Raw genomic sequence first — 112846 nt, forward strand, 5'->3', positions numbered from 1 at the left:
GGTTGGCGAGGTGTCCTTCACGATCGGTACCACATCGCCGACTACGGTGACCGTGCCGCTTGAATTGCAGCACACCCTCGCGGATCCCGGACCGGCCTGGCGCATGGGAAACCCCGGCGAGCTCGCCGCCGGCTGACCTCGCCGCGCCATCCCGACTCACCCCCTCCGGACTCATCTAATCCGGAACGTACGGCGTCGGCACAAGCGGTCAAACCGGAGGCAGGGTGAAAGGGCCGGCGTCTGGTCGTTTGGGCAGAACGTGGTCGCCGGAGGATTGGTGGCGCACCCGGCGCAGGACCCAGGGCACAAGGTATTCCCGCGCCCAGACAAAGTCTTCCGTTCGCGCCTGACGCCACGTGGTGCCCGGCATGGGTTCCGGTTCGCTCAGTGCGAGGGAACTCGTCACGTTGAGGGTCTGCAGCACCATGCGCGCGACCGTGTGATGTCCGAGAGCGTTGAGATGCAGCCGGTCCGGAGCCCACATGCGAGGGTCTCGAATCTCGGTCAACTGCCACATGTCGGCCACGATGCAGTCGTACTTGGTGGCGATCGCCCGAATGTTTTCGTTGTAGATGGCGACCTTACCGCGAATGCTGCGAAAAACAGGGGAGAAGCCCACATCCGCGCCGGTGAACAGCACGACTGTCGCGCCATCGTGCGTCAGCCGGGAAATCGCCGCGTCCAAGCGCGTTGCGATGGAATCAGGGTCGGTCCCTGGTCGAATCACGTCGTTACCGCCAGCCGAGATGGTGATCAGGTCGGGTCGTAGCGCGAGGGCAGGTTCGATCTGTTCATCGGCAATCTGCCGGAGAAGTTTGCCACGGACCGCGAGGTTGGCATAGGCGAAATCGTCGGTACCGTCACTAAGTATCTCGGCAACCCGATCTGCCCAGCCACGATGCCCGCCGGGGCTCTGCTGTTCAGGATCGCCAATGCCCTCGGTGAACGAATCGCCAAGAGCGACGTAGCGCGACCATGGATGCTGTTGCTTCGTCATCGATCCATTCTGTCGGAACTCCCAGTCTTGGGTCGAACCGACCGGTGCGAACGCGAACGTCGGTGGGCTTTGGTAGATTTGTAAGAAGTGAATACTCCATCGGTTTTCGGTCCCGCGCAGGGAACAAGTGCAGCCGAACACCTATCGCCGTCATTCCCCGAACGCGCGGCCTGGGGTACGGCCGGCAAGCTGCGTGCCTGGCAGGCTGAAGCTCTGGAAGCCTATTTCGTGCACGAACCTCGGGACTTTCTGGCCGCGGCTACACCGGGCGCAGGCAAGACCACCTTCGCCCTGCGACTGGCTGCGGAACTGCGCTCCCGACGCACGATTGATCGCATCACGGTAGTGGCGCCGACCGAGCATCTCAAGAATCAGTGGGCGGACGCCGCAGCGCGCGCAGGGATCCGTCTTGATCCAATGTTCAAGAACGCCGATCGCAGCTACGGCAGCCACTATCACGGGGTCGTCGTGACCTACGCGCAGGTAGCCGCTCGTGCCGCCTTGCACAAACAGCTCACCGAGTCGAGTCGCACCCTTGTCATCCTCGACGAGATTCACCACGGGGGAGACGCCCTGAGCTGGGGCGACGCGATCCGGGAGGCCTTCGGCCCGGCTACTAGGCGCCTCTCGCTGACCGGGACGCCGTTTCGCTCGGATACTTCACCGATCCCCTTCGTCAGTTACCTGCCGGACAAGCACGGCATCCGCATGTCGCAGAGCGATTATGCCTACGGCTATGGGCGCGCCCTCGCCGATGGCGTGGTTCGCCCGGTGATGTTCATGGTTTACGCCGGGCACATGAAGTGGCGCACCAGGGCCGGTGATGAAATGGAAGCCAAGCTCGGCGAGGGCAATACCAAGGACATCACCAGCCAGGCCTGGCGCACCGCGCTCGAGCCCACCGGGCAATGGATTCCGTCGGTATTGCGCGCCGCGAACTCTCGCCTGACCGAGGTGCGGCACGGCATTCCGGATGCCGGTGGTCTCGTCATTGCCACCGACCAGACCGCCGCACGTGCCTACGCCGTCATTCTCGAGGACATTTGCGGCGAGCCGGTCACCATCGTGCTCTCCGATGAGAAGGAGTCGAGCGACCGCATCGATGAGTTCTCCAAGAACACCCGTCGGTGGATGGTCGCCGTGCGCATGGTGTCGGAGGGCGTGGATGTGCCACGCCTGGCCGTCGGCGTATACGCAACCAGTGCGGCAACCCCGCTGTACTTTGCCCAGGCGATCGGCCGGTTCGTGCGAGCCCGGCGACGCGGTGAGACGGCATCCATTTTTCTGCCCAACGTTCCCGGGCTGCTCAGCCTCGCCAACGCGCTCGAATTGGAACGCGATCACGCCCTCGACCGCAGCAACCGTGAAGACGGCGATGACGGCATGTACAACCCCGAAGATGCCATGGTCGCAGCGGCGAACAAGGAGGACAAGGCCTCGGATGATCTTGGCCTGGACGACTTCACCTGGCAGGCACTGGACTCGCAGGCGACCTTCGACATGGTCATGTTCGACGGTGACGAGTTCGGAGAGCTCGCCGAACCCGGCACCGATGAAGAATTTGATTTCATCGGCATCCCTGGCCTGCTCGAACCGGAACAAGTGTCGGAGTTGCTGCGGCAACGCCAGTCGCGCCAGTCCAAACGGTCATCTGACAAACGCAAAGACCCGGTGACGGGTGAGATCGCCCCCCTTGAACCGCCGCCCCTGTATCGCACGCTCAAGGAACAGCGCACACTGCTGTCGAGCCTGGTCGGCATGTGGTCCAAACTCGCCAATGAACCCCACGGAATGATTCATGCCGAACTTCGTCGGTTGTGCGGCGGCCCGGCCGTCGCCCAGGCCAGCGTCACCCAGCTGCAGATGCGCATCGACCTGCTGCGCCGCCGCCTCGGGCGCAGCTAGCGACGGCCATTCCGGCATGCACGGCGTGAGTTTCACGATCTGACGACGGTGACGACACAGCCACACAGGAGTAGATGCTGTGTCCTTCTGACTGTGTCGATGCAGACCCTTGCAATTTATTTGCTCGAATCGCATAAACTCCTTAGTAACGAGGGAGTCTGTTGATGGAATCGAAGAAGCCGGAACTCGACCGGGTTGACCGCGCACTGCTGCGAGCCCTATCGGTCAATGCGCGGGCTTCGGGAGCGGCCCTGGCAAGCGAAATCGGTGTTGCCGAGTCCACTGTGTCCCTGCGCCTGCGACGTTTACAGCAGCTTGGCCATATTCGTGGCTACCGGGCCAATATCGACTTGGCTGCGCTCGGTGCCAGCCTGCAGGCCCTTATCTCGGTGCGGTTGGCCAAACACGCCAGGGTGCAGATCGATGACTTTCGTAACGCGGCCCCGCACTGGCCGGGCGTGATCGGGCTGTTCCACACCGCAGGTGCCGATGACTATCTGCTGCACGTTGCGGCAGCGGATGCCTCTCATCTGCGTGACTTCGTGCTGGAACACCTTGCGGAGCATCCGGCCGTCGCTCACACCGAGACAAACCTGATCTTCGAGTACGTCGACGGCGACGGCTGGCAAGACCTGGTGAAGTAAGGCGACCAAGCCACAACGACAGCATGCTGGTACCAACTGCTTAAAACAAGAACGCCCCCCGCAAAAGCGGGAGGCGTTCTTCGCAAGCTCTATTTAGAGGGCGCGGATGTTCTCGGCCTGAGGACCCTTGGGGCCCTGGGTTACCTCGAACTCGACCTTCTGGTTCTCATCGAGGGACTTGTAGCCATTCGACGCGATCGCGGAGTAGTGCGCGAAAACATCGGCGCTTCCGTCGTCGGGTGCGATAAAGCCGAAGCCCTTTTCAGCGTTGAACCATTTCACGGTACCTGTTGCCATTTGTAAAACTCCTCCAGGAGTGTTAGACCGGCCCCGACTGTCGGGACCGTTCGTCGCGGTATTCGTCGTCCGCTTCCGAAAGGAATGTGGCGCATCAACCGCGATTCAAGTGAATCGCAATCGGTGCGTTTAAGACGTGCAAGCACTACAACTTCGAGTCCAACACTAGCCCACAAGTCTGGACGGTTTCAAAGTTCCCAGCCTTTTTGACACGAAAGCGTTACGTTTACCAAAGAATTCACGTGAACTCCGGGGCGACCACTGCTCGGCCAGGCCCCGGGCACCCGTTGACCGAAATTGGTTACGGCGTGTCATTCGGCTGTCACGAAGTCGATCAAATGTTCCACGCGCCCTAAAAGTTGCGGTTCCAGATCGGCAAAAGTGCGCACGCGGCCGAGAATTCGCTGCCAGGCCCGGGCGATATCGGCCTGTTCCTCGTGCGGCCAGCCAAGCGCGTCGCAGATGCCGTGTTTCCATTCGATGCTCCGCGGTACGTCGGGCCAGGCTTGGAGACCGATCCGTGCGGGTTTTACCGATTGCCACACGTCGACGAACGGATGCCCCACTACGAGAACGTTCGCCGCGAACGGGCCGCGCGCCACGGCTTCTGCGATGCGACTCTCCTTGGATCCAGGCACGAGGTGGTCTACCAACACGCCGACGCGACGTGCAGAGGTCGGACGGAATTCGCGGAGGATCTCGTCGAGGTTGTCGACCCCCTCGATATATTCCACGACGACGCCTTCGATGCGCAGATCGGCGCCCCAGACCTTTTCCACCAGCTCGGCGTCGTGACGCCCCTCGACAAAGATGCGACTGGCGCGCGCGACGCGAGCAGGCGCATCGGGCACGGCCGTCGAACCTGAAGCCGTGCGCACCCGTCCCACGGCGGCCGCCATGGTCGGTGCGACCAGTGTGACGGGACGTCCGTCGATCAGAAAACCAGAGCCGAGCGGAAATAGTCGCAGCTTGCCATGCCTGTCTTCGAGTGTGACAATCTTTCTTTCTACGCGAATGACGGCACCACAAAATCCTGTGCCTGTTTCTTCGACAACCAAGTCCCGGACGGCTTCCTGGGTTGGAATAATGATGCGTCCCGCGTCGCGCCACCCGGGGGAGAGCACGTCTGCGCTGTAACGTTCGTCCATTGCATCGACGCTAGCGGAAGTCCGTGAGGTCGCCCGGCATGACGCGGTATTCTGACTATATGTGTGGTCGACTCGTCATTACCGATTCAGCGCCCGATCTGGCTGCGATGTTCGATATCGAACATGAAGGTGAGAATCTGCCGGAACCGTCCTGGAATATCCGGCCGACTGAACAGATTCCGATCGTGCTTGAATCGGCCAAAACCGACCCCGCCGTGCGTCGATTGGAATCAGCACGCTGGTCATTGATTCCATCTTTCGCGACGGAGTCGACGTCGAAATTTCCGACCTTCAATGCTCGGGCAGAAACGGCCGCCGAGAAGCCGACCTTCACGATGTCCGTGCGGTCGCGGCGCGCTCTGGTCCCGGCGACGGGCTACTTCGAGTGGCACACCGAGGGGACCGTAAAGACCCCGTACTTCATTCAATCCGACGATGGCCTCCCGCTCGCTCTAGCTGGTCTGTATTCCTGGTGGAAGAACCCGGCTGCCGTTGACAGCGATCCGGCGCGCTGGGTGTTGTCCGCAACCATCCTGACGACTAGTGCCCAGGGTCCGCTCGCGCAGATCCACGACCGCACACCGGTTGCCCTGCCGGAGGAGTGGTGGGACCACTGGTTGGATCCGGCCACCGAGGGTGATCAAGGTCTCGTGGATGCCGCCGTCGCAGCCTCCCGGATAGTCGTAGAATCGTTCAATTTTCATGAGGTCGGCCGGGTGACCGGGAACGGCCCTGAACTGATCGAGCCGATCACCAACGCTTCGATGTAATTGCATCGGGCCCCAACCGGTACGCTCGAAGCAGTACGAATAAGCAGAACGCTCAATTCAGTGCCTAGCGAAATTACGTGGGCACTGCCGTGAAAGGAACACCCATGAACATCGTCGCCTTCGTCGTCGCGTTTGCGATTTTCGTTTTCGGTTTTTGGCTGTTTGGCCTGGCTTTCTCGGTCACGTCCCTGATGGCACCGATCTTCATTGCGGGAATCTTGTGCGTGGCCATCTCCATGGCAATCCCTTTCCACCTGCTGCGCAACTAAGCCTCGATCGGCTCGCCTGAGCGCGCGGGCTGCTGCATTCAGTGCAGGAATCCCGCTACGAGATTGATCAGCGTAGCCAAAATCACCGATCCGTACGGAAATGACAGCAGCGCATGCTGGAGCGTCGCCATCCGCAGCGAGTGATTCCGGATGTTCGTGTCCGAGACCTGGTAGGTCATGCCAATCGTGAAGGCCAGGTAGGCGAAGTCGGTATACCGCGGCGGTTCGGGCTGATTGAAGTCGATGCCGCCGGGAGTGTGACTGTAATACAGCGAGGCGTAGCGCAGGGTAAACAGTGTGTGCACCAGCACCCAGGACAAGGCGACGCTGGCAATGGCCACTGCGGCGAGAAATCCGCGCTGGGAACTCAAGGTCGCCGTCGTCCCGAGTAGCAACACGACGATCGCGCCGAGACTGGCGAGCCCGGCCAGCAGAATCAGGAATTCTGAAACGACCCGGGACGGATCTTCGCGAGTAGCGTGCTCGGCCGTCGCGTCGGCATCCTGGCGGCTGATGACAATCCAGACCCAACTTATGTAGGTCACGCAGGCAGCACCCCAGCCGAGAATTACAGCGAGAACCCAATCGCCCGAGAGACCAGCCGTGACCCCAACGGCAAGACCGGCCACGAGCATGACGACCAAACGGGTACTGTACCGGTGCAGGTGCGCAAGTGGAATGGTCACAGGCTGATCGTGGCACAGAATGGCTCCTCACCCACCCAGCTCTCACTCGGCGCGGTATCAGAATCGCACGGTAATATTGGTCTTCGATCGATTTCGCATTGATTGTCTTCAAACACGGAAAGGTCCCGCCCAGGATGCAAGACAGCCCGGCCGCATCCACCCCCTACGAGGTCCTCGGAGTGAGTCCGACCGCGACCGAGAATGAGCTACGTCGCGCCTATCGGGTGTTGTTGCGCCAGACCCATCCCGATGTCGGCGGCAGCGCGAGCAGATTTCATGCCGTGCAACTCGCCTGGGAACGGGTGGGAAGTCCACAGAACCGGGCCGACTACGATCGTCGACGCTTCGGCGACCCCGAGCAGGCCGCTCCAACGGATGCCTACGCCGCCTCCGCCGCCCGCGGCCCCGCCACAAAATCCAGCCTGAAAACCCGCATGCACGGTCATCCTGGTGGTCAGGCGCGCCTGAGATACCTCGATCTCGTGCGCGAATGGGCTGGCCGCGGCACGGTCATCGATGACCCGTACGCCCCCGCGCTCATCCGGAGCGCCCCGAAACTTGTACGGCACTGCCTCGCCAAAGCCCTGGCAGAGGAGGCTACAGCCCAGCTCGTGGCCAATCTCGGTATCGGTTTCACCGCGTGGCACGACATCGACACCGGTAGTCAGACCGACAAACTCGACCACATCGTCCTCGGCCCGGCTGGATTGTTCGGCATCTTGTCCGAAGACTGGGGCGCACCCGTGCAGCTGCGCCGCGGGGAACTGGTCGGCGACGAACTGCCGGAGGAGGATCGCCCGATCCACCAGTTCGAGGATGCCGCCCGCTCACTCAGCCGCGCATTGAAAGTACGCTTCACCGCGCTCATCGTCGTGCTGCCCGACGGAGCCCTTGACGAACCGGTATCGCTGCCCAAGCGTGGCCGGCGGCCGATGATCATTGTGATTCCGCGATCGCGGCTCGTCGGCGTGCTGCGCGAGGGATTAGCCGGCATGGAGCGTGGAAGCTTCGAAAAGGTCTTCGAGCTGCGCAGCACCCTGCTCAACGGCATCCATTTCGTGAATACCTAGGCGTTTCGAGATTACGAGCGCAGGGCCAGCTTGTCGACCCAATAGCGCAGAAATGTGGCCCCGGCCTCATCGTGGATCTGGTCACCGATCACGATCACCGGATATGGCCGATCAAGAATGCCATCGGACGGGCGCACGTCAACGTGGGTGACGTCGTAGCCGGCTTCGTACAGGTGATCGGCCATGCGATAGTCGCTGCGGGAATCGCCCATTGATCGCCACAGCCGGGGTAACGGACCGCTCGCCGCGAAGTAGGCAAGGGCACGTTTCGCGGCATGGTCCTTGTCGAGCGTGACCGACTCGATATCGGTTGAGATGATCGTGGCGTCGATTCGAAACGGAATCCGACCGAATTCGTCGGGCGACCGGCGATCGTCGAATTGCACACCGAGACCGTGTTCCACCAGGATGGCGAAGGCTGCCTCGTTGAATTCGGATTGGCGGGCGAGAAAGTCGGCATGGCTCACATCGGTGCGCTGTTCGACCGAGATCATCGCCTGCTTGGTCTCGTCAAAGAACATCTCGGCTGCGAACGAGTCAGAGACCAGCTGGCGCACCGCGTCAATGACCGCCACCGGCAAGGCAACGCTCTGATCGACGACGACGTCCCCCATGCCGTTCGGTCCGATCGGAAACCACACCGCGCCCTTCTCGCAGACCCCGTACATCCGAAAAGTCTCCGGCAGTCCGGCGTGCACGAGCGGGGCGATCACCTGCTCGCGAATAAAGTCGGCTGACCTCCCGGTGATGAACGCGATCGGCACGTGTCCGGCCGCCAGTGTGATCAGATCGGCCGGGATGCTCGGCGTTGAAATGGTGCGCGTGATCGGGCTCGCAATCGGGCCGTCGACGTCGAGGAGAAGTCCGAGTGGGGACACGGGAATTGACATTTCGCCATTCTCCCACGACAGGCGGAAGAGATCTCGGCATCGATCGGAAAGCGGATGCTGCGCCCGCCCATGCCAGCACTTATCGTTATCTATGATGATTACGCGACGAGAAGTAGCACTGCGCCTGGATATCCCGCTGGAAATGGCGGCACGTCACGGTATTCCCTCGCGTGTAAGCGAGGGCCAGCTGGCTAAACTCGAGGCCGAGCCGCCGGTCTGGCTGCTGCAGTCGCGCACCAATCGCACCGGCAAGAAGCCGGTGTGGGTGCAGCTCACCTGCACGATTTGTGGGTACACCGAAGCCGTACGCCCGAAAAAATGGTGGCCGACGTTCACGTATATCAGTTGCTCGAACCACGGCTTCGACGAGCTGCCTGAGCCAGCCGCCGGGTTCGGCCGCACCGAGTGCGACGGGATCGGCAGCCAATTCATTGGAATCACCGATGAGGCATCAGGCCAGAGCACACCCGTCTGATTCCCTGCCGGCACCTGAAAATACGCTGATCTCACCACCGATGCGCTCGCCCAAGGCGTACGATCGCCGTATGAATCCGAATGCACCAAGGCGTTGATCGTGTCTCGCAATTCTCTCAAATGGCTCCCCGCCGTCGTCGTACCGGCGGTCGTGGTCGCCGCGGTGATAGCCGTACCGTTCCAAGCCGGTGCCGCCGTCGATCTTCCCGATAAGACACCCGAGCAGGTTCTCCTCCTGGTGAACGACAGCACGGTGTCGACCTTCTCCGGAACGGTCTCCCAATCGTCTGATCTCGGTCTTCCCACGCTGGATTTGAGTGCGGGCATGACTAAATCCATGCAGAAATCCATGACCGAGTCCATGCCGGAAGGCGCGACCGACCTCCTCCCGGCAACGTCAACCACCGCGGCACTGAGCACGGCACTCGAATTGCTCAGCGGCTCCCACGAGTTCCGGGTCTACGTCGGTGGCGAAAACAAGTCTCGCGTGCAGATCAAGGACCGTATGGCTGAGCGTGACGTCGTGCACAACGGGAACGACGTCTGGCTGTACGACTCGAGCAGCAACGCAGCGACCCACATGAGCGTGCCGGCCGATCTCGCTGCTACTGCCGAGTCGAAGTTTGCCGAGCTCAAGTCGGAACTTCCCACCGACCTCTCGACCCCGGCGCAGGTTGCCGATCGATTGCTCAGCGAGCTGGACCCGAGTACGACGGTGTCGGTCGGCACGGACGCTCGGGTCGCTGGACGCAGTGTGTACCAGTTGGTGCTCACGCCGAAAGCAGCGGACAGCCTCGTCGCATCCGTCTCGATCGCGGTCGACTCTGAGACCGGTCTGCCAGTCCAGGTGGTCGTGATGGCCGAGGGCCAGAGCGCACCGGCACTGCAGGTCGGCTTCACCGCTCTTGATTTTGCCGCTCCCGACCCTGACCTTTTCGATTTCGTGCCGCCGGCCAACGCCACGGTGACGGAGCAGGCCCTGCCCGAGCACGTTACCGGTGACCACTCGGGGGCGCAGAGCCCGACAGCAGCTGAACTGCCCCGTGTCACGGGAAGCGGCTGGTCCAGTATCGTCGAGGTTCCCGCCGCCGCCGTACCGGCCGAGCTCGGCAACAACCCCCTGATCGACCAGCTGACCACTGCTGTAGACGGAGGTCGCGCCCTGACAACGTCCCTCATGACGGTGTTCCTAACCACGGACGGGCGGGTATTCGCCGGCGCGGTTTCGCTCGCCCAGCTCCAGGCCGCCGCAGAGTGACCGTCACCGCAGTGACGCGCATTACAGTGAGGTGCATCACACTGTGACCGGCGACACTCCGGCTCTCGACCTCGCGATCGAGAGCCGGGGTCTCACCAAGCGGTTCGGCACGCAAACCGCCGTGAATAGCATCGACCTTGCGGTTCCCCGCGGCTCGGTCTTCGGCTTCCTGGGTCCGAACGGTTCGGGCAAAACCACCAGCATTCGCATGCTGCTGGCACTCACCCAGGCAACCAGCGGCACAATCACCGTGCTCGGCCACAGCATGCCCGTCCGACTGCACGAGGTGTTGCCCCAAGTAGGCGCCCTGGTCGAAGGACCGGCGTTCTACCCCTTCCTTTCCGGGGCGGCGAACCTACGCCGCCTCGACACCGCCGACCGGAACGCGCCGAGTGGCACGCGTCGTGCTCGGGTGCAGCGGGCCCTCGAACGGGTCGGGCTCTCCCATGCCGCCGACAAGAAGGTACACGCGTATTCGCTCGGCATGAAGCAGCGGCTCGGCATCGCCAATGCTCTGCTGCTCCCGCGGCAGCTGCTCGTACTCGATGAACCCACGAACGGCCTCGACCCCCAGGGCACACGGGAGGTGCGCAGCCTCGTTCGCTCACTGGCCGCAGAGGGAACGACAGTCTTCGTTTCAAGCCATCTGCTCGCCGAGGTCGAGCAGATGTGCACGCACGCCGCCGTGATGAGTGCTGGCCGCCTCGTTGCCCAGGGCACGCTGGCCGCGCTACGGCAGGTCGGTGAGACCCGGGTGCGGGTGCGCACACCGGATGCCCCGGGTGCGATCCGCGTGCTCAGCAACCTGGGGCTGGAGCCCGCGATCCGCGTGCTCGATGATGCTGACCCGGTTGTGGTCGCGCCGCTCCTGGGTACCCACTGGCAGCCCGAGGCCATCGTGACGGCCCTCGTCGCCGATGGGGTGCGTATTCGCGGCTTCGCCATCGAGGAACCGAGCCTCGAAGAACGCTTTGTCGCACTGACCGGGGAGGGTTTCGATGTCGTCCAGTGATGTTCTGCCAGCAACGAGCCGCAGCGATATCCCGATACGCCGCGGCGCTGGCTGGGACCTGCTCGGTTCCGAAATTTCCGTGCTGTTTCGCCGTCGACGGACCTGGGCCATGTTGGTCGCCGTCGCGCTGATCCCGGTACTGCTCGCCGTCGCCGTTCGTCTGTCGTCGTCCACGCTGGCCCCGGGGGAGGGACCTCCGTTTCTTGATCGGGTGACCCAAAACGGCCTGTTCGTCGGCTTCACTGCGATGGTCGTCGCCATCCCCCTGTTTCTGCCACTGACCATCGGTGTGGTGGCCGGAGACACGATTGCCGGGGAAGCCGGCCTTGGTACGCTGCGCTACCTGTTGGTGGCGCCAGCCGGCCGGGTACGGCTGTTATTGGTCAAGTACGCGGGCGCGGCCCTGTTCAGCCTCGTGGCGACGCTGACCCTCACCGTGTCGGGCACGCTCATCGGGGCAGCCCTGTTCCCGGTCGGACCGGTCACGCTCTTGTCGGGCGACACCATCAGCGTGACCGAGTCGTTATGGCGGTCGTTGCTGGTGGCCGCCTATGTCACCGTATCCTTGCTCGGTTTGTCGATGATCGGGCTGTTCATCTCCACGCTCACCGACGTTCCCGTGGGGGCGATGGCGGCGACGATCGTGGTCTCCGTCGTCGCACAGATCCTCGATGTCATTCCACAACTGTCCTGGCTGCATCCGTGGCTGTTCAGCCACTACTGGCTCGGTTTCGCCGATCTGCTCCGGCAACCACTCGACCTCAGCTCGTTCGGCCAGAATGCGATTGTGCAGGTCTGTTACCTGGCAGTTTTCGGGGCGTTGGCGTACAGCAGGTTCGTGACCAAGGACATCCTGTCGTGACGATCCACCCGAGGACAAGACGCTGGCTTAACGAGATAAGGCCGGATCCATGGGATCCGGCCTTATGAACTGTCTCAACCAGTCCTCGTTGATCTCCCTAAAGAAATCTCCGTGTCCGAGATGGGAATTGAACCCACACGCCCTTAACGGGCACTGGCACCTCAAGCCAGCGCGTCTACCAATTCCGCCACCCGGACTGGGTGAAACGGCCTCCGGATGAACCGGCTGCCGAGGTAATAACTTAGCACGGATTAGAACCGGCGTTGTGTCGCCTCCCCCCGGCGACGACGGGTAGCGTTTGAACATGCCTTCCATTTCGAACGTGCACCCGGCCGAAAAACCCGCTGATCCAGCCGGAATCTCACCCGCAGGTCATCCTCAAAAACTTGATCTGACCGCCGAAATCGCGCGTGATCTCATCCGCTTCGACACCACGAACTATGGTGCAGGCCGTTCAAACGGCGAAACGGAGGCCGCAGAATACGTCGCCGAGAAGCTGCGAGGCCTCGGCCTCGTGCCCGAACTGTTCGATTCCGAACCCGGCCGAACCAGCGTTATCGCCCGGGTCAAGGGTCGCGACGCCGACCGGCCGGCTCTGGTCGTGCACGGTCATCTTGATGTTGTTCCGGCCGATGCGGCGAACTGGAGCGTCGACCCGTTCGGCGGCGTCATCAAGGACGGCCTGCTGTGGGGGCGAGGCGCTGTCGATATGAAAAATATGGACGCTATGATTTTGGCCTCTCTGCAGGACGTGATCAATGCCAATGGTGCGCCAGAGCGCGACCTCGTCATCGCCTTTTTCGCCGACGAGGAGGCCGGCGGCGTGCTCGGCTCGCACTTTCTCGTTCGCGAACATCCACACCTGTTTGACGGAGCCACCGAGGCGATCAGTGAGGTGGGCGGATACTCCATTACGCTCGGCGGTCAACGCGCCTACCTCCTGCAAACGGGGGAGAAAGCGCTGATCTGGGTCAAGCTGGTTGCCCGTGGCGAGGCCGGCCACGGCTCCCGAATGCACCCCAACAACGCCGTCACTCGGCTCGCCGAGGCCGTGGCGAAACTCGGGCGTTACGAATGGCCCATTCGCCTGACCGACACGACCGAACAACTTCTCGGCGAAATCGCCCGCATTCTCGAGGTTGACCCGCAACGGGTCGGCCCGGACGAGCTCGCTCTGGCGACCGGCACGGCCTCCGGCTTCATTCAGGCCAGCCTGCGCACGACGACCAACCCGACCGGCCTCACCGCTGGCTACAAGCACAACGTCATCCCCGACACGGCAGAGGCCCTCATTGACATCCGCGCGTTGCCAGGCGAGGAAGATCTCGTGCTCTCCCAGATTCAGGAGATTGTCGGCGCTGACATCGAAATCGTCACCATGCACCGCGATATCGGTCTGGAGACTGAATTCAGCGGGCCGCTGATCGAAGCGGTCGTGAGTACCCTGGAGCGCCATGACCCCGGCGCGCCGGTGCTCCCGTACCTGCTGTCGGCGGGAACGGACAATAAAGCGCTCAGCACCCTGGGCATCAAAGGCTACGGTTTTGCGCCCCTTCGCCTCCCAGGGGACTTGGACTTTCCTGCGATGTTCCACGGAGTGGATGAGCGGGTACCGCTCGACGCACTAGTGTTTGGCAGGCAGGTTTTGACCGACCTGCTGTCACAATATTGAAGCTGTGATATACCGCCCGAGCCCGTCGGGCACGGGTTCGCTGAGTATTATAAGTAATCCAAGAAAGCGCGGCGCGTGGACTTTCTGAATGCGATCATTCTGGGCCTCGTTCAGGGGTTGACCGAATTCCTTCCCGTGTCGTCGAGTGCGCATATCACGATCGCCGGGCAGTTTCTCGGCACCGGTGATGACCCGGGTGCCCGATTCACTGCCATCACCCAGATCGGCACTGAAGCTGCTGTCGTCATCTTCTTTTGGCGCGATATCGTGCGCATAATCGGCCAGTGGGCAAAATCGCTCACCGGCCGGGTGTCCCGCAAAGATCCGGATGCCCGCATGGGCTGGCTGATCATTCTGGGATCGCTTCCGATCATCATCCTCGGCCTGCTGTTCCAAAACCAGATCGAAACCGTGCTGCGCTCACTCTGGCTCACCGCGACCATGCTCATCACCTTCGGCATTCTGCTCGGTATCGCCGACCATGTCGGCGCCAAAAGGCGACGACTGCAGGACATCACCGTCGGCCACGGCGTAATCTACGGATTCGCGCAGGCGCTCGCACTCATCCCCGGCGTATCACGATCGGGCGGTACCATCACTGCCGGGCTGTTCCTCGGCTACGAGCGCGCAGCAGCGGCCCGGTATGCATTCCTGCTGGCCATTCCCGCCGTGCTCGGCAGCGGCTTCTACCAGGTGTACAAGTCCGTCGCCGATCCCTGTTTGGCGGGCGCAACCACGTGCACTCCCGAAATTTTTGGACCGCTCGAAATTCTGGTGGCCACTATCGTCGCCTTCGTTGTGGGCCTCGCCGTGATCGCGTTCTTTATGAACTACATTTCGCGACGGAGTTTTCTGCCGTTCGTGATCTATCGCATCCTGCTGGGTATCGTGCTGTTCGTGCTCCTTGGAACGAACGTCATCTCCGCCTAGTCGGTTCGCGAAGCGGTCACCGCATCGACGACGGTTCGCAAACCCACCGCCGCATGGAAGCTAGGCTTGAACCATGCGTGCATGGGAACGACCCGAAATTGTCTCTGTCCCCGGCGAGTCGAATGCACCCTGGCTCCACGACACAAAAACCGACAGTCTGGTGCTGGCCGAGCCGCTCGATTCAGCCCGACTCTACGTTTGCGGCATCACGCCCTACGATGCGACCCACATTGGCCATGCCAACACCTACCTCGCTTTCGACACCCTCCAGCGGGTCTGGATCGACGCCGGCTACCGCGTGCACTATGCCCAAAATGTGACGGATGTCGATGACCCGCTCCTCGAGCGGGCGACCGCCACCGGCGTCCACTGGCGTGACCTGGCCGAATCACAGGTTGAACTCTTCCGCACCGACATGAAAGCTCTGGGCATCATTCCGCCGAATGATTTCGTCGCCGTGACCGAGGTCATCGACGAGATAGCCGCCGCCGTGGCCGTTTTGCAGGAGGCAGGGCTCGCCTATCCGGTACCGACCGGCGACGCCATCGCCGAAGCAGACGGAACGATCGCCGTCGATCTGTACTTCGACATTCGTGCCGCCGAAGCCAGTACCGGCTGGGCGCTCGGTGACGAGAGCAACCTCGACCTCGACAGCATGCTGCGCCTATTCGCCGAGCGCGGGGGAGACCCCGACCGGGCGGGCAAACGCGACCCTCTCGATCCGCTGCTCTGGAAGGCTGCGCGTTCGGGGGAACCGGCGTGGGAGTCTCCGGTCGGTGCCGGGCGACCAGGCTGGCACATTGAGTGTTCGGTGATCGCCCTCAAAGAACTCGGCATAGATTTCACCGTGCAGGGGGGAGGATCTGACCTGATCTTTCCGCACCACGACATGAGCGCTGGGCATGCGCAGGCGTTGTCCGGACATCCGCTTGCCGGGGTCTACAGCCACACCGGCATGGTCGCTTATCAGGGCGAGAAGATGAGCAAGTCGCTCGGTAATCTTGTTCTAGTCTCCGGACTACGCGCTCAAGGAATTGACCCGCGCGCGATTCGCCTGGCCCTGTTGGCCCGCCACTATCGCACCGACTGGGAATGGACCGACGCGCTTTTGGAGGAGGCCATCGCGCGCCTCTCCGTGTGGTCTGCAGCCTTCGGCGCTTCGGCTGTTTCCGCAGCCAAAAACGCTGCCAGCATGGAGGCGCCTGGAACGGCTGCTTCGCTCGTGCAGTCCCTGCGCCTCGCACTCCGCCACGACCTGAACACCCCCGAGGCTCTGAAGCTCGTCGACGACGCCGCCGCCGGTCAGCTCGATGACGTGAGCCTGGTGAATCGTGCCATCAGTGCGCTGCTCGGCGTCGCGCTGTAAAGCAGAGCGTCGTCTGCAGCTGACCCGCTGCGTTCCTAGTGCCGTGGCCCGTCGGGTCGGCTTCCGGGACCATCGGGCCGGCCGTCTGCGCGCCCGTCGCGCCCGTCGGTGCCGCGCCTGCGCAGGTACTTCTCGAATTCCTGAGCGATCGCCTCGCCGCTTGCCTCTGGTGAGTCGACGGTGTCTCTGGCCTGCTCCAGCTGGGCGATGTACGCGGCCATGTCCTCGTCTTCGCCTGCTAAGACGTCAATACCGGTTTCCCACTCAGCCGCCTCGGTCACGAGCGCGCCGCGGGGGATAACCACATCTATGACCTCTTCGAGCTTGTCGATCAATGCGAGCATCGCCTTGGGCGATGGTGCGTTATGCACATAGTGGGGCACGGATGCCCAAATCGACAGGGTGGGAATTCCCACCGTCTCGGCGGCATCGGACAACACGCTGAGTATGCCGACCGGTCCCTCATAATTACTGCGCTCGATTTGCAGTTCAGCCCGCACCTGCGCGTTATCACTCGAGACGAAAATAGAGATGGGGCGGGTATGCGGAACGTCGGCCAGCATGGCGCCCAAAAAGACGACGCCGCTGACGTCGGCGGCCAGGGCCGCGTCGAGTATCTCCGCGGCGAAGCTCTTCCAACTGCGGGACGGCTCCGTACCGATCAGCAGAAAGATATTGCCCGCGTTCGTTCCACTGACCCTCAGCTCGGCATCGTCCGCCAGCGGCACGCCCAGTGTCCCGGGGGTCTTCGGACCATACATGATCGCTCCGGGCCAACCGAGGGTACGCACGCCAGCCTCGTTCGTTGACACGGTCGGCCGGTTGAACTGGTAGTCGAAGTACAACTCCGGGTCGACCTCGGTGATCTTCTCAACGTCGAGTAATTCTTTCAATGCACGAACCGCCCCCGTCGCGGCTTCTCCGGCGTCGTTCCAGCCTTCGAAAGCGACGACGAGCAGCCGTCCGCCCAGAAACCCATTACCGTCAGTCACCGTTTATATCCTCAATTCTTCGGCCTCCCATATGAAGGGCCTTCATCAAGGATAGGCGGTGGCCCTACACTTGAACCCCGTGAATGTTTTTTCTCCGCCCCTGCCCTTGCCCGCTTCCCTTCCCGCCGCCGTCCTGTGGGACATGGACGGCACGATCGTCGATACCGAACCGTACTGGATGCGTGCCGAGACCGAGCTCATGGCCGAGTTCGGCGGTGTCTGGACTCATGAAGACGGAATGTCGCTGATCGGATCAGGATTGTGGAATTCTGCGGCCATTCTGCAAGCACGAGGCGTCGATCTCACCGCGGACGCCATTGTCGCCCGCCTCACCGACCGCGTGCAGCAGCAGCTGGCCGAACACGGGATTCCCTGGCGTCCAGGATCTCGTGAGCTTTTACGGCAGCTGAAAGCCGCCGGCGTTCCGACCGCACTCGTCACGATGTCGGTGGAGCGCATGGCCCGCCAGATCATCGACCTCATCGATTTTGCAGCATTCGACGTCGTCGTCGCCGGCGATATGGTCGAAAACAGCAAGCCGCATCCTGATCCGTATCTGGTCGCCGCCAAACAACTCGGCGTGGATCCGGCAACGTGCATCGCGATCGAGGATTCCGTGCCGGGTGTCGAATCCGCTGTTGCCGCCGGCACGATCACCATCGCCGTTCCCCACCAGATCGACCTGCCGAAGAGCGTGCTCTACACGCGCTGGCCGACGCTCGACGGGCGCACGATCCACGATATCGCCGCGTTGTATCACCAATCGAAACGTTCCGACGAGCTCTCTCCCGTTCATCCCCTCGCTCCTACCGGGGCCGCCCGAAACGAAAGCGCACCACTCGCATGAGCAGCAACCAGGTCATTCAAAACAGCGGACTTTTTCGTGTCGGCGACCGGGTGCAACTCACCGGGCCCAAGGGGCGGATGAACACCATCACCCTTCAGGAAAGCCTGACCTTCCACACCCACCGCGGCATTCTCGCGCACGACGACATCATCGGGCAGCCCGACGGGTCGGTCGTCACCAACAACGTTGGCGTTGAGCACCTGGCGCTGCGGCCGCTTTTGGTGGACTTCGTGATGAGCATGCCGCGCGGTGCAGCCATCATCTACCCCAAGGACGCGGCCCAAATTCTGGCGCAAGCCGATATCTTTCCCGGCGCCACCGTCGTTGAGGCCGGCGTTGGTTCCGGGGCACTGTCGCTCTGGCTGCTGCGCGCAATCGGGCCGGCCGGCCGTCTTGCATCCTTTGAACGGCGCGAGGAATTCGCCGACGTCGCTCGCGACAACATCGCTACCTTCCTCGGGAATGATCCGCAGAACTGGACCATCACTCTGGGCGACCTTGCCGAGACGCTGCCCGACACCATGCCGCCGCAGAGTGTCGACCGGGTGGTCCTCGACATGCTCGCGCCCTGGGAATGCCTGGGCGCCGTCTCCGAAGCTCTCAAGCCCGGAGGAGTGCTGCTGTGCTACGTCGCCACGGTGACGCAATTGTCCCGTGTGGCCGAGGCCATCCGCGGCACCGGGTTCTATACCAATCCGGATTCCCATGAAACGATGATCCGCGGTTGGCACGTGGAGGGACTCGCAGTGCGTCCCGACCACCGCATGATCGGTCACACCGGGTTCCTGATCACCGCACGTCGGCTCGCCCCCGATACAATCCTCCCCGAGCTGAAGCGACGTCCGTCCAAGACGGACTTCAGCGACGCGGATGTCGAGGCCTGGACCCCGGGGGCGCTCGGTGAACGCAACGTCAGCTCCAAAGTCATGCGCAAACGCGTGCGGGCCGCTGGCGCGAGCGCCGAGCTTTCCAAGGCTCGCGACCTCGACGCCGGTTAGGATAGGGCCCGGCCCATTTCGGTTGAACTGCGCCGAGACCGCAACCGCCTGGACCCAGACACACCCGCACCAACCTCACACTCGCGCAGCAGATTCACGCTGCAGCAACCCCGTACCGAAAGAAGGACTTGTGCGCAAAGCATCCGCGCTGATCGTCACCGCCGGCCTCGTGATGACGGCATTGACCGCCTGCGCCGGCCCCGGCACGGCCGGGACCTCCTGCGAAACCGCGGCCACGTCCGGTGCGGCCTCGGCGTTGGTCTCGACCTCCGGCGACTTCGGTTCGGCGCCCGACGTCAGCTTTCCGACACCGCTCAAGTCGTCGACTACTCAACGCACGCAAATCATCGAAGGTTCCGGTGAGAAGCTCGAAGCCGGACAGATGATCTCCGCCCTCATGACCATGTATAACGGAACGACCGGCGCTGCCATTCAACAAGCTCCGTTCGACGGCAGCGTTGCCTTTCCCATCGCCCTCGCCGACACTACTCTTCCCGGAATAGTCGCCGGCCTGCTGTGCGCCCGCGAAGGTGAGCGCATCGCGGTCGTCATTTCCCCGGATGATGGGTTCGGTCCGGCCGGCGGTAGCGAGCAGCTTCAACTTGGAGCGACGGATGCTGTAGTGGTTGTCGTTGACATCGTGAAGGCATATCTGCCGCGAGCTGACGGAGCTAACCAGATCGTGGCCAATGGCCTTCCCGCCGTGGTGCTCGATGAAAACGGTGTCCCGGGCATAGTCGTCCCCAACGGGGACGCTCCCACCACGCTCGAAATGGGTGTGCTGAAGCAGGGTGCCGGCGACAAGGTCAAGGAGGGGTCGACGGTCACGGTGAATCTCGCCGGCGTGCTGTGGAAGGAAAAGACAAGCTTCGTGTCGACCTGGACCAACGGAAGCCCCGTTCAAATGGTCCCCAACGCGGTGATCCCCGGCTTGGCAACAGCGCTCATTGGACAGACGGTCGGTTCACAGATCGTCGCTGTCATTCCTCCCGACCAGGCCTACGGTGACACAGTGGATGCCACTATTCCGGCCGGTTCCACACTCGTTTTCGTCGTCGATATTCTCGGCGTCGACTAGGTCGGCTGGCCCGCATGTCTACCCCGCCAGAGTCGGAACCTCCAAAAAGCGCGACCGAGGTCAAGCCGTTGCTGGTCACGGCCCCCGAAAGGCTGTTCAGCTTGGTCCTCGCGCTCGTCGCAACGGAAACAGGGCTGACCAAGGCCGATATTCTCGCGAACGTGCAGGGTTACCGACAGCGATTCTCGTCCGCCGGCTCGAATGAGAGTCTGGAGCGCCAGTTCGAGCGAGACAAGGATGACATCCGGGAATTGGGAATTCCGCTCGAAACACTTGAATCGCCCGACGATCCGGGCAGCAATCACTTTTTGCGGTATCGAATTCCGAAGGGTCTGTACGACCTACCCGCCGACGTGAGCTTCACTTCCGATGAGGTATCCCTACTCAAACTCGCTGGCACGGTCTGGCGGGAAGGATCATTGTCCGGGGAATCCCGCCGGGCCCTGATGAAGTTGAACTCCCTCGGTGTCGAATCGAGCGAACCGGTCCTGGGCTACGCACCCTCGTTACGCACGCACGACCTGAGCTTCGAACCGTTGAGCAAAGCCCTCGACCGAGCGCAGATCGTGGCATTTCTTTACCTCAAACCGGGGGAGACCAAGCCGGTCCGTCGCGAGGTCGCTCCGCGTGCGTTGGTGCAGCACGAAGGTCGCTGGCACCTCTACGCAACGGATGAGGTCGCTCGCGCACCGCGCACCTTCCTGCTGGCTCGCATCGTGGGCACGGTGACAGTGCTCGCAAACTCTACTCCGACTTCGATTGGCGACGAAGCAGCGGGCAACACGACCGATAGTGCACGCGCTCTCTGTGAACTCGATGCCCTGTGGGCGAGTAATGTCGCCCACATCGTCGTGGTATCAGGATCCGACGCCGCAGTTCGGCTCGCCGCGCGCCAGGCGGCTCAGTGCCCCGCGGCCCAGCCAGACCATCCAGTGACGCTCGAGCGCACCCTGCATTTCACCGACTTGAACATACTCGCCGACGAACTGGCCGGGTTCGGCCCCGAAGTGTTCGTCGAGAGCCCACTCGTGTTACGCGCCGCCGTGCGCGATCGACTCGTTGCCGCGCGTGACGCTCATGCCAGCGCTCTCCCCGCGTTCCCACCCGGCCGCGCACAGCGCCGCCGGCCAAGTCCGCTGCATGCGCCGACCTCCCAGCCAGGCAGCCAGCCTCGAGTCGCCGGAGACCAGCTCACCCTCTTACTCTCCCTCGTTCCGTACTTGATCGATCAGGGGCCAGTCACCGTCACCGAGGTGGCCGAGCACTTCGGACTGTCAGTGGAACGAGTGCGCACACTGGTCAGCCTCATCGCGCTGTCTGGAATTCCTGGGGAAACACGTCAATACCTGCACGGTGACCTGTTCGACATTCTCTGGGACGAATTCGAAAACAATGATCGAATCGTACTTACCCACCAGGTCGCCATCGATGACTCCCCGCGATTCTCCGCGCGCGAGGCCGCAGCACTCATCGCCGGACTGCAGTACCTGTGTGCCCTGCCGCACAATGCCGACACCGATGCGATCGCGTCGCTGATGGCGAAGTTGACGCGCGGCTCATCGGCGCCACCCACCCAGGTCGCGGTCGCGCAGCGCGATGCCGGCGCGACTCGCGAGATTGTGCAGGCTGCCCTCAGTACAGGAATGCAGGTCGAGTTCGACTATCTCAATGCGCGTGGCGACCAGGAACACCGCCTCGTCGACCCCTTGCGCATTGAATCCGTCGACAGCGACTGGTACCTCCGGGGTTGGTGCCACCTTCGCGAAGCCGTGCGAACCTTCCGTCTTGACCGGATGACCGACCCTCGCGTCACCGCCTCACCGCGCAGTTCGCACACGGTGGACGTGCTGCTGCCGGACACCCTGTTCCAGCCGTCCAGGGACGACGTTGATGTGCGACTCGAGCTCCCTACCGCGGCGCTGCCGTTGCTGGCCGACTACCGACCCGAGCGGTCCGAGGTGGTCGGAACAGGCGTGCGCACGCGCACCACCCTGCGCGTCGCCCATGCCCACGTGCTCAAACGTCTCGTCACCGGCCTCGCCGGCATCGTCACCGTGCTTCAACCGGCAGAGTCACGCAAGGTTGTTTTCGACTGGGCCGCAGCCGGACTGGCTCAGTACTCCGGCGACAATCAGCCCCAGGTGGATGTGGGTTAGCGGATGCCGTGGTGGTCGTGGTTGCTTATCTGGGGCGTTCTGGTGGCCGGTCTTTTCGTGGTCCTCATGTGGTGCGCGGTGGCGCTCTACCGCAAAGCCGTCACAACCCTGCGAGCTCTCGAGGCCCTCAACGATCAAGTTTCCTCGGTGGACCTCGATGTGCCGTCGGTCTGCGCCTCGTTTATCCCCGCCGTATTCTCGGACTCGGCTGTGTTGCTCCGGAATGTCGAGCAGAATCGCGCTGAGCGCGTCCACCGGAGTCAGGTGCGTCGCGATGCGCGGATCGTGCGGGGTAAACTGATGCCAAACGCCCGCTAGCTAACACAGAGGACATACCCTCATGCTGCAAAATTTGACCGGATGGCACTTTTTGATCATCCTCGTCGTCGTACTGCTCCTTTTCGGTGCGCCAAAGCTTCCCGGACTCGCACGCAGCCTCGGGCAGTCTATGAAGATCTTCAAGAGCGAGATCAAGACCGACACTGTCGACCCTGATCCCAACGCCGCACCGCGGTCGAAGAGCACGACGAGCACAACGGGTGACGACGTGTCGAACACGTCCCTTCCGACCACGCCCGGCCCGGCCGACCCCGCCTCGAAGCCCTAGCCGCGAATGGTCCGTGCTGGGCGGAGTGCGACCGAAGCGGGAAAGATGTCGCTGGGGCAGCATCTGATCGAACTGCGCAAACGCCTCTATCTGGCTGCAGCCGGTCTCCTGATCGGTGCCGTTGCTGGTTGGTTCCTCTCCGATTTCGTCTGGGATCAATTGCGAGAGCCGATCTACGCCATCATCAATGCGCAGCATCGCAACGCCCAGATCAATTACCCCGACATTACGAGCGCTTTCGATCTCAAACTCAAAATCTCACTCTATGTCGGTCTCATAGTGTCCAGCCCGGTGTGGCTTTATCAGGTCTTTGCTTTTTTGGTTCCCGGTCTGACCCGTACCGAGAAGAAATACACGTTCGGGTTTCTTTTGACGGCCATTCCCCTGTTTCTGGCTGGTTGTGCGGCGGGTTGGGTTGTACTGCCTCACGTGGTCGAGCTCATGACGAGTTTCGCGCCCACCGAGGACTCGGCGTTCATTAATGCGCAGGGTTATTTCGACTTCGTACTCAAACTCGTCGTGGCGATCGGCATTGCCTTCGTCCTGCCGGTCTTCATTGTGCTGCTCAACTTCGCCGGCGTGATCAGTGCGGCGTCGATCATCAAATCCTGGCGGATTGCAATTTTGGTCATCGTTCTCTTCACGGCGATCGCCACTCCCGCCGCTGACGTCGTCTCGATGTTCTTGCTGGCCATTCCCATGGTCATGTTGTACTTTGCCGCCTACGGCATCGCTTGGTTGCATGATCGCCGAGCGGCTAAGAAAGTGTTGGCTTTCGAGAAAGAATTCGCGCTCTAGTCTCTGCTGAGAGTCGTTTGTAGCAATTGTTAAGGATCACGTGACGCACACGCAATCGCCGGCCGAACGGTATTCGGCCGCGCGCACCCGGGCAAGCCAACCGAAGTTGCTGGCTTTTGATCGCGGCCTCAAATTCGATCTCGATCCGTTCCAGCGTGAGGCTTGCGCGTGCCTGGAGGCCGGCAACAGCGTGCTCGTTGCTGCGCCGACCGGTGCGGGCAAAACCATCGTCGCCGAATTTGCCATCTACCTGGCAATGCAGCAGTCGCGGGCGAAGGTTTTTTATACCGCGCCCATGAAGGCCCTCAGCAATCAGAAATTTCAGGAGTTCGTTGCTGAGTACGGTGCGGACCAGGTTGGGTTGCTCACCGGGGACAGCAACGTCAACGCGGGGGCACGCATCGTCGTCATGACGACCGAGGTGCTCCGCAATATGCTCTACGCCGATTCCGACTTACTCACCGATCTCGCTTTCGTGGTGATGGACGAGGTGCACTACCTTGCGGATCGCTTTCGTGGTGCGGTGTGGGAAGAAGTGATCATCCATTTGCCGCAGTCGGTACGCATGGTGTCGCTCAGCGCGACCGTGTCGAACGCCGAGGAATTCGGTGACTGGTTGCAGGCAGTTCGCGGTGAGACTGACGTGATCGTTTCTGAAGAGCGGCCGGTTCCGCTGGAACAGCACGTACTGGTCAAGAACAATATGCTCGATCTGTTCGATTCCTCCGGATTGATCGGCGCGCATCGGGTCAATCCCGAACTCGTTCGGTTGGCGCACGCCGGCGGGCGCTCGGCCGGTGGGCGTGGTCGCGGTTCTGGTCGTCAGGGTGGCTCATCCGCGGGCGGTTACCGGGGTCACGACAAGCAACGCGCACAGGTCGACGCCGGCCGAATGGATCGCGGCGATATCGTGCGCATGCTCGATGGCAAACACCTGCTGCCGGCTATTTTCTTCATCTTCAGCCGGGTCGGCTGTGACCAGGCCGTGCGGCAGGTGCTCCGCTCGGGGATACGTCTGACAGAGGAACACGAGCGGGATGAAATTCGTCAGATCGTGGACGATCGATGCCGCACCCTGCTCGACGAAGACCTCGGCGTGCTCGGCTACTTCGAGTGGCTCGACGGACTCGAACGCGGTGTCGCCGCGCACCACGCCGGTCTGCTGCCGGCATTCAAGGAGGTCGTTGAAGAACTTTTCCAGAAAAAGCTTGTCAAGGCTGTCTTTGCCACCGAAACGCTGGCTCTCGGCATCAATATGCCCGCCCGCACGGTCGTTCTTGACAAACTGGAGAAGTTCAACGGCGAAGCCCGCGTGCCGATCACCCCGGGGGAGTACACCCAGCTAACGGGTCGGGCCGGTCGCCGTGGAATCGACACCCTCGGGCACTCGGTCATACAGTGGGCTCAGGGACTGGATCCACAGGCGGTGGCCTCGCTCGCCTCCCGGCGCACGTATCCGCTGAATTCCAGCTTCAAGCCCACGTACAATATGGCCGTCAACCTCATCGATCAGTTCGGCGTCACACGCACGCGCGGTGTGCTCGAGTCGTCATTCGCCCAGTTTCAGGCCGATCGGGCCGTCGTTGATCTGGCCCGGTCTGTGCGCCAGCAAGAAGAATCCCTAGCCGGGTTCAAGGCCAGCATGACCTGCAACCTGGGCAACTTCGAAGAGTACTCGGCCATTCGTCGACGGCTCACCGAGGTGGAACGCGAGGGTGTCAAAGCCGACAATTCCCTGCGCGGTGAACGTGACAAACGCCAGCGTGAGGTGACGAGCTTACGCAAGCAGATGCGCGCCCACGGCTGCCACCACTGTCCCGATCGAGAGGCGCACTCCCGCTGGGCAGAACGCTGGTTCAAGCTCAAACGCCAAACGGATGCCCTCAACCAGCAAATATCACAGCGCACCGGGGCCATCGCCCGCGTCTTCGATCGCGTGACCGACGTCCTGCTCGGCTACGGCTACCTCGAATCGAATGCCAACGGCGTTATCGCGCTCAGCGAGAGCGGACGCATCCTGCGTCGAATCTATGCGGAAAGGGACCTCCTGGTCGCGGAGTCTTTGCGCCGAGGTCTGTGGAACGAACTCGATGCCGCGAGCCTCGCCGCGATGGCCTGTGCGCTGGTCTTCGAGCCGAGGCGTGAAGAAGGTTTGATCGACGCTCGGTACCTGCCCAAGGGACCGTTCAGACCGGCCCTCGACGAAACCCAGGAGTTGTGGAGCCGCATCGACGACCTCGAGCGGGACCACAAGCTTCCCGGGAGTAATCCGCTCGCCGTGGGCCTGAGCCTCGCCATGTGGAAGTGGGCTCGCGGCGCATCGCTCGCCGACGTACTCTATGAGGCCGAGATGGCTGCCGGTGATTTCGTGCGCTGGACCAAACAGACCATCGACCTGCTCGACCAACTCAGCATTGCCGGCGACGGACAGGTCGGGCCGACCGCTCGTAGCGCCATGGATGCGATCCGCCGCGGTATCGTGGCCTACTCCTCGGTGGCCTGAATTCACCATGTGGGGGAATGAGCGCTCGTTCAGCCTGCCGCTGTGGGCAGCTCTTGTCGTCGCGGCCGGTGCCGGCGCGGTTCTGGACGCCGGTTTTCCGGATCGCGACTGGTGGTATCTTGCGCCGGTGGGGGTCGCGCTCATGTTTCTGGCTCTGCTCGGTCGCAGCCTCGCGACGGGACTGCTCGTGGGACTGGTTGCCGGATTATCGTTTTGGCTGATTCATATCTTCTGGATCACCCTGTACCTCGGTCTCGTGCCGTGGTTTGCGCTCGGCGGGTTGGAGAGCCTGTTTTTCGCCGTGGGGCTCGGCTTGACCGCCGTCGTCCTCCGGCATGGCCCTCGGGTCTGGCCGAGTATCTGGGGTCGTCTCGGCGTTGTGCCGGTTATCGTGGCCGGTTTGTGGACGGCCAGGGAGGCAATCAGCGCGGTCTGGCCCTACGGTGGCTTTGCCTGGGGCCGAGTTGCCCTGTCACAGTCGGAGAGTCCGTTTGGTCCGCTCGTGGCCTGGGTCGGCCTGTCCGGCCTGAGCTTTATTCTGGTCTGGCTGAGTGCTCTCGCCGTACAACTATTCCGCGAACCGGAGCTGGCGCGCACGCTGCGCACGGGCATCGCCGTCGGCGCCGTCGCGGTAGTCCTTATCGTTCCGGCATGGCCGACTACCCAGAACGGCGAGGTTCGCCTCGCCGCAGTGCAGGGAAACGCGGATGCCGGTCTGTTTGCTGAATATTCGCCGGGTCAGATTCTGCAGGACCACACATCGGCCACCCTGCCTCTGATCGGTGAGAAGGTCGATTTCGTGGTCTGGCCGGAGAACTCGAGTGACATCGACCCCACCCGCTCGCAGGCAGCCGCGCAGGTGCTCGACTACATCAGTACCGAAATGGATGCTCCTCTCATCACCGGCACCATCACCAAGCCCGATGACACCTACTACAACAGCTCGCTGCTCTGGGAGGCCGGCCGCGGCGCCGTCGATGTCTATGACAAGGTGCACCCGGTGCCGTTTGCCGAGTACATGCCGGATCGGGCTTTCTGGCGACCATTCGCTCCGGACCTGATCGACCTCATCGGCCGGGATTACGGTATCGGCACCCGCGACAATATTTTTGACATCAACGGAGTTCTGGCTGGAATAGCGATCTGCTTCGACATCGCCGACGATCAGCTGGTGCACGAAATGATCGACGACGGAGCCCGCGTTATTCTCGCCCAAACCAACAACGCCGATTTCGGGCACACCGATGAGAGCGTGCAACAGCTGGCCATCGCCCGGTTGCGCGCGATGGAGACCAGCCGTACGGTCGTCAATATCTCAACAGTCGGCTCGAGCGCGATCATCACCCCCGATGGGGCGACGCTCGATAGCCTTCCGACCTTTACGTCGGGAGCCATGGTGCAGACCGTTCCGCTCAGCGACACCATCACACCGGCGATAGTGGCCGGCCGTGGACTCGAATGGCTCGTCTCGGGGCTGGGCGTGGCCGGATTGGCTCTGTGCGCGCGTTCCGCGCGGCGTCGCCGACACCGTTGACCGCAGCCCCTGTCCAGAACCGACCTATTAACCAACAGCGACCCCGGCACAAAGTGCGGGGTCGTGCGGGTGTGACCGGCGGTTAGGCGCCGATCTTCTGCTGGCCACCACGGCGCAGACGCAACACCGAAAGGCGCTCTTCGAGTAACTCTTCGAGTTCGTCTCTGGAGCGGCGTTCCAGCAACATGTCCCAGTGGGTCCGGGCAATTTTTTCATCGGAGTGGTCGACGATCACCGGCAGGGAGTCGACCAGTCGGGTCGCCGTCCTGGCACAGTACTTGCATTCCCACTCGTCCGGAGCCTCGGCGTCGGCCGAAAAAATCATCACTGTCTCGCGCCCACATGTTTCACACCGGTAGGTGTGAGTAACCCGGGGGGAGAAGGTGACGCCTTCTTCGCTTTGAAGGCTTTGTGCGCCCAATCTCATGCCACGCAAACTGCGGTCAGCCATAGTGTGGTCTCCTCTCGCTCGCGATCACATTCCGATCGCAATACCTATGTAGTTCTAAACCATCAAGCTGGGTATAAACCTTCCCAGACCCCCTGTTCTGGGAGGTAATTCTCAGATTCCGAGATTAGCAGCTTTGACAGCAAGATCCGTGCGATCTGTCACGATACCGTCAACTCCCAGATCGAAGAGTCGAACCATGTCCATCGGGTCGTTGATGGTCCACACGTGCACCTCGACGTCCACCCTGTGCATCATCGCGATGAAACGGGGTGTGACAATTCGAATTGGTCCCGCCCGCTCGGGGACCTGCACGGCGACGCAGCCCGCGAGCGTTTTGCGAACGAGGGAGGTCAGGCCCAGATTCGTCGCCGCCACGGCCCGCGCCACGAGCGGCAACGACGCGGAGGAAACCACACCGGGCAGTAGGTCGACCATACGGCGGCGACGCGAGTCGTCGAACGAGGTCACGAGGACTCGAGCCGTAGCTCGCTGGTCACGAATGGCCTGTGCGGCCGGCTCGGCGGCGGCATCTGTCTTGATGTCGATATTGAACAGTGCCGATGGAAACGCTTGGAGGGCATCGGCGAGGGACGTGAACGATTGTCCGTAGCCCCTGTTGATGCGCCTCAGCTCAGGCATGGTGAGCTGGTCAATGCGAATATCGCGTCCGAGCGCAGTCAAGTCGGGGTCATGGCTGATTACAGCCACGCCGTCAAGCGAGACGTGCACGTCGGTTTCGAGATGGGTGGCCCCGGCCGCCAGGGCCTTTACGAAGGCGAGCAAGGAATTTTCCGGCGCCTCTCGTGCCAGACCGCGGTGCGCGAAAACCCGGGGGTGCGGTGCGGCCAGAAAAATGGACTGTGCGCTCTCGGCCACCGATTAGGCCTGCTGCGCTGCTGCAGCCGTGGCCGGAGAAGCGGATGCCGCCGGTGCAGCGGATGCCGCCGGTTTTGGGTTTTCAGTATTCGCACCAAAAGCACTGCCGATACCCTTCATCGCCTCGGTCAGTTCGCTCGGCACGATCCAGAGCTTGTTGGCGCTGCCCTCGGCCAGCTTGGGTAGCGTCAGCAGGTACTGGTAGGCGAGCAGCTTCGGATCTGGATCTCCGTCATGAATGGCCTTGAACACGGTGGTGATGGCTTCGGCCTCACCCTGCGCGCGCAATACCGCAGCTTTGGCGTCACCCTCAGCCTCGAGGATCGCCGCCTGGCGCGCTCCCTCGGCGGTGAGAATCGCGGACTGCTTGGTACCCTCCGCCGTCAGGATGAGGGCGCGACGGTCGCGTTCGGCGCGCATCTGCTTTTCCATCGAATCTTGGATGGAGTGAGGTGGCTCGATTGCCTTGAGCTCGACTCGACCCACCCGGATGCCCCATTTGCCGGTGGCTTCGTCGAGCACGATGCGCAACTGGCTGTTGATGTTGTCGCGGCTGGTCAGAGCCTCTTCGAGGTTCAACCCGCCGACCACGTTACGGAGGGTGGTCGTAGTGAGCTGTTCGACCGCACCGAGGTAGTTATTGATCTCGTAGGTAGCGGCGCGGGCATCTGTCACCTGAAAATAGACGACGGTGTCGATGGACACGACGAGATTATCCTCGGTGATCACCGGCTGTGGCGGAAAAGACACCACCTGCTCGCGAATGTCGAGAAGCGGTCGCACCCGGTCGACGAACGGCACCAGAAGATTCAAACCGGGAAGCAGCGTCTTGTGGTACTTGCCGAGGCGCTCCACTACCCCGGCGTTGCCCTGGGGAATGATGCGAATGGCGCGCACGAGGATGACGATGACGAACACCGCCAACACCGCCAGGAGGGCAATCACGAAGATCTGACCGATAAAAGCTGCGGGGTCAAGCATTGTTCTGGGTCCTTTCAGCGAAGATGACGACGGCGGTGGAGCCTTCGATGAGGTGCACGGTGACCGGCTGGCCGGGCTCGACACCAGAACGGAAACCGGCGTCGTTGTCGGGGTGGGCCGGCAGAAGACGAGCGGTCCAGGTTTCGCCGTTGGCCAGTTTCACGAGCCCCCCGGTTTCGGTGACCGTCGACATGACACGGCCGGTCATTCCAATCAGCGCGGCGATGTTGCTGAGCGCCGGATCGCCCCCCTTGCGAAGGGCTCGCAGTAGGAAGGGGCGGATGGTTAAAAGCAAAAGCACCGACAACCCACCGGCTACCACGATCTGCAGCCACCAGTCCAGTCCGAGCAAGTTGGCAGCCAAACCGCCCAGACTGCCGATGGAGATCATCAGGAAGGTGAATTCCAAGCTCAGCAGTTCGATGGTGATGGCCACGAGAATGAACACGAGCCACAGAATCCAGAGATAGTCGGTCAGGTCGACCATGTGTGACACCTTCCACATTCGGTTTCACCTCGAAACTAGCAGGTACCGGGTTCAACACGCCGAGGGAGCGACTGAGGCTTGTTGATAAGGTCGAAAGAGTGGGTAGTGGCCGATCAGGTCGCACTTCATCACGGAATTAAGTTGATCAAATCAGAGGAGCATGCGTGACCAATCCACTTGCAGCAGGATCACTCGAGGGCAAGCGCGTACTCGTCACCGGCTCTTCCCGCGGTATCGGCGCCGATACTGTCGGGTATTTTGCTCAGGCCGGAGCGCGAGTCGTCATTAATTACCGTAATAAAGAGGCGCGAGCGAACAAACTCGCCGATGCCATTCGCGCCGCTGGCGGGAAGGCCATCACGGTCGGCGCCGACTTGACCGACCCGGCATCGGTTGCCGCGATGTTCGCGACCATCAGGTCCGAGTACGGGGGCCTCGACATTCTCGTGATGAACGCATCGGGCGGTATGGAAAGTGGTATGGCCGCTGACTACGCCATCAAGCTCAATCGCGATGCCCAGGTCAACTTGTTGAATGGGGCCATCCCGCTGCTCGGCGACGATTCCCGGGTTGTCTTTGTCACCAGCCACCAGGCGCACTTCATCAAGACGACAAGCACCATGCCGGAGTATGAGCCAGTCGCCCACAGCAAGCGCGCGGGCGAAGACGCCCTGCGCGCTGTCATTCCCGAACTCGAACAGTCCGGTATCGGATTCGTGGTCGTTTCCGGCGACATGATCGAGGGCACCATCACGGCGACGCTGCTCGAACGGTCCAACCCGGGCGCCCTGAACGCTCGCAAAGAGGCAGCGGGACGCCTGTACAACGTCAGCGAGTTCGCGGCGGAGATCGTCTCGGCCGCGGTGGATCCGGTCCCGGTCGGAAATACCCGATTGGTCGGCGACACGACCGGGTTTACCAGCGACTAGAAAGTGAGAAAGCAATGAAAGCTGCCGATCTTCCGTTGCTCTGTACTGTCTCGCGCCCGACGATCCATCCCGATGGGTCGCGGGCGGTTTTCTCGCGGGTGAACGCCGACTTTGCAGCGGATGACTACGTCGGCCAGCTGTGGACCGTCGCGCTAACGGGGGAGCCGGCTCCACGCCGCATCACCCGCGGCTTTCGGGACTCGGCACCCCGGTTTTCCCCGGATGGCAGCCTGATCGCTTTTCTCAGGGCCGATGCCGGCGGTAGCGCACAGTTGCACGTTGTCGATGCGGCCGGGGGCGAGCCCCTGGCAATGACCGACGCGGTTCTCGGCGTGACTGACTTTCGTTGGCATCCAAACGGTAGCCGGATCGCCTTTTTGGCTCGGGTTCCCGAACCCGGACGATACGGTACGGTCGTCGGCTTGTCAGCGGACTCGGAACCGGCCCGCCGCATCGATACCCTGCGTTACCGGTCGAATGGGGTCGGATACACCAGCGACCGTCGCGTGCACGTGTTCCTGGCCGTGGTGCCCGATGTCTGGGGCGAACCGACGCCCGCTCCTGCTCCTGTGACGGCCGATGCAACTCGCGCTGAGCCCAAAACCCCGCCGGATGCCGGGGTGAACCCCGTTCTTCCGGTGCGGGCCAGCCTGCCGTCCGGACTTCCGATCGCGCGCCGGGTGACCGAGGGAGATTTCGATCACTCCGGCCTGGCCTTTGCGGCTGACGGGTCCAGGCTCCTCACCATCTCGGCGCGTCATACCGGCCGCGACAACGACCTGCGCAGCGAAGTCATCGAACTCAACCTCAGCCGCGACGAAGACGCGACCCTGGCGGAGGAAATAATCGCTCCAGCTCGTACCGTCGTGCGTTCGGCTGAGAACCTGAGTATCTCGGCTCTCGCCTGTGCCGATGACGGTACTCTCTGGCTACTCGCCACCGATGTGGGAACGACCGGCCGAGATTTCGTCGGACGGGTAAGCGCACTGTACCGTTGCGGATTCCTGATTGATGGTTCAGCACCGATACGCGTCACCGACCCGCACCAGACCGACCAGAATCTACTTGATCTGGAGGCCACCGGGGATATCAGTTTGCTGGCGGACGGCTCCGTACTCGTGCTCCGTGGCAGTCGCGGCCGCGTCGATCTGGTTCGGGTGCACCACGACGGGCACGTGGTGCCACTCGACTGCGGAGCAACCGTCGCGACCGCAGTGGGTGCCAACGGCGAATCTGTGGTCGTCGCCGTGCAGACCGCCGTCACGTCCGGTGAGCTCGTTCTCGTACACACGCACCCCCTCGGCACGCATATGCCGCGCACCGAACCCAAACGCCTCACCGATTTCTCCGTGCACCTTCGTTCTACCGGCCTGGCGATGGGCATCGAACTCACCATCACCGGGCGAGACGGCTACCCGGTGCACGGCTTTGTGCATACCCCGCCGGGGCCGGGCCCGCACCCGGTCCTCCTGACCATCCACGGAGGCCCGTACGCCCAGTACACCGACGCGCTCCTCGATGAAACCCAGGTCTACGTCGATGCGGGCTACGCCGTCGTTCTCTGCAACCCGCGCGGATCATCCGGTTATGGCGAAGCCCATGGGCGCGCCATCCGCCAGCGTATGGGTACCCTCGACCTCGCTGACGTGTTGGACTTTCTCGACGGTGCCCTCGAAGCCGAACCAGTCCTCGATGCGCAGCGCGTTGGCATCATGGGTGGGTCCTACGGCGGCTATTTGACCGCCTGGACGATCGCGCACGATCACCGATTTGCCGCCGCCATCGTGGAACGCGGTTTTCTCGATCCCGACGCATTTGTCGGTACAAGCGACATCGGCGATTTCTTCGGTGACGAGTATGCAGGAACGGATGCCGACCTGGTGCGGAGCCAAAGTCCGCAGTTCCTGGTCGGCCAGGTGAAAACCCCGACCCTCGTTCTCCATTCCGCGCAGGATCTGCGCTGCCCGTTGTCGCAGGGTGAGCGCTACTACGCGGCGCTCAAACGCGGCGGAGTTCAAACCGAACTGGTCATCTTTCCGGGGGAGAACCACGACCTCAGCCGGACCGGTCGCCCACGGCACCGTTTGCAACGGTTCGAGATTATTCTGGATTGGTGGGCCCGATTTCTGCCCAGTGCCGTCAATCATAGGAGATCCGATGAGCCCCACCATGAAAACGGACACCCCGTTCCCTGAATCGAAAATCGCGGACAGCCACGACCTGATCCGCGTGCACGGTGCCCGAGAGAACAATCTCAAGAACGTCAGCGTGCAGATCCCGAAGCGACGGCTGACCGTGTTCACCGGCGTGTCCGGCTCGGGCAAAAGCTCGCTGGTGTTCGGCACCATCGCCGCCGAGTCTCAGCGAATGATCAACGAAACCTACAGCACGTTTGTGCAGGGATTCATGCCGACCCTCGCCCGGCCAGACGTCGACCTACTCGACGGGCTGACAACGACGATCATCGTCGACCAGGAACGAATGGGTGCCAACGCGCGGTCGACCGTCGGGACCGCCACCGATGCCAACGCGTTCCTGCGCATCCTGTTCAGCCGGCTCGGCCAGCCGCACATCGGCTCTCCGCAGGCGTTCTCCTTCAACGTTGCCTCGATCAGCGGCGCGGGCGCCGTTTCGATCAAACGCGGTGAACAGACAGTCAAGGAACGGCGCAGCTTTAGCATCACCGGCGGAATGTGCGCCCGCTGCGAGGGCAGTGGCTCGGTCGACGACATCGACCTGACCGCGCTCTACGACGACACTAAGTCTCTTATCGACGGCGCGCTCACCATTCCCGGCTACAGCACGGACGGCTGGTTCGGCCGCATCTTCAACGGTTGCGGATTCTTCGACCCCCATAAACCGATCAAGGACTTCACCGACCAGGAGTTGGATGACCTACTCCGCAAGGAGCCGACCAAGATCAAGGTCGACGGTATCAACCTCACCTACGAGGGACTGATCCCCAAGATCCAGAAATCGATGCTGTCCAAAGACCTTGACTCGCTGCAACCGCACATCCGAGCCTTTGTGGAACGAGCGGTGACTTTCACCGTCTGCCCCGACTGCGACGGGACCCGACTCAGCGCGGGGGCCCGATCGTCGAAGATTGGCGAAATCAGCATCGCCGATGCCTGCGCGATGCAGATCAGCGACCTCGTCGAGTGGGCCGGAGGTCTGACTGATACCTCCGTCGGACCGCTACTGGAGTCGTTGCAGCGTCTGCTCAAATCTTTTGTCGAGATCGGGCTGGGCTACCTCTCGCTCGACCGCCCCTCCGGCACGCTCTCCGGCGGTGAGGCCCAGCGCACCAAGATGATCCGCCACCTCGGCTCGTCTCTCACGGATGTCACGTACGTCTTCGATGAGCCCACGATCGGCCTGCACCCGCACGACATCCAGCGAATGAACACGCTGCTGCTTCAGCTGCGTGACAAGGGCAACACCGTGCTCGTTGTCGAGCACAAGCCGGAGATGATCGCGATCGCAGACCACGTCGTCGACCTCGGCCCAGGAGCAGGATCGGCTGGTGGCGACATCGTGTTCGAGGGAACCCTGGCTGGTCTTCGATCGAGCGATACCGTGACCGGCCGGCACCTCGACGACCGTGCGACTCTGAAACCGAGCGTGCGCAGGCCTGCCGGGGTATTGCAGGTTCGCAGCGCCAGCGCACACAACCTGCAAAACGTCGATGTGGACATTCCGCTCGGTGTGCTGACCGTGGTGACCGGCGTGGCCGGGTCGGGCAAGAGCTCACTGATCCAGAGCTCGGTAACAGGCCGCGACGGAGTGGTCTCCATCGACCAGGGCGCGATTACGGGCTCCAGGCGCAGCAACGCGGCGACATACACGGGGATGCTCGAACCGATCCGCAAGGCCTTTGCCAAGGCCAACGGCGTCAAACCGGCGCTGTTCAGCTCCAATTCAGAGGGAGCCTGCCTCAACTGTAACGGCGCCGGCGTTATTTACACCGACCTGGGTGTGATGGCCGGCGTAGCAATACCCTGTGAGGTATGCCAAGGAAAGCGTTTCGAGGCATCCGTTTTGGAATACCGCCTCGCGGGACGCGACATTAGTGAGGTGCTGGCGATGTCGGTAACCGAGGCCAGGGAATTCTTTGGTGAGGGCCAGGCACGAACCCCGGCAGCCCATACGATCCTGGGCCGACTCGCCGATGTCGGCCTCGGCTATCTCGGCCTCGGCCAACAGTTGCCGACGTTGTCCGGCGGCGAACGCCAGCGGCTGAAGCTCGCCACGCACCTGGCCGAAAAAGGTGAGGTGTATGTTCTGGACGAGCCCACCGCCGGCCTGCACTTGGCCGACGTCGAGAATCTGCTCGGCCTGCTCAATCGGCTCGTCGATTCCGGGAAGTCGGTCATCGTCATCGAGCACCATCAAGCCGTCATGGCGCACGCCGACTGGATCATCGACCTCGGCCCGGGCGCAGGTCACGAGGGCGGCCGAATCGTCTTTGAAGGAACACCCGCAGACCTCGTGGCCGCGCGTTCGTCCCTCACCGGCGAGCACCTCGCGGCCTACGTCGGTGCCGCGCCCGCGACTCCGTAGCCCAACAGCACCCCCGCAGGCTACGCGAGGAGCGCGACCAGGGTTTCGCGGGCACCGACCGTGTGCAGCAGCTCAAGCGCCCGGTCGTAGGCCTCGACAAACGTCGTGTCGTCGACAAGATCGGCGAACAGGTCGCGGTCGCGCAGGAAGGAATGCCGGTCAGAGGCGAATCCGGCAGCGTTGTTCATAACACGTTCCCTGAGACGGTCGGCGACCTCGATAGGCTGGCCCTGTTCGTCCGTTCCCTCCGCGTAGCGGGCCCAGCTAGCCACGATCGCCGCTGACAGTTGCACCGAACGGCCAGCCGCGAGCTGGTCGACGATCACCGGCACGAGCCACTTCGGGATCCGGTCGGAAGACTCGTTGCAGAGCCGCGCGACGGTGTCGCGTACGCTCGGGTTCGAGAACCGCGCGATGAGCTCGTCTTTATAAGCTTCGAGGTCGATGCCGGGTACCGGCTTGAGCGTGGGGGAGCCCTCGCGGTCCATGTAGGCGCGAAGGAAGCCGGCGATCAGCGGATCAGCCGCAGCGTCGTGCACGAGTCGGTAGCCGCACAGGTGCGCGAAATAGCACAGGCCTTGATGGCTGGCATTCAACAAACGCAGCTTCATGAGCTCGTAGGGCTCAACGTCGGCGACGAGCTGAGTGCGCACGTGCTCATACGGTGGTCGACCGTTGATGAAGGAGTCCTGTAAGACCCATTGGAAAAAGGGCTCGCAGACCACGGGCCAGGCGTCGAGCACACCGAAGGTCGCGGCGACGAGAGCGCGATCGGCATCCGTCGTGCTGGGGGTGATGCGGTCGACCATGCTGTTCGGAAAACTTACGCGTGCGTCGATCCAGGTGGCCAGTTCGGCGTCGCGGGCCGTTGCGAACGCTACGAAGGTGCGGTGGGCAACCTCACCGTTGTTTTGCAGGTTGTCGCAGGACATGACCGTGAACGGGGGCACTCCGCGGTCGCGCCGGCGACGCAGAGCCTCAACGGTGATGCCAAAGACTGTGGCGGGCGCGGCGCCGGGCACCAGGTCGGCCTGCACCTGAAGGTCACCGAGGTCGAAAGCCCCGGTCACAGGGTTGATGTTATAGCCGCCCTCGGTCACGGTGAGCGAGACGATTTTTACTTCGGGGCTAGCCATCCGCTCGATGACAGCATCGACGTCGTCGGGGGCGAACATAAAGTCGATGATCGATCCGATGACGCGGCCCTCCAGATGCCCGTCGGCGTGCTTTTCGACCAATGTATAGAGGCCATTCTGAGCGGCTAAGACGTCCCGCATGCGTGCGTCACCGGCCAGCACGCCGACTCCGCAAATGGCCCAATCGCGGGCCAGGCCCTGGCTGAGCAGGTCGTCGATCATGAGTGCCTGATGCGCCCGGTGAAACCCGCCGACACCGAAGTGCATGATGCCCGCCGTCAATCCGGTGCGGTCGTAGGACGGAACGCGCACGGTGGCGGCGAGGGTGGGTAGGGACTCCTTTGTGAGGGCGACGCCGGTGAAAAAAGGGGGAGTGGTGAGTGTGGTCATGTGGGTCTCAATTCAATCGAGCGTCATCAAATGGAATGCGAGCGGGCACACCGTGGAAGCCAGGCTGCGTTCCCCGCAAGACGGAGGCCATCACAGCGGCCACAAGGTACAGCGCGGCAAAGAGCACCACGAGTCCGAGTGCGCCGAGGGGGCCGTAGAGCAGTGCCACGAGGAGCGGGCCGGCGAACACGGCCGCGCCGATGCCGAGGTTGTAGGAGCTCATTGCCGCACCGGGCTGCTGCGGGGCGAGCGACACGGCGATCGCGGACAGTGGCACAAACCCGGCAAGGCCGATTCCAAAAATCGCCCCGACGAGGAGGGTGAGGCCGTAGGCGAACGGCCAGCCCTGACCGATGGCGTAGACGGGAACGACGTAGAGGCCGATCATAGACACGGCGCAGAGCACGGCGCCGAACCAGGTGACGGTGCGGCTCCAGCCGAAGCGGTCGCCGAGCGCGCCGAAGACGAGGTTGAAGGGAATGTTCACCGCGTAGATCACGGTGGTGAGAATCAGGAATTGGCCGATCGACCAGCCGAACCGATCCACGAACAGGGCTGGGAAGAAGATTGCCATGCCATAGGTGGGGATCGAGTTGATCATGCGGGTGAGCATGACGAGCAGCACCCTCGGTTTGGTCGCGAGAAGTTTGAGCCCGTAGGACAGGACTGTGACGACCTCGGAGGGATTGTCGACGAGGGGCTTGCGACCGGTCTTATCCTTGACGCCGACAAAGGCGACGACGGCCCCGCTGACGACGAGCACGAGGGAGACCCAGAGGGTTTGATACATCGAGAGATGGAAGATGTCGAGGGCACCGGTCGCAACGAGCGCGCCGAGGGTGGGAAGCCCGGCGGTGAAAGCCACGTAGAACCAGCCAATGGAGCTCGCGAGGTGCCTGGGGTTGGCTGTTGCGGTGATCCAGACCAGGAACCCGTAGGCGAAAAAGGGGTAGCCAAAGCCGCGCAGGCCGTAGGTGACGAAGATGAGCATGACGTTGCTCGAGGTGAGGGCGACGGTGAGAAAAAGCAGGTTGAAGACGACCCAGATACCGGCGCCGATCATCATGACGCGGCGCGGGCCCCAGAGGTCAGAGAGAGCGGCGGAGAGGAACGCGGCGATGGCGACGGCCACGCCGTAGACGGTGACGAGCGTGCCGACGAGGGGGATGCTGAAGCCGTGGTCGCCGGTGAGGAATGGCGCAAGAATATTGGTCTCGACACCGTCACCGACCATGAACAGCGCCAGTCCGATGTAGCCCCAGAGCAGTGGGCGGGGGAGTCCGAGTCGGTCGAGCAACCTAAGCCGGGCGAGGCCGTTGGTGGCGCCTGCTGCGGTGCCTGGGTGGGTGCCCGGGTGGGTGAGAGCCTGAGGTGCCATTCTTCGCGTCCTTACGATGGTCCAGAGATCGAACGCCCCAAAACTAACACACAGTTTCACGTATTTAACATGCAGTCTGTTATAAGTCAGGTAATTGAACACATCGATTTAACAAGACGCGTCAGGGCATCTATGCTGGCGATCATGAAGTTTGCCGACGTCACCGACGACGATTCCCTTTCGCGCGATTCCCTCACGCGCGATGGCCTCACCGGTCCGGTGCGGCGTAGTGAACTGGTGCGCCACATCGAGGCGAACGGTCCCGTGCGACTGGAAAAGCTTGTCGAGACCTTCCGCGTCAGCGCCATGACTATTCACCGCGACCTTGATCTCCTCGCCCGCGAGGGACTCATCGAACGCGTGCGGGGCGGGGCGCGCGCAAAACCGCATCCGTTTGCCGAGCAGGATGTCCGCCTGCGCCGGGCCACCCGGGTCGGCCTCAAGAAGGCTCTCGCCGCAGAGGCAGCCCTGCTGATCCGGACCGGCGATGTTGTCGCCTTCGACGACTCGACTACGGTCGCAGCCATGCTCGGCCACCTCGCCGAGCGCGCCCCGCGCGCGGTGGTTACCCACGCGCTGGGGCTGATGCGCGAACTGACGCTGATGCACCCTCAGATCTCGCTCGTGGGCCTCGGCGGACAATACGTGCACGAGACAGACTCGTTTCTCGGCGCCATCGTGGTCGAACAGCTCAGTCGGGTCTCTGCCGACGTGGTTTTCGTGTCGACGACTGCATTGAAGAATGATGCTCTCTTTCACCCGGATGCCGCGGCCGCTGAAACGAAGCGAGCCTTGCTCACTCGGGCCGACCGCAAGGTTCTGCTGCTAGACGACAGCAAGTTCGAGGCTAAGGGGCTGTACCACGTGGCCGACCTGGCCGACTTCGATGACGTGATCGTCAATGCCGAACTCGCACCGGAGCTTCGTGAGCACCTCAACACACTCGGTCTGCGCGTGCACTACGTATCGACCCCGCCTGCCGAATTCTAGACGGGTCAAGAGCCCTCGAGCCAGACCGGTGAGTGCAGCCGGCGCGCAGCGATAAACGCGGTTATACAACGTTCACCAAGTGACCGATAATGCACATTATGTCAATACGTCGATAATCGTCTGCCATTACCTGGCCCGCGCTGCTTCAAAGCAACCTCGACTCCCCGCCCAAGTTGAGCCCACAATTAGCGTGCCTTAAGACGCAGACAAGATTTTTCACCGCCGATATTGTTGCAGACCGCAGGCCGTAGGCCGCAGGCCGTAGACCGCAGATAACACTCCGGTCGCGTTCAATCAGGTGATGAGTTGTTGTTCTTGCCCGACTGCACCCAGACTGGAGGCATGAAGACAATGACGTTACCGAATACCCACTTGGAAGTCTCGAATATCGTTCTCGGGCTGATGCGGATCGTTCCCCTCGGTGACGAAGAGATCCGATCCCTGGTTGGGGCCTCCCGAGACGCCGGCATAAACTTCTTCGATCACGCCGACGTGTATGGCAGCACGCCCCACGAATGCGAGCGTCGTTTCGGGGACGCGGTGGCGTTTTCGGCAGAAGATCGGGCACGAGTGGCCATCCAGTCAAAAGTCGGTATTCGATCCGGCTTCTGGGACTTCTCCAAGGAGCACATCCTTGAATCCGTCGACGAATCGCTCACGGCGTTGAAGACCGACTATCTCGACACGCTGCTGCTGCACCGCCCGGACGCCCTCGTGGAACCCGACGAGGTCGCCGAGGCTTTCAACGTTTTGCACGATGCGGGAAAAGTGCTCAATTTCGGCGTCAGCAACCACACCCCAGGGCAGGTCGAGCTGCTGAAACGTTCGGTGGCCCAGCCGCTCATCGTAAATCAGGTGCAGCTCAGCATCACGCACGCGCCGCTTATCGCCGCTGGTATGTCGGCCAACATGGCCGGCCTCGACCAGTCCATCGACCGGGACAACGGCATTCTCGATTACTGCCGACTCAACAACATCACGCTGCAGGCATGGTCGCCGTTTCAGAAGGGTTTCTTCGATGGTATTTTTCTGAACGATCGAGAAAACTATTCCGCGTTGAACGATGTCATCGATGACCTTGCTCGAACCTATGACGCTCCCCCGGCTGCCATCGCCGTCGCTTGGATCACCCGTCATCCTGCCCACATGCAGGTAGTGCTCGGAACGACCAGCGTTCGGCACCTTCTCGATTCGGCCGTGGGGTCTGACATCGCTCTTACTCGGGGAGAATGGTATCGACTCTTCACTGCCGCTGGACATATCTTGCCGTAGTCCAGCCCCAGAAACCCTTGGCGGAAAAAATGGATGTTTCACTCGCTCTGCTCACTCTTGTCGTCGTTGTCTGCGCCGCCAGCGCCCTAGCGAGACGCTTGAACTTGTCTGTTCCGCTGCTGCTGGTGGTTGTCGGTGTCGTCGGCTCGTATCTGCCGTTTATTCCGGCGGTACAGTTGGACCCGGAACTGGTGCTGGTGGGAATTCTTCCTCCGCTGCTGTACGCAGCCGCCATCCGTACCTCCCTGGTCGAGTTCCGCACCAACCTGCGCTCCATCGGCCTGCTGTCGGTCGGTTATGTCATTTTCGGTACCGTGGCCATCGGTCTCATCGTCTGGTGGCTGATTCCGGAAATTCCCTTGGCAGCGGCGTTCGCCCTGGGGGCGGTGGTGGCTCCCCCGGATGCGGTGGCGGCGACTACGATTGCCCGCCGAGTTGGGCTCCCGCGCCGGGTAGTGAGTCTTCTGGAAGGTGAGTCGCTGGTCAACGATGCGACCGCTCTGGTACTTCTTCGCACGGCGATCGTTGCCATTGGTGGCAGTGTCACCGTCTGGCAGGTGGCGTCAGATCTTGCTTTTGCTGCCGTTGGCGGTGTCGTGATCGGCCTGATTGCTGCATGGCTCCTGCTGCTGATCCGAAAACGCGTGCGTAATGTGGCCATAAACACGTCCATGTCGCTAGCAGCCCCGTTCGTGGCCTACATTCCGGCCGAGGAAATCAACGCATCTGGCGTGTTGGCTGTCGTTGTGGCTGGCCTGGTGATCGGCACCAAGACGCCCGCTATGCCGGGCGGCGCTTCGCGACTGAGCCAGCGCAGCAACTGGGCCACGGTGCAGTTCCTGCTCGAGAACTCTGTTTTCCTGCTGATCGGGTTACAGGTGCGATCGATCATTGAAGCGACCTCGGGTGACTCGCTGGGTGCCGGGCGCATTTGGGGTGCTTGCGCTGTCATACTCGTCGCGGTTCTCTTGTTGCGCCCGATTTGGGTGTTCCCGGCGATTTATCTCCCTCGCCTGTTCCCCAAAATTCGAAAGGCCGACCCCGCACCACCCTGGCAGTTGCCCGCCATCGTGTCGTGGGCCGGCATGCGCGGTGTGGTCACCCTGGCTGCCGTGTTCGCCCTGCCCGAAGACGTCGCACACCGTCCCGTCCTCGTTCTCGCGGCCCTGGGGGTGGTGGCTGGAACCCTGGTCGTGCAGGGCCTGAGCCTGCCGTGGCTGGTTCGTATCCTGGGGGTACGTGGTCCAGATATCAAAGCGGATGCGCTCAGCCAGGCCGCGCTCATGGATCAGGCCACCGCCGCGGGGATAGCAAACCTGCGCCGGCACGCCCGGCCCGACGATCCACCGGAGGTACTCGACATGCTCGAACGCCGCACACAGGAACGCAACCGGGCGGCCTGGGAGCGCCTCGGACGTTCAGAGCTTGCAGACCGCACTCCCAGTAAGCGTTATGTACAGTTGCGGCTGACCATGCTCGACGCTGAGCGCGCCAAGGTTCTGAAACTGCGCCATTCGGGTGAATATGCCCACGAGGTGATCAGCGAAGTGCTTGAGATGCTCGATGTTGAGGAATCTATGTTGGACACCTCGCCCGACGACCTGAGCATCGACTTCAGCGCCGAAACTCATCCCGTGACCAAGCCCGACACCTCTGGAGTGCCTCTGGGCGCCGGCGGCTGTGAGCACTTACGAGCCGTCGGTGAGCATCCGGTACCGCCGGATGCGGAATGCAGCGACTGTGTGCGCGAAGGCACCAGCCCGGTACACCTTCGGATGTGCCTAATCTGCGGCAACGTGGGGTGCTGCGATTCATCCGTCGGTCAGCACGCGACCAGGCACTTCCAAGAGTCCGGCCACCCCATCATGTGCAGCGCCGAGCCACGGGAATTGTGGCGTTGGTGCTACGTTGACGAACTCCTCGGTTAGCGAGTGCTCGTCGACACGGCCATGACGCACCGTAGATCTTCGCCGCGGACCCGCGTCGTGCGCTGGTACTGGTGTTCTGGCACGTCGACGTCCCAGATTCACGGAACGGCTCGGGCGAGCGCTTCTCACCGGGCGTCGATACGCTGACCAGATGAGTGTTCTCAATGGGTTTCATTTAGCGGACCGAGGGTTCTTTTCCCGCGAGGTGCTCCTCGTTGCGCCGGAAATTCTCGGCTGCATCCTTCAACACACCGATGACGATGGCACTGTGGCCATTCGAATTACCGAGGTTGAGGCGTATGCGGGAGAACGCGACCCCGGCGCGCACAGTTATCGGGGCGAGACGAATCGGAATAGGACAATGTTCGGCCCCGCCGGCCACCTGTACTGCTACTTCACCTACGGAATGCACCACGCTCTCAACGTCGTCGCTGGACAACCCGGCCAGCCATACGGTTGTCTCATTAGGGCGGGAGACGTGATCGAAGGTTCCGACATTGCCCGAATCCGGCGAGAAAGCAAGCCACGAAAGGTTCCTCTCCTGGATAAGAGTTTGGCGCGAGGCCCCGGCTGCGTTGCCCAAAGCTTTGGAGCAACCCTGGTCAACGACGGTGACGATCTTTTCGGTGGACAGTGGAAGTTCTTCATTCCGGATGACGGTGTGATTTTAACGCACCAAACCGGACCCCGCGTTGGCGTCAGCGGGCCCGGCGGAGATCCGACCAACTTCCCTTGGCGGTATTGGTTAGCTGATGCGTCATCCGTCTCAACCTACAAACCAGCGAAATACCGCGGTTCGATCGGCTCCCCTCGCACCGTCGTTTCAGCGATTTCCCAGCGAACCTCGATTGTCTAAGACGCACAAACTCCGTTACCTCCAACGAACCATCAACGATTGCGAGGAGAGACCATGCCTTTCATTACCGTCCCTGGTCAAAACGGGCCTGACGTCGAACTGCACTATCAAGACGTCGGTGCCGGCAAGCCCGTTGTACTGATTCACGGCTGGCCACTCAGCAGCAGGTCCTGGGAAGGTCAGGTACCTGCGCTGGTCGACGCCGGTCGCAGAGTCATCACATACGATCGCCGCGGGTTCGGCCAGTCATCTCAGCCGTGGAACGGGTACGACTATGACACGTTTGCCGCCGACCTGAAGGCCGTTCTTGATGCCCTCGACCTGCGAGACGTCACTCTTATTGGATTTTCAATGGGTGGCGGCGAGGTTGCACGTTACGTGGGAACGTACGGCACCGACCGCATCGCGAAGCTCGTCTTCGCCAGCGCAGTACCGCCGTACCTCTGGAAATCGGATGATAATCCTGATGGAGGTGTCGATGCCGAACTGGCACAGTGGTTCCACGACGGCTTGACCGAAGACCGCCCGGCATTCCTGCATGAATTTGTTCAGATGTTCTTTACTGCGGGTAAGCCCTCGTTGGTCAATAAGCCGAAGGTCAGTTCCGAGCAGATTGCGTACAACCGTAGTCTGGCCGAAATGGCCTCGCCTAAAGGCACACTCGACTGCACGGCCGCATTCGCTACGACAGACTTCCGCGATGATCTGTCGAAAATTACCGTACCGACCCTGGTGATACACGGCGACTCCGACACGATCGTGCCATTCGAGGTCAGTGGAAAGCGTACTCACGCAGCCATTTCCGGCAGCGAACTCGTGGTGATCGAAGGTGCCCCGCACGGTCTGACCGTTTCACATCGGGAGGAATGGAACCGGCACGTACTCGCCTTCCTCGCCAAATAGCGAAACCGGTAAGGGTTTGCTCTGACGGGCAGAGTCCAACGCGCAAATCCTCGTCGTCTCTTTTGGGGTCGAAGCCGTGCGGCAGCGTGCAGGAGCTGAAGCTTTTTTCGGCCTGATCCCATAGCCTCCTGCCGCTGGCGGAGCGCTGAGCGTTAGCCGGGGTCCGGTCACCCAACACCTACATAGAACAATCCATGTCAAACCCCACGAAAAGAGTGAACACATGAGTACAGAAGCGAATATCGCCGCACAGCAGAAGTTCGGTGAAGCCGTGAATAACGGAGAACTTGATCTTCTGGACGACCTCGTGGCCGAAGATGCAGTCGATAACGACCCTGCGCCAGGTCAAGGCCCGGGCCCAGCAGGCTACAAAGCATTCTTCGGTGAGATGATTGCCGCTTTCCCGGACCTGCACATCGAAGTCGAGCGCCTTGTAGCAAACGACACCGACGTCGCATTTGCCTATACGCTCACCGGTACCCACCAGGGGTCCTTCATGGGCCACTCCGCCAGCGGTAAAACGATGTCGGTCCGTGGCATGCAAATCAGCCGGTTCGAGAACGAGAAACTTGTAGAGCGGTGGGGCAGCAGCGACCAACAGGGCATGCTCGAACAACTGGGCCTCGCACCTTAGCCTGCGACAGGGGGCTTCCTCAATCGAAATGGCTGGGGCCGAAGATGGATTTATGTATCTGACCTACGACGCGAGACGGCCTTGACCGCGCCCGGCCGATCATTTCGCCCGGTTCTGGGCTATTTGTCCCGCACTCCCGCGGCGCCAGGTTGCCCTAACGAATCAGGTGCGTGTCTGGTGTATGACCATGCCAAATTCATTGACCGGTTCGAAGGCATCGCGGTCCCACGCTCCCGGATGCGCAACCGGGCAGTTGACCACGGTATTTCGGGTGGAATGATCAATGGTGTGTTCGTGCATGGCATGGCCGCAGATGGGGCATGCCTGTGCATTGGTCGTGGTCGGCTCTTCCGAACCTTTTGAGGTGTTCCTGTCCTGAATCATGCATTCACGATACGCCGGATTGGACAATAAGGCACGGAACTGCTAGGCGTTTTCCTCAAGTTTGCGACGGCGGCTCACTGCTCGCCGAAGCCTGATTCCAGCAGGTCCGCGAGGGCGTTGATCGCCGGTCCAGCCGCGGGGTCTGTGGACGTGAGTTGCACACTGCTCCCCCGGGCCAGGCCGAGCGACATTATGCTCAGCAGACTGCGGGCGTCCGTGCCGTTCACGCTGATCGGAACCGAGAATGTGCTCGCGAGGTTGACGAATTCTGCGGCTGGTCGTGCGTGAAGACCGTCCTTGTTGATGAGGATCACCGTGCGTGACACCCCGGTCGCAGCGGGAGGCTGGATCGCCGGCGTGGCTTCACTCATCACATGCAGCGCTGACTGCGCCGCCGCCACGACCTCGTCGAGGTCTCCCCCGGTTTCTGCGGCCACCGCCGCAGCCACCCCGCCTTCGACGAGGGGCGCGTCGACAATCCGCACCTGGTCTTGCTCGGCCTCCTCGAGAAAATCGCGCACTGTTTCCGCGGTCAGGATGGCCGAACCGAGATCGCACAAGATCACCACCCCGGCACCATCGTTCGCCGCGCTGATTCCGACGCTGATCTTCTCAAAGCTCGTACCGATTCCACCGGAATCTGTTCCACCCGCGGCGGCAAGACGCACCGTCGGCGCCATTTGGCGCGCCAGTTCGACCAAGCCCGTCGCGATCTTCTCGCTGTGCGAAACGAACACGATACCGACGCGTCCAGCGGATTCCGCCACCATCAATGGTGCGACATCAAGTCGGCCGCGGCGCGCAGCAGCAGTGACGTCGACTGGGAGCCCGGGTCTCGGTGACCGATCGCTCGCTCTCCGAGATAACTCGCCCGTCCCTTGCGTGCTACCAGTGGCTCGGTAGACTGCGCGCCGTGCTCTGCAGCGTCTGCTGCGGCCAGCAGGACGGTGCCAACGGGTGAGCCCGCCGTCTGCGCGGCCGACGCCGCGTTCACCGCCGGTGTCCAGGCGTCGATCATGGTCTTGTCACCCTCCACTGCTTTGCCCCGCAGCACGATGCCATCCCGCGCCGCCGTCAGCAGGGCGACCAATGCAGTCGCATCCAATGACTGCACCGCCCCGACAGCACCGGCGGCTTTGAGAAAGGCTGTGCCGTACAACGGACCGGCAGCGCCGCCCACCGTAGAGATCAGGGTTGTGGCAACGAGTTTCAACACGGCCCCCGGCGTTGTCTCATCGGTGAGTTCCTCGAGCTTGGGCAGGATCGCCTGAAAACCACGATCCATGTTCTCCCCGTGGTCGCCGTCGCCGATGTCGCGGTCGAGGGTGTTCAGGGCGGCACGGTTGGCTGCGAGTACCTCGGCGCTTCGCCGAATCCAGCGAATAGTCCAGCCAGTGTCCAGCCGGAGCGCTGCGTTGGCGAGGGCGGCGTCACCGACAACTGCGCCAGGTTCGTCGTTCGGGGTCATTGAGTCTCCTTCTATCGTCCCCACCGTAGCGCGGCCGTCTGCACCGGGGCGTCCCATAGCGCCGTGAGTTCGTCGTCGAGTTTCAGAACGGAGATCGATGCTCCCGCCATCTCGAGGCTCGTCGTGTAATTGCCGACCAAGCTCCGGGTGACTGTGATGCCGCGCTCCTGCAGAACTTCGGCGGCCCGGCGGAACACGATGTACAGCTCAATCTGTGGTGTGCCGCCCATACCGTTGACGAGCAGGAGCACCTCGTCGCCACTGGCAAATGGCAGGTCCTCAAGAATGGGGCCGAGGAGCCGGTCCACGATGGCGTCGGCGGGCTCGAGCTTGATTCGCTCTCGCCCTGGCTCGCCGTGAATGCCAATGCCGATTTCGATTTCGTCGTCGGCCAGGGTGAAACTCGGTTCCCCCGCGTGCGGCACGACGCACGGGGTGAGCGCAACACCCATGGTGCGCACGTCGGAATTCACTTTCTCGGCCACGGCGGTCACGGCATCCAGGTCATCTCCGCGCTCAGCGGCAGCTCCGGCAATCTTCTCAACGAGGATCGTTCCGGCCACGCCGCGGCGTCCGGCCGTGTACAGCGAGTCCTTGACGGCGACATCGTCGTTGATGATGACCGTGCGAACCTGGATGCCATCAGCGGCTGCAAGATCAGCAGCGGTCTCAAAATTCAGCACGTCGCCGGTGTAGTTCTTGACGATGTGGAGCACTCCCGCTCCACCGTCGACGGCCTGTGTCGCTGCCAGGATGGGGTCCGGTGTTGGCGAGGTGAAAACGGGGCCGGGAACGGCGGCATCCAGCATTCCGAATCCTACAAATCCTCCGTGCATTGGTTCGTGTCCGCTGCCGCCTCCACTGACGATTCCGACCTTGCCGTGCAGCGGCGCGTCCGCGCGCACAATGAAAACCGGATCGTGCGAGACCCGCACAATGTCGGCGTGCGCCACCTCGAACCCGGCGACGGCTTCATTGACGACATTCTTCGGATCGTTGATGAGCTTCTTCATGACCAGCCATTCACTCGGTGGTGCCACGGATTCATTCGGGTGCTTCGCCCAAGCGCATTTTCCCACGCCCAACATACGCGGTATTACCACGATCAGTAAGAGTCAGGGCGAACTCGCCTGGCCTATTCCCCTTCGTGACGCCCCGCGCTATGTTATGTCCGTCCGCTCACCGCAGAGGGGAAGCTGCAGCATCCCCTGCTTGACCAGAAAGGTTCTCGTGGAAAATATCGGAGCTGTATTCGTCTCGGAGGTCGTGGGCACTGCGATGCTGGTTCTCCTCGGAACCGGCGTGGTTGCCAACGTCGCCTTGGCCAAAAACAAGGGCCTCGGGGGTGGATTCCTCATGGTGACCATCGGCTGGGGCTTTGCGGTGTTCGCCGGTGTCATCGTCGCCTACCGTTCGGGGGCGCACCTCAACCCGGCCGTCACTTTAGGTCTCGTCGCCAACAACGCAGAGAGCTTCGGGATGGGAGTTCCCATCAACCCGATCTCTGTGTTGGTCTACATCGGGGCCCAAATGCTCGGCGCCTTTCTCGGTGCCATCGCCTGCTGGCTTGCTTACAAGCAGCACTTCGACACCGAACCAGACCCGGCTAACAAACTCGGCGTCTTCTCGACCGGGCCAGCCATCCGCTCGTACGGCTGGAACCTGGTCACCGAAATCATCGGTACCTTCGTGCTGGTTTTCGTCGTTATCGCCTTCGGTGGGGACCGGCAGGGAGTCAGTGGCGGTTTGGCGGGTCTCGGTGCGCTTCCCGTCGCCATCCTGGTTATTGCGATCGGTGCTTCCCTCGGTGGTCCGACCGGTTACGCCATCAATCCGGCTCGAGACCTCGGTCCACGCATCGCCCACTTCATCCTGCCGATCAAAGGCAAGGGAGGCTCCGACTGGGCCTACTCCTGGGTGCCCGTCGTCGGGCCAATCATCGGTGGCCTGCTCGCCGGCTGGGCTGCGCTGATTCTGCTGCCCCTGCTGGCCACTTGATTTGAACGAACGGGCACGTCCCTTGAACGGATGGGCCCGTTGTCATGCGACGACAGCTGAACTTCACACATACTCACAGGGAGGACACGCACCAATGACTGACTACATTCTCGCCATCGACCAGGGAACGACCAGTTCTCGGGCAATTATCTTCGACCGGGCCGGATCAATCGTGTCGACCGGGCAACTCGAACACGAACAGATTTTTCCCCAGGCCGGCTGGGTTGAACACGACCCGAAAGAAATTTGGGACAACACCCGCGAAGTGATCGGGCAGGCATTGTCCAAAGCGAACCTCACACGGCACGACATCAGGGCCATCGGCATCACAAACCAGCGGGAAACCGCCGTGGTGTGGGACAAGACGACCGGTGTTCCCGTCTACAACGCGATCGTGTGGCAGGACACCCGCACCCAGCCCATCGTCGACCGCCTCGCCGCCGACGGGGGCGTCGAACGGTTCAAGAAGAAGGTCGGGTTGCCCTTGGCTACCTATTTCTCCGGCACGAAAATAGTTTGGATTCTGGAGAACGTTGAGGGCGCCAGGGCCAAGGCCGACTCCGGCGACCTGCTCTTTGGAACGACGGACTCCTGGGTGTTGTGGAACCTCACCGGCGGAGTGGACGGCGGCGTGCACGCTACCGACGTTACCAACGCAAGCCGTACCCTGCTCATGGATCTGGAAACCTTGCAATGGGACGACGAGATTCTTGCTATTTTCGACGTGCCCAAGTCGATGCTGCCCTCGATCCGATCGTCGTCGGAGGTGTACGGCACTGCACACACCTCGAGCCTGCTGCGTGAGGTGCCTATCGCCGGCATCCTCGGTGACCAGCAGGCCGCGACCTTCGGTCAGGCGGCGTTTGACCAAGGCGAAGCCAAGAACACGTACGGCACCGGCAATTTCCTGATCTTCAACACGGGTACCGAGATTGTGCATTCCAAGAACGGACTTCTCACGACTGTGGGGTACAAGCTCGGCGACGATGCCCCGCACTACGCCCTGGAGGGATCCATCGCCGTGACGGGCGCCTTGGTGCAGTGGATGCGCGACAATCTTGGAATGATCAGCTCGGCCTCCGAGATTGAGGCTCTGGCAAAAACCGTCGATGACAATGGCGGAGCCTACTTTGTACCAGCGTTTTCGGGATTGTTTGCGCCGTACTGGCGTTCCGACGCGCGCGGTGCCCTGGTCGGTCTCACCCGATTTGTGAACAGAGGCCACATCGCACGAGCAGCGCTAGAGGCGACGGCGTTCCAAACCCGGGAGGTCATCGATGCGGTCAATGCCGACTCGGGTGTTCCCCTCACGGAGATCAAGGTCGATGGCGGAATGATCGCCAACAACCTGCTCATGCAGTTTCAGGCCGACATTCTCGGCGTTCCCGTGGTTCGCCCGGTCGTTGCGGAGACGACAGCGTTAGGTGCAGCCTATGCTGCCGGTCTTGCGGTGGGCTTCTGGGCGGGGCTCGACGAACTGCGCACCAACTGGCAGGAAGACAGCCGGTGGACGCCACAGATGGACTCAACCGAACGTAACCGCCAGCTGCGCAACTGGAAAAAAGCGGTCACGAAGACTTTCGGGTGGGTCGACGAGGACGTTCTCTAGTGAGCCTCAACCGCACGGCGGCCTCGGTTTCAGACCGCGGTCGCCGCAATCCACGCTGATAATTTGGCCGTGGCCACACCGGAGTCAATGGCTTCGGCGGCCACGGCCAACTTATTGCGAAAGCGGTCCACTATCGCCACTTGCACTTGAGACGCGTCATTGGCCAGGTCGAAGGCCACCAACCCGGCTGCGGCATTGAGCAAAACGATGTCGCGAATGGGGCCTGGCTCCCCGGCGAGGACGGAGTGCACGATGTCCGCGTTGTGTTGAGGCGAACCGCCGACCAGATCGCTGAGCTGCGCTCGCTGGATGCCGAGGTCTCGCGGGTCGATGTCGTGTTCGGTCACCAGGCCGCGTGACACTTCCCAAACGTGGCTGTGCCCGGTGGTCGTCATTTCGTCGAGGCCATCGTCTCCCCGAAAGACCAGGGCCGTTGCACCGCGAGTTTGGAACACGCCAACGAAGAGCGGCACCCGGTCAAGGTCAGCCACGCCGACGGCGGATGCCTCGGGTCGCGCCGGATTGCACAGTGGGCCGAGGTAGTTGAATACGGTGGGAATACCCAACTCTTTGCGAGTGAGGGCCACGTGGCGAAACCCAGGATGAAAAGCCGCAGCAAAGGCAAAGGTGATCCCGGTTTCCTTGAATACCTGGGCCACACGCGTCGCGTCCCGCGACAGGTCAATCCCCAATTCGCCGAGGACGTCGGACGATCCAGAAGCGGAACTCGCGGCGCGGTTACCGTGCTTGACTACCGGCACACCCGCTGCCGCGCAGACGATCGACGCCATGGTCGAAATGTTAACGGTATTGAACTTGTCGCCCCCGGTTCCGACGATGTCGAGAGCCATGGGGTTGACCGGCAGGGCAACCGCCTGCTCAAGAATTGCATCACGAAATCCAACAATTTCGTCGACAGTCTCTCCTTTCGCACGCAGCGCCACTAGGAAAGCGCCGAGTTGGGACGGGGAAGCCTCCCCGAGCATGATCTGTTCCATGCTCCAGGCAGCATCCGCCACGCTCAGATCCCGTCCCTCCAAGAGGGAATTCAGTATGTTAGGCCAAGACTGCGATTCAAGCATGTTTCCGATCATAGGAGAACGAGCGCAACTCCCCCGAATTCACGCCGTTCGTGCGCTGAATCAGCAGACTCCCAGCGGGTAGAAACTCTCAATTACACGCCCGAATGAGAAAAACCTGTGGGATTATCGGCCATAATAGAAGGGTGACCAGCACCTCAATTACTCAGACGGCGAGTGCGCCCGTCGTGAACCGGCCCAACAGCGTGGCTGTGGGCACCATTGTGTGGTTGGGCAGCGAGGTGATGTTTTTCGCGGGTCTGTTCGCAATCTACTTCACGCTTCGTTCAACCTCCCCCGAGCTCTGGCTCTTCGAGGCCGACAAGCACAACGTCACCTTCGCGTTGATCAACACGCTGATCTTGGTGTCGTCCTCGGTGACCTGCCAATTCGGAGTGTTTGCCGCTGAACGGCTGCAGGCGCGTTCGACCGGTTGGAAGCCGAGTGAGTGGGGCATGGTCGAGTGGTTCTTTCTCACGTACGCTCTGGGTGCGATCTTCGTCACCGGCCAGGTGTTCGAATACGCCACTTTGGTCTCAGAGGGAGTTTCCCTTTCATCGAACGCCTATGGTTCGGCGTTCTACATCACGACCGGCTTTCACGGGATTCACGTGACCGCCGGCCTACTCGCCTTCCTTCTAATCATTGGGCGTGGTTTCGCGGTCAAGAACTTCGGCCACAAGGAAGCCACCAGTGCCATCGTGGTCTCCTACTACTGGCACTTCGTCGACGTCGTCTGGATCGGGCTCTTCCTGGTCATCTACGTTCTTAAATAGAAATCAATACTTAGAAAACGGGAGCGGACTACTTCAGCATGACCAAGATCAAAACCCCTCGCGCACGTCGGCCACGCAAGACCGGACGTCGCAATCCTCTCGCCAGTGTTGCGCTCATTGCCGTCGGACTGCTCTTCACTGGAGGCGCCTATGTCGCCTTCAGCACCAGCACTGCCGTTGCGACAACGGATGCGTCCTCCCAGCAGACCATCGACCAGGGTGAAAAGCTCTTCGCTGCCAACTGCGCCACATGCCATGGGCTTAGTGCTCAGGGGTCGTCAGAAGGTCCCAGCCTGATCGGAGTTGGAGCAGCCTCGGTTGACTTCCAGGTCGGTACCGGTCGCATGCCGATGCAGATGCAAGGTCCGCAGGCACAGAAGAAGCCGGTTCAGTTCACAGCCGAGCAGACCGCCGCGCTGGCCGCTTACGTCGCTTCGCTCGCTCCCGGCCCGGCCATTCCCTCCGCCGACTTGGTCAAAGCTTCCGGAGATGCTTCGACGGGTGCCGAACTGTTTCGCATCAACTGCGCCATGTGCCACAACGTCGCCGGTGCCGGTGGCGCGTTGACCGAAGGTAAGTTTGCCCCCGCGATCGAGAACGTATCGGCCCAGCACATCTACGAGGCCATGCTTACCGGCCCGCAAAACATGCCGGTCTTCAACGATATGAACATGACGCCTGAAGACAAACGGGACATCATCACTTACCTGAAGTACGTCGAGGACAACCCGTCTCCAGGCGGATTGGCTCTCGGGTCCTTGGGGCCGGTAGCGGAAGGCCTCTTCATCTGGATCTTTGGCCTGGGTGCAATCGTGGCCCTCACCGTGTGGATCACAGCGAAATCGAATTAGGCCGCGTTTTTCGGTCTTGACGTGACGTTCGGAATCGATCGGACGCCACGGAGCACCACAGTGCACAGTATTTACACAGCCCACAAAGGAGAACAATGGCCAAGGACGATAACGGCGCGGAAGACGTAACCGCCGCCGACTCGCCTGGCGCGCAGCTCGCGACATCCGCCGCAAGCACAGCCGTCGTTACACGGGATGCCTTGGTCAATCCAGGGTTCCCGCCGCACCGCCCGCGTATCACCGACCTTGATCCCAAGGAAGAACGCAAGGCTGAGCGCACCGTCTATACGCTGTTCTACGTGTCCATCGTGGGTAGTGTTTTCGCGATCGCCGCATACATGGCTTTTCCGATCGTTGCCGAGGATCCCGGATCCGTACGACTGAACAATCTTTTCATCGGTCTCGGCCTCACTCTCGCCCTGTTGGCGATCGGTATCGGAGCCGTGCACTGGGGCAAGGCCCTGATGAGCGATCACGAGGGTGTTGACGAACGCCATCCCGTTCGGGGAACCGAACCGGTTCGTGCCCGCGCCGTCGAGATTTTCCAGCAGGCTAATGAGGAATCAGGCTTCGGACGCCGTACGCTCATTCGGAACAGCCTGATCGGTGCCCTCGTCGTCTTCCCGCTGCCGGCCGTCGTCTTGTTTCGTGGCCTTGGCCCAATGGACCAGGACCCGGTAGCCCTGCTCCACGAGACCTTGTGGAAAAAAGGCGTCCGTCTCACGATGGACCCGAGTGGAACCCCGATCAAGGCAGCGGACGTCACGCTTGGATCGTCATTCCACGTCATTCCCGAGGGCCTGTCCGAAATGGGCCACGGTCGTTTGGAAGAGAAGGCTAAAGCCGCTGTTCTGCTCATTCGAATGGATCCAAGTGACCTCATCGAGCAGGAAGACCGCAAGTCTTGGTCGTATGATGGCATCGTTGCATACTCTAAGATCTGCACCCACGTTGGCTGCCCGGTCGCACTTTATGAACAGCAAACGCACCACCTGCTTTGCCCGTGCCACCAGTCGCAGTTTGACGTTGAGAACCACTGCAAGGTCATCTTCGGACCGGCTAAACGGGCACTACCGCAGCTCCCGATCGCCGTGGACGCTGAGGGCTACCTAATCGCGCAGAGCGATTTTACTGAACCAGTCGGCCCGAGTTTCTGGGAGCGAGCATGACAACAATAATCACCCGCGAGTCCGCTGATGACCAAGCCGTCGGGGCAAAGAAGTCTGGTGGTTTCACCGCGTCAGCGGCCAACTACATTGACGAACGAACGAGCATTTCGGGCGCGGTCAAGGAACTTGGCCGAAAGATTTTCCCTGACCACTGGTCATTCCTTCTAGGAGAGGTGGCGCTGTACAGCTTCGTCATCATCCTGTTGTCGGGATCATTCCTGACATTCTTTTACCAGGCATCGATGGCTGAAGTCGTCTATGAGGGTTCGTATGCCCCACTCAAGGGCATTCCGATGTCCGTCGCAATGTCGTCCACGATGGACATCTCGTTTGATATTCGCGGTGGCCTTCTCATGCGTCAGGTCCACCACTGGGCAGCGTTGCTTTTCGTCGCAGCCATCGGGTTGCACATGCTGCGCATCTACTTCACGGGTGCATTCCGCAAACCGCGGGAGCTCAACTGGGTGATCGGTTTCATCCTCTTCATCCTGGCCATGGCTGAAGGCTTCACTGGCTACTCCCTCCCCGATGACTTGCTCTCCGGTAACGGCCTGCGCATCATCGATGGACTGATCAAGGGCATCCCGGTTGTGGGCACCTGGGTCTCGTTCTTGCTCTTCGGTGGAGAATTCCCCGGCACTGACATCGTCGGTCGGCTGTACTCGCTGCACATCCTGCTGCTGCCGGCCATCATTGTCGCGCTGATCGCCATGCACCTTCTGTTCGTCGTCGTGCACAAGCACACGCAGTACCCGGCAGCCGGACACACCAACCAGAACGTAGTCGGTTACCCGGTCCTCCCGGTGTACGCCGCCAAGGCTGGCGGGTTCTTCTTCATCGTTTTCGGTGTCGTCATGCTCATCGCGTCGCTGTTCACGATCAACCCGATCTGGAATTACGGACCGTACGACCCTTCACCGGTGTCGGCGGGTACCCAGCCCGACTGGTACATCGGCTTCGCCGACGGCGCCATGCGTTTGATTCCGAGCGGTTGGGAGTTTGTCTGGCTCAACCACACCTACTCGCTCAACATCATGGTCGTATTGATTGTGGTGGGTCTGTTCATCGTGACCGTTATGGTCTACCCCTTCATTGAAGCGTGGATCACCGGAGACAAGCGGGAACACCACGTTCTCGATCGTCCGCGCAACGCTCCAACGCGCACGGCTATCGGTGCGGCAGGTGTGACATTTTACGCGTCGCTCTGGTCAGCGGCCTCATCGGACATCATGGCGACGCACTTCCACCTCACCATGGAAGGTGTCATCCACACGCTCCAGGTGACCACGTTGCTCGGCCCGTTCCTCGCTTTCTTCATCACCAAGCGGGTTTGCCTGGCCTTGCAGAAGAAGGACCGTGAAATCGTGCTGCACGGTTATGAATCAGGTCGGATCGTTCGGCTTCCCGGCGGGGAGTTCGTCGAGGTGCACCAGCCCGTTGATGAGTACGAGCGCTGGAAGCTGGTCAGTTACAGCGACTTCAAGCCGCTTATGCTGCGACCCAATGCCCAGGGTAAGATCGGGCCGGTCGAGAAGGTACGTGCAGGCCTGTCCCGCTGGTTCTTCGAGGACCGGATCACTCCGGTCACGCAGACAGAACTGAGTCGGGCCCACGGCGATCACCCTGCAGAAATCACCGATAAGTAAATCACACCCAGCAGATCGGGCATCGATGTCACTCCAGACGCTATCGGAGTGGCTTCGGTGCCCGAACTGTTTTCTGCCGTTACGTCGCAGCGGCGAGCTTTTGCTGGGCTGTGACAACGGGCATTCCTTCGACGTGAATAAGCGCGGCTTTGTCAACCTGCTTGCCGGACCGCGTAAATTCATTGGTGATAGCGCCGCCATGCTGGACGCCCGAGATAGGTTTCTCGTCGCCGGCTGGTACGCACCACTCCGTGACGCCATCCGGCACCTCGTGGCCGATGAGGCGCCCAAGTACATCCTCGATGTGGGCTGCGGTACGGGATACTACCTAGGGGCGGCGCTGCCCTCAGGAGACGATGTACGGGCGCTGGGAATGGACCTCTCCCCCACTGCCGTGGGCCGTACCATCCGGTCGCGTGATCGCATTGAGGGGCTAGTGGCGGATGTGTGGTCGCCGCTCCCTGTGCGCGATGGCGCCGCGGATATCATTCTCAACATTTTTGCTCCGCGCAATGCTGCCGAATTCGCCCGCGTGCTCCGAGCGGATGGTTTGTTGCTGGTTGTCGTTCCACAACCGAGCCATCTGCAAGAGCTACGGGAGTCGGGCCTCGCTGTAGAAATGCAAGCTGATAAAGCTGCTCATTTGACGGCTAGTCTCGCCGCTTGGTTTACTCTCGAGATGCACGAACAGCTCGGCCGTACCGTAGAGCTGGCGCCTTCGGAAGTGACGTCGCTCATTGGCATGGGTCCATCCGCGCATCACGCGGGCTCGTCCGGAGTGGACCCGGTGGGAATGGATCGAGTCGTCACGTTCGCGTTCGACATTTTTGGCTTTCGGCGTCGCTGAGAAAATATTGCCTTTTGTGGACTCCTTTTGTGGCGCGGGTGGGCGCCATCGTCCGGTTGGGTGATTGGGATGGTTGAGTGCCACATCAGGAATACGTTCACGCATCCGGTCAAACGCAAGCGGTCAAACGCAAGCGGTGATGAGTTATGACCGGTTCTGCCGGCTTTATGGCGATTATGCTGCTGCCGCGGGTTGATCACGAGGCGGGCCGCAGCATCGAGGTCTGTTAGTGCTGACTGAAAATAGGGCCAGTATCGCCGAAAGGTTTAAAGGGTCGCTGCAACGGTGTGGCCGTGCGGCCTCCAACTGTGCTTTGTAGGAGGAGTGAAAATGGGACGGAAACCACAGCCACCGGAGCAATGGATGCCGTTCTTCACGGCGCAGGTGTCGGGTACAACACTGAAATAGTCCGCAGCACTGACCGGTATGTCCAGGTCTACTGCCTGTCCGTGGCTCAAGGGCTGTGGCTCAAGGAGTCGGGCGGAACGCGGCCACGGGTGACGGGTGACGGGTGACGGGTGACGGGACCACGATCAGCGTTGCGTTCGCCGCTCGGTGAGCGCGAGAGCATCTCGCGCAGTCTTGCCGAGCATCGGTCGCTGGCGCCGAGCGTCGCCGAATTGGGCAGGTCCATTCCCACCGCTCGGCGAGAAGTATTGCGCAATGGCGGGTCGAGCGGATACCGCGCGGTCCAGACGAACGTCTCGTATCCGCTCGAACACGCCGGCCGCGACTGCGGGAAGTAGCCACTCGACGATCGGCTGGGGGCAGCGCGTCGGATCCCAACTCAACGTCTGCTGGTCTCCGCAGCAGACTTTCCGATGGCTGCTGTCGGAGTTTCCAGACGACGCGCAGCTGCACGTATCAGACGAGACCGTCTACAGCGCGCCGTACGTGCTGACGCAACCCGGTCGCCGTGCAGAATCGACCGCCACACTTTGCACCAAGCGACTGAGCCGATATCGGTAACGACGTGTTGCCTGCGGCGGAAAGCAGTCCCGGATACCCGACTTAAGCCCGTCAAGGAACGCCCAATTGAGCGTCACGCCTATCCCCCGGCACCGGATGTGCGGATCATGTGCCGGTACCAGCACGTTAAACGCCGATACCGACCTTCCATGGGGAAGATCGGTATCGAATGGGTCACGTGCTCAGCGAGCGAACATGCCGCGGTAGTACTCGTAAACCCAGCCGGTAAGGGCCACGAGGCCGATACCCAAACCGATGAAACAAATCCAGTAGCCGACGGCCAAGCCGAGGAAGATCAGGGCCGTTGATGCTGCCAGGAAAATGGGCCACCAGCTCCAGGGGCTAAAGAAGCCCATCTCTGGATCACCATCATCCACATTGCCATCAAGACGGTCTTCCGGTAGCTCGCCGCCTTGGGCTGCATGAACTTTACCGAGGTAGAAGGCGACGAACGCCATGAGCGCTGCCGTCAGGCCGAGCATGAACGTGCCCGCCCATTCGACCGCGCCGTGGTCCAACAGGTTCCACGCAATGTACACAATCGTCACGATGACGAAGAATACAGTGAGGACCCAGAGTAGGTTTGCATTGGTTTTCATTTATTTAACCCGATTCGAGTCGATGTCGTATACCGACGCGTCGGGGGCATCTTTACCCGGGCCGATACCGACGGGTAGGCCGGCTTCGGGGTGGTTCAAGTCGAACGCCGGCCGCTCAGAGCGGATTCGGGGAATAGACGTGAAGTTGTGGCGTGGAGGCGGGCAGGATGTTGCCCACTCCAGTGATGAGCCATAGCCCCACGGGTCGTTCACGGTTACTAACGGGGCCTTGCGCGCCGTGATGTACACGTTCAGGAAGAACGGAATCATCGACACGGCGAGGACCATCGCGCCGACGGTGGATACCTGGTTCATCCAGGTGAAACCATCCTCCGGTGAGTACGTTGCATATCGGCGAGGCATCCCCATGACACCGAGCCAGTGCTGGATCAGGAAGGTGGTGTGGAAACCGATGAAGAGCAGCCAGAAGTGCCACTTTCCCAGGCTTTCGTTGAGCATCTTGCCGGTCCACTTGGGCCACCAGAAGTAGAACCCACTGAACATTGCGAAGACTACGGTGCCGAAAACTACGTAGTGGAAGTGCGCGACGACGAAGTATGTGTCCGACACGTGGAAGTCGAGCGGCGGTGATGCCAGGATGACACCCGTGAGTCCACCAAAGGTGAACGTAACCAGGAAACCGATGGCCCAGATCATGGGAGTTTCGAAGGTGATCGACCCTCGCCACATGGTGCCGATCCAGTTGAAGATCTTCACCCCGGTCGGCACGGCGATAAGCATGGTCATGAGTGAGAAGAACGGTAGCAGCACCGAACCGGTGACGTACATGTGATGCGCCCAGACCGATACCGACAGGGCCGCGATCGAAATGGTCGCGTAAATGAGCGTTTTGTAGCCGAACATCGGCTTACGGCTGAAGACCGGGAATACCTCGGAGACGATGCCGAAGAATGGCAGCGCAATGATGTACACCTCGGGGTGACCGAAGAACCAGAACAAGTGTTGCCAGAGTATGGCGCCGCCGTTTGCGGGGTCGTAGACGTGCGAGCCGAAGATGCGGTCGGACGCGGCAGCAAGCATGGCAGCTGCAAGAACCGGGAAAACCATGAGGGCAAGCAGGGACGTGATGAGGGTGTTCCACGTGAATACCGGCATCCGCCACATCGTCATGCCCGGAGCACGCATGGTGATGATAGTTGTGATGAAGTTCACGGAACCGAGAATGGTGCCGAATCCGGAAAGTCCGAGGCCGACCATCCACAGATTCCCACCCACTCCGGGCGAGAACGTCGTGCTGGCCAGCGGCTGGTAGGCGAACCAGCCAAAGGACGCCGCGCCCTGAGGGGTAAGGAACCCGGCCACGGCGATGAGGCTTCCGAAGTTGAAGAACCAGTACGCGAGCGCGTTGAGCCTGGGGAAAGCAACGTCGGGAGCCCCGATTTGCAGGGGAATCAAGAAGTTAGCAAAGCCGAAGAAAAGCGGCGTTGCAAACATCAGGAGCATGATCGTGCCGTGCATCGTGAAGAGCTGGTTGTACTGCTCCTTCGTTTGCACCACGTCAAGCCCGGGCGCGAACAGCTGGGCACGAATTATCAGTGCCATGACGCCGCCGAGGCAGAAATAAATGAAGGAGGTGATCAGGTACATGTACCCGATGACCTTGTGGTCGGTGGAAGTTATCCACCTGACAAGCACGTTGCCCTTGCGCTCTGCCGACGTCGAGACCGGTGCGGCTGGGCGTGACTCGGGGGGTGCGATGGTCGAAGTCATGGCTTAGTTACCCTCCGGAGCCGTCGGGGCGCTGGTACCCGGCTGATTCTGATTGCGGTCGAATTGGTTGTCGAGTTGGCCGACGTTACCCGCAGTACGCAGGGACGCGACGTACGTGTCGTAGTCAGATTGAGAGACGACCTTGACGTTGAAAAGCATGAGGGAGTGGTATTCACCGCAAAGCTCGGCACACTTGCCCGCGAACGTTCCAATGCGCTCCGGAGTGACCGACATGTAGTTGGTCCGGTCCGGAATGATGTCTTTTTTGTACAGGAAGTCGATGACCCAAAAAGAGTGGATGACGTCGCGAGATTCGAGTGCTATTTCGATGGTCTTATTCACCGGGAGCACCAGTACGGGAAGTTCGGACTGGTTGATCGCACCGGTTTCGCCGTTGGGATCAAGCTGGCCCTGGATTCCGGGCGAGTAGACGTTTTCGTCGACGTAGTTAAAGTCCCACGCCCACTGCTTGGCTTGAACTTCAATCTTCACGTCGGGATTGTCATATCGTGCCTCGATGGCGACTTGGTCGCGCACAGTGAAGGCGAAGAAACCGATGACGAGGATGAGCGGTACGACGGTGTAGAAGATTTCGATCGGCATGTTGTACCGCAGCTGGACCGGGAGGCCGGTCTGGCCCTTCCGACGTCGATACACGACGATCGTCCAGATAATGAGACCCCACGTGATGAGACCCACGATCAGGAGCACGATCCAGGAAGTGGTCCATAGACCCGCGATACGGTCGGTCTGATTGGTCACCGCCGTTTCGCCCTCTTCTTCAAAACCGGGCAGGAAACCGTGGAGCTGGGCTTGCGTGCATCCTGCCAGTACAACGGCTAACGTCGCTGCGAGCGGAATGGCAGCCCAACGAAGGCGGTGATTATTGCGCACCGGGGGACCTTTCGGGAGATTCGAGGACGCTTCTCTGGAAGCGCTTTGATCGATTCCTAGCTTACTCCGCGAGAGCGCACGCGAAGTGCACTCCGGGGCAGGTCGTACACGATTTGTGCTCATGACTTTCTCGTGACGGTGCTAATTCAGATGTTTCGGGGAATTTTGGGCTGAAAAAACGGGGACACCATCGAGATGATGATGTCCCCGTGATCAGTCCGGGACGAACGCCCGCTGAAGCACTTTCTGTTAGTGGAAAGAGTCTCCACAGGCGCAGCTGCCGCCAGCGTTGGGGTTGTCGATGGTGAAGCCCTGCTTCTCGATCGTGTCCTCGAAATTGATTGAGGCTCCATCGAGGTAGGGGACGCTCATCTTGTCGACGACGACACCCACTCCATCGAAATCAACGACGGCATCGCCCTCGAGCACGCGCTCGTCGAAGTAGAGCTGGTAGATCAGGCCGGAGCAACCGCCGGGCTGGACGGCGACGCGCAGACGAAGGTCTTCGCGTCCTTCCTGAGTCAGCAGGCTGCGGACCTTGAGCGCGGCCGTATCGGTGAGTCCGACGCCATGCGCAGCAGCTGGGACATGGGCGGTGTCAGCAGTGCTGACTGTTTCGGTCATGGTGTCGGTCATGCTTCTCCTCGGTTTACGCAGTCACGCACGGTGCGATCTCATAGATTGCGATGTCATAAATCCTACCTTCGTCAACCATAAAGTCGCCGGGGGCATTCCCACGGTGTCAGACTTCCTTTGATCTTCGTTCGCTGACACGGTGTTTACTCAGTGGCCGGTGCGGTCATTCAAGCTACCCAGCAGGAAGGCCTCGCTGAGTACGGCCCGTTTGAAGACGCCCAGGTGCAAAGACTCATTCGGGCTATGGGCCCGGGAATCCGGGTCTTCGACCCCGGTCACGAGAATTTGGGCGGCCGGAAAGACCCGGACCAGATCGGCGATAAACGGGATTGACCCACCGACACCGATGTCGACTGGAGGAACACCCCAGGCATCCGTCATGGCGGAACGGGCGTCGGTCACGGCCCATCCGCTGGTATCAACGAGAAAGGGCTCGCCGGTATCCACATCGTCGATCTCAACAACCGCACCGAACGGCGCGTTCTCCCGAAGGTGCGTCTCGATCGCCGTGGCGGCGTGCACGGCGGACTGCCCGGGGGCGATCCTCGTGCTGAGCCGAACCGTGATCGCCGGGGTGAGTGTATTGGAGGCGTTGTCGACGGTCGGTGCGTCGATTCCCGTCACTGTGAGAGCTGGCTGTGACCAGATTCGGCTCAGGATAGAGCCGTGGCCGATCGGGCTGACGCCGGGCAGTAGGCCAGTTTCTGCCCGCAGCTGATCCTCGGAATAGTCTGGGGTGGGAACATCGATGCTGGTGAGGCCGGCGACGGCCACTGAACCGTCTTCGTGATAAAGGGTGGCGAGAAGCTTGATAGTGGCGAGCATGGCATCGGGGACTGCTCCGCCGAACATGCCGGAGTGTGAGGCGTGCGCGAGGGTGCGCACGGTCAGCCGGAGTGTGACATTACCGCGAAGGGCCGTCGTTATGGCGGGCGTGTTGATGTCCCAGTTGTTCGAATCGGCCACGACGATCACGTCTCCGCGCAGGGCCTCGCGGTTCTCATCGAGGAAAGTGGCAAAGGAGCGGCTGCCGAATTCTTCCTCCCCCTCGATAAACAGTGCTATTCCCAGATCGAAGTCGGGACCGACTGCCGCGACGAGAGCGCGGATGGACGCGACGTGGGCCATGACGCCGGCCTTGTCGTCGGCAGCTCCTCGCCCGTACAGGCGGTCTCCGCGCACCGTAGGCGTAAACGGATCGGACTCCCAATCTTCGTCCTTGCCGGGGGGCTGTACGTCGTGGTGGGCATAGAGCAAAACCGTCGGCCGGCCATTGCGGGCTGCGCGCGACGCCAATATCGCCGGCTGCCCCAGCTCCGTGCTGGTGCCGGTGCTGCTCGGCCCAATGCCGGCCTGCACGATATCGACCGACTCGAAGACGTCAAGCCCGCGCACCAGCGCCGCGACGGCGTCGGCACTTGCGGCGACGTGTGCAGGATCAAATGCTGCCCAGGACACCGATGGAATGCGCACCAGCGCGCACAGGTCGGCGATCGTGCTGGGGAGGCCTAGTTCGACCGCGGTGCGGAGGCGGGCCCGTGCACCCGAGTCGGCGCCTGAATTGCGGGCATCGTCGGGCGCCCGGCCGGTGGAAGGAGAATTTGTCTGTGGGTTACCCGTCATACCGGTAATCTTAAGGCACCCAATTGCAAGGATTTGATGTGGCTAAGCACCCCGTAAACCCCGACGCCCAGCCGTCGATTGAAAGCGCCGACGAGACCGCAACGCGGCTGGGTCTCTCGCACACCGCCGGTAAGGGTCAGGCGACCCCGACCCGCAAAAGGCAGGAGGCGGCTAACAAACGCCCGCTGGTTCCCGATGATCGCAAGCTCGCCGCCAAGCAGGCACGCGTCAAGTCGAGCGCTGCGCGTGATGTTGCCAGAGCTGGCATGGCCGCCGGCATCGATAAGTACTTGCCGCTGCGTGAACGTGGCCTGCAGAAACGCTATGTCCGTGACTATGTCGATGCCCGGTTCAGCGTCGGTGAATTGATGATTCCGATCATGTTCTTGGTTATTCTGCTGAGCACGATTCCCAGTGTTGCCAGCGTGTCCCTGATTGCGCTCTGGGCATTTTTCATTTTCGCCGTCGTCGATTGCGTTGTTCTCGGCTTTGTGCTGACCAAGAAGATCGAGGCCAAGTTCGGTTCTGACAAGGCCGAACGCATCCGCTGGTATGCGGCCATGCGTGCGCTGCAGCTTCGCCCGATGCGTCTGCCCAAGCCGCAGGTCAAACGCCGTCAGTACCCGGTCTAATCTCGCAAGGTGCCCGCGGGCGGCTTCGGCAGATTATCGCGCGAAGGCGCCCGCGCGGATCAGTGGCACACGCACTTCCTCATCGGTGAGGGAACCGTGTTGCCCGATCATGCCGCGGGCTTTCTGGTTGGTCGGACGGGAGTCGTAGTAGGCGATCGACTTGCGGGCGGCGACGACTATATCCCCGATGCGCGGCAGTACCTCGTTGGCAACGCGTCCGTACAGGCCCACCGAGACGGCTTCAGAGCGCGTATAGACCCAGGCGCGGTCCCCCTGAGACGCACGCCAGGCGTCGGCCAGCGTGTCAGCGGTCACCGACGACTGCTGGCGATCGAGGTAGAGCTGTACACAGCGCGGGTCCCCCGCGACGTGACGGACGCCGGCCACGAGGGCGGGTTCGGTGTCGAACAACACGTGTCTGACGCTCGGAACGTCAATCACACCATGATCGGCGGTGAGCAGCAGACCCTCGTCGGAACGGAGTGTCGAAGCGAAGCGGGTTACTTCGGCATCGAGGGTCTCGAGCTGGGCCAGCCACCGATCGGACTCCCAGCCGTGTGCGTGCGCTGCCACATCAAGCTCGGCCACATACAGATATATCAGGGCCGTCGGGTTGTCGTTGAGGATGCCGCGGGCGGCCGCGAAGCGATCGGCTACCGAGTCAGCGGGTACATAGTGGGCGCCGCGCAGCACCGCCTGGGTGAAGCCTGAGGCCACGAATCGTTTCGGGCCGATCGCGAAACTCGGCACATTTTCATCGGTGGCCAGATCGAAGACGGTCCGGGCACGCTGCCAGGTGGCCGGTTGCATGCCGTCGTCCCATCCGGTGAGCTGGTTGACCACGCGGTCGTTGGCCTCGTCGAGAACCTGGTAGCCGACCAGCCCGTGCTGGCCCGGTTCCACGCCGGTCGTGAGCGACGCGATTCCCGCAACCGTCGTGGCGGGGAAGACACCATCGATGATGCTCGATTTGTTGAGCCGGGAAGACAGGAATCGGGCGTGTCCGGCGCGTGCCCGAAGCGAGCTGACGCCGAGCCCATCCGCCAGAATCACGATCGCCTTGTGTACCGGGGGCAAAGCCAGTGCATTCGGCCGGGCGCACACGGCGCTGAGGGAACTGGTCAGAACATCGGCAAGGCGCAGGGCACTGAATTGGCGGGCCGGTAGCATGGTGGGCATCGGGTCTTATTCTTTCACAGGGATGAACTCGGGCCCAGCGCTCCCGAGAGCGCTTCCTACATAGTGCAGTGGTGACCGGTCCAATCGGTTTCCGCCGCACGCTTGAAGCAGAATTTTTCAATGAGCCGCTCAGACAGCACCCCGTTATCCGCCACCGCACCCAGCACCGAACGCATCGAAGACGTCGATGTGTCGGTGGAGATGCAGGGGTCGTTCCTCGAATACGCGTACTCGGTGATCTACTCCCGGGCCCTCCCCGACGCCAGGGACGGCCTCAAACCCGTGCAGCGGCGCATTCTGTACCAGATGAACGAAATGGGGTTGCGTCCGGACAAAGGGCACGTGAAGAGCGCCCGCGTAGTCGGCGAAGTGATGGGCAAGCTCCACCCGCACGGCGATACCGCGATCTATGACGCCCTCGTGCGCATGGCCCAGTCGTTTTCACTTCGTGTTCCACTCATCGACGGGCATGGCAACTTCGGTTCCCTCGATGACGGGCCGGCTGCTCCGCGTTACACCGAGGCCCGCCTCGCGGCCCCAGCGTTGGCGATGACCGAAAATCTCGACGAGGATGTCGTCGATTTCGTTCCGAATTACGATAACCAGCTCACCCAGCCCGACGTGCTGCCGGCTGCTTATCCCAATCTCCTCGTCAACGGCACCAGCGGTATCGCCGTCGGCATGGCGACGAACATGGCCCCGCACAACCTGATCGAGGTCGTCGGGGCGGCCCGGCACCTGTTGGCGCACCCGAACGCGACTCTCGATGATGTTATGGAATTCGTTCCGGGGCCCGACCTGCCGACCGGTGGAACCATCGTCGGCCTCGCCGGCATAAAAGATGCGTACAGTACCGGCCGCGGCAGTTTCAAAACCCGCGCCCGCGTCTCGGTCGAGGCGATCAGCGCCCGCAAGACCGGACTCGTCGTGACCGAACTGCCCTATCTGGTCGGCCCGGAAAAAGTGATCGAGAAGATCAAGGACGGCGTCAACTCTAAAAAGCTCAGTGGCATCTCGGACGTGACCGACCTCACTGACCGTACCAAGGGATTACGCCTGGTCATCGGAATCAAGACCGGTTTCAGCCCCGACGCCGTGCTCGAGCAGCTCTACCGCTACACGCCGCTGGAAGATTCCTTCAACATCAACGCTGTCGCCCTGGTCAACGGCGCTCCGCAGACGTTGGGGTTGCTTGAACTGCTGCACGTTTATGTGAACCACCGTATCGAGGTCGTCACCAGGCGCTCAGCGTACCGGCTGGCCCGTCGCAGGGAGCGGCTGCACCTCGTGCTCGGCCTGCTCGTCGCGATTGTCGACATTGACGAGGTCATTCAGGTGATTCGAGCCAGCGACGACGCCGAACAGGCTCGTGCCAAGCTGATCGACGTGTTCGAACTCAGCCAGATCCAGGCTGAGTACATTCTCGAACTGCGGTTGCGGCGCTTGACCAGGTTTTCTCGTATTGAACTCGAAGCCGAACGCGACCAGTTGCTCGCCGAGATCGCGAAACTCGAGAAGTTACTGTCGTCGAAAGCGGCCATTCGCACGCTCGTCTCCGAGGAGCTCGGTGCTGTCGCCGAAAAGTTCGGCACTCCGCGGCGCACGGTACTGACCGAGGCCAAGCCGAGCATCGCTGGCCTGTCGGCGGCTGCCGCCAAACGCCAGGCCGCGGTGCTCGAGGTGCAGGACATTCCCACTCGGGTGTTCCTGAGCGTGACCGGGCGCGTCGCCCGGGTAGATCTGGTCGCGGTCGACGACGCCGTACCTCCGCGGATCCAGCCGCCGCAGCGTCGCAGCAAGCACGATGCCGTGCTATCGACGCTCGACACAACGAGCCGCACGGAGGTGGGGGCCGTGACTAATCGGGGCCGGCTCATCCGCTTCTCCCCCGTCGACCTTCCGGTGATGCCGCCGACGTCCATTCAGCTGGCGGCCGGCGTGCGGATCAGCGAGTATCTCGTACTGCCCGACAAAAAAGAACATGTGTTGGCCATTGTCTCGCTCGACTCCGATCGAGCAATCACGCTCGGCACGCGGCACGGAGTCGTCAAGCGGGTCACTCCTGGCGACTGGGCCAACAAACCCGACTTCGAGATCATTACGCTCAAGCCGAAGGACGAGGTGGTCGGTGCCGTGCAGGGCGCCGAGGAGGACGAGCTGGTCTTCATCTCCTCGGATGCGCAGCTGCTGCGGTTCCCCGCGTCGGGTGTGCGCCCACAAGGCCGAGCGGCCGGAGGCATGGCCGGCATCAAACTGACGCCGGGCGAAACCGTCGTGTTCTTTTCCAGCCTGTCGACTGAGGACGTCGCCACGGCTGTCGTGGCCACAGTGGCATCGAGCAGTCAGACACTGCCCGGCACAGACCCCGGCAGTGCGAAGCAGAGCGACTTCTCGGAATATCCGGCCAAGGGACGCGCCACCGGCGGAGTGCGCGCCCAACGCTTCCTCAAGGGTGAAGATACCCTCGCGGTGGCCTGGGTCGGTCGCTCCCCCGCCCGCGCCGTTGCCCCGGACGGCACTCCGCGCACCCTGCCGGATTCCGGCTCCCGGCGCGACGCTTCCGGAGTGATGCTCGACGCCCTGGTCGGAGCCATCGGCGCCGAGATCTAGCCTGACGGGGCCGCGAAAGCGACTCGTTAGACGTCGATGCGGTCTCGGGAGAGCTTGTCGGAGCTGTCGATGATGAACTCCTTGCGCGGGGCGACGTCGTTGCCCATCAATAGCTCGAACACCTTGCCGGCGGACTCGGCATCGTCGACGCGTACCCGCCGCAGGGTGCGGTGGGCTCGTTCCATGGTCGTGGTCGCGAGCTGGTCGGCATCCATCTCACCGAGGCCTTTGTAACGCTGGATGGGGTCCTGATAGCGCCGGTTCTTCTTTTCTAATGCGCTGAGCACCCCGAGCAGTTCGGCCTCCGAGTAGGTGTAGATGGTCTCGTTGGGTTTGGTGCCCGGGTTCATCACGACGACCCGATGCAACGGTGGTACGGCGGCAAACACGCGGCCCTCGGTGATCATCGGCCGCATGTAGCGGAAAAACAGCGTCAGGAGCAGGGTACGAATATGGGCGCCGTCGACGTCGGCGTCGCTCATGATGATGACCTTGCCGTAGCGCGCCGCCGACAGGTCGAAGCTGCGCCCGGAACCGGCGCCGATCACCTGGATGATCGAGGCGCACTCCGTGTTGGAGAGCATGTCGGCAACCGATGCCTTCTGCACGTTCAGGATCTTGCCCCGAATCGGCAACAACGCTTGGTGCTCGCTGTCGCGGGCCAGCTTGGCGGTGCCGAGGGCCGAGTCCCCCTCCACGATGAAGAGCTCGCTCGTCGACACGTCGTTGCTGCGGCAGTCGACCAGCTTGGCCGGCAGAGAAGAGCTCTCCAGGGCGTTTTTGCGTCGTTGGGTCTCCTTGTGCGCCCGGGCTGATATGCGCGACTTCATCTCGGCGACGATCTTGTCGAGGACCAGCGCGGACTGTGTCTTGTCGTCGCGTTTAGGCGAGGCGTACCGCTCGGCCATGGCCTTCGCAACGACGTTGGCGACGATCGCCCGAACCGCGGGGGTACCGAGCACTTCCTTGGTCTGCCCCTCGAACTGCGGTTCGGGCAGACGTACCGTGAGTATGGCGGTGAGACCCGCCATAACGTCGTCTTTGTCGAGCTTGTCGCTGCCGACTTTCAGCCGTCGGGCGTTCAGTTCCACCTGACCGCGCAGAAATTTGAGCAGACCGGCATCGAGGCCGGCCTGGTGGGTTCCGCCCTTGGGCGTGGCAATAATGTTGACAAAACTCTGCACGATCGTGTCGTAGCCGGTCCCCCAGCGCAGGGCGATATCCACTTGGCAGTCGCGCACGAGCTCGGTGGGCACCATGGCGCCCGTGTCGGTGAGCACTGGCACGGTTTCGCTGAAGGTGCCGTTTCCGGTCAGCCGCCAGGTGTCGGTGATCGGGGCATCCGGTGCGAGGTGTTCGACGAATTCTGAGATGCCCCCGTCGAACTGGAACAGGCTGGTCACCGGCTCATCGGTGCGGCGGTCGGCGACCTCGATCGCAAGGCCGGGTACGAGGAATGCCGTCTGACGGGCACGGCTCAGCACCTCGTCGGTCTGAAACGCTGCGCCCTTGGTGAAGATCTGTCGGTCGGCCCAATAGCGGATACGGGTTCCGGTCACGCCGCGCTTGACCTTGCCGATGACACGCAGTTCACTCTGGTTTTCAAACGGAGTGAACGGGGCGTCGGGGCTCTTCTCCCCCGAGTCGGCAAACAGGCCCGGTTCGCCCCGGTGAAACGACATGGCCCAGGTCTTGCCGTCGCGATCGACTTCGACGTCGAGACGTTCGGACAGAGCATTGACGACGGACGCTCCCACGCCGTGGAGACCACCGGACGCCGCGTATGAGCCGCTGCCGAACTTTCCCCCCGCGTGCAGTTTGGTGAACACAACCTCAACGCCGGTCAATCCGGTCTTGGGCTCGATATCGACCGGGATTCCCCGAGCGGTGTCGCGCACCTCGACGCTGTGGTCTGGGTGTAGTTCAATGTTGATGCTGGCACCGTGTCCACCCAGGGCCTCGTCGACGGAGTTGTCGATGATCTCCCACAGGCAGTGCATCAATCCGCGCGAGTCGGTGGAACCGATGTACATGCCGGGGCGTTTGCGCACTGCCTCGAGTCCCTCAAGGACTGACAGGTGGCGCGCGGAATAGTCAGAGCTCACAACATCCAAGAATACCGGCCCCGACCGGCAATCTTTCGCCCGGAGTCGGTTGGCCGCGACTCACCACTCACCACAACACGTCTACGCGGTGAGCGAAATACCGGCCAAACATCTCGTCGAAAGCCCTTCCGCGTGTTTACATTAGATAACAGGGTTCATGCATTCAATCTGGAGGAGGAGAAAATGTCCCAGATCGCCACCGAAAATGGTTCCGTAGCCAACCAGGGTGCCCCCCACCAGCTCACCGCAGCCGATCGCTGCGACGCTTGCGGTGCCCAGGCTTATATTCGTGTCGTCGTGAAGAACAGCGAATTGCTGTTCTGCGCACACCACGGCCGTAAGCACCAAGAGAAGCTCGCGGCCATCGCTGAAAGCTGGCACGACGAATCGAGCCGACTGCTCGAAGATCAGCGTTCCTAGCCGCCCAGCGATTTCAGAACGGATGCCGCGCAGGCGGCTGGCTTCGGCCGGCAACCTGCGCGGTTTGCTCGTTATCGAGGGCCGAGCTTTGTCTATGAGTCCGCTATTCGGGTGACTGTCCGAGGCGAACGGCCACTTGATTGCGTGCTGCCCGCGCGATTTCATCAACCGATTCTGACGTTGCCCCCCGTGAGTAACGGAGTCCAAAGCGGTCGAAGGCCGCCCGTAAAAGGTGATCAGCCAAGGCCGGGTTACGCGCGAGCACCGGCCCGTGCAGGTGCGTACAGAACACCTCGCCCATGGTCAGTCCCTCAATCTGCGGCCCGTTCGCCCGGGGGTCCGAGTTGCCGGTGCCGTAGATAACCCGTCCGAGCGGACTGGCTTCGGCGCCGACATAGTCGCGGGCGTGATTTTCGAACCCGATCAGCCGCCCATACTTCGACGCGACGATGATGTCATCGGTCACGCGTGTAGCACGCGGCACGGCGTGGCCGGCCACGAGCCCGAGTCCCTCCAGCACGGTGCCATCCGCCCGGTCGATGCCCCAGCTCAGCAATTCCCAACCCGTTCCGACGGCCAAAATGGGCACGCCGGAGTTGGACCAGATGCGCAGTTCTTCCACGAGCGTGCGCAGAACGTCCCTGACCGGCAGGAGGGCAGCATCCGTTCCTGAACCCACTGACACCGCGTCCACGTGTTCGGGCAGGTCAGCCCGAGAATGCACATCGACTACCAGCGCGTCGTGGCCGCTCCACCGAATGCGCTGCGCGAGCACTCTGGCGTTGCCAGCATCACCATTCGTGTCGAGCAGGCGCGGCAGCAGCGAGACGACCGTGAATGGCCGGTCAAGCGAAGTGGCGGTCATACCGGGTCCTCAGAGTTGGAGACGAGACCGAGGTGCGCACGCGTGCGCCGCATTCCGTCGGCGGAAAAGATGATGGTTTTCACCCCGGATACGGGATCGGGCAAGGACAGGAACGCGTCGAGGGCAGTCGGTACATCCGGCTCGATGCGGTCAACGACAACGTCGTCGTAGGCCAACTGCAGCGCGATCTCGTGCGCCTTGAGTCCTGAGGCAATGAGCACGTGGCCGAGCCTGGACGTGTGCACCGGCCAGAAATATGACGGATCCCGAACGTCCGAGCCAATGATCACCAGAATCTGCTCTGTGCCAGGTTCCAGACTGTCGAGGTTGAGCTGAAAGCTCGACGGGTTTTGGACGAGAACGAATTCGATGGTTTTGCCACCGACAGTTACCACTTCGCCACGACCGAAAACGGCCGGCATAGCCGACAACGCCGCACAGGCGACCGTCGGAACGAAACGTTCGCCGAGGGCCGCGCCAGCCGTGCTCAACGCGGTCAGCGCGTCGACGGCATAGTGGATGCCGCGGGCCGGCAAGCGGATGCTGTGAATCCCCGTGGCAAACTGCACGTCAGCGTCACGGCCGACCACACGGGTGAGCTGCAGCCCGGTTCCAGCCGGCAGGCGAGTGGGCACGGTGTCGGCATAACCGAGTCCACGCGGGTGCTCAGCGAGAACTTCGCTCGTGACGCCGTAGCGGGACACCGCAACGCCAGGTTTGAGCGCATTGCCGAGGTCAGCCAGGTACCGGTCATCTGCGTTGAGCACGACCGACTCCGTGGCCCGTGCTGCAATTTTCGCCAGCAGGGCAACGACCATTTCGGAATCGTGGAACCGATCAATCTGGTCGACCATGACGTTGGTCAGGGCGACGACTCGCGGAGTCAGCGACCCGGCGATGAACGCGCCGTGTCCTTCATCCATTTCAAGCACGGCGACATCGCCGGCAATCGTGCCAGCGAGACTGACCTGTTCCAAAAGCGCGCTGGTCAGACCCTGGCGGATATTGGCCGTCGACTGGTTGGTGAACACGGAGACACCGTGGGCGCGAAGAATAGCGACGAGCATCTTGGTGGTCGTCGATTTACCGCTTGACCCGGTCACGATCACGAGCCCGAGCGGAAACCCGTTGAGCGTCGCAGCGAGAAAGCCCGGGGCGATGCGGTTGACGACGACTCCGGGAATGGCAGAGCCACCGCCCGGTTTGCGCCACCGTGCCAGGGTACGAACCGCCCGTCCCACCAAAATGGCAGGGGCGTATCGAAGGGTACTCACGAACCGCACTGCATAGCCTGGGCGGGACCTGCCACTGTCACGTTTACTCGAGGTAGTCGCGTAGAGACTGCGACCGGGACGGGTGACGAAGCTTCGCCATCGTTTTCGACTCGATCTGGCGAATGCGCTCGCGCGTCACACCGAAGGTGTCGCCAATCTGGTCCAGAGTTTTCGGCATTCCGTCGCCGAGGCCGAAACGCATCCGAATTACCCCAGCTTCGCGCTCGGAGAGCGAGTCGAGCAGGCTCTCAAGCTGCTTTTGCAGCATCGTGAAACCCACGGCGTCCGCTGGGACAACGGCTTCAGTGTCTTCGATGAGGTCACCGAATTCGCTGTCACCGTCTTCACCGAGCGGGGTGTGGAGAGAAATGGGTTCGCGTCCATATTTTTGAACTTCGACGACCTTTTCGGGCGTCATATCGAGTTCGCGGCTGAGCTCTTCTGGAGTGGGCTCGCGACCGAGGTCCTGCAACATCTGGCGCTGAACACGGGCGAGCTTGTTGATGACCTCGACCATGTGCACGGGGATTCGAATCGTGCGGGCCTGGTCGGCCATAGCCCGGGTGATGGCCTGACGAATCCACCAGGTGGCATAGGTGCTGAACTTGAAGCCCTTGGTGTAGTCGAACTTCTCGACGGCACGAATGAGGCCGAGGTTGCCTTCCTGGATCAAGTCAAGGAATTGCATGCCGCGACCGGTGTAGCGCTTGGCGAGTGACACGACGAGGCGCAGGTTGGCGCCCAGAAGGTGGCTCTTGGCCCTGGCGCCGTCTTTAGCGACCCACTGCAGCTCGCGGCCCAGCGCATTCTTCTTCTCGACGTCGGTCATCTCCGACAGCTTGTCTTCGGCAAACAGGCCGGCTTCGATACGCATCGCCAGCTCGACCTCTTCGGCCGCGTTCAGCAGGGCGACCTTACCGATCTGCTTGAGGTAGTCCTTGACCGGGTCAGCCGTGGCGCCGGTGATGGCGCTGGAGTAAACCGGGACCTCGTCGTCGTCGTCGACAAGGGAGAGCACGAGAGCCCCACTGGGGAGCGGTTCGGTCGACGCCGAACGCTGGGCGCTGTCCTCGTCTGACTCGTCGTCGTCGGCTTCTGAACCGCCGTCAACGTCGGCTTCGTCGTCTTTCTTGACGACCTTTGCCTTCGTCGCGCGCTTCTTTGGGGCAGGCTTCTCGGTAGCCAGGCCAGCAGCTGCAGACGTCTTCGTCGCAGCGGCCTCGGCAGCAGCGGCCTTTGCAGCGGCGGCCTTAGTAACGGTTTTCTTGACCGGCGGTACTACCGGAGTCGTGACAGACTCATCGGCTAGCTCAGTCTTGACAGTGGTTGCCATTCGAACACCTCTCATGCGGAGTCGTACCTGCTTCTCGGAACCAAAAGGAGCCAGAAGCGTTTTTGGGCAGAACTTGGACCCATGTCAAGTCCCGGGATACCCATACCGAAGTGACTTCGGGATGCCCCGGACCAGAACGGGTCCTAGAATCAAGTATTGCACGGTTTGTCTGGACGACAAGCCACGACATCTACTACTATTCTTTGCTACGCCGTTTCCACTCTCGTGACAGTGCAACCCAGATAGGGGCCACTTCTATTCCTTCGTCACGGGAAAGCTGGCGTCTGGTACGCCGACGGGCATGCACCAGAAACCCGATGCCGAGTCCGACGACGAGGTACTGAACTGTGAAGGCCACCCGAAATGCGTCGAGCGCATACAGGTCACTCGCCGCTCCCCCGGCGATGCGCCATCCGTTTTGAAGGTCGAGAAGTAACCCGATCAGGTACATCATGACGAAGCTCGCGGTGAAGCCTCCGACGTTGACGACGCCGTTAGCCGAGCCCAGGCTTCGCTGTGGATTGAAGGTGCGCGCGAAGTCGAAGCCGATCAGCGATCCGGGCCCGCCGATTCCGAGCACGACAAGCAACAGCACTATCGTCCAGAGTGGGGGAACACCGGGCCAGAGCAACACGATCGCCCAAGCGACACCGATACCGGTCACGATGGCGAGCACAATGTTGCTGCGGCGCAGCGGGTGACGCGCCGTCAGCAGGCCTAGAATTGGTCCGAAAACCAGGCCTGCGCCGACCAAAACGGTCAACATGCCGGCCGCGAACGCCGGTTCGTAGCCGAGGGCGAAGACCATGAACGGATAGCCCCATAACAGGCTGAACACGGTACCGGAAGACTGCGTAACGTAGTGGGACCAGAATCCGAGCTGGGTGCCCGGGCGACGAAAACTGTGCCGCAGCTGGGTCAGCGCCATTCCGAGGCTGTTGGCATGCACGTGTTCAGTGACGTCTCTGGGGCGGTCCTGCACGAAAATGACGACCACGATCAGGGCGACAACAGCCACAGAGGCCGCTGAAAGGAAGGCCGTTGTCCAGCCGCTCGTATGCAGTAACCACGCTAGGGGCACCGCGGAGAGCACCTGGCCGAGTTGGCCGATGTTGCCCGTCCACTGGGACAAAAGGGGAACGATGGGACCGCTGAACCAGGAGCTGATGAGGCGGATCATCGAAATGAAAATGGTCGCATCACCGGCTCCAACGAGAATGCGGCCGATGACAGCGACTGAGATTTCCGGTGCCAGTGCCAGTGTGATCTGCCCGGTGACCATGAGCGCGGTTCCCGTGATCATGAGCACTCGCGGACCGTATCGGTCGATCAAGACCCCAACCGGGATCTGCGCGGCGGCGTAGACGATGAGTTGCACGACGGCCAGGCTCGAGAGAATAGCGGCCGATCCACCGAATTTTTCCGTGGCAGCCACCCCAGCGATCCCCATTGACGTTCGCTGAAGCACGGCCGACAGGTACGCGAACGACCCGATGATAAAGATCAAGGTGGATCGGCGAGAGTTCACTGAATGAAGTCTATCGCGTTCATCCTGACCGGCACTTCAAGCCGGTTCACCTGGTGCTGTGAGATGGTTTCAGCTGACAGGACCGTCATCGCGGCTGCGGCGCAGGGCCAGAAAGTTCTCGAGTTCGGCAGCGATCTCATCGGCTGACGGCAGCTCGCCGTCTTCATCGGTGAGTGGCGAACGCAGCGGGCTCCCTTCCATATAGGCGTCGTACCGCTGCTCGAGGGTGCCCACAAGCTTGGCCAGCTCCGGATTGCCCTGCACCTGATCGTCGATGCGAGCGACAAATTCTCTGTTTGCCTCACGTAGGTGATCGGTGGGAAAGATCAAACCCGTCGACGCGCTCGTGCTTTCCAACGCGCTGAGAGCTGCGGCTGGAAACTCGGTATCACCCAGGTAATGCGGAATGAGTAATACGTAGCCGACCGTCGATGCGCCGCGTTCCTGCAAGCGGAACTCCAGAAGATGTAGAACGTTGGCGGCTACCTGCGTGTGCGGTCGCCAGACGGATCGGTTTTCGATGAGGTCGGAACGATTACCACTGACGGTCACACCGATCGGGCGGGTGTGCGGGACGGGCATCGGAATGGCGTGCACCCAGGTCGTGGAGGAAACAGTGAATCGGTCGACGAGCTGCAGCATGGCCGCCGTGAACTGCTCCCAGCGGAAGTCTGGTTCGAAGCCGGTCAAAAAAAGGAACGGCTGACCGATCTCGTCGCGGGCCAGGTACAGCTGGAGCGATGGTGGCTGGTAGTTCGTGAGGTGATCTTGATCAAAGTAGATGATCGGGCGTCGGGCCCGATAGTCGAGCAGGGTGTCGGTATCGAACGACGCCACGACGGTGTGATCCAGGGTGGTCAGCAAATAGTCGGTGAATTGCGCTACCGCGCCACCGGCATCCGCGAAGCCGGTCAGTCCCATGACGAGGTGGAGTCCCTCCGGAACGCCATCGGCGTCGGCGGTGAGTTTGTAGAGCTCCTCGGGGTCTGGCATTCCTTAACTCTAATCCGAGGCGCCCATTCGTGCAGTCTTTTGGGGCTTTCACCATCGTGCCGAGAGCGAACAACCGGGAGCGGGTGGCTGGGCCCCACGGATACCATCTTCATATGACTGTACCCACCCTGTCCCTGTCCACCGAGTCCGCGTCGGGCTCCCCCGCCGAGATCCTCATTCTTGCTTCGCTCCAAACGGATGACGGGGTGCGGTTGCTCGCGGATGTCACGCTCGGTGACGATCTGATCGCGTCGGTGACAGCCCAGTTGCTGCTCCTGAATGCGACCGGCGCACGTGACGAGGTGGTGCGCCTGGTGGTCATGGCCGGGGCGCCGCGCAGCATCGCCATCGTCGGACTGGGACGCCTACTCAACACCGAGGCCCTTCGACACGCGGCTGGGTCTGCCGTGCGTCAGCTGAGCGGTGCAGCCTCAGTGGCATTCTCACTTCCCCTGGACGACGCCGACCAGGTCGAAGCTGTCCTTGAAGGCGCCGCCCTCGGCGGCTACGCCTACACGGCGTACCGGCACAGTTCGTTGGCGGCGACCAAACTGCCTGCCCGGAGTGTCGTCGTGCACACTACGACCCCGGCATCATCCGCTCTGGAACGCGCCCGCATCAGTGCCGAGGCGATTGCTCTGGTGAAGGACCTCGTCAATATGCCGCCGCTCGACCTGTACCCGGCCTCGCTCGCCGACCTGGCGGTCGACGCCGCACGTGGACTACCGCTCGACGTGACCGTCTGGGATGAGCATCAGCTCGCCGCCGACGGGTTCGGTGGCATTGCCGGTGTCGGTGCGGGTTCCACCCGCCCGCCGCGCCTGGTCAAGCTCAGCTATAGCCCGAATGGGGCCGGCAAACACCTCGCCCTCGTCGGCAAGGGCATCACGTTCGACACCGGCGGACTCTCTCTCAAGCCGCCGGCATCGATGGTGGGTATGAAGTACGACATGACGGGGGCCGCCACTGTCCTTGCGGTGATCGTAGCTGCAGCCCGGCTCCAGCTCCCAGTACGCATCACGGCGTGGATGTGCATCGCCGAAAACATGCCGTCGGGATCAGCCATCCGCCCCAACGACGTGCTGCGCATGCGCGGCGGACGTACCGTTGAGGTGCTCAACACTGATGCTGAAGGTCGCCTCGTGCTCGCAGACGGCCTCGTCGCCGCGGGTGAAGAACACCCCGACGCTATCATCGACGTCGCTACCCTGACCGGTGCTGCTGTCGTGGCCCTTGGCAACAGGTATTTCGGCGCGATGGGAGATGACATCCTCGTGCAGCACGTGCTCGCGGCCAGCGCCGCGACCGGTGAGACGGCCTGGCCTATGCCATTCCCAAACGAATTGCGCGCCACGCTCAATTCGGATGTCGCCGACATCGCAAATGCAAAAATTGGCAGCTCGGCCGGCGGGATGCTTCTCGCCGGGATATTTTTGCGGGAATTCATCGGAACAGATACGGCCGGCCAGACCATTCCGTGGGCTCACCTCGACATTGCCGGCCCGGCTCAGAATTCCGGATCAGGTTGGGGATTCACCGGTGTCGGACCAACCGGGGTGTCCGTTCGGGCGCTTCTTCGACTGGCCGAGGACTTTTCACGCCCGTAGTACAGTCGAAGGGGCAAGAAAAGCTTGTCAATCCACGCTGCCGATCTGCAAAATCTGTCGGCCGTCGTGATGGAGCGTAATGCGCGAGGGAGTAGCTGAGTGTCGGAACAGAATTTTGACATTGTCGTTCTCGGTGGCGGAAGCGGTGGATATGCAGCAGCGCTGCGTGCCGTGCAGCTGGGATTCACCGTTGGTCTGATCGAGAAAGGCAAGCTCGGCGGCACCTGCCTGCACGTCGGTTGCATTCCGACCAAGGCCCTCCTGCACTCGGCCGAGGTAGCTGACGTCAGCCGTGAAGCCGCCAAATACGGCGTCAAGACCGCGTTCGAGGGTATTGATATGGCCGCCGTCAACGCGTTCCGCGAAGGCATTGTAGCGAGCAAATACAAGGGACTCCAGGGCCTGGTCAAAGCGCGCGGGATCACCGTGATCGAGGGCGAAGGCCACCTGGTCTCTCCGACCACCGTTCAGGTTGGCGACGACCTGATCGTCGGCAAGAACGTGATCCTGGCCACTGGTTCCTACTCCCGCTCGCTGCCCGGGCTCGAGATCGGCGGGCGCGTCATCACGAGCGAGACCGCACTCGCCCTGGACTACGTTCCGAAGAAGGTCGCCGTGCTGGGCGGCGGCGTCATCGGCGTCGAATTCGCGAGCGTTTGGAAGTCCTTCGGTGCCGATGTCACGATCATCGAGGCCCTGCCTCACCTCGTGCCCAACGAGGAAGAGTCGATTTCCAAGCAACTCGAGCGCGCATTCCGCAAGCGCGGTATCGAGTATTCCCTCGGCATCCGCTTTCAGAGTGTCACCCAGTCCGACTCCGGCGTTGTCGTCACGCTCGAGAATGGCGCGACCGTTGAGGCCGACCTGCTGCTTGTTGCCGTCGGGCGCGGCCCGGTCACCGCTGGACTCGGCTTTGACGAGGTCGGCGTAACCATGGATCGCGGATTTGTCATCACCGACGAACGCCTCGCCACGAACCTCCCCGGCGTCTACGCCGTGGGCGACATCGTGCCAGGACTGCAGCTCGCCCACCGCGGTTTTCAGCAGGGTATCTTCGTCGCCGAGGAAATTGCCGGACTCAACCCGATCCTCGTCGACGACCTGAATATCCCCAAGGTCACCTACTCGGATCCCGAAGTTGCCTCCGTCGGCTACAGCGAAGCCAAGGCCGCTGACAAATTCGGTGCCGACCAGGTCTCCACCTACGAATACAACCTCGGCGGAAACGGCAAGAGCTCCATTCTTGGTACCGCCGGTTCGGTCAAGCTGGTCCGGGTCAAGGACGGCCCCATCGTGGGCATTCACATGATCGGCGCCCGCGTCGGCGAACTCATCGGCGAAGGCCAGCTCGTGGTGAATTGGGAAGCGTTCCCCGAAGACATCGCACCCTTCCTGCATGCGCACCCGACCCAGAACGAAGCGCTGGGTGAGGCTTTCCTGGCTCTGGCCGGCAAACCGCTCCACGCGATGTAGTCGGTTCGCGCATTCTTATCCAATTTTCAGACAAGCAAACGGTTTTGAAGGAGACATACGCATGAGCGAATCCGTCAGCCTCCCGGCACTCGGAGAGAGTGTCACAGAGGGCACGGTCACCCGCTGGCTAAAGAACGTGGGCGACCGCGTGGAGGTCGACGAGCCATTGCTCGAGGTATCGACCGACAAGGTGGACACGGAAATTCCGTCCCCGGTCGCCGGCATTATCGAAGCCATCTTGGTGCAGGAGGACGAGACTGTCGAGGTCGGAACCCCGCTTGTCACTATCGGCGATGGCTCCGCACCAGCCGCTCCCATCGCGGAGGCACCGGCTGCTGAGGCACCGGCTGCTGAGGCACCGGCTGCCGTCGCAGCACCCGAGCCCGTTGCGCCCACTCCGGCACCGGTCGCTGCTGCGCCACCGGTGGCAACTCCGGCACCCGTTACTGTTCCGGCACCGGTCGCTGCTGCGCCACCGGTGGCAACTCCGGCACCCGTTACTGTTCCGGCACCGGTCGCTGCTGCGGCACCGGTCGCCACCCCGGCACCGGTCGCCACCCCGGCACCGGTCGCTGCTCCGGCACCGGTTACTGTTCCGGCACCGGTCGCTGCTCCGGCACCGGCCGCCACCCCGGCACCGGTCGCCGTTCAGGCATCCGCTGCCCCTGCGGCTCGGGGCTCACACGCCGGAACCAGCGGTTACGTCACGCCGATCGTGCGCAAAATGGCGAACGAAGCCGGCGTTGACCTGTCGACGGTCAGTGGCACCGGCGTGGGCGGACGCATCCGAAAGGAAGACATCGTTCAGGCCGCTTCCGCAGTGAGTACTGCTGTGGCCGCGCCTGCCATCGAGATCTCACCACTTCGCGGAACGACCCAGCCGATGTCCCGCCTACGCAAGGTTGTCGCCGAGCGTGCCGTCATCTCGATGCAGTCATCCGCTCAGCTCACGACAGTGGTCGAAGTCGATGTCACCCGCGTAGCCCTGCTGCGCGATCGGGTCAAAGGAGCATTCGCCGAGAAGACCGGCAACAAGCTCTCGTTCCTGCCGTTCTTCGCTCTGGCTGCCGCCGAGGCGCTTCGTGCTATCCCTATCGTGAACGCCACGATCGACGGTGACACGATCGTGTACCCGGCCCAGGAAAACATCAGCATCGCCGTGGATACCGAGCGTGGCCTCCTGACTCCGGTCGTTCGCAACGCCGGGGAACTCGACCTGGCTGGTTTTGCCGCTCAAATCGCGGACCTCGCCGCTCGCACGCGGGATAACAAGCTCAAGCCCGACGAACTGAGTGGTGGAACGTTCACGCTGACCAACACCGGTTCGCGCGGTGCCCTGTTCGATACGCCCGTGGTGTTCCTGCCGCAGAGCGCCATTCTCGGAACCGGAATCGTCTACAAGAAGCCGCTTGTTGTCACCAACGACGGCCTTGATTCGATCGCAATCCGATCCAGCGTGTACCTCGCCCTCTCTTACGACCACCGCATCATCGACGGTGCGGATGCAGCCAGCTTCCTCACCACGATGAAGACGCGGCTCGAGGCCGGTGCGTTCGAGGGCGACCTCGGCATCTAACAGCTCGAACTTTCCGCTCTGGACCACCTGCGGTTTTGGCGCAGTTCAGTAGTCGAAAATCTCCCGAAGACGCCAGCCGCCCTCGCCCTTGACCACAAGGACCGAGGCCGGCTGGCTTTTTTGCTGCCCAGGCACCGGGGTCAGCACGACGACGGCCAGGTCGCCGCTGCGTTCAGCCAGTGACGGTGAGTAGCTGGCATAGTCGGCGATTTCCCGGCCGGATAGACCCTGTTGCCGCTCACGGGCGTCGTAGCTATCTGACGCCAGCATGGCCGATCCGGTCTGGTCCACGTCGACCAGGCAGACCAGGGACGTGGTGGCCAGGCACGCAGCCCGACGCTCGAGCAGGGCCAGCACGGCCGCTATCGGGTCATCCCCCGCTATTGCCGCCTGGCTGGCGGAGCCCGCGGCATCCGCCGGTACACCGGCCATAGGTGTCGGTGTTGTCGGACTGTCGGCGACCCCTGGCGTGCCGTTGACCTGGGCTGCATTGTTTGTGCCCGCAGTCTCGGGTGGCCCGGTTTCACCGGCACGGCCCGATACGGGGAACAGAGTCAGGGCGAGCATGAGAATGCTGGCGCCTCCGAAAACGGCCACCAGCAGGGGCCGATGGTGCCCGTGAAGACGTTTACGCAGTGCATGCCCTGCAGAGTTGAACGGATGCGCGTCGACCAGGGAGTCGACGATGCCCTCGAATACTCGACGGAGGCCCATCCGCTGCTGTACTGCACTTAAAAGGGCGGTGCCCCGCCCGGAGAGACGGCGGAGAACAGTACCGCCACCGAGGGAGAAATGACCGCGCGGCACCCTGTCGTCGAAGCTCCCGCCGAGTTCCTCGCCGTGTTCCTCGCCGCGGTAACCTGCGGAATCCACGTCGTTGTCGAACTTGCCGCCCGTTTTGTCGGCGCGAGTTTCATCGTGAGAATTGCTGTTGTCGGAAACCTCCGACCTGACCGGGTCAATTTGGAGAGCGGTGTGGCGAAGCTGAACCCCGTTGACCTGCCCGGTTTCTGTCTCGACGACGGCGGAATTCACCGTGACTGACTGTGCGTCCCGTCGGTCGTCGGTGTGAAAACCTCGAAGCGGTTCGGCGTCGGCCCAACCGAAAAGGTCGTACTCCAGTGTGCCGAGGATCGAACCGGGGTGTGCGGTGCCGGCTGCCCGATCTGCACCGTCTGGAGCCCCGGCGGAATTGACAGTAGCCTGAAATCCTCGCACCAGTGTGGCACCACTCTCGTGGTGCGGGTCCGTTCTATCGACCGACTCGAAGACGGCCATCATGACAATTCCCAAGCGTTCGTAATCGACTCGCAGCCGCCGCATTCGCTCCCGAGGCGCGTCGGTGAGATGTGAAACAGCACCAAAACCGGTCAGCACCGCCCGGCCATTCGCATCGAGCAGAACTGTCGACTGGCTGACGCTCCCGTGCGCGAACCCGGCCGCGTGCATGGCGCTTAGAGCTAAAGTGATCGGTGCCAGCAGGGTCACGACCTCGCCCGGCGACAGAGACGGGTGTTCGACCAGATATTTGGCGAGGGACCCACCGGGGAGCCGTTCCAGAATCAGACAGATGCGGCCGTCGCGCACTTGCGCGACGTCAAGCAGACGCACGAGTCCCGGCGCGGCGGCCGATGTCAGCACGGCGATGTCGAGTTCGACGCTTGCCGATTCGGTGGCGGCATGGAAGACCTTGAGAGCAACAACGCTCCCGGAACCGGAATGTCCCAGGTACACCACGGCGCGGTCTCCAGCGCCTAACAGACGTATCACACGGTGTCCGGCAACGACACTCTCCGTGTGCACCGTTGCCACAGCGTTCGGATCATCGTCGGCGTCACGGTGGGCCGCGTGCTGAGCTGAGTCCTGCCATTGTTTCTCGTCGACCGAAGCCGGGGGCTGTTCAGCGCGTCGTCTCACGAGACCATGTTCTCCTGCACAACCGGCTGACCGACGCACATACCCCTCATCCGTGCAGGGCGGGGGATCCGGGCCGTTGTGGAGGAGTCGAAAAATCCGCTCGGTGACCGCGCGCGTGCTGTATTCGTTGCACGCAGATTTGCGACTGCACCCCTAGACTGGGCAAATGCTCGACTTTGTCGTCGCGGGGCTAAGCGCCAACTCCGTGCCGTATGTTGAGGGCCTTGAGCTCCAACGCGCAGTCCATCGTTCTGTCGTCGCCCGTGAGCGACCAGACACCGTCCTCCTACTGGAGCATCCCGCCGTGTATACGGCCGGAAAACGCACGCTTCCTGAGGAACGCCCCGACGACGATACGCCGGTGATCGACGTCGACCGGGGTGGCAAGATTACCTGGCACGGACCTGGCCAACTGGTCGGGTATCCCATTGTGCACTTGCACGAACCCGTCGACGTCGTCGGCTATGTTCGGTCCCTCGAAGCCATACTGATCGAGGTTCTGATCGAGTTCGGCATCGACGCCGTGCGGGTGGCCGGACGCTCGGGCGTTTGGGTCGGCGAGGCTGGCCATGAAGACAAGATCGCTGCCATCGGTATTCGCGTCGCCCAGGGTGTCACAATGCACGGTTTCGCACTCAACTGCAGCAACTCACTGGAAGCCTACTCGCGCATCATCGCCTGTGGCATTCGCGATGCCGGTGTGACCACGATGTCGCGAGTGCTGGGACGCACGGTCGACCCGGGCGCGTTGATTGACCCCATCACGGCCGCATTCCGACGTTCGGCAAGTGTGAACCCAGCCCAAAAGACCTCCGCCAGCCTCGACAACGTCAGGACTAACGCATGAGCGCAGTACCCGAAGGCCGCAAATTGTTGCGATTGGAAATTCGCAACGCGGAGACACCAATAGAACGTAAGCCTTCTTGGATCAAGACGGTCGCCAAAATGGGGCCGGAGTATCAGAAACTGCAAAGCTTGGTCAAGAGCGAGAATTTGCATACCGTGTGCCAGGAAGCTGGATGCCCGAACATCTTTGAGTGTTGGGAAGACCGGGAAGCGACCTTTTTGATCGGTGGCTCACAATGCACCAGACGGTGTGATTTCTGCCAGATCGATACGGGAAAACCGGCCGACTACGACGTCGACGAACCGCGCCGCGTCGGCGAATCCGTTGTCACGATGAACCTGCGTTATGCCACCGTGACCGGCGTTGCCCGCGACGATCTGCCCGATGAGGGGGCCTGGCTCTACGCCGAGACGATTCGACAGATTCACCAGCAGAGCCCTGGCACCGGTGTTGAGATTCTCGTGCCGGACTTCTCCGGCAATCCGGAACACCTCGCTCAGGTGTTCGATGCCAAACCCGAGGTCTTCGCCCACAACGTGGAAACCGTGCCACGCATCTTCAAGCGAATCCGCCCGGCGTTTCGGTATGACCGGTCGCTCGACGTGCTCACGCAGGGACGCAACGCCGGCCTGATCACAAAATCCAACCTCATCCTCGGTATGGGAGAGGAACGCGCTGAAATCACCCAGGCGCTCCACGACCTCTATGAGGCCGGTACCGACATCATCACCATTACGCAGTACCTGCGCCCGAGCGCCCGGCATCTGCCGGTCGCTCGCTGGGTACGCCCAGAGGAGTTCGTCGAGCTCAACGAGGAAGCCAAAGAGATCGGCTTTCTCGGCGTGCTCTCGGGGCCGCTCGTGCGCTCTTCTTATCGCGCCGGTCGACTATGGGCCCAGTCCATGGTCGCGACCGGTCGCGAGATCCCCGCCGAACTGCGCCAGCTCGCGGATGCTCAGCTCGGGTTCGCCCAAGCCGTGTCGTGATCGAATTCGGTCATGCGGCATTCGAGTGACTGGGTAGTCTTATACCCATGGCACGCAGCAAGGAAAAGACCCCCAAAAAACCAAAACAGCCCGGCCGCTTGAAGCAAATGTGGCAGGTTTTCCAGATGACGAGGCGCTACGACTCGAACATCGTTTGGATTCTGGTTTTGGCCTTCCTCATACCCGTTCTGATCAGCCTGGCCCTGGCCCTGTTGATTCCCGGCAGCAACGTCTTCACGATGGTGCTGTGGATCATTGCCGGTGTGCTTGCCGGCATTCTGGCGATGCTGATCATTCTCGGCCGACGCGCGGAGAAGGCTGCGTATTCGCAGATTGAGGGACAGCCCGGCGCCGTTGGGGCCGTGTTGCGGAGCTCACTGAAGCGGGGGTGGGTCGGTAGTGAGATGCCGGTAGCCGTCAACGGTAAGACGCAGGATGCGGTTTATCGCGCCGTCGGCCGCGGCGGTGTCGTGTTGATCAGTGAGGGTCCGAAAACTCGAACTGCCCGCATGCTGGATGAAGAAAAGCGCAAGATCGTGCGCATTGGCGGAAATGTGGGCGTAACCGTGATCTCCGTTGGCCCCGACGAGGATGCCGTGCCGCTGCACAAGCTCGCTCGTCGTCTGACTCGGATCAAGCCCGTTCTGACCAAGGCCGAGGTTCTCGCCGTCAATAACCGTCTGAACTCCATGGGTACGAAATTGCCTATCCCCAAAGGTGTCGACCCGATGAAAGCCCGTCCGCAACGCGGCTAATCCGACACAGATCAAGCGAAGGGCCAGATGCAACAGCATCTGGCCCTTCGTCGTCCTGCCGGGTTACCGGCGGATGAGCACCGTTCCCGCGATCTTGTCATGGAAGCCACGCTGGTCTGAATCCCAGACGAGGGCGGGGATCGCCAGTGCGAGGAGTACCGATCGCACAACGGGACGCCACAGTCCAACCCATCCGCCGTGGATGGAGATGATCCGTAGTCCCACCAGACGATGCCCGACACTGGCACCGATCGTGGGAATAAAAACGATCTGCAAAACGACGAAGATGATCAGGTTCGCGGCCGGGTCGTAGTTGAAGAAGATCCTCGAAACGCCGATGGCGATCGCCCAGTCAATGGCGAAGCCGAACAGACGTCGCCACGGGCGGCCAACAGAACTGGGCCCGACCCGCGGTAATCCGAGCCGCTCCCCCGGCCATTTACTGGGCGGAAGCTGACCAAAAGTATTCGGGCGGGAGCTGGAGTCTGGCACCCGATGAGTCTACCGAGAGGCCGTCCCTGTAACATGGGTGAAACATAAGCGTCACGGAGAAGTAACGCGGCGATACTAATCTCAGGGGAGCCGATGTGTCCGATTCGGCCGTTTCTACGCCCCCGTCGTCTGGAGTTAGTCCGCATGTTCCGCGATTCGTCCGAAGTGCTCAAATTCATCAAAGAAAATGACGTCAAGTTTCTCGACATCCGTTTCACCGATCTTCCCGGTGTGCAGCAGCACTTCAACATTCCGGCATCCACGGTCGATGAAGAGTTCTTCACCGTTGGCCAAATGTTCGATGGTTCATCCATCCGCGGTTTCGCGTCGATCCACGAATCGGACATGCAGCTCATTCCCGACGTGTCGACCGCGTACCTGGACCCGTTCCGCACCGAGAAGACGCTCATCATGCTCTTCGACATCTACAACCCGCGTAACGGTGAAATCTACTCCAAGGACCCGCGCCAGGTAGCTAAGAAGGCCGAGAAATACCTCGCCTCCACGGGCATTGGCGACACTGCGTTTTTCGGTTCCGAAGCGGAGTTCTACATCTTCGACGATGTGCGCTACGAAGTGAATCAGCATACGAGTTTTTACTCCGTTGACTCGGGCGAAGGCGCCTGGAATTCCGGAAAGAAAGAAGAAGGCGGAAACCTCGCCAACAAGACACCGTTCAAGGGCGGGTACTTTCCGGTCAGCCCGGTCGACCAGCACGTCGATATGCGCGACGATATCTGCCTGAAGTTGATCGAGGCGGGCCTCATCCTCGAACGCAGCCACCACGAGGTGGGCACCGGCGGCCAGGGCGAGATCAACTACAGATTCGACACGATGGTTCACGCCGCCGATGATCTGCTGAAATTCAAGTACATCGTCAAGAACACGGCACACGACTGGGGCAAGACCGCAACGTTCATGCCCAAGCCGCTGTTCGGCGACAACGGCTCCGGTATGCACACGCACCAATCACTGTGGGCCGATGGCAAGCCGTTGTTCTACGATGAGGCCGGCTATGGCGGACTCTCCGACGTGGCTCGCTGGTACATCGGAGGCCTGCTCAAGCACGCCCCGGCCGTACTCGCATTCACGAACCCTACGGTCAACTCCTACCACCGGCTCGTTCCCGGATTCGAGGCCCCGGTCAACCTGGTCTACTCGGCCGGCAACCGCTCGGCGTCGATCCGCATTCCGATCACCGGAACCAACCCGAAGGCCAAGCGCCTCGAGTTCCGCGCTCCCGATGCATCCGGTAACCCGTATCTCGCCTTTGCCGCGCAGCTCATGGCTGGACTCGACGGCATCAAGAACCGTATTGAGCCGCACGAGCCCGTCGACAAGGATCTCTACGAGCTGCCGCCCGAGGAAGCCAAGAACATTCCCCAGGTTCCAGCCTCGCTCGAGGAAGCCCTGCAGGCCCTCGAAGCAGATCACGACTTTCTGCTCGCCGGAAACGTGTTCACTCCCGAACTGATTGAAACCTGGATCGAGTACAAGCGCGAAAACGAGATCAAGCCGCTCGCCCAGCGTCCGCACCCGTTCGAGTTCGAGCTGTACTACGGGGTCTAAACCGCACCGCACTTAGGTCATCCGGCTCTTGGAAAGGGACCGCATCTTTGGATGCGGTCCCTTTTATATTGCTGAGTGAACTGGGTGGACAGCCTGGTGTTGACCGTCAACCGGCGTTTGGCCCGGGACGTTCGACGGGGCCGTAGAACAGGCGCTCGAATACGGCGCGGGAACGTCGGGTCACAGCGAGGTAGTCGTCCTCCAGCTGGTTACCCGACCCCGGCGGGTACTCCATAACCCGGGCGATGCCCTCGAGGGCGGCGCGATCAGTCGGCAACACATTCGAGGTATGGTTCGTCCAGAGGGTGATGGCCGAGCGAGCGCGGGACGCAAAGACCCACGCGCTGCGTAGCACCGCCGCATCCGCTGCCGGTATCAATGCGGCGCTGACTGCTTCCTCCAATGCCGACAGAGTAGACGTCGTGCGAAGCGCCGGAATCGCCGCGCCGTGCTGTAGCTGGAGCAGCTGAACCAACCATTCCACGTCACTGAGCGAGCCACGCCCCAATTTCAGGTGCCGGTTCGGGTCGGCGCCCTGCGGGAGGCGCTCGTTCTCGACCCGAGCCTTGATGCGACGAACCTCCCGCACAGCCTGCTCGCTAATGGCTGCGGGGTACCGCACGTCGTCGGCCACGGCCTCGAAGTCTCGTAGCAACGCACCATCGCCGGCCACACCGCGACCGCGCAGGAGCGCCTGCGCTTCCCAGGTGAGTGACCAACGGCGATAGTATGCCTGATAGGAGTCGAGTGAACGTACGACAGGCCCGTTGCTGCCTTCCGGACGTAATCCGATGTCCAGATCGAGCGGCAAACGCCCGTCTTCGGTGAGCCGATTGAGTTCGCGCACGATATACCGGGCACGGTCGTTGGCCGCTTCGGCGTCGAGACTACCAGCGCGGAATACGTACATGACGTCGGCGTCGGAACCGAAACCGAGCTCGGCACCGCCGAACCGCCCCATACCGATCACACCGAATTCAATTCCGTCGCCGCTCGACGTACTGTCATCAGAACCATCAGGACCACCCCGAACAATCCGGTCTCCCCCACGTATAGCTGCGATGACGCCCTGAATATAGGTGGCATTGACATCCGTCAGGCCCTGGCCCAGCTGGTCGAGATCGATCTGACCCAGAAGGGCTGCGAATGCCAGTCGCAGCATCTCACGGCGCCTTGCCGCGCGCAGAATAGTCGCGGCGGCATCCGAGCTTTCATGCCGGCCGAGGACCGCTCGGGTTTCGTCTTGGAGTGCTCTGAGCGGTCGAGGCTGCAAGTCGGCTTCGTCTTCGAGCCACGCCACCGCTTCAGGGATCTTCTCCAGCAGCTCGCCGATATAACGACTCCCGGACAGCACCCTGGTGAGGCGCTCGGCCGCACCCGAGGAGTCACGCAACATGCGCAGGAACCAATAGGTCGAACCGAGGTTGTCGCTCAGGCGCCGGAAGACCAGGAAGCCGTAGTCCGGGTCTGCCCCCTGCGACAGCCACTGCAGCAGGACGGGGAGGAGGTGTCGCTGAATCGCCGCGCGCCGGGACACTCCGCCGGAGAGGGCGGCGATGTGCGCCAGAGCGCCCTTGGTGTTCACAAACCCAATCGCCGCCAGACGAGCCTCGGCCTGTGCACTGGTCAGGTTCAGCCCATCGGCCGGCAGCGACGCCACCGCCGATAGCAGGGGGCGGTAGAAAAGGCGCTCGTGCAGGCCGCGCACCCTTTGTTTCGTCTCCGACCAGCGGGCGGTGAGTCCGGCAGCGCTGGTCGCCAGACCGGTCGAACGGGCCAGCACCCGCAGATTTGCCTCGTCGCGTGGCACCAGGTGGGTACGACGGAGTTTTTGCAGCTGCAGCCGATGTTCCATCAGGCGCAGAGAGCGATAGTCCTGAGCGAACTCGGTCGCTTCGGCTCGACCCACATACCCGGCGGTCGCCAGGGCGGCCAGCGCCGGGAGGGTGCCAGCCTGTCGAACGGCAGGGTCGGTCTGGCCATGAACGAGTTGAAGCAGCTGCACCGTGAACTCGATATCGCGCAGTCCGCCCGGACCGAGCTTGAGCTGAATATCAACCTCGTCGTCGGGGATATTGTCGGTGACGCGCTCCCGCATACGCTGGACCGATTCGACGAAATTCTCGCGGCCGGCGCTGCTCCAGACCTTGGGTGTGACCGCATCCATGTAACGGGCTCCGAGTTCGCGGTCACCGGCCAGCGTGCGGGCCTTGAGCAGCGCCTGAAACTCCCAACTCTTGGCCCAACGGTCATAGTAAGCCAGATGGGATTCGATCGAGCGTACGAGGGCTCCACTCTTGCCTTCCGGACGCAGGTTGGGGTCGACCTCCCACAGTTCTGGTTCGATGCCGGATTCGCCCAGGCCACGCATGATGAGCACGGCAAGACGGGTCGCGATCTCGACAGCCCGAGAACTTTCCAGACCGGCTGATTCGTCGCCGTCCGCGACGAAGATAACGTCGACGTCGCTCACGTAGTTGAGCTCGCTCGCCCCGGCCTTGCCCATGCCGATAATGGCCAGGCGCGTTGCGCGCACCTGGTCGGCAGCAAAGACAGCGCGCCCGGCCGTATCGCCGCTGCACATGGTGCGGGCAACCGCTAATGCGGCTTCGAGCGCCGCCGTGGCGAGATCGGACAGGGTACGGGCGATGCCGTCGAGCCCGGCAACCGGGTCGGCCTGTTCGAGGTCGAAGGCGGCGAGCTGCGCCAAGCGGCGACGGTAGCGCACCCTGAGAGCGATCCACGCTGCATCATCGACCAGGCGGGAGAATCCCTCGGTCGCGCCGACAGAGTCCAACAGGTCGCGGACCAGCTCGTCGACGCTCGGCAGCACCGTCAACGGCGTGACCAGAACCGTCAGTTCCACCGGATGCCGGAGGAAGAATTCGGTGATTCCGCTGGACGCTCCGACGACTTTCAACAGGCGCCCGGTCGCAGCCGGCGACTGGAGCAGTTCGAATAGTTCAGGCGAACCCTGCCGCAGCAGGGCGACCAACGCGATCAGCGCGGCATCCGGGCTTGCCGTTGCCGTGAGCAGCGGCAGCAATACCCGAGTATCGGTCAACCGGCCAGCTGAACCGGTGGCTCGGTGCGGGCTGCTCGCACCGAGCTGGGCAATCTCGTCGAGCCGAACACGCACGTCGGCAAGGTCAACGAAACCTACCCGAACGAGTTCGGTCAGGGTCAAGTGCAAACGCTCCATCGCGGGCGATTCCTTCGATCAGCGACACCACTGGCGAGTTAGAGCATCTCCAGGTTTTTTTGAAGTTCGAACGGGGTGACCTGTGACCGGTAGTCCCGCCACTCCTGCCGCTTGTTGAGCAGAACATAGTTGAAGACCTGTTCGCCCAGCGTCTCCGCGACGAGCTCGGACTCCTCCATGAATTGAATAGCATGATCGAGGCTGGCCGGCAGCTGCGTGTATCCGAGCGCACGACGCTCGGTGTCGCTGAGGCTCCACACATTGTCTTCGGCCTCCGGCGGCAACTCGTAGCCCTCCTCGATGCCCTTGAGGCCGGCGGCCAGCATGAGGGAGTAGGCGAGGTAAGGGTTGGCCGCGGAGTCGATCGCTCGATATTCAACACGGGCACTCTGGCCCTTGTTCGGCTTGTACAGCGGTACGCGCACCAGCGCTGAGCGGTTGTTGTGACCCCAGCAAACGAAGCTCGGAGCCTCATCGCCACCCCACAGTCGCTTGTACGAGTTCACGAATTGATTGGTCACCGCGGTGATCTCGGGGGCGTGCTTGAGCAGGCCGGCGATGAACTGGCGGCCGATCTTGGAGAGCTGGTATTGAGCACCGGCCTCGTAGAACGCGTTTGCGTCACCCTCGAACAGCGACATGTGCGTGTGCATGCCCGATCCGGGATGCTCCGACATGGGCTTGGGCATGAACGTCGCGTACACGCCCTGCTCGATCGCGACTTCCTTGACCACCGTACGGAAGGTCATGATGTTGTCCGCGGTCGTCAGAGCGTCGGCATAGCGCAGGTCGATTTCGTTCTGGCCGGGACCCGCCTCGTGGTGGCTGAATTCAACGGAAATTCCGAGGTCTTCGAGCATGCGCACCGAGCGGCGACGGAAATCGTGGGCGGTTCCACCGGGAACATTATCGAAGTAGCCGGCCGAGTCGACCGGAGTCGGACCGTTCTTGCCGTACTTCGACGACTTGAGCAGGTAGAACTCCACCTCGGGGTGGGTGTAGAACGTGAAGCCACGGTCGGCCGCTTTGGCCAGGGTGCGCTTGAGCACGTTGCGGGGGTCGGCGACGGCGGGCTGGCCGTCGGGTGTGGTGATGTCGCAGAACATGCGGGCGGTGGGATCGACTTCCCCGCGCCAGGGCAGAATCTGGAACGTGGTGGGATCTGGGTGAGCCAGGACATCCGCTTCAAAGGAGCGGGTGAGGCCCTCGATGGCGGAACCGTCGAACCCGAGGCCTTCGTTGAACGCGCCCTCGACCTCGGCGGGTGCAATGGCCACCGATTTGAGGGTACCGACGACGTCGGTGAACCAAAGCCGAATGAACTTGATTCCTCGCTCCTCGATGGTCCGAAGAACGAAGTCGCGCTGCTTGTCCATTCACGCTCTTTCTGATTGCTCCAACGGGGACGCACCTAAATAGCTACCGTCCTCAATACCTGCTGTCTAGGCTACTGGCTCCGAGCATGATTGCTCGCCTGACTACACTTGTTGCATGCCAGAGTTGACAGCACCAGAGCCCGATCCGGCGGGCGCCGATGCCGCCGTGCAGCACCCCTATAGCGCGGTTTCCGGGCCCAAGCGGGTACGCACGCGGCACTTTCAGAACGCGAAGGCCCAGGGAATCCCCATTACGGGCCTGACGAGCTACGACATGCTCACTGCCCAAATTTTTGATGCGGCCGGAATCGACTTTCTCCTGGTGGGCGATTCAGCCGGCAACAATGTCTTCGGGTACGAGACCACTCTCCCCGTCACGGTTGACGAGCTCATTCCTCTGACCCGTGCTGTTGCTCGGGCAGTGACCCGTGCCTTCGTTGTGGCCGATATGCCGTTCGGTTCGTACGAGAGCGGCGCGGATCAGGCTCTCTCGACCGCCGTGCGGTTCATGAAAGAGGCCCAGGCGCACGCGGTGAAACTCGAGGGCGGCCAGCGCAGCCATAAACAGATCAGGCGCATCGTCTCGGCTGGCATCCCCGTCATGGGCCATGTGGGATTCACTCCGCAAAGCGAACATGGCTTGGGTGGCCATATCATTCAGGGTCGTGGAGACGCCGCCGAGACACTCATCGCGGACGCCCTCGCGGTGCAGGACGCCGGCGCCTTCGCCGTTGTCCTGGAGATGGTACCGGCGTCCGTCGCCGCCCTCGTCACGGAGCGACTGTCGATCCCGACTATCGGGGTCGGGGCGGGGCCATCCGTTGACGGGCAGCTGCTCGTGTGGACGGACTTTGCTGGCATGACCAGTGGTCGAGTACCGAAGTTCGTGCGTCAGTACGCCGACGTTCGAGCGGTGCTGACGGATGCTGTGCAGCGGTTCACCGCTGACGTTGCCTCTGGGGCATACCCGGCAACAGAGCACACCTACGAGTAGCGCGCGCTCAACGGTTAGCGGGCGTCCCGAGCGTCGTCTTCCGACCACTTGGCGCTGTTGGCGCGCAGTTTCTCCAGAGCATGAACTGCCTCGTCCCGGGTAGGGAATGGCCCCACCCGATCCAGCGATGGCGACTGAAAACCGTGCTCCACTTCGCCCGTGCGCATGTTGTACCAGAATGCGTGTTCTTTGTCGTCGGCCATAAGCTTGATCCTATGCCTAAGGATTCGATCGGTCACCTCATCCCGGGAACGGTGTCATCGACCCGTTCCGTCCCATCACACATCGTTCGTCCAGAGTACGTGGGCAAGAAGGGGCCGAGCCCGTTCACCGGATCTGACGTCTATTCGACCGAAAAGATCGAGCTTATTCGTCACTCCGGCCGCATCGCCGCTGAGGCGATTGCCGCTGTCGGTCGAGCCATCGTTCCCGGCGTCACCACCGAGCAACTGGACCAGATCGGTCATGACTACCTGGTTGCCAACGATGCCTACCCTTCGACCCTGGGCTACCGCGGCTACCCCAAATCACTGTGCAGTTCGGTGAATGAGGTCATTTGCCATGGAATCCCCGATAACACGGTGCTCGACAATGGTGACATCGTCAACATTGACATCACGGCGTACAAGAACGGCGTGCACGGCGACACCAACGTCACGTTCATTGTGGGCGAAGCCACCGAGGAGGTGACGCTATTGGTCGAACGAACCAGGGAGGCGCTCGCGCGCGGCATCAAAGCCGTTGCCCCTGGGCGCCAGGTCAATGTGATCGGTCGCACCATCGCGTCCTACGCCAAGCGGTTCAACTACGGCGTTGTGCGCGACTATACGGGGCACGGCGTTGGCGAAGCCTTTCACTCCGGCCTCATCATCCCGCACTATGACGCACCGCAGTTCGACACGGTCATGGAGGTCGGCATGGTCTTCACCATCGAGCCGATGCTCACCCTGGGAACCAGCGACTGGGACATCTGGAGCGATGACTGGACGGTTCTCACCCGCGACCGTAGCATGACAGCTCAATTCGAACACACACTCGTAGTGACCGAGCGCGGCGCTGAAATCCTGACCTTAGCCTGACCCGGTTTTCGAATAGACAGAGGATCAACACATGACTGCAACGACGGCCATTGGAATCGACATCGGCGGCACGGGAATCAAGGGGGCGGTGGTCGACCTGGCCACCGGTGAGCTTTTGACCGACCGAGTGAAGTTGCCCACGCCCAAAGGGGGGCGCCCGCAGGACATCGTCGAGACAACTCGCACCCTGCTCTCCACCGTTTCGAAAGGCGTCGGCGACCTTCCGGTCGGCGTGTGTTTTCCCGCCGTCGTCAAGAGCGGTCACACCATGTCAGCGGCGAACGTATCGTCGAAGTGGATTGGCCTTGCCGCTGAAGCCCTGTTTGAAAAGGGCCTCGGTCTGCCGATTCACTTCGTCAATGACGCAGATGCTGCCGGTTACGCTGAAGCACAGTTTGGTGCGGCCAAGGGTGTCGCTGGCGTTGTGCTGTTGACCACGCTCGGTACCGGGATCGGTTCAGCCCTGTTGAACGACGGCGTGCTGGTGCCCAATACGGAACTGGGCCACCTGCAGATCGACGGGCATGACTACGAAACGCGCGCGGCTTACTCCGCCAAGGAACGTGACGATCTCAGCTGGGAAACGTGGGCCGCACGCTTGCAGAAGTATTACTCAACGCTGGAACGGCTCTTCTCCCCCGACCTGTTCATCGTCGGAGGAGGGGTCTCCAAGCACCATGGGAACTTTCTGCCGTTGCTCAATCTGAAGACGCGCATCATCCCCGCTGTCCACCGCAACAACGCCGGAATTCTGGGTGCGGCGGCTTTGGCTGCCCGCTTTCCGGGTTAGTCCGACAGCGCTACCCGACCCAGGCAGGTCCGCGTCGCTGCGGACCCGCCCGGGTGGGCGCCGGGTTCGTCGGTACGGTGGGGTGGAATGGGCCGGCTAGTACGCCGGGTTCTGTCCAGGTGTTCACACACCATCGACGGCCATCTATCTCGTGACTACGTTACCGCAGCCCTCTAGCGGTCTACCCGAAAGCTCGGCGAGCAGCCTTAGCGCTTTCTGTCTGACCTTGCTCCGGACGAGGTTTACCGAGCCGACCAGGTCACCCTGGCCTCTGGTGGTCTCTTACACCACCGTTTCACCCTTACCACCACACCCGACCCGAAGGCGGGGCGCAAATGGCGGTTTACTTTCTGTGGCACTGTCTCGCGGGTTACCCCGGGTGGGTGTTACCCACCATCCTGCTCTGTGGAGCCCGGACGTTCCTCGGCATCCGCGAGATCCGAAGATCCAACAAATGACGCGACCGTCTTGCCGACCCATTCCGAAGGTTGAGTCTACCGGGCGCGCGGCCCACCGCGAACCGTTATTAGATTCCGGACTCTTCGGTGCGTACCAGCACGGCACCACAGTCGGGGCAGAAGATGACCTCGTCGGCGGGTGCCTGGCGAACGTCGGCGAGGTCGCTCCCCGTGATGGTCATTGTGCAGCCGCTGCAGGTACGGGCTCGGAGCAGCGCCGCGGCGTTGCCATGGCCGGAGATACGCAACCGCTCGTAGAGGGTCGCGAGGTCATCAGGAATGGTGGCGGCTACGGCGGCTCGGTCGCGGGTCAGTTCGCCGAGCTGGCGCGTGAGGTCATGGAGCACCTCGTCGCGCGCGGACTCGGTCGCGCTCACGCGCTTGGCGATGGCATCGCGTTCCTGTGTTACGACGGCGACGGCCGCTTCATGCTCTTCCTGACGCTCCAACACGGCGATCTCGATCTCTTCGAGGTCGAACAGACGTTTTTTGAGCGAGGCGATTTCGGAGTCGAGAGCCTGGATATCCTTGACCGACGAAGTGTGCTGAAGGCGGTCGGTGTCGCGACTGATGCGCTTCTCAACAACCTCGACGTCGCTCTCGATGCGTCCCAGTTCGGTGCGTACGTCGTCTAGTTCGCCCGTTCGCCCGAGCAGCTTCATACGGCTGGCTTCCGCTTCGCGATTGAGCGCGGCCAGTTCGGCGTGCGCCGCGAGCGACTTTGACTGGTGCCTGATCTGAAGAACCTTGATATCCAGGGCTTGAAGCCGCAGAAGTTCCTTCTGCTGGAGTGGTGATGCCTTCACGATGTCCTGACCTAACGCTAAAAATGAGATGTGGTTCGAAAAAATAGGGAGACTGGGAGGTTAGTGCACGAGTCAATGCACAACGGCGAAATCCCAGGGATCGGTGTTCAGCTCACTCACCGTGACAGTGGTCCCGGGGAGGGCAGCTCGTAGCTGCACGGCAGCTGGTTCCAGCCAGAGCCATTCGCTGGCCCAGTGCGACACGTCCATCAGGGCGGGGCCGCCCGCGCAGAGCGCCTGCTCTCGGGCTTCGGAGGCAGGGTGATGACGCAGGTCGGAGGTGATGTAGACATCCGCTGTGATTACTCTGGGGTGGCGCAGTAACGAATCGCCTGCGCCGCCACACAACGCGATGGTGGTGACCGCTGCGGCATAATCGCCCGCGACACGCACACCTGACGCCGTAGCCGGCAATAGTGCCAGCATGGTGTGCGCGAGGTGTCCCAGCGTTGTTGGCTGGGTTAAACGTCCCACGCGACCAATGCCGGTGCCGGGGGCAACGCTCTCGGAAATGGGGATCACATCAGCCAGCTTCAGGTGCGTGGCAATAATGTCGGACACGCCGTCTGCGACAACGTCAGCGTTCGTATGCGCGGCCAGCAATGCGCAGTCGGCACGAATGAGCCGGCTGAGCAACGCACCCTTGTAGCGATCTTCGGCGACACTTGTGACTCCGTGCAAAAGCAGCGGATGGTGCGTCAGCAGCACGTCAGCCTCGGCCTGGATGGCCTCCTCGACGGTTTGGGACGTGGCATCAACCGCGAGATGGATGCGGCGCACCGGCCGCGACGGATTTCCGCTGACCAAGCCCGGCCGATCCCAGTCTTCAGCACCGTCGAGGGGCCACAGGGTATGGGCGACTCGAGTAAAGTCGGCTAGCGAGAATGACACTAGCTCAGCCTACTGGGCGACCGGCACTGGAGCTTCGTCGGACACGGAGCAACCCGACGTTCCATGTTCGACGAAAAGGCTCAGTAGTCGAATTCGTCGAACTGCGCAGCAGCCGATTCTTCCCGGGTCCAGGCGGCGGGGATCATGGCCCCGGTCTGGGCTTTGCGGTGCAGAAAATCGGTGGTCTCCGGTTCAACCAGTTCTGGCGACAGGCCGTCGGCCGTGACGCTCACCAGCTGGCTCGACGAACCGATCAGGAACTGGGCCCGCAGCAGACTTCCGTTATCGCCCATCACTGGGATATCGACGACATCCACTTGCCGGCGGTTGCAGAGCGCCTCCGCGTAGAGAAGGACCGCATCAGCGAGATCGCTGCCGGTTATTACTGAACCGCCAGGATGAAATATGCGTTTCATGATCGCCCCTCGAAAGCTCGCGGAAAATTCGCCTACGTCCAAGGTCCAGGGTCGCGCTGATAGTATATGCCCGGTCTACCCCAATGGGATGGAATTTTAGCTATCTCGCATGTTCAAACGTTGAGGCACGCCCCAGGTGCGTTGAGCGCATGCTGTAATTCCCGACGAACGATATCGCACTCGCGTATGGCGCGCTCCTGCGGGATGCCGAGGGCAACAAGATCAGCACGCGCCTGGGCGGTGGTGGTATCTCCGGCTCAGCCCTCGGTGCGAACCCGGAACGCGCTAGGCGAGGTGCTCGCGTACATCGCCTTCCACCCGCTGGGTCGTGCTGGCAGATGGTGGCTAAGTCTGCTGAATGTGGGCCCTACCGGGCTCGAACCGATGACATCCACGGTGTAAAGGTCCGGTCGCACACACATTCAATGAGGATCCGAAAGAACACGGGCTCTCGAGAGACTGCGCATTTGCGGTAACTTGCCCGACAATCCGGGATTGTGGCGAATTCTGCTGCTGGTCGTGACCCTGGGCTCCCGCGGACCGACGGCGTCAGGCCCTCATGAGGCCACAGAATGCAAGAGTCCATAGGACTTTCCCCCACGGGTTCTGGTCACGCTCTCGGCCGTCCTGCTGTCCGTTGACCCACGCTTTCGATTAACAAGCGTCCGGCAGAAATGCGGTGAGTTCCGAGTCACACTCGAACCCGCCGACAGCGTGACAGCCCGCGCCCCTGCAACCCGCGAAGCTGTGTCCCGAGCACAGACGCGCTCTCCAACCACCTGTGAGCGCTGCAGCCGCACCCCGGGCACGATTGATTGGTCACAGGAGTGGATCGAAACCCTGTGCCGCTGGCACCACGAGTCCCGGCGCACGTATAACCCCGAGGTCTAACGCCCGCGCCGGTTCAGGGCATCCAGCCGCACGCACGGCAGCGAGCACACATCGTCGACCGGAAGCCACGCTCGAACAAAACGAAGCGCCTGCACGATGCGCGTCGGATCGTAGAGAATCACCCGCCATGGTCCCTCGCCGTCCATAGCCAAGACCTCCAAAAGTGTCCCCATTGCGCTCGATGCACACGGCCCGCGGCGAGGGGGTGATTTCCGCGAGGCGCAGTTCATCGCCCGACAGAGAATTCGGTTCGAAGGCCACCGCGAGGGGTAGGCCATGGCGACGCATGCGCACCGCGTCGCCGTGGCGGCCACATCCTGGTCGATTTGTACTTCCTTGCCAAAGCGTGTATGGGCGGACTACGGTTCGAACATTCGATTTAAAATTCCGCACCGAAGGAGTGTCATGGTCAAATCACCTGCCATTCGCGCTGGACTGACGCTGGTGTCCGTCGCAGCGTTGATCCTCGCCACAACATCCGTTGCATCGGCCCGACCCGGGAACGACGGCGCGCTATCGACCGCCGACGGCGCTCGCGACGCCCATCAGCACGGCGAAACGGCCGGTCATCTGCCGGCAACACAGTCCAATATCAACGTAGTCTCCAAACTGAAGATGAAGAACGCGGTGCCCGAGAAGATCGCCGATGTGGGCGTCTTCAAGGACTATGCCTACCTTGCTGCGTGGGGCGTCGTGTCGTGCACCTACAACGGGGTGCACGTCGTGGATATCAAGGAACCCGCGAAGCCGAAGGAGGTCGCGTTTATCCAGTCCAAGGAGGGCAGCTACCCGGGCGAGGGTGTCCAGGCCCTTCAACTCGATACGCCAGCCTTTACCGGCGACGTGCTCGTCACCAATAACGAGAAGTGCAAGGACAAAGCAGGGTTCGGCGGCATGAATCTCTATGACGTGACGAATCCCGAGCACCCCACACCACTCGCCGTGGGCATTGGCGATTCAACAGCCGATGGTCAGGGCAAGAAGACCTCCAACCAGACCCACAGCGTCTTCGCGTGGGATGCCGGCGACAAGGCGTACGCGGTCATCGTTGACAACGAAGAGGGCACCGATGTCGACATTATGGACATCACGAACCCGAAGAAGCCGTTCCTCACCGCCGAATACGATCTGGACAAGACCTTCCCGCAGATCCTCCAGAACGCACCGTCGAACCTGACCGAGGTGTTTCTCCACGACCTCGTCGTCAAGCAGATCGCCGGAAAACAGGTGATGCTGTTGTCCTACTGGGACGCCGGATACGTCACCGTTGACATGACCGACGTGCACAACCCGATCTATGTCGGCGATACGGACTTCACCAACCCCGACCCGCAGCTTCAGGAGTCGGCAGGCCTGATCGAGAAGCCTGAAGGCAACGGCCACCAGGGCGAGTTCACCCTAGACAACAGGTTCGTAATCGGTGCCGACGAGGACTTCGCGCCCAACGGCGCGGAGGGCACCACGGATGACTCCGCGACACCGTTTCAGATCTCGCAGGGCAGCGACACACCGCAGCTGCAAGGCGGGGAGTCGCTGACCGGTGATGCCGTCTACGCGGGACAAGCATGTTCCGGTGATCCGGTTGTGCCACCGGCGCCGGTCACCGCGAGCGGCAGCCAGATCGCGATCGTCACCCGTGGTCTCTGCGCGTTCACCGAGAAGGTGGCGAACGTTGAAACGGCTGGCGGCTACGACGGAATCGTCATCATCAACCGCGAGGGTACCGACGGATGCGGCGCATTCGGGATGAGCGTCGCCGGCAACATCCGGACCTCTTCGGTCGACCGTCAAACCGGATTCGGTTTCTTCGACCTCGAGGCCTCCTACGATAACGCGGCCTGCCTCGCCGGCGCTGCCAGCCTGATTCCCGGCCTGAGTCTGGGCGCCGTCGGAGACCTCGTTTCCTTGCGCGCGTTCTTCGACGGTTGGGGTTATGTGCACCTCTTCGACAACTCGACGGGAAAGATGTCCGAGCTGGACACCTATGCAATTCCCGAAGCCATGGACCCTGCCTACGCTGTGGGCTTCGGCGACCTCTCGGTTCACGAGGTGGCCACGTCCAAACAGCGGGCCGACCTGGCGTACTTCTCGTATTACGCGGGAGGATTTCGAGTGACCAAAATCATCGACGACAAACTCGTCGAGACCGGTCGCTTCATTGACGAGGGCGGCAACAACTTCTGGGGTGTGGACGTGTTCGAGAACAACGGCGTCGAATACGTTGCGGCCAGCGACCGTGATTTCGGGCTCTACATCTTCCGATACACGGGCAACTGACCCGACAGCCTGATCTGAATTACCCACACGAAATCGCTCCTGAGAACCCCCTCAGGAGCGATTTCGTGCGTCACGGTGGCGCCGTAGGACGCGCCGGGCCATCTCGCCCTGCCGGGTCAGCGGGGCAGCACCAGAGCGCCGTCCATGTGACGGGGAATCGTCTCGTGGTGCTGAGCCCATGACAACCGAAACCCCCGTCGGGAAGCCGTTGAAGACCAGACGACCCCTGGTCGGTGCGAGCGTGTCGCTGATCTGACGCACGAGATCGGGCTCGTTGCTGCTGCGGTGCACGCTCACCGACGCCTCACCACCTGACAGGTCGATTTGCGAGCCGACTCTGCGAGGCGATACCCCAGATATTCTTTCTGAACAGGCGTTTTACTTGTGGGCCCTACCGGGCTCGAACCGATGACATCCACGGTGTAAACGTGGCGCTCTACCAACTGAGCTAAAGGCCCCGACGTCTCACTGTTCGGGTGTGTTCAGTATAGGTCAGTGTCGACGCAGGTTTGACGACGCGAGGGGGTCACAGGACGGGTGCGAGCTCTTCGAGGGCAGCCCGGTAGGCGTCAATCGAACGCGCCTCGCCCGGCGCGGTGATAAAACTGGCCCGAATAATACCGCTTGGATCGATCAGGAAAGTCGCGCGATTGGCGAACCCCTTCTCCTCGAGAAAGACGCCATATTCCTTCGCGACCGCGCCGTGCGGCCAAAAATCAGCGACCAGGTCAAACGAATATTTTTCCTGCTCACCGAACGCGCGAAGGGCGTGTCGAGAGTCGACCGAAATGCCGATCAGCTCGACGCCGCCGTCTTGGAACAGTGCAAGGTTGTCGCGCAATTCACAGAGTTCTCCGCTGCAGATTCCGGAGAATGCCAATGGAAAGAAAACGAGCGCTACTGACTTCATTCCTCGGTACTGACTGAGTTGCACGCTCTCACCGAACTGGTTGGTGAGCTTGAAATCGGGTGCCTGAGTATCGTTCTCGAGAGCCATTAATGCTCCTTTCCTGGTGCGCCGTTGACGCACGGATTGGCCGGTGACACACTCTAGCCCGGCAACGTGCGTGGTTTCACAGACCGCCCCGCTTGCCCGGGTGAGTTTTCGGCCGTTGGTACCCCCGTACGCGGACATCGAGTGAGATCTGTAGGCTTATGTGGTGCCACCGGTTGCAGTCCAACCTGCTTACTTACGGCACGTGCCCTCGTGGTGGCAAAGATTGCCCCCGCCCTCGGGACACCATCGCTGCATAACCCCCAGAGAGAGGTCGACCGTGACGGTCAACGACCAGGACCCGTACTCGAAGAACAACGCCGACTCCGATCCGGAGGAAACGGCGGAGTGGTCGCAATCCCTCGATTCGCTCGTTGCTGAACACGGCCACGAGCGCGGCCGCGAGATCATGTTGAGCCTCTTGAAGCGTTCGAAAGAGCTTCATCTGGGCGTTCCCATGGTTCCGACGACGGACTACATCAACACCATCGCCCCGGAGAACGAACCCGACTTTCCGGGTGACGAAGATATTGAGCGTCGCTACCGGGCGTGGATTCGCTGGAACGCTGCCGTTCTGGTGCACCGCGCGCAGCGCCCGGGCATTGCCGTGGGTGGCCACATCTCCACCTACGCGTCCTCCGCTGCCCTGTATGAAGTTGGTTTCAACCACTTCTTCCGCGGTCAGGACCACCCGGGCGGTGGCGACCAGATTTTCATTCAGGGCCACGCCTCCCCCGGCACCTATGCGCGCGCCTTCCTCGAAGGCCGGCTGACCGAGAACCAGCTCGACGGTTTCCGTCAGGAAAAATCGCACGCCCCCGATGGCATCTCGTCATATCCGCACCCGCGCCTCATGCCGGAATTCTGGCAGTTCCCCACCGTCTCCATGGGTCTCGGCCCGATCAATGCGATCTATCAGGCGCAGCTCAACCGCTACCTGACCAACCGGGGCATCAAAGATGCCAGCGACCAGCAGGTCTGGGCATTCCTCGGCGACGGTGAAATGGACGAGGTGGAAAGCCGCGGCCAGCTGCAGGTTGCCGCTAACGAGGGCCTCGACAACCTCAACTTTGTCATCAACTGCAATCTTCAGCGCCTTGACGGCCCCGTTCGCGGTAACGGCAAAATCATCCAGGAGCTCGAAAGCTTCTTCCGTGGTGCTGGCTGGAACGTCATCAAGGTGGTCTGGGGCCGGGAGTGGGACAGCCTCCTCAAGAACGACGTAGACGGCGCCCTGATCAACCTGATGAACGTCACGCCCGATGGTGATTACCAGACGTACAAGGCCGAAAGCGGCGCCTACGTGCGCGAGAATTTCTTCGGCCGTGACCCGCGTGCGCTCAAGCTCGTCGAGCACCTCAGCGACGACGAGGTCTGGAACCTCAAGCGCGGTGGACACGACTACCGCAAGGTCTATGCCGCGTTCAAGGCCGCTTCGGAGCACACCGGCCAGCCCACCGTCATCCTGGCGAAAACGGTCAAGGGCTACGGCCTCGGTCCGAGCTTCGAGGGTCGCAACGCGACCCACCAGATGAAGAAGATGACCCTCGACAACCTCAAGTCGTTCCGTGACAGCATGCACGTACCGATCACGGATGCCCAGCTCGAGGAAAACCCCTACCTGCCGCCGTACTACACCCCCGGCGACAAGGACGAGGCGATCGAGTACATGCACGAGCGTCGGCGTGCGCTCGGCGGCTATCTGCCGGAGCGACGCACCACCCACACCAAGCTCAACCTGCCCGGGGATGAGACCTACGCGGTCGCCAAGAAGGGGTCGGGAACCCAGGAGATCGCCACGACCATGGCGTTCGTGCGTCTACTCAAGGAGTTGTTGCGCGCCAAGGACTTTGGAAACCGCATCGTTCCGATCATCCCCGACGAGGCTCGTACCTTCGGCATCGACGCGTTCTTCCCCAACGCGAAGATCTACAACCCCAACGGCCAGCACTACACGTCGGTCGACCACGCCCAGCTGCTCGCCTATAAGGAGAGCCCGCAGGGCCAGATTCTGCACGTTGGCATCAACGAGGCCGGCGCCGCCGCTGCTTTCACCAATGTGGGCACGTCGTATTCCACGCAGGGCGAACCGCTCATTCCGGTTTACGTGTTATACTCCATGTTCGGTTTCCAGCGCACCGGCGACGCTTTGTGGGCCGCCGGCGACCAGATGAGCCGCGGGTTCATCGTCGGTGCCACGGCCGGGCGCACGACGCTGACCGGGGAAGGTCTGCAGCACGCCGACGGTCACTCGCCACTGCTGGCATCGACCAACCCGGCCGTCGTCTCCTACGACCCGGCGTACGGGTACGAGATCGGCCACATCGTGCGCGCCGGACTTGAGCGCATGTACGGCGGCACCCACACTGACCCGAACGTCATGTACTACGTCACGGTCTACAACGAGCCGGCCGTACAACCGGTCGAACCCGCCGATGTCGATGTGGACGGCATCCTGCACGGTATTCACCGGGTTAGCGCATCTGCTGTCGCCGGACCGAAGGCGCAGTTGCTTGCCTCCGGCGTCTCCGTACCGTGGGCACTGGAAGCTGCGCAGCTGCTCGCCGATGACTGGGGTGTCTCGGCCGACGTCTGGTCGGTCACCTCATGGACCGAACTGCGCCGCAATGGTCTCGCCGCTGAGGAGCACAACTTCCTCAACCCCGACGATGAGCCCCGTATCCCGTATGTCACCACGAAGCTCCAAGGCGCAGCCGGTCCCTTCGTCGCCGTGTCCGACTTCATGCACGCCGTTCCAGATCAGATTCGACAGTTTGTTCCGGGCGACTTCGCGACACTCGGTGCCGACAGCTTCGGCTTCTCGGACACCCGTCCGGCGGCACGCCGATTCTTCAAGATCGACGGTCCGTCTATGGTCGTGCGCACCCTGGAGCTGCTGGCTCGTCGCGGCGAAGTAGACCGCAGCCTCGCGGGCCAGGCGATCGCCAAGTACCGCCTGCACGATGTGAGCGCGGGCACCACCGGCTCTGCCGGGGGCGAGAGCTAAGAAACCGTGGCACCGGCGCCCAAAACGAAAGAACAGACTCTCAACTGGTTACGCACCATCTCGGGTGAACTGTCGACTCAGACGCTCAAACGACTCGAAGACACGCTGTCCTGGTATGGCGACATGCCACCAGGGCGGCGGTCCGCCGTCGGCCTGGTCGCCCAGGCCGGGATCACGAGTTTCATCTCCTGGTTCGACGATCCACGGTCAACGCCGTGGATCGCCGCGGACGTCTTCGGTGCTGCCCCGCGAGAGTTGCTGCGCTCGGTGAGTCTGCAGCAGACGCTGCAACTGATCCGCGTGACGGTTGAGGTCGTCGAGGAGCGCGTCAAGGACGGCGGCGAGGCCCTCCGCGAAGCGATTCTGCTCTACTCGCGAGAGATTGCCTTCGGAGCAGCAGATGTCTACGCTCGGGCTGCCGAGGCACGCGGGCTCTGGGACGCGCGACTCGAAGCTCTCGTCGTTGATTCCATTCTCAGCGGTGAATATGACGACGAACTGCCCAGCCGGATCGCCGCCCTGGGTTGGCACGGCCACGGCGAAGTGTGCGTCTTGGTCGGCACTACCCCGCAGATGCTCGACGTCGACCAATTGCGCCGAGCCGCCCGGCACATGGCCGCCGACGTCCTCATCGGCGTACAGGGAAACCGCCTCGTGCTCGTGATCGGTCGCGCACGCCCCGCCCCGGCAGACAGCGACGACGTCGGCACGGCCGCAGCGCTCACTTTTATGGAGATCGCCATGCAGTTAGAGCCGATCTTCGGCCCTGGGCACCTGGTGCTGGGCCACGAGGTTCCCAACCTTGTGGACGCATCAAAGAGTGCCAAGGCGGCGCTGGCCGGTTTCGCCGTCGCCCGCTCATGGCGCAACGCTCCACGGCCAGTGCAGGCCGACGACCTGCTCCCCGAACGTGCCCTGGCCGGTGATCCGCTCGCTCGCGCCACACTCATCCATCGCATCTATCGACCCCTGCAAGCGCACTCTACCGAGCTGCTCACCACTCTGTGGTGCTACCTCGACAACGGCCGCTCGCTGGAGGCAACCGCGCGTGAACTATTCGTGCATCCCAACACCGTGCGGTACCGCCTGAAACGAGTGTCCGAAGTCATCGGCTACGACGCCACGGGAGCCCGCGAGGCGCTCATTTTGCAGTCCGCGCTGATCATCGGTTCGATCAGCGACCACGATGGGTCCAGCCGCCGCCGCTCATGAAGGTCCGCGATTTCATAGCGCGGGGAATGAGAACTGCCCTATTCAGACTTGGAGCGTGTCATGCCGCCATTCCCGAAATCCGCGACCGAAGGTGCTGCGAAACCGACTGGAGCCGCCAGCGTCGCTCCACAGGCCAGTGAACTGACACGCAGCCTCAAACCCCGTCACCTCTCGATGATCGCGATCGCGGGAGTAATCGGAGCCGGCCTGTTCGTGGGTTCCGGAGCGGCGATCCAGCAAGCCGGCCCCGGAATTCTGGTGGCCTACGCCGCCGCGGGCCTCGTCGTCATTCTGGTGATGCGGATGCTCGGCGAAATGGCGGCGGCGAGCCCGGAGACCGGGTCGTTCTCGGCCTACGCCGACCGGGCTCTCGGCCGCTGGGCCGGGTTCAGTATCGGCTGGCTCTATGCCTGGTTTTGGATCATCGTCCTCGGGATCGAGGCAACCGCGGGCGCGGCGATCGTGCATCGTTGGGTACCGGAGGTCGATCAATGGGTATGGGCTCTCCTGCTCATGGTGCTACTCACCTTCACAAACGTGGCGTCGGTGAAATCGTTTGGGGAGTTTGAATTTTGGTTCGCTTCCATCAAGGTGGCGGCCATTGTGGTCTTCCTGGTGCTGGGCATCGTGGCCATCCTCGGCTTCATGCCCGGTGTGTCTGCGCCCGGCCTCGACAACCTCATTGATCGTGGCGGATTCTTTCCCAACGGTGCGGGAGCGGTACTCGGTGGAGTGCTCGTGGTCGTCTTCTCCTTCTTCGGCGCCGAGATTGCGACCATCGCCGCTGGGGAATCACAAAACCCCGTGGCCGCTGTTCGTCAGGCCGTGAGGTCCACCGTGTGGCGAATCCTGATCTTCTACATCGGCTCGATCGCCATTGTCGTCACCCTGCTGCCCTGGGACAGTGCCTCCGTAGCGAAGAGTCCGTATGTGGCGGCCATCGAGCTCTACGGGATTCCCGGTGCAGGCACGATCATGGACGTGATCGTGCTCACTTCCGTTCTGTCCTGCCTCAACTCCGGCCTCTATACCGCGAGCCGAATGTTATTTTCGCTCTCCACCCGCGGCGACGCTCCCCGTTCCTGGGGAAAGATCTCGGCCCGTGGGGTGCCGCGCAGCGCCGTGCTCGCTTCGACCATCGTTGGGTTTGTGACCGTCGGTCTCAACTACCTTGCCCCTGACACCGTATTCCTATTCCTGGTGAACACCTCCGGCGCCATCGCCTTGTTCGTCTGGCTCGTGATTGCGGCTTCGCAGCTGATCCTGCGTCGCCGAATGGGACCGGATGCCGCCAGAGCGCTCTCGCTCAAAATGTGGTTGTTCCCGTACCTCACCTGGTTCACCATCCTCAGCATCCTCGCCCTGCTTGCGGGCATGTTGATCATCCCGGCAACGCGCGAGTCGCTCGCGCTGTCCCTCCTGCTGGCCGGGCTGCTCGTGGGCGTAGGTCTGTGGCGGTACCGGGGTGGGCGTGGAGCGAGCGGCGTAGCCGACGCCCACACGACGGCCGGCGCGGCGCATTCTGAATCGGCCCACGACCGGGAATGATCCCGCCACCGATCACGAGCTGAGAAATCAAAATCCCTCCCCGAGGGCTCAGGCTGCAGGAATCTACAAAGGTTTTGGAAATACTTAGTGCCATCTGTACATTCATTTCCGGGCCCCGATTGGAAGACTGAGTAAGTGATCGTTGTCGTCTGCCCGGGTCAGGGCTCCCAAACTCCCGGATTCCTCGAACCCTGGCTGGCTCTGCCTGCCTTCGATGCCGGCTTACGGCAAATCTCGAGCGACGTCGACCTAGACCTCGTCACCCACGGCACGGTCAGCGACGCCGATACCATCCGCGACACGGCGATTGCCCAGCCCCTCATCGTCGCCGCAGGCATCCTGACGCTTGAAGCGCTGCTCACGGATGGTCGCCGAGACCGCGTTGCCGGGATCGCCGGGCACTCGGTCGGAGAACTCACTGCCGCCGCGGGCGCGGGCATCCTGAAAACCGCCGATGCGGTGCGATTCGTTCGAGAGCGTGGCATGGCAATGCAGGCCGCCGCCGCGCTCGTCCCCACCGGCATGAGCGCCGTGATCGGTGCAGACGAGACCGAATTGCTCACCCGGGTGGCCGAGCTCGGCCTCGAACCCGCCAACTTTAACGGCAGTGGTCAGATCGTCGTCGCCGGGGCACTCGACGCTCTCGCCGAACTTGCCGCGGCTCCCCCGCACCGCGCCCGAGTCATCCCGCTCCAGGTCGCCGGCGCATTCCATACGCGTTATATGCAACCGGCCGTCGAACGGATGACCGTGGTTGCCGGCTCGCTCAACCCCAACGATCCCACCCTCCCCATCTGGACCAATCGCGACGGAAGCCAGGTAGCCACGGGCATCCGTTTTCTGGACCTGCTCGTGGGTCAGGTGTCATCGCCGGTACGGTGGGACAGGTGCATGGAGGCTTTCGCCGGAGCGGGAGTCACCGGAATCATCGAGATCGCACCCGCCGGCGCGCTCGTCGGTCTTGCAAAGCGAGCCCTCAAAGGCGTTCCTACCGTCGCCATCAAGACCCCGGACGACCTGCCCGCCGCTTGGGCCATGATCGACCAGCAGTCCTGAAACTGATAAGAGAGACAATGACCAAGCCAACACTGAAGCAGTCCCACGGGGCGCAGTACACCCGAATCCTCTCGATCGGCGCCGCCCGCGGCGACCTCGTCGTACCCAATGACGAACTCGTCGCAGCGATTGACTCCTCCGACGAGTGGATCCAGCAGCGCACCGGCATCATCACCCGCACGCGTGCCAGCCAGAACATCGAAGCAATCGACATGGCAACGGATGCCGCCCGCGAAGCCATCGAGAAAAGTGGCATTGACCCGGCGCTCATTGATGCCGTGATCGTCGCCACCATCAGCAACGGACGCCAGACACCATCAATGGCCGCCGTTTTGGCCGACCGTGTTGGCAGCAATCCTGCCGCAGCTTATGACATCAATGCAGCCTGCGCCGGATACGCCTACGCCATCGCCCAAGCCGATGCGCTCATTCGCACGGGGGCTGCCCACTACGCCCTCGTCGTGGGCGCTGAGAAGCTCTCCGACCTCGTCGACCCCGGAGACCGCAGCATCTCATTCCTGCTCGGCGACGGTGCTGGCGCTGTCGTCATCGGCCCGAGTGACTATCCGGGCATCTCCACAACGGTGTGGGGATCGGATGGATCCAAGGCAGACGCGATTCACATGAATCACACCCTGCAGGAGTACCGCCGCGGCGAGGCCGACTGGCCAACCCTGCGTCAGCAAGGGCAAACTGTCTTCCGTTGGGCCGTTTGGGACATGGCGAAGGTAGCCAAGAAAGCCCTCGAAGTAGCCGGAATCGAGAGCGCCGACCTCGCCGCGTTCATTCCCCACCAAGCCAACATGCGTATCATCGATGAGTTTGCCAAGCAGCTGAAGTTGCCGGAATCCGTCGTCATCGCCCGCGACGTCGCCACGACCGGTAACACGTCGTCGGCCTCAATCCCCCTCGCCACCCACCGCCTGCTCGAGGAACACCCAGAGCTCAGCGGCGGACTCGCGCTGCAGATCGGCTTCGGTGCCGGACTCGTGTTCGGTGCGCAAGTCGTTGTGCTGCCCTAACCTATCCACCCTCTAAACTAAGTCTCGGTCAACCGAGACACCCTCAAGGAGAAAATAACATGGCATTGTCCACCGCAGAAGTTCTGACCGGCCTGGCCGAGCTCATCAACGACGAGACCGGAATTGCAACCGACACGGTTGAGCTGGGCAAATCGTTCACGGACGACTTGGACATCGACTCCATCTCGATGATGACCATTGTCGTCAACGCAGAAGAGAAGTTCGACGTGAAGATCCCCGACGAAGAGGTCAAGAACCTCAAGACCGTCGGCGATGCCGTCGAGTTCATCGTGAAGGCACAGGACTAGACCCAAGACTGAACCGGGTCGGTCGGAAAACGGCCGACCTGTTCATTGGGCTGGTGCCACAACGCACCGGCCCACACGTTTGTCGTTCCATGGAGAGTTGACTTATGACCAAGAAAATCGTTATCACCGGCATCGGTGCCACTACGCCGCTGGGCGGCACGGCGGTCGACACCTGGACCGCCCTTCTGGCCGGCGAATCGGGTGCAACCACCCTCGAGCAGGCCTGGGTCGCTGAAACAGCGATCCCCGTAACTTTCGCAGCACAGGCACGCGTGAAAACCGTGGATGTTCTGCAGAAATTTGAGGTCAAGCGTCTTGACCCATCCAGCCAATTCGCCCTGATCGCCGGACGCGAAGCGTGGGCCGATGCCGGCTCCCCCGAGGTCGAGCCTGAGCGCCTCGCCGTGGACTGGGCGACCGGGATCGGCGGAGTGTGGACCCTGCTGGATGCATGGGACACCCTGCGCGAACGCGGCCCGCGTCGCGTGCTGCCGATGACCGTGCCGATGCTCATGCCCAATGGTCCGGGGGCGGCCATTGGAATGGACCTGCACGCCCGTGCCGGCATCACCACGGTGGTTTCCGCGTGCGCGTCGAGCACCGAAGCGCTGATCAACGCGTACAATCGCCTGCAAGCCGGACTGGCCGATATCGTCATCGCCGGAGGCTCAGAAGCAGCTATCCACCCCCTGCCGATCGCGTCGTTTGCAGCGATGCACGCCCTGTCGACCCGGAACGACGACCCGGCTACCGCGAGCCGCCCGTACGATGTGACTCGTGACGGTTTCGTTCTCGGCGAGGGTGCAGCCGCCCTCGTCATCGAGACCGAGGAGCATGCAAAGGCGCGCGGCGCCCACATTTACGCCGAGCTGCTCGGTGGCGTTGTCAACAGCGATGCATACCACGTGACCGCGCCGGACCCCGAAGGATCGGCGGCCGCCCGCGCAATGCGCTCGACCATCGAGAACGCCGGAGGGACCCTCGCCGATGTCTCTCACATCAACGTCCACGCCACGAGCACCCCGGTTGGTGACATCGCCGAGTACAACGCGCTCAAGCGCGTGTTCGGCGATCTGCTCGACGGCATCCCGGTCTCGGCCACGAAGGCATCAACCGGCCACCTTCTCGGTGGCGCTGGCGCTCTCGAAGCCTTCTTCACGGTGAAGGCTCTCGACGAGCGCATCGCGCCGCCGACGATCAACCTCACGTTGCAGGATCCGGAGATTCCCCTTGACGTGGTCACCACACCGCGCGCCCTGCCGGCCGGAGACCTACTCGCGCTGAGCAACTCCTTCGGCTTCGGCGGCCACAATGCCGTTGTAGCGTTCCGGTCGATCTAAAAGTCCGGTAGAAGAGAATGACCCCGCCCGGGTGCGGGCGGGGTCATTTCTGTCAGGCGGGTCGCCTGACTTCGCGGGGTTGCCACCGGGAACGACGCTGATCGACGGGTGGCGGCTTAATGGGCGAACTGCACGCTCGAGAAGTGGCTGATCAACCGACCTGGTGCAGCCAGACCACGGCGTTCAGGTCGCTCGCCTGCCGAAACGGTTCAAGTTCGTCGTCCCAGGATTGCCCGAGGGCCAGGCGCAACTGCCGGTGCAGCTCGATGGCGTTAGCCCCCGCACTCTCCATGGCGGATCGAATGCGATCTTCCGGCACGACCACGTTACCCACGCTGTCGGTCTGGGCGTAGAAGATACCCAGCTCGGGCGTGTGCAACCAACGTCCACCATCCAAACCTGGTCCAGCATCTTGGGTGACTTCAAAGCGCAGCTGTTCCCAGCCGCGCAGAGCGGATGCGAGCGCGGCACCGGTACCCGAAGACCCTTCCCAGTAATACTCCGCCCGGTGGGATCCGGGCAGAGCTGGCTGCTCTGACCAATCGAAGTTGACAGCCTCCCCGAGGGCCCGACCGGCAGACCATTCAATATGAGGACAGACCGCTCGCGGAGAAGAGTGCACAAAAAGCATCCCCCGCGCAATCGGCGCCCGACGGTTTGGTACTGCATCCATCGTGTTTCTCCGTTCCTAGTAGGTTCGTCTTCCCCAACGACCTCGAAACGACCGCGCCTTCAACTCAGAGTTGAAGCACGATGGCGAATATTAAATTATTCGGTAGCTGGATACCAGCGTTCCGATATCGTCATTATGCCCCAGCGACCTGCACATTCACAAGGACACCGATAGTGAACCCGCGCTGTGTAGAGGCTCAGTTTCGTCGGCCCAGCGTGTTCACCGCCACCAAAACGACGCGTCAAAGCCGTTCAACGCCACACCGCGCGGGTCGAGCTCGCCGAGACCGCCAGGTCTGCGTAGGGTCGTAGATGAGCGGCCGATAGATCGACTCCGGTCGCGAGCGTTTAACCCTCCGGGTTCGAGCGAAATCTGTCGTGCGCTCCGCGCAGCGACTACCAGATGCCGGCCTAGCGAGTGCGTGCGTGCGTTGGATCGTGCTCAGACTCGAAATTTGTTTATTTTGGCAATTGGATGCGGCTGGGCCTGTTAGTGCAGGTCCGGCCGCTTTTTTGCGCGCATTGTGCGC

99 protein-coding genes, 2 tRNA genes and 1 other RNA gene (1 of these 102 cut by a window edge) are annotated in these 112846 nt (G+C 62.0%); 59 read left to right on the top strand and 43 right to left on the bottom strand.

The window, feature by feature from the left end; genetic code table 11:
- Positions 1 to 136: the 3' end of a D-alanyl-D-alanine carboxypeptidase family protein gene (locus CXY83_RS14500; RefSeq protein ID WP_104198010.1), read on the top strand. 1106 nt of this gene lie to the left of the window's left edge; only the last 136 of its 1242 coding nucleotides appear in the window; its start codon lies off the left edge, out of view; its stop codon occupies positions 134 to 136.
- A 72-nt stretch (positions 137 to 208) separates the two neighbouring features.
- On the opposite strand, the gene CXY83_RS14505 is transcribed toward CXY83_RS14500, so the two are convergent.
- Positions 209 to 997 carry an SGNH/GDSL hydrolase family protein gene (locus CXY83_RS14505; protein WP_104198011.1) on the bottom strand — a complete coding sequence of 263 codons (789 nt, stop codon included), beginning with the start codon at positions 995 to 997 and terminating at the stop codon, positions 209 to 211.
- Between the two features lie 87 nt (positions 998 to 1084).
- Here CXY83_RS14505 and CXY83_RS14510 point away from each other — a divergent pair, with 87 nt between their 5' ends.
- Positions 1085 to 2902 carry a DEAD/DEAH box helicase gene (locus tag CXY83_RS14510; RefSeq protein WP_104198012.1) on the top strand — a complete coding sequence of 606 codons (1818 nt, stop codon included), beginning with the start codon at positions 1085 to 1087 and terminating at the stop codon, positions 2900 to 2902.
- A 164-nt stretch (positions 2903 to 3066) separates the two neighbouring features.
- The gene (locus tag CXY83_RS14515) at positions 3067 to 3546 is read left to right on the top strand and encodes an Lrp/AsnC family transcriptional regulator (RefSeq protein ID WP_092107921.1); all 480 of its coding nucleotides are present in this window, start codon (positions 3067 to 3069) and stop codon (positions 3544 to 3546) included.
- 93 nt (positions 3547 to 3639) lie between these two features.
- Here the strand turns inward: CXY83_RS14515 and CXY83_RS14520 are convergent, their stop codons facing one another.
- Both CXY83_RS14520 and CXY83_RS14525 read right to left on the bottom strand, forming a co-directional pair.
- Positions 3640 to 3843: a cold-shock protein gene (locus tag CXY83_RS14520; protein ID WP_035840308.1), complete on the bottom strand. Its 204-nt coding sequence runs from the start codon at positions 3841 to 3843 to the stop codon at positions 3640 to 3642.
- Positions 3844 to 4154: 311 nt separating this feature from the next.
- Positions 4155 to 4991 carry a DUF3097 domain-containing protein gene (locus CXY83_RS14525; protein WP_104198013.1) on the bottom strand — a complete coding sequence of 279 codons (837 nt, stop codon included), beginning with the start codon at positions 4989 to 4991 and terminating at the stop codon, positions 4155 to 4157.
- A gap of 38 nt (positions 4992 to 5029) precedes the next feature.
- On the opposite strand from CXY83_RS14525, the gene CXY83_RS14530 reads away from it, so the two are divergent.
- Both CXY83_RS14530 and CXY83_RS17885 read left to right on the top strand, forming a co-directional pair.
- A complete protein-coding gene (locus tag CXY83_RS14530; protein ID WP_104198014.1) occupies positions 5030 to 5761 on the top strand; it encodes an SOS response-associated peptidase in 732 nt (243 codons plus the stop codon).
- A 104-nt stretch (positions 5762 to 5865) separates the two neighbouring features.
- Positions 5866 to 6030 carry a hypothetical protein gene (locus CXY83_RS17885; RefSeq protein WP_166786163.1) on the top strand — a complete coding sequence of 55 codons (165 nt, stop codon included), beginning with the start codon at positions 5866 to 5868 and terminating at the stop codon, positions 6028 to 6030.
- Positions 6031 to 6068: 38 nt separating this feature from the next.
- Here the strand turns inward: CXY83_RS17885 and CXY83_RS14535 are convergent, their stop codons facing one another.
- On the bottom strand, positions 6069 to 6716 hold the full coding sequence (locus CXY83_RS14535; protein WP_233200966.1) for a DUF1345 domain-containing protein: 648 nt from the start codon (positions 6714 to 6716) through the stop codon (positions 6069 to 6071).
- Positions 6717 to 6850: 134 nt separating this feature from the next.
- Between CXY83_RS14535 and CXY83_RS14540 the strand changes: the two genes are divergently transcribed.
- Positions 6851 to 7786 carry a DnaJ domain-containing protein gene (locus CXY83_RS14540; RefSeq protein ID WP_104198015.1) on the top strand — a complete coding sequence of 312 codons (936 nt, stop codon included), beginning with the start codon at positions 6851 to 6853 and terminating at the stop codon, positions 7784 to 7786.
- Positions 7787 to 7797: 11 nt separating this feature from the next.
- Here CXY83_RS14540 and CXY83_RS14545 read toward each other — a convergent pair whose 3' ends face one another.
- Entirely contained in the window at positions 7798 to 8676 is an 879-nt protein-coding gene (locus tag CXY83_RS14545) for a hypothetical protein (RefSeq protein WP_174722203.1), read from the bottom strand.
- 94 nt (positions 8677 to 8770) lie between these two features.
- Here CXY83_RS14545 and CXY83_RS14550 point away from each other — a divergent pair, with 94 nt between their 5' ends.
- The 4 genes from CXY83_RS14550 (at position 8771) to CXY83_RS14565 (ending at position 12282) form a co-directional block, all read left to right on the top strand.
- Positions 8771 to 9151, top strand: a complete 381-nt coding sequence (locus CXY83_RS14550) for a hypothetical protein (RefSeq protein ID WP_104198119.1) — start codon at positions 8771 to 8773, stop codon at positions 9149 to 9151.
- Between the two features lie 99 nt (positions 9152 to 9250).
- Positions 9251 to 10408 (top strand): DUF2092 domain-containing protein, encoded by a 1158-nt coding sequence (locus CXY83_RS14555; RefSeq protein WP_146069944.1) that lies wholly within the window; start codon positions 9251 to 9253, stop codon positions 10406 to 10408.
- A 43-nt stretch (positions 10409 to 10451) separates the two neighbouring features.
- Complete coding sequence (locus tag CXY83_RS14560) at positions 10452 to 11420, top strand: ATP-binding cassette domain-containing protein (protein ID WP_104198017.1); 969 nt, start codon at positions 10452 to 10454, stop codon at positions 11418 to 11420.
- A complete protein-coding gene (locus tag CXY83_RS14565; protein ID WP_104198018.1) occupies positions 11407 to 12282 on the top strand; it encodes an ABC transporter permease in 876 nt (291 codons plus the stop codon). Before CXY83_RS14560 ends, CXY83_RS14565 begins: the two co-directional genes overlap by 14 nt.
- Positions 12283 to 12394: 112 nt before the next feature.
- Here the strand turns inward: CXY83_RS14565 and CXY83_RS14570 are convergent.
- Positions 12395 to 12479, bottom strand: a tRNA-Leu gene (locus CXY83_RS14570).
- Between the two features lie 107 nt (positions 12480 to 12586).
- Here CXY83_RS14570 and CXY83_RS14575 point away from each other — a divergent pair.
- The 3 genes from CXY83_RS14575 (at position 12587) to mshC (ending at position 16250) form a co-directional block, all read left to right on the top strand.
- Positions 12587 to 13954 (top strand): M20/M25/M40 family metallo-hydrolase, encoded by a 1368-nt coding sequence (locus CXY83_RS14575; protein ID WP_104198019.1) that lies wholly within the window; start codon positions 12587 to 12589, stop codon positions 13952 to 13954.
- A gap of 75 nt (positions 13955 to 14029) precedes the next feature.
- Positions 14030 to 14884, top strand: a complete 855-nt coding sequence (locus CXY83_RS14580) for an undecaprenyl-diphosphate phosphatase (RefSeq protein WP_104198020.1) — start codon at positions 14030 to 14032, stop codon at positions 14882 to 14884.
- Between the two features lie 73 nt (positions 14885 to 14957).
- A complete protein-coding gene (gene mshC / locus CXY83_RS14585) occupies positions 14958 to 16250 on the top strand; it encodes a cysteine--1-D-myo-inosityl 2-amino-2-deoxy-alpha-D-glucopyranoside ligase (protein ID WP_104198021.1) in 1293 nt (430 codons plus the stop codon).
- A 35-nt stretch (positions 16251 to 16285) separates the two neighbouring features.
- Here mshC and CXY83_RS14590 read toward each other — a convergent pair whose 3' ends face one another.
- A complete protein-coding gene (locus CXY83_RS14590; protein ID WP_104198022.1) occupies positions 16286 to 17242 on the bottom strand; it encodes a proteasome assembly chaperone family protein in 957 nt (318 codons plus the stop codon).
- Between the two features lie 106 nt (positions 17243 to 17348).
- Here CXY83_RS14590 and CXY83_RS14595 point away from each other — a divergent pair, with 106 nt between their 5' ends.
- The 9 genes from CXY83_RS14595 (at position 17349) to lnt (ending at position 27763) form a co-directional block, all read left to right on the top strand.
- A complete protein-coding gene (locus CXY83_RS14595) occupies positions 17349 to 18089 on the top strand; it encodes an HAD family phosphatase (RefSeq protein ID WP_255408780.1) in 741 nt (246 codons plus the stop codon).
- Positions 18086 to 19087 carry a tRNA (adenine-N1)-methyltransferase gene (locus CXY83_RS14600; protein ID WP_104198023.1) on the top strand — a complete coding sequence of 334 codons (1002 nt, stop codon included), beginning with the start codon at positions 18086 to 18088 and terminating at the stop codon, positions 19085 to 19087. The genes CXY83_RS14595 and CXY83_RS14600 overlap by 4 nt, the downstream gene beginning before the upstream one ends.
- A gap of 130 nt (positions 19088 to 19217) precedes the next feature.
- The gene (locus CXY83_RS14605; protein ID WP_104198024.1) at positions 19218 to 20165 is read left to right on the top strand and encodes an FKBP-type peptidyl-prolyl cis-trans isomerase; all 948 of its coding nucleotides are present in this window, start codon (positions 19218 to 19220) and stop codon (positions 20163 to 20165) included.
- Between the two features lie 14 nt (positions 20166 to 20179).
- Positions 20180 to 22321 (top strand): YafY family protein, encoded by a 2142-nt coding sequence (locus CXY83_RS18225; protein WP_233200968.1) that lies wholly within the window; start codon positions 20180 to 20182, stop codon positions 22319 to 22321.
- A gap of 3 nt (positions 22322 to 22324) precedes the next feature.
- The gene (locus tag CXY83_RS14620; RefSeq protein ID WP_104198025.1) at positions 22325 to 22639 is read left to right on the top strand and encodes a hypothetical protein; all 315 of its coding nucleotides are present in this window, start codon (positions 22325 to 22327) and stop codon (positions 22637 to 22639) included.
- A gap of 22 nt (positions 22640 to 22661) precedes the next feature.
- Positions 22662 to 22928: a twin-arginine translocase TatA/TatE family subunit gene (gene tatA / locus CXY83_RS14625; RefSeq protein WP_104198026.1), complete on the top strand. Its 267-nt coding sequence runs from the start codon at positions 22662 to 22664 to the stop codon at positions 22926 to 22928.
- Between the two features lie 45 nt (positions 22929 to 22973).
- On the top strand, positions 22974 to 23726 hold the full coding sequence (tatC, locus tag CXY83_RS14630; protein ID WP_104198027.1) for a twin-arginine translocase subunit TatC: 753 nt from the start codon (positions 22974 to 22976) through the stop codon (positions 23724 to 23726).
- Between the two features lie 40 nt (positions 23727 to 23766).
- Positions 23767 to 26229, top strand: a complete 2463-nt coding sequence (locus CXY83_RS14635; protein WP_104198028.1) for an RNA helicase — start codon at positions 23767 to 23769, stop codon at positions 26227 to 26229.
- 7 nt (positions 26230 to 26236) lie between these two features.
- On the top strand, positions 26237 to 27763 hold the full coding sequence (lnt, locus tag CXY83_RS14640; RefSeq protein ID WP_104198029.1) for an apolipoprotein N-acyltransferase: 1527 nt from the start codon (positions 26237 to 26239) through the stop codon (positions 27761 to 27763).
- A gap of 82 nt (positions 27764 to 27845) precedes the next feature.
- Here the strand turns inward: lnt and CXY83_RS14645 are convergent, their stop codons facing one another.
- The 4 genes from CXY83_RS14645 to CXY83_RS14660 all read right to left on the bottom strand — a co-directional run bounded on the left by CXY83_RS14645 (position 27846) and on the right by CXY83_RS14660 (position 30558).
- Complete coding sequence (locus CXY83_RS14645) at positions 27846 to 28214, bottom strand: RNA polymerase-binding protein RbpA (RefSeq protein WP_104198030.1); 369 nt, start codon at positions 28212 to 28214, stop codon at positions 27846 to 27848.
- Positions 28215 to 28325: 111 nt separating this feature from the next.
- Complete coding sequence (locus CXY83_RS14650) at positions 28326 to 29090, bottom strand: glycerophosphodiester phosphodiesterase family protein (RefSeq protein WP_233200971.1); 765 nt, start codon at positions 29088 to 29090, stop codon at positions 28326 to 28328.
- A 3-nt stretch (positions 29091 to 29093) separates the two neighbouring features.
- On the bottom strand, positions 29094 to 30071 hold the full coding sequence (locus tag CXY83_RS14655; protein ID WP_104198031.1) for an SPFH domain-containing protein: 978 nt from the start codon (positions 30069 to 30071) through the stop codon (positions 29094 to 29096).
- Positions 30064 to 30558 (bottom strand): NfeD family protein, encoded by a 495-nt coding sequence (locus CXY83_RS14660; RefSeq protein ID WP_104198032.1) that lies wholly within the window; start codon positions 30556 to 30558, stop codon positions 30064 to 30066. The genes CXY83_RS14655 and CXY83_RS14660 overlap by 8 nt, the downstream gene beginning before the upstream one ends.
- A gap of 164 nt (positions 30559 to 30722) precedes the next feature.
- Between CXY83_RS14660 and CXY83_RS14665 the strand changes: the two genes are divergently transcribed.
- Genes CXY83_RS14665 through CXY83_RS14675 form a run of 3 tightly spaced genes read left to right on the top strand, consistent with a single transcriptional unit; the run spans position 30723 to position 36050 of the window.
- Positions 30723 to 31487, top strand: a complete 765-nt coding sequence (locus CXY83_RS14665; RefSeq protein ID WP_104198033.1) for an SDR family oxidoreductase — start codon at positions 30723 to 30725, stop codon at positions 31485 to 31487.
- A gap of 14 nt (positions 31488 to 31501) precedes the next feature.
- The gene (locus CXY83_RS14670) at positions 31502 to 33682 is read left to right on the top strand and encodes a S9 family peptidase (RefSeq protein ID WP_104198034.1); all 2181 of its coding nucleotides are present in this window, start codon (positions 31502 to 31504) and stop codon (positions 33680 to 33682) included.
- A complete protein-coding gene (locus CXY83_RS14675) occupies positions 33645 to 36050 on the top strand; it encodes an excinuclease ABC subunit UvrA (RefSeq protein WP_104198035.1) in 2406 nt (801 codons plus the stop codon). Before CXY83_RS14670 ends, CXY83_RS14675 begins: the two co-directional genes overlap by 38 nt.
- Before the next feature lie 20 nt (positions 36051 to 36070).
- Here CXY83_RS14675 and CXY83_RS14680 read toward each other — a convergent pair whose 3' ends face one another.
- Both CXY83_RS14680 and CXY83_RS14685 read right to left on the bottom strand, forming a co-directional pair.
- Positions 36071 to 37576 carry a mannitol dehydrogenase family protein gene (locus CXY83_RS14680; protein ID WP_104198036.1) on the bottom strand — a complete coding sequence of 502 codons (1506 nt, stop codon included), beginning with the start codon at positions 37574 to 37576 and terminating at the stop codon, positions 36071 to 36073.
- A 7-nt stretch (positions 37577 to 37583) separates the two neighbouring features.
- On the bottom strand, positions 37584 to 38954 hold the full coding sequence (locus CXY83_RS14685) for an MFS transporter (protein ID WP_104198037.1): 1371 nt from the start codon (positions 38952 to 38954) through the stop codon (positions 37584 to 37586).
- Positions 38955 to 39098: 144 nt separating this feature from the next.
- On the opposite strand from CXY83_RS14685, the gene CXY83_RS14690 reads away from it, so the two are divergent.
- From CXY83_RS14690 to CXY83_RS14715, 6 genes are all read left to right on the top strand, one after another.
- The gene (locus CXY83_RS14690; protein WP_158251891.1) at positions 39099 to 39944 is read left to right on the top strand and encodes a DeoR/GlpR family DNA-binding transcription regulator; all 846 of its coding nucleotides are present in this window, start codon (positions 39099 to 39101) and stop codon (positions 39942 to 39944) included.
- 342 nt (positions 39945 to 40286) lie between these two features.
- Complete coding sequence (locus CXY83_RS14695; protein ID WP_104198039.1) at positions 40287 to 41216, top strand: aldo/keto reductase family oxidoreductase; 930 nt, start codon at positions 40287 to 40289, stop codon at positions 41214 to 41216.
- 29 nt (positions 41217 to 41245) lie between these two features.
- Complete coding sequence (locus tag CXY83_RS14700) at positions 41246 to 43144, top strand: Na+/H+ antiporter (protein WP_104198040.1); 1899 nt, start codon at positions 41246 to 41248, stop codon at positions 43142 to 43144.
- 151 nt (positions 43145 to 43295) lie between these two features.
- The gene (locus tag CXY83_RS14705) at positions 43296 to 44000 is read left to right on the top strand and encodes a DNA-3-methyladenine glycosylase (RefSeq protein ID WP_104198041.1); all 705 of its coding nucleotides are present in this window, start codon (positions 43296 to 43298) and stop codon (positions 43998 to 44000) included.
- A gap of 54 nt (positions 44001 to 44054) precedes the next feature.
- Positions 44055 to 44903: an alpha/beta fold hydrolase gene (locus CXY83_RS14710; protein WP_104198042.1), complete on the top strand. Its 849-nt coding sequence runs from the start codon at positions 44055 to 44057 to the stop codon at positions 44901 to 44903.
- A 223-nt stretch (positions 44904 to 45126) separates the two neighbouring features.
- Positions 45127 to 45537: an ester cyclase gene (locus tag CXY83_RS14715; protein WP_104198043.1), complete on the top strand. Its 411-nt coding sequence runs from the start codon at positions 45127 to 45129 to the stop codon at positions 45535 to 45537.
- A 162-nt stretch (positions 45538 to 45699) separates the two neighbouring features.
- Here CXY83_RS14715 and CXY83_RS14720 read toward each other — a convergent pair whose 3' ends face one another.
- The 4 genes from CXY83_RS14720 to dhaK form a co-directional block, all read right to left on the bottom strand.
- On the bottom strand, positions 45700 to 45921 hold the full coding sequence (locus CXY83_RS14720) for a hypothetical protein (protein WP_104198044.1): 222 nt from the start codon (positions 45919 to 45921) through the stop codon (positions 45700 to 45702).
- Between the two features lie 74 nt (positions 45922 to 45995).
- Positions 45996 to 46691, bottom strand: coding sequence for a dihydroxyacetone kinase phosphoryl donor subunit DhaM (gene dhaM, locus CXY83_RS14725; RefSeq protein WP_104198045.1), 696 nt, complete (start codon positions 46689 to 46691; stop codon positions 45996 to 45998).
- Entirely contained in the window at positions 46691 to 47389 is a 699-nt protein-coding gene (gene dhaL / locus CXY83_RS14730; RefSeq protein ID WP_104198046.1) for a dihydroxyacetone kinase subunit DhaL, read from the bottom strand. Before dhaL ends, dhaM begins: the two co-directional genes overlap by 1 nt.
- Before the next feature lie 11 nt (positions 47390 to 47400).
- A complete protein-coding gene (gene dhaK, locus CXY83_RS14735) occupies positions 47401 to 48402 on the bottom strand; it encodes a dihydroxyacetone kinase subunit DhaK (RefSeq protein WP_104198047.1) in 1002 nt (333 codons plus the stop codon).
- Positions 48403 to 48667: 265 nt separating this feature from the next.
- On the opposite strand from dhaK, the gene CXY83_RS14740 reads away from it, so the two are divergent.
- Both CXY83_RS14740 and glpK read left to right on the top strand, forming a co-directional pair.
- A complete protein-coding gene (locus tag CXY83_RS14740; RefSeq protein WP_233200989.1) occupies positions 48668 to 49387 on the top strand; it encodes an MIP/aquaporin family protein in 720 nt (239 codons plus the stop codon).
- A 94-nt stretch (positions 49388 to 49481) separates the two neighbouring features.
- Entirely contained in the window at positions 49482 to 50996 is a 1515-nt protein-coding gene (glpK, locus tag CXY83_RS14745; protein ID WP_104198048.1) for a glycerol kinase GlpK, read from the top strand.
- 29 nt (positions 50997 to 51025) lie between these two features.
- Here glpK and trpD read toward each other — a convergent pair whose 3' ends face one another.
- Entirely contained in the window at positions 51026 to 52078 is a 1053-nt protein-coding gene (gene trpD, locus CXY83_RS14750; protein ID WP_104198124.1) for an anthranilate phosphoribosyltransferase, read from the bottom strand.
- Positions 52079 to 52182: 104 nt separating this feature from the next.
- Here trpD and CXY83_RS14755 point away from each other — a divergent pair, with 104 nt between their 5' ends.
- From CXY83_RS14755 to CXY83_RS14775, 5 genes are all read left to right on the top strand, one after another.
- Positions 52183 to 52851, top strand: a complete 669-nt coding sequence (locus tag CXY83_RS14755; RefSeq protein ID WP_104198049.1) for a heme-copper oxidase subunit III — start codon at positions 52183 to 52185, stop codon at positions 52849 to 52851.
- 38 nt (positions 52852 to 52889) lie between these two features.
- Positions 52890 to 53702: a cytochrome c gene (locus CXY83_RS14760; protein ID WP_104198050.1), complete on the top strand. Its 813-nt coding sequence runs from the start codon at positions 52890 to 52892 to the stop codon at positions 53700 to 53702.
- A gap of 95 nt (positions 53703 to 53797) precedes the next feature.
- Entirely contained in the window at positions 53798 to 54871 is a 1074-nt protein-coding gene (locus CXY83_RS14765) for a ubiquinol-cytochrome c reductase iron-sulfur subunit (protein ID WP_104198051.1), read from the top strand.
- The gene (locus CXY83_RS14770) at positions 54868 to 56517 is read left to right on the top strand and encodes a ubiquinol-cytochrome c reductase cytochrome b subunit (protein WP_104198052.1); all 1650 of its coding nucleotides are present in this window, start codon (positions 54868 to 54870) and stop codon (positions 56515 to 56517) included. Before CXY83_RS14765 ends, CXY83_RS14770 begins: the two co-directional genes overlap by 4 nt.
- Positions 56518 to 56542: 25 nt before the next feature.
- Positions 56543 to 57364, top strand: coding sequence for a methyltransferase domain-containing protein (locus tag CXY83_RS14775; RefSeq protein WP_104198053.1), 822 nt, complete (start codon positions 56543 to 56545; stop codon positions 57362 to 57364).
- 1151 nt (positions 57365 to 58515) lie between these two features.
- On the opposite strand, the gene CXY83_RS14780 is transcribed toward CXY83_RS14775, so the two are convergent.
- From CXY83_RS14780 to CXY83_RS14800, 5 genes are all read right to left on the bottom strand, one after another.
- Entirely contained in the window at positions 58516 to 58932 is a 417-nt protein-coding gene (locus tag CXY83_RS14780; RefSeq protein WP_104198054.1) for a cytochrome c oxidase subunit 4, read from the bottom strand.
- Positions 58933 to 60663 carry a cytochrome c oxidase subunit I gene (ctaD, locus tag CXY83_RS14785; RefSeq protein WP_104198055.1) on the bottom strand — a complete coding sequence of 577 codons (1731 nt, stop codon included), beginning with the start codon at positions 60661 to 60663 and terminating at the stop codon, positions 58933 to 58935.
- 3 nt (positions 60664 to 60666) lie between these two features.
- Positions 60667 to 61557: a cytochrome c oxidase subunit II gene (gene coxB / locus CXY83_RS14790; RefSeq protein ID WP_104198056.1), complete on the bottom strand. Its 891-nt coding sequence runs from the start codon at positions 61555 to 61557 to the stop codon at positions 60667 to 60669.
- 249 nt (positions 61558 to 61806) lie between these two features.
- Positions 61807 to 62193 carry an iron-sulfur cluster assembly accessory protein gene (locus tag CXY83_RS14795; protein ID WP_104198057.1) on the bottom strand — a complete coding sequence of 129 codons (387 nt, stop codon included), beginning with the start codon at positions 62191 to 62193 and terminating at the stop codon, positions 61807 to 61809.
- 147 nt (positions 62194 to 62340) lie between these two features.
- A complete protein-coding gene (locus CXY83_RS14800) occupies positions 62341 to 63816 on the bottom strand; it encodes a dipeptidase (protein ID WP_104198058.1) in 1476 nt (491 codons plus the stop codon).
- 38 nt (positions 63817 to 63854) lie between these two features.
- On the opposite strand from CXY83_RS14800, the gene CXY83_RS14805 reads away from it, so the two are divergent.
- Entirely contained in the window at positions 63855 to 64448 is a 594-nt protein-coding gene (locus CXY83_RS14805; RefSeq protein ID WP_104198059.1) for a DUF3043 domain-containing protein, read from the top strand.
- Between the two features lie 33 nt (positions 64449 to 64481).
- On the opposite strand, the gene CXY83_RS14810 is transcribed toward CXY83_RS14805, so the two are convergent.
- Entirely contained in the window at positions 64482 to 65627 is a 1146-nt protein-coding gene (locus CXY83_RS14810) for an alkaline phosphatase family protein (RefSeq protein ID WP_233200973.1), read from the bottom strand.
- Positions 65628 to 65747: 120 nt separating this feature from the next.
- On the opposite strand from CXY83_RS14810, the gene CXY83_RS14815 reads away from it, so the two are divergent.
- Positions 65748 to 68237 carry a DNA topoisomerase (ATP-hydrolyzing) subunit A gene (locus CXY83_RS14815; protein WP_104198060.1) on the top strand — a complete coding sequence of 830 codons (2490 nt, stop codon included), beginning with the start codon at positions 65748 to 65750 and terminating at the stop codon, positions 68235 to 68237.
- A gap of 26 nt (positions 68238 to 68263) precedes the next feature.
- On the opposite strand, the gene CXY83_RS14820 is transcribed toward CXY83_RS14815, so the two are convergent.
- On the bottom strand, positions 68264 to 70342 hold the full coding sequence (locus CXY83_RS14820; RefSeq protein ID WP_104198061.1) for a type IIA DNA topoisomerase subunit B: 2079 nt from the start codon (positions 70340 to 70342) through the stop codon (positions 68264 to 68266).
- Between the two features lie 183 nt (positions 70343 to 70525).
- Here CXY83_RS14820 and CXY83_RS14825 point away from each other — a divergent pair, with 183 nt between their 5' ends.
- Entirely contained in the window at positions 70526 to 70762 is a 237-nt protein-coding gene (locus tag CXY83_RS14825; protein WP_104129172.1) for a hypothetical protein, read from the top strand.
- A gap of 103 nt (positions 70763 to 70865) precedes the next feature.
- Here the strand turns inward: CXY83_RS14825 and CXY83_RS14830 are convergent, their stop codons facing one another.
- The 5 genes from CXY83_RS14830 to CXY83_RS14850 all read right to left on the bottom strand — a co-directional run bounded on the left by CXY83_RS14830 (position 70866) and on the right by CXY83_RS14850 (position 76755).
- Positions 70866 to 71627: a type 1 glutamine amidotransferase gene (locus CXY83_RS14830; protein WP_104198062.1), complete on the bottom strand. Its 762-nt coding sequence runs from the start codon at positions 71625 to 71627 to the stop codon at positions 70866 to 70868.
- Positions 71624 to 72901 carry a MurT ligase domain-containing protein gene (locus tag CXY83_RS14835; protein WP_146069945.1) on the bottom strand — a complete coding sequence of 426 codons (1278 nt, stop codon included), beginning with the start codon at positions 72899 to 72901 and terminating at the stop codon, positions 71624 to 71626. The genes CXY83_RS14830 and CXY83_RS14835 overlap by 4 nt, the downstream gene beginning before the upstream one ends.
- A 43-nt stretch (positions 72902 to 72944) precedes the next feature.
- Positions 72945 to 74234, bottom strand: coding sequence for an RNA polymerase sigma factor (locus CXY83_RS14840; RefSeq protein ID WP_104198064.1), 1290 nt, complete (start codon positions 74232 to 74234; stop codon positions 72945 to 72947).
- 196 nt (positions 74235 to 74430) lie between these two features.
- The gene (locus CXY83_RS14845) at positions 74431 to 75762 is read right to left on the bottom strand and encodes a nitrate/nitrite transporter (RefSeq protein ID WP_104198065.1); all 1332 of its coding nucleotides are present in this window, start codon (positions 75760 to 75762) and stop codon (positions 74431 to 74433) included.
- A gap of 69 nt (positions 75763 to 75831) precedes the next feature.
- Positions 75832 to 76755 carry a proteasome assembly chaperone family protein gene (locus tag CXY83_RS14850; protein WP_104198066.1) on the bottom strand — a complete coding sequence of 308 codons (924 nt, stop codon included), beginning with the start codon at positions 76753 to 76755 and terminating at the stop codon, positions 75832 to 75834.
- A 113-nt stretch (positions 76756 to 76868) separates the two neighbouring features.
- Here CXY83_RS14850 and CXY83_RS14855 point away from each other — a divergent pair, with 113 nt between their 5' ends.
- The 3 genes from CXY83_RS14855 (at position 76869) to CXY83_RS14865 (ending at position 81411) form a co-directional block, all read left to right on the top strand.
- A complete protein-coding gene (locus CXY83_RS14855; protein WP_104198067.1) occupies positions 76869 to 78362 on the top strand; it encodes a leucyl aminopeptidase in 1494 nt (497 codons plus the stop codon).
- A 99-nt stretch (positions 78363 to 78461) separates the two neighbouring features.
- Positions 78462 to 79835: a dihydrolipoyl dehydrogenase gene (gene lpdA / locus CXY83_RS14860; RefSeq protein WP_104198068.1), complete on the top strand. Its 1374-nt coding sequence runs from the start codon at positions 78462 to 78464 to the stop codon at positions 79833 to 79835.
- A gap of 61 nt (positions 79836 to 79896) precedes the next feature.
- Positions 79897 to 81411, top strand: coding sequence for a 2-oxo acid dehydrogenase subunit E2 (locus tag CXY83_RS14865; RefSeq protein ID WP_104198069.1), 1515 nt, complete (start codon positions 79897 to 79899; stop codon positions 81409 to 81411).
- 45 nt (positions 81412 to 81456) lie between these two features.
- Here CXY83_RS14865 and CXY83_RS14870 read toward each other — a convergent pair whose 3' ends face one another.
- Positions 81457 to 83328 (bottom strand): protein kinase, encoded by a 1872-nt coding sequence (locus CXY83_RS14870; protein WP_146069946.1) that lies wholly within the window; start codon positions 83326 to 83328, stop codon positions 81457 to 81459.
- Positions 83329 to 83494: 166 nt separating this feature from the next.
- On the opposite strand from CXY83_RS14870, the gene lipB reads away from it, so the two are divergent.
- Genes lipB through CXY83_RS14885 form a run of 3 tightly spaced genes read left to right on the top strand, consistent with a single transcriptional unit; the run spans position 83495 to position 85916 of the window.
- Positions 83495 to 84175 carry a lipoyl(octanoyl) transferase LipB gene (lipB, locus tag CXY83_RS14875; protein ID WP_104198071.1) on the top strand — a complete coding sequence of 227 codons (681 nt, stop codon included), beginning with the start codon at positions 83495 to 83497 and terminating at the stop codon, positions 84173 to 84175.
- The gene (gene lipA, locus CXY83_RS14880) at positions 84172 to 85161 is read left to right on the top strand and encodes a lipoyl synthase (protein ID WP_104198072.1); all 990 of its coding nucleotides are present in this window, start codon (positions 84172 to 84174) and stop codon (positions 85159 to 85161) included. Before lipB ends, lipA begins: the two co-directional genes overlap by 4 nt.
- Before the next feature lie 47 nt (positions 85162 to 85208).
- Positions 85209 to 85916, top strand: a complete 708-nt coding sequence (locus CXY83_RS14885) for a DUF4191 domain-containing protein (RefSeq protein ID WP_104198073.1) — start codon at positions 85209 to 85211, stop codon at positions 85914 to 85916.
- Positions 85917 to 85979: 63 nt separating this feature from the next.
- On the opposite strand, the gene CXY83_RS14890 is transcribed toward CXY83_RS14885, so the two are convergent.
- On the bottom strand, positions 85980 to 86408 hold the full coding sequence (locus tag CXY83_RS14890; protein WP_104198074.1) for an RDD family protein: 429 nt from the start codon (positions 86406 to 86408) through the stop codon (positions 85980 to 85982).
- A 144-nt stretch (positions 86409 to 86552) separates the two neighbouring features.
- On the opposite strand from CXY83_RS14890, the gene glnA reads away from it, so the two are divergent.
- Positions 86553 to 87977 (top strand): type I glutamate--ammonia ligase, encoded by a 1425-nt coding sequence (glnA, locus tag CXY83_RS14895; RefSeq protein ID WP_104198075.1) that lies wholly within the window; start codon positions 86553 to 86555, stop codon positions 87975 to 87977.
- Positions 87978 to 88083: 106 nt separating this feature from the next.
- Here glnA and CXY83_RS14900 read toward each other — a convergent pair whose 3' ends face one another.
- Complete coding sequence (locus CXY83_RS14900; RefSeq protein WP_104198076.1) at positions 88084 to 91179, bottom strand: bifunctional [glutamine synthetase] adenylyltransferase/[glutamine synthetase]-adenylyl-L-tyrosine phosphorylase; 3096 nt, start codon at positions 91177 to 91179, stop codon at positions 88084 to 88086.
- 38 nt (positions 91180 to 91217) lie between these two features.
- Positions 91218 to 92555, bottom strand: coding sequence for a glutamine synthetase family protein (locus tag CXY83_RS14905; RefSeq protein ID WP_104198077.1), 1338 nt, complete (start codon positions 92553 to 92555; stop codon positions 91218 to 91220).
- A gap of 115 nt (positions 92556 to 92670) precedes the next feature.
- Between CXY83_RS14905 and panB the strand changes: the two genes are divergently transcribed.
- Complete coding sequence (gene panB / locus CXY83_RS14910; RefSeq protein WP_104198078.1) at positions 92671 to 93549, top strand: 3-methyl-2-oxobutanoate hydroxymethyltransferase; 879 nt, start codon at positions 92671 to 92673, stop codon at positions 93547 to 93549.
- 14 nt (positions 93550 to 93563) lie between these two features.
- On the opposite strand, the gene CXY83_RS14915 is transcribed toward panB, so the two are convergent.
- A complete protein-coding gene (locus tag CXY83_RS14915; RefSeq protein ID WP_104198079.1) occupies positions 93564 to 93752 on the bottom strand; it encodes an SPOR domain-containing protein in 189 nt (62 codons plus the stop codon).
- 12 nt (positions 93753 to 93764) lie between these two features.
- On the opposite strand from CXY83_RS14915, the gene map reads away from it, so the two are divergent.
- Complete coding sequence (map, locus tag CXY83_RS14920) at positions 93765 to 94628, top strand: type I methionyl aminopeptidase (RefSeq protein ID WP_104198080.1); 864 nt, start codon at positions 93765 to 93767, stop codon at positions 94626 to 94628.
- 31 nt (positions 94629 to 94659) lie between these two features.
- Positions 94660 to 95418 carry a polyphosphate--glucose phosphotransferase gene (gene ppgK / locus CXY83_RS14925; protein WP_104198081.1) on the top strand — a complete coding sequence of 253 codons (759 nt, stop codon included), beginning with the start codon at positions 94660 to 94662 and terminating at the stop codon, positions 95416 to 95418.
- An 84-nt stretch (positions 95419 to 95502) separates the two neighbouring features.
- On the opposite strand, the gene rnpB is transcribed toward ppgK, so the two are convergent.
- The 5 genes from rnpB to CXY83_RS17680 all read right to left on the bottom strand — a co-directional run bounded on the left by rnpB (position 95503) and on the right by CXY83_RS17680 (position 99026).
- An RNA gene (gene rnpB / locus CXY83_RS14930) (RNase P RNA component class A) lies at positions 95503 to 95897 on the bottom strand.
- 47 nt (positions 95898 to 95944) lie between these two features.
- Entirely contained in the window at positions 95945 to 96682 is a 738-nt protein-coding gene (locus CXY83_RS14935) for a zinc ribbon domain-containing protein (RefSeq protein ID WP_104198082.1), read from the bottom strand.
- A gap of 72 nt (positions 96683 to 96754) precedes the next feature.
- Positions 96755 to 97573, bottom strand: a complete 819-nt coding sequence (locus CXY83_RS14940; RefSeq protein WP_104198083.1) for a Nif3-like dinuclear metal center hexameric protein — start codon at positions 97571 to 97573, stop codon at positions 96755 to 96757.
- A gap of 80 nt (positions 97574 to 97653) precedes the next feature.
- Complete coding sequence (locus tag CXY83_RS14945; RefSeq protein WP_104198084.1) at positions 97654 to 97989, bottom strand: hypothetical protein; 336 nt, start codon at positions 97987 to 97989, stop codon at positions 97654 to 97656.
- A gap of 887 nt (positions 97990 to 98876) precedes the next feature.
- Positions 98877 to 99026: a hypothetical protein gene (locus tag CXY83_RS17680; RefSeq protein ID WP_158251892.1), complete on the bottom strand. Its 150-nt coding sequence runs from the start codon at positions 99024 to 99026 to the stop codon at positions 98877 to 98879.
- 259 nt (positions 99027 to 99285) lie between these two features.
- On the opposite strand from CXY83_RS17680, the gene CXY83_RS14950 reads away from it, so the two are divergent.
- Complete coding sequence (locus CXY83_RS14950; protein WP_104198085.1) at positions 99286 to 101157, top strand: PA domain-containing protein; 1872 nt, start codon at positions 99286 to 99288, stop codon at positions 101155 to 101157.
- A gap of 385 nt (positions 101158 to 101542) precedes the next feature.
- On the opposite strand, the gene CXY83_RS14955 is transcribed toward CXY83_RS14950, so the two are convergent.
- Positions 101543 to 101615, bottom strand: a tRNA-Val gene (locus CXY83_RS14955).
- A 68-nt stretch (positions 101616 to 101683) separates the two neighbouring features.
- Complete coding sequence (locus CXY83_RS14960) at positions 101684 to 102154, bottom strand: peroxiredoxin (protein WP_104198086.1); 471 nt, start codon at positions 102152 to 102154, stop codon at positions 101684 to 101686.
- A 277-nt stretch (positions 102155 to 102431) separates the two neighbouring features.
- On the opposite strand from CXY83_RS14960, the gene aceE reads away from it, so the two are divergent.
- The 7 genes from aceE to CXY83_RS14995 all read left to right on the top strand — a co-directional run bounded on the left by aceE (position 102432) and on the right by CXY83_RS14995 (position 111644).
- Positions 102432 to 105158, top strand: coding sequence for a pyruvate dehydrogenase (acetyl-transferring), homodimeric type (gene aceE, locus CXY83_RS14965; protein ID WP_104198087.1), 2727 nt, complete (start codon positions 102432 to 102434; stop codon positions 105156 to 105158).
- 6 nt (positions 105159 to 105164) lie between these two features.
- A complete protein-coding gene (locus CXY83_RS14970) occupies positions 105165 to 106370 on the top strand; it encodes a CdaR family transcriptional regulator (protein WP_104129198.1) in 1206 nt (401 codons plus the stop codon).
- A 60-nt stretch (positions 106371 to 106430) separates the two neighbouring features.
- Positions 106431 to 107918 carry an amino acid permease gene (locus CXY83_RS14975; protein ID WP_104198088.1) on the top strand — a complete coding sequence of 496 codons (1488 nt, stop codon included), beginning with the start codon at positions 106431 to 106433 and terminating at the stop codon, positions 107916 to 107918.
- A 135-nt stretch (positions 107919 to 108053) separates the two neighbouring features.
- Positions 108054 to 108974, top strand: coding sequence for an ACP S-malonyltransferase (locus tag CXY83_RS14980; RefSeq protein WP_104198089.1), 921 nt, complete (start codon positions 108054 to 108056; stop codon positions 108972 to 108974).
- A 17-nt stretch (positions 108975 to 108991) separates the two neighbouring features.
- The gene (locus CXY83_RS14985; RefSeq protein ID WP_104198090.1) at positions 108992 to 109996 is read left to right on the top strand and encodes a beta-ketoacyl-ACP synthase III; all 1005 of its coding nucleotides are present in this window, start codon (positions 108992 to 108994) and stop codon (positions 109994 to 109996) included.
- 59 nt (positions 109997 to 110055) lie between these two features.
- On the top strand, positions 110056 to 110304 hold the full coding sequence (locus tag CXY83_RS14990; protein WP_104129202.1) for an acyl carrier protein: 249 nt from the start codon (positions 110056 to 110058) through the stop codon (positions 110302 to 110304).
- Positions 110305 to 110408: 104 nt separating this feature from the next.
- Entirely contained in the window at positions 110409 to 111644 is a 1236-nt protein-coding gene (locus CXY83_RS14995; protein ID WP_104198091.1) for a beta-ketoacyl synthase, read from the top strand.
- Between the two features lie 151 nt (positions 111645 to 111795).
- On the opposite strand, the gene CXY83_RS15000 is transcribed toward CXY83_RS14995, so the two are convergent.
- Entirely contained in the window at positions 111796 to 112317 is a 522-nt protein-coding gene (locus CXY83_RS15000) for a DUF3145 domain-containing protein (RefSeq protein ID WP_233200975.1), read from the bottom strand.
- Positions 112318 to 112846 lie beyond the last annotated feature (529 nt).

Origin of the sequence: Cryobacterium sp. M15 (assembly GCF_002929675.1) — a bacterium.
Classification (GTDB): domain Bacteria; phylum Actinomycetota; class Actinomycetes; order Actinomycetales; family Microbacteriaceae; genus Cryobacterium; species Cryobacterium lyxosi.

Coding starts and splice junctions, on each gene's coding strand:
- CXY83_RS14505 (WP_104198011.1), bottom strand. CDS start 997: ATGACGAAGCAACAGCATCCATGGTCGCGCTACGTCGCTCTTGGCGAT.
- CXY83_RS14515 (WP_092107921.1), top strand. CDS start 3,067: ATGGAATCGAAGAAGCCGGAACTCGACCGGGTTGACCGCGCACTGCTG.
- CXY83_RS14520 (WP_035840308.1), bottom strand. CDS start 3,843: ATGGCAACAGGTACCGTGAAATGGTTCAACGCTGAAAAGGGCTTCGGC.
- CXY83_RS14525 (WP_104198013.1), bottom strand. CDS start 4,991: ATGGACGAACGTTACAGCGCAGACGTGCTCTCCCCCGGGTGGCGCGAC.
- CXY83_RS14530 (WP_104198014.1), top strand. CDS start 5,030: ATGACGCGGTATTCTGACTATATGTGTGGTCGACTCGTCATTACCGAT.
- CXY83_RS17885 (WP_166786163.1), top strand. CDS start 5,866: ATGAACATCGTCGCCTTCGTCGTCGCGTTTGCGATTTTCGTTTTCGGT.
- CXY83_RS14540 (WP_104198015.1), top strand. CDS start 6,851: ATGCAAGACAGCCCGGCCGCATCCACCCCCTACGAGGTCCTCGGAGTG.
- CXY83_RS14545 (WP_174722203.1), bottom strand. CDS start 8,676: ATGTCAATTCCCGTGTCCCCACTCGGACTTCTCCTCGACGTCGACGGC.
- CXY83_RS14550 (WP_104198119.1), top strand. CDS start 8,771: ATGATTACGCGACGAGAAGTAGCACTGCGCCTGGATATCCCGCTGGAA.
- CXY83_RS14565 (WP_104198018.1), top strand. CDS start 11,407: ATGTCGTCCAGTGATGTTCTGCCAGCAACGAGCCGCAGCGATATCCCG.
- CXY83_RS14575 (WP_104198019.1), top strand. CDS start 12,587: ATGCCTTCCATTTCGAACGTGCACCCGGCCGAAAAACCCGCTGATCCA.
- mshC (WP_104198021.1), top strand. CDS start 14,958: ATGCGTGCATGGGAACGACCCGAAATTGTCTCTGTCCCCGGCGAGTCG.
- CXY83_RS14600 (WP_104198023.1), top strand. CDS start 18,086: ATGAGCAGCAACCAGGTCATTCAAAACAGCGGACTTTTTCGTGTCGGC.
- CXY83_RS18225 (WP_233200968.1), top strand. CDS start 20,180: ATGTCTACCCCGCCAGAGTCGGAACCTCCAAAAAGCGCGACCGAGGTC.
- CXY83_RS14620 (WP_104198025.1), top strand. CDS start 22,325: ATGCCGTGGTGGTCGTGGTTGCTTATCTGGGGCGTTCTGGTGGCCGGT.
- tatA (WP_104198026.1), top strand. CDS start 22,662: ATGCTGCAAAATTTGACCGGATGGCACTTTTTGATCATCCTCGTCGTC.
- tatC (WP_104198027.1), top strand. CDS start 22,974: ATGTCGCTGGGGCAGCATCTGATCGAACTGCGCAAACGCCTCTATCTG.
- lnt (WP_104198029.1), top strand. CDS start 26,237: ATGTGGGGGAATGAGCGCTCGTTCAGCCTGCCGCTGTGGGCAGCTCTT.
- CXY83_RS14645 (WP_104198030.1), bottom strand. CDS start 28,214: ATGGCTGACCGCAGTTTGCGTGGCATGAGATTGGGCGCACAAAGCCTT.
- CXY83_RS14655 (WP_104198031.1), bottom strand. CDS start 30,071: ATGCTTGACCCCGCAGCTTTTATCGGTCAGATCTTCGTGATTGCCCTC.
- CXY83_RS14660 (WP_104198032.1), bottom strand. CDS start 30,558: ATGGTCGACCTGACCGACTATCTCTGGATTCTGTGGCTCGTGTTCATT.
- CXY83_RS14670 (WP_104198034.1), top strand. CDS start 31,502: ATGAAAGCTGCCGATCTTCCGTTGCTCTGTACTGTCTCGCGCCCGACG.
- CXY83_RS14675 (WP_104198035.1), top strand. CDS start 33,645: ATGAGCCCCACCATGAAAACGGACACCCCGTTCCCTGAATCGAAAATC.
- CXY83_RS14680 (WP_104198036.1), bottom strand. CDS start 37,576: ATGACCACACTCACCACTCCCCCTTTTTTCACCGGCGTCGCCCTCACA.
- CXY83_RS14685 (WP_104198037.1), bottom strand. CDS start 38,954: ATGGCACCTCAGGCTCTCACCCACCCGGGCACCCACCCAGGCACCGCA.
- CXY83_RS14690 (WP_158251891.1), top strand. CDS start 39,099: ATGAAGTTTGCCGACGTCACCGACGACGATTCCCTTTCGCGCGATTCC.
- CXY83_RS14695 (WP_104198039.1), top strand. CDS start 40,287: ATGAAGACAATGACGTTACCGAATACCCACTTGGAAGTCTCGAATATC.
- CXY83_RS14700 (WP_104198040.1), top strand. CDS start 41,246: ATGGATGTTTCACTCGCTCTGCTCACTCTTGTCGTCGTTGTCTGCGCC.
- CXY83_RS14705 (WP_104198041.1), top strand. CDS start 43,296: ATGAGTGTTCTCAATGGGTTTCATTTAGCGGACCGAGGGTTCTTTTCC.
- CXY83_RS14710 (WP_104198042.1), top strand. CDS start 44,055: ATGCCTTTCATTACCGTCCCTGGTCAAAACGGGCCTGACGTCGAACTG.
- CXY83_RS14715 (WP_104198043.1), top strand. CDS start 45,127: ATGAGTACAGAAGCGAATATCGCCGCACAGCAGAAGTTCGGTGAAGCC.
- CXY83_RS14720 (WP_104198044.1), bottom strand. CDS start 45,921: ATGATTCAGGACAGGAACACCTCAAAAGGTTCGGAAGAGCCGACCACG.
- dhaM (WP_104198045.1), bottom strand. CDS start 46,691: ATGGTGGCGGAATCCGCTGGACGCGTCGGTATCGTGTTCGTTTCGCAC.
- dhaL (WP_104198046.1), bottom strand. CDS start 47,389: ATGACCCCGAACGACGAACCTGGCGCAGTTGTCGGTGACGCCGCCCTC.
- dhaK (WP_104198047.1), bottom strand. CDS start 48,402: ATGAAGAAGCTCATCAACGATCCGAAGAATGTCGTCAATGAAGCCGTC.
- CXY83_RS14740 (WP_233200989.1), top strand. CDS start 48,668: ATGCTGGTTCTCCTCGGAACCGGCGTGGTTGCCAACGTCGCCTTGGCC.
- glpK (WP_104198048.1), top strand. CDS start 49,482: ATGACTGACTACATTCTCGCCATCGACCAGGGAACGACCAGTTCTCGG.
- trpD (WP_104198124.1), bottom strand. CDS start 52,078: ATGCTTGAATCGCAGTCTTGGCCTAACATACTGAATTCCCTCTTGGAG.
- CXY83_RS14755 (WP_104198049.1), top strand. CDS start 52,183: ATGAGAAAAACCTGTGGGATTATCGGCCATAATAGAAGGGTGACCAGC.
- CXY83_RS14760 (WP_104198050.1), top strand. CDS start 52,890: ATGACCAAGATCAAAACCCCTCGCGCACGTCGGCCACGCAAGACCGGA.
- CXY83_RS14765 (WP_104198051.1), top strand. CDS start 53,798: ATGGCCAAGGACGATAACGGCGCGGAAGACGTAACCGCCGCCGACTCG.
- CXY83_RS14770 (WP_104198052.1), top strand. CDS start 54,868: ATGACAACAATAATCACCCGCGAGTCCGCTGATGACCAAGCCGTCGGG.
- CXY83_RS14775 (WP_104198053.1), top strand. CDS start 56,543: ATGTCACTCCAGACGCTATCGGAGTGGCTTCGGTGCCCGAACTGTTTT.
- CXY83_RS14780 (WP_104198054.1), bottom strand. CDS start 58,932: ATGAAAACCAATGCAAACCTACTCTGGGTCCTCACTGTATTCTTCGTC.
- ctaD (WP_104198055.1), bottom strand. CDS start 60,663: ATGACTTCGACCATCGCACCCCCCGAGTCACGCCCAGCCGCACCGGTC.
- CXY83_RS14795 (WP_104198057.1), bottom strand. CDS start 62,193: ATGACCGACACCATGACCGAAACAGTCAGCACTGCTGACACCGCCCAT.
- CXY83_RS14800 (WP_104198058.1), bottom strand. CDS start 63,816: ATGACGGGTAACCCACAGACAAATTCTCCTTCCACCGGCCGGGCGCCC.
- CXY83_RS14810 (WP_233200973.1), bottom strand. CDS start 65,627: ATGCCCACCATGCTACCGGCCCGCCAATTCAGTGCCCTGCGCCTTGCC.
- CXY83_RS14815 (WP_104198060.1), top strand. CDS start 65,748: ATGAGCCGCTCAGACAGCACCCCGTTATCCGCCACCGCACCCAGCACC.
- CXY83_RS14825 (WP_104129172.1), top strand. CDS start 70,526: ATGTCCCAGATCGCCACCGAAAATGGTTCCGTAGCCAACCAGGGTGCC.
- CXY83_RS14830 (WP_104198062.1), bottom strand. CDS start 71,627: ATGACCGCCACTTCGCTTGACCGGCCATTCACGGTCGTCTCGCTGCTG.
- CXY83_RS14840 (WP_104198064.1), bottom strand. CDS start 74,234: ATGGCAACCACTGTCAAGACTGAGCTAGCCGATGAGTCTGTCACGACT.
- CXY83_RS14850 (WP_104198066.1), bottom strand. CDS start 76,755: ATGCCAGACCCCGAGGAGCTCTACAAACTCACCGCCGACGCCGATGGC.
- CXY83_RS14855 (WP_104198067.1), top strand. CDS start 76,869: ATGACTGTACCCACCCTGTCCCTGTCCACCGAGTCCGCGTCGGGCTCC.
- CXY83_RS14865 (WP_104198069.1), top strand. CDS start 79,897: ATGAGCGAATCCGTCAGCCTCCCGGCACTCGGAGAGAGTGTCACAGAG.
- lipB (WP_104198071.1), top strand. CDS start 83,495: ATGCTCGACTTTGTCGTCGCGGGGCTAAGCGCCAACTCCGTGCCGTAT.
- lipA (WP_104198072.1), top strand. CDS start 84,172: ATGAGCGCAGTACCCGAAGGCCGCAAATTGTTGCGATTGGAAATTCGC.
- CXY83_RS14885 (WP_104198073.1), top strand. CDS start 85,209: ATGGCACGCAGCAAGGAAAAGACCCCCAAAAAACCAAAACAGCCCGGC.
- glnA (WP_104198075.1), top strand. CDS start 86,553: ATGTTCCGCGATTCGTCCGAAGTGCTCAAATTCATCAAAGAAAATGAC.
- CXY83_RS14900 (WP_104198076.1), bottom strand. CDS start 91,179: ATGGAGCGTTTGCACTTGACCCTGACCGAACTCGTTCGGGTAGGTTTC.
- CXY83_RS14905 (WP_104198077.1), bottom strand. CDS start 92,555: ATGGACAAGCAGCGCGACTTCGTTCTTCGGACCATCGAGGAGCGAGGA.
- panB (WP_104198078.1), top strand. CDS start 92,671: ATGCCAGAGTTGACAGCACCAGAGCCCGATCCGGCGGGCGCCGATGCC.
- CXY83_RS14915 (WP_104198079.1), bottom strand. CDS start 93,752: ATGGCCGACGACAAAGAACACGCATTCTGGTACAACATGCGCACGGGC.
- map (WP_104198080.1), top strand. CDS start 93,765: ATGCCTAAGGATTCGATCGGTCACCTCATCCCGGGAACGGTGTCATCG.
- ppgK (WP_104198081.1), top strand. CDS start 94,660: ATGACTGCAACGACGGCCATTGGAATCGACATCGGCGGCACGGGAATC.
- CXY83_RS14945 (WP_104198084.1), bottom strand. CDS start 97,989: ATGAAACGCATATTTCATCCTGGCGGTTCAGTAATAACCGGCAGCGAT.
- CXY83_RS17680 (WP_158251892.1), bottom strand. CDS start 99,026: ATGGACGGCGAGGGACCATGGCGGGTGATTCTCTACGATCCGACGCGC.
- CXY83_RS14950 (WP_104198085.1), top strand. CDS start 99,286: ATGGTCAAATCACCTGCCATTCGCGCTGGACTGACGCTGGTGTCCGTC.
- CXY83_RS14960 (WP_104198086.1), bottom strand. CDS start 102,154: ATGGCTCTCGAGAACGATACTCAGGCACCCGATTTCAAGCTCACCAAC.
- CXY83_RS14975 (WP_104198088.1), top strand. CDS start 106,431: ATGCCGCCATTCCCGAAATCCGCGACCGAAGGTGCTGCGAAACCGACT.
- CXY83_RS14985 (WP_104198090.1), top strand. CDS start 108,992: ATGACCAAGCCAACACTGAAGCAGTCCCACGGGGCGCAGTACACCCGA.
- CXY83_RS14990 (WP_104129202.1), top strand. CDS start 110,056: ATGGCATTGTCCACCGCAGAAGTTCTGACCGGCCTGGCCGAGCTCATC.
- CXY83_RS14995 (WP_104198091.1), top strand. CDS start 110,409: ATGACCAAGAAAATCGTTATCACCGGCATCGGTGCCACTACGCCGCTG.
- CXY83_RS15000 (WP_233200975.1), bottom strand. CDS start 112,317: ATGGATGCAGTACCAAACCGTCGGGCGCCGATTGCGCGGGGGATGCTT.